Here is a 115,343-nt window from a genome sequence, read left to right on the forward strand (position 1 = left end):
TTGCGCTTGCTTCAATCAGCGTAAGTACGATGGCTGCAGATTTTTCTTTTGAACGTCCTGGTATAGGCTTTGGCACGGGTATTACCCCAGTCGGAAAATTGGCATGGGAACAAGCTTTACCTTCTGCAACGTATACTGAAACAACCATTAATGGTTCAAGGCAACGCTATGTGACTTTAAATGCTGATATGCAATTACGCACGGGCTTAGGTCAGAATACTGAATTGCAATTGGGCTGGGCTGGTCCTGCTTGGAGCAAAACTAAATACCAAGGTCATTCAGTTGAAGATGATGGCTTAGGTGATGTGACCGTCGGGATTAAGCATCATGTCGATTTGCAAGATGAAAAGCTATCTTTGGCTGTATTAGCGCAGGCTTTAATTGCCACAGGCAATAAAGGTTTTTCTCAAGAAGATGATATTTATACTTTAGCGTCAGCTGTTGACTACAAATATAACGATTTAGTTACAACCAGCTTAAGTATGTTCTACGAAGTACAAGATAGTGATTGGTCGATCACAGCAGTACCAACCGTAGGATATAAAATTGCAGGAAATCTTTCAGGATATTCAGAACTGGTTTATCGTAAAAAAGAAAGTGTCGATAACGAATATGCTTTAGGTACAGGTTTAATCTATGCTGTAAATGATCGTGCCCAATTTGATGTTGGCGTGGGTGTGGATTTAGATGGTCAAGATCGAAGCTACAATGCAGGATTTGGTGTGTCTTATCTTTTCTAAAATGTCTTATAGATTAAGTTAAGTCACTTCTGCATATAAAAGGTAGCAATCGCTACTTTTTTTTATGGGTTATTCATTTATAACGGAGATCGGTCATGGAGCTTTATATCGGTAACCGAAACTATTCGTCATGGTCGATGCGTCCGTGGTTAGTTTTGGAACATTTTCAAATTCCATTTCAGGAAGTTTTGGTTCCTTTTGATGATTTTCGTGCTGATCAAGCTTTTAAGGCAATAATATCTAAAGTGAGCCCGACGGCTAAAGTGCCCACTTTGTTAAATGACAATATGAGTATTTGGGATTCACTTGCGATTTGTGAATATTTGGCTGAACTATATCCAGATAAAGCATTATGGCCAGCCGATCTTGAGTTACGTACAAAAGCTCGTTCTATTTGCGCAGAGATGCACAGCGGATTTCCAAACCTACGAACATTGTGTGGAATGAATATCGAGGCAGATCTAGCTGAGGTTGGGGAAAGACATTGGGCAGAGCATGAAAAACTCAGATTGGAAGTCAATCGTATTGAATGCATTTGGGCAAGTCGAAGCTCGGAACATGGCTTTCTTTGTGGTGATACATTTAGTATAGCGGATGCATTTTATGCGCCAGTAGTCATGCGCTTTATCAGTTATCAACTACCTGTTTCAACACAAGCTCAATTGTATATGCAAACGATTTTAAATGTTCCCGCAGTACAGAAATGGATTGAACTTGCTAAAAAAGAGCATCTATTTGTACAAAATCAAGAACCTTATCGAACAAAAAGATGAGTTTGAGTTGTGAGATTTAGATTATTCTCTATTTTCAAATATTTTAACTTGATTACGACCTGATTGTTTTGAAATATATAGTGCATCATCTGCATTTCGAATTGTTTGCTCTAAAGTTTTATTATGGGATGAAAAGTCGACTCCAAAGCTGGCTGTAACTTTGATAGTCTGTTGATCTCGAATATTAATTTGAATATCCTCAATTGCTAAACGGCATTTTTCTGCGATCTTTAACGCATTTGATGGATTGGTATGTTGCAATGCAATAATAAACTCTTCACCGCCGTAGCGGGCAACGATATCTGACTTCGGAGTATGATCGAGCAAAGTTTGAGACACTAATTTTAAAGTATCGTCACCAATACTGTGTCCATATTGATCATTGATAGATTTAAAGTAATCCAAATCTAAAATAATAATTGCATATTGTTGCTGCTGTTTCTCAAGTTCAAATACTTTCTCACTAAACGAACGTCGATTTAAAAGGTTAGTTAATGGATCCGTTTGACTGAGTTTTTTAATGACCGTTTCACGATGTCGCCATTGAATCAGCATAATTTCGCATAAAATTAAACAGATCAATAGGAGTGGCACAATGAAATACAACATACTCATTACCCAAAACAGATTGGTAGGTGGAGTATTTTGTTTTAAAAAATCACTGAATAATGGTGCATACGTTAGTGTTCCATTGAGCGTAAGTACGCCCAAATAAACAAAAACAGCGGTTGCAATCAATACAGCGGTATAAAGAAATTGACGTTGAAACAGCAGAATTCCAACACCTGACATGCAGACATAACCACAGAGTGTCGCAGGGCTTAAAATCCCAACCAGATAGGCATCTCGAATAAAGATGAGCGAAAAACAAGTCAGAATGAAATAAGGTAAATATTGCTGAGCCCATGTATAGCGGCGAAGTAGCAAGCAAGGAATAATTAATAGAACAACAATAATCAGAGAAACAACATTGAGTAGCAGTTGCGAGTGAATCAGATCGAGCACGACCCATTTCCATACATCAGGGGTGTAAATGATGTATAGCTTCCAAATAATCCAAAGGAAATGTTCAAGTATGGTCAGTGAAAGGAGCAGAACACATTTGTTCAAATTACTCCAATTAACTAACATATTGTGCTGTATGAAATGTTGAATAAGATTTTTCATTATTTTGAATTTTCCGATTACAGCATTTTCATGTTTATCATTATTTTTCACATAATTGGAAAATGTTAACTAAGTCCATCTTCAAATTACATAAAAGTATCCTTCGCGTGTTGGATTATAGCTTTTATTGTGTGGTATTTGTACTGAATCTGTGGGTTTTAGATGAAAGTAAAAATCAAAATAGTCTCTGATAAAGATTAAGAATTATTGTAGTTAATTAAAAAAAGAAAGTCACAACACTAATTTTTAAGTTAGTGTTGTTAAGAATTTTTGTATTTGAATGATTGTTTGAAGTTACTTTAAAGCTTTAAATTACTATAGATGACGATTAGTTTATGAAAAAATTGCTCTTTCATCTCTTAATTGATTGAATCCACTGGTTTTGGCCAAGAATAAAGCACGATCAGCATATTGAAGAATTTTGTCACTCACGACATCAGCTTTAGATGCAGATACACCACAACTGGCTTGTAGTGTAATAAATAGTGCATTGAATTGAATTGGATTATTTTGAATCAATTGTAAGCAACGTTGTGCAACTTCATTGGCTTTATCCAAATCGATTTCACTTAAAATTAGAATAAATTCATGCTCACCGTAGCGTCCAATTAAATCAGTATCGCGCACATTATTGGTGAGAATGCGAGCTGTCTTGATAAGAGATCGTTCGGCTGCTTTTGTTCCAAAGTTGTGCTGAATTTTTTCAAAGTTATCAATATTTAATAAAATAATGGCATAGTTCAATCCTGCTTGCGGATGTAATTCTTTTAAAAAAGTATTAATTCCAAAAGGGTTGTATAGACCAGTTAAAGGATCGACATTGCTCGCATCTATACCATGACTTTTTTTCGACCATTGGTAAAACATGGATTTTTTATACAGATTTTTAAAAAAAGCATGAATGCGACGGCGTCTTTCTGAATATATGACTTTTCTCATAAGAACTGGCTGGCCTATTCCGCAAGTGAAATGGTTTTAGTTATCATGGAAAAAATATAACAATTAAATCAAATTTGATCAATTTTAACCCAAAGTAAAATATTGATTTAGATAGTGAAAATATTAAATAATGTGATTTGAATCACTATAATTTATTTTTATTATGCTGATAGGATAACTTATGTAAAAAACGTTTTTTAAATGAGCCCTTGAGTGTGTACTTCGGATCATTGGTTTTAAATCATTAATCTATTGGTATTAGACCCATAAACCTTAGATTTTATTTTTTTTGAGGTTAAACACTCATTAATATTAGCCTATCAGAAGATAAGCTTTAGCAATCTAAGGTCTTATTTTTCAAATTAAGTTTGATCTAATTGATGTGCGAATTCAGCAATATCAGCAAGCGCTTGTTTCGCTTCACTAAACCAAGGGCTAAACATTTGAAAGTTATGCCACATGCCTGTGTACAGTTTATAAGTCACATCTACTTTTGCTTCTTTAGCCTTAGCTTCAAAACGAGCAGCATCATCCAACAAAATTTCTTTAGAACCAATTTGTACTAAGGTTGGCGGTAAGCCTTTAAAGTCACCGAAAATAGGTGAAATTTCTGGAATTGATGCATCAAAACGTGACGGTACATAATATTTAATACCCGTTTTTAGTGCTTCAATCGACAGTAGAGCATCATGTTTTTGGTTATAACGTAAAGATTCGCTGGTGAGCGTTAAGTCTAGGAATGGCGACATCAGAATCAAGCCACTCGGAACGGTTTCAGGGTCTTCTTGTTTTAGACGAAGTACTAGAGCTAATGCTAAATTTGCACCACATGAGTCACCAGATAAGATGATGTCTTTAGGTTGAATACCTTGGTCGAGCAATATTTGATAAACATCATAAATTGCATCACCTACATCTGGATAGCGCTGTTCGGGAGAGAGAGGGTAGTCAATATGAAGGACTTGCATTTGCGTGCGAAGTGCAATTTCACTCAAGAAAGCACGATGAGTTTTAAGTGAACCCACCATAAATGCACCACCGTGAATATGAAAAATCATTTGGGTGGTTTCTGGTTTAGGTTTAATTTCTTCAGCACGAATACCTGCGATACGCAGCTGACGAAACTCAACATTTTTAGGCTGTGGAATAATACGTGTCAGTTGTTCTATGGCGATACGAAAGGCAGTTGGCGGTAGATTAAATCGACTAGGAAAACGGAAGCTTGTCTTTAAAATTGATTCTGTAACATACTGTTTCAATAGAGGATTAATCTTCATTGTTTTTCCATATTGTTTAATTATTGCTTATTTTAAATACAGGTGATATACAAGGTTACACCAAATAGTCACACTCAAAAATTGCTTATTTGTTATCAATTTTTAATAATATTTATGTCAACAAGACAAGGGAAATGAAAACAATGAAAAAAATTGCACTTGCTTTAGGATTACTTACCACTGCTGTATTTGCAAATGCTGCAGATCCACTTCATGGAACAACATGGAAGACCATTGACGATGAAACAAAACAGCCACGTGCTGTAGTTAAATTCACTCAACAGTCTGATGGTAAATTAAGCGCGAGCATCCAAAGTATATTGGCTGCCGGTGAAGAAAATGCATGTACCAAGTGTACGGGTAAATTTAAAAACAAATCGCTTAAAGGGGTAACCATCGTCCGTAACCTTAAAAATGTTGGTGGTACAAGCTACGACGGCGGTACGATTCTAGATCCAAAATCAGACAAGACTTATAAGCTGAAAGGTAAAATTGCCGATGGCGGTAAAAAGTTAGAACTTCGTGGCTTTATTGGTGTTGCTGCATTGGGTCGTAATCAGACTTGGGTACGTGTGAACTAATTTAACCTTAGCTTTAATATTCAAAATGAATGATAAAAACCGAGCCGATGCTCGGTTTTTATTTATGATTTTCAAATCATGTTCGTACTGTACGAATAGCGAATTACTTTTTCAAAGCGCGAATCGCATCTTCGTTAAACCCAACCACATAGTCTGATTCTGCTGAAATAACAGGTCGTTTGATTAAGCTATTATGTGTAGTGAGGGCTGCAATTAAACCTTCTTCACTATCTAAAGCTTTCTGTTGTTCTTCTATGCTTAGCTTACGCCAAGTTGTACCCTTTTTATTGAGTACGATGTCGGCTCCAATGTTATTAAGCCAAACCTTAACGGTGTCTGCATCAATCCCTTGTTTTTTATAATCATGAAATTCGTAAGCTAAACCTAACTCATTGAGTAGATCAAAGGCTTTTTTCATCGAACTACAGTTTTTAATGCCATAAACTTTTAACATTTTAGATCCAAATTGAAAGCTTAAAGATGGAATAAGGTTAGCAAAAAAAATGGCAGAGTGAGTAGATTTAATATTTGAGTGTCATTAAATTGAAAAGATTTAGATTTAAACTTAAAAGCAGAAGAAAGATAACTAAATAATCAAAAATAAAACTAAATTTGAGAAAATAAAAATTTGAAAACTTATAGGAAGTTGGGTGATGAATAGAGAGGCGATGGTAAAAGGATATTGATATAAACAGAGCTGTTTGAAAAAATGGTTGGCTAGATAAGAGAAAACCCGCATCGTATCATCCTGATTATGCGGGTCTCAATTCAACGTCCAATGTCGATCATCCTTGGAAAATAAATTGCTTTATTTTCTTTTCATCCTACGGCTTCCAATCCTTATTTGTCATCCTGACATGTCCCTGTGCCGTGCAACTATAATGCCCTGATGCTCATTAAATAAAAATAAGTAAATACGACAAGCAATGTGCGTTAAAAGCCTATATTGAGTGAACAATTGTTCACCCAATTAGCATAATATTTAATTAAACAATTTAAAGCTTATAATCAATAATCACAGGTGCATGGTCGCTATACCAATTGTCTTTATAGACCCAAGCATTGACTGTGCGGTCTTTCCAGTCCGGAGAGCATGCATGATAATCAATACGCCACCCGACATTCTTTGCACGTGCTTGACCTCGGTTCGACCACCAAGAATAGACTTCCGCTTCTTTGCGTACTTCACGGAAAGTATCGACATAACCGAGTTCATCATAAATGTGGTCGAGCCATGCACGTTCATGTGGTAAACAGCCTGAAGCTTTTTGATTGCCTGACCAGTTTTTAATATCGATACGTTTATGTACGATATTGTAGTCGCCACAGACGATTACGGATTTATCTTCATTACGCCATTGCTTTAAGATTTTTGAATATTCTTCGAGGAAATGGTCTTTACGTACTTGAGCTTCATCACCTGAAGAACCCGAAGGCAGGTATAGAGAACAAATATGTGCAGATTTACCTAAACCGAGATCAAACTCAGCTGAAATAAAACGACCTTGAGAATCTGCCAATTCAAAACCTAAACCATCTTTAACTGATAAGAAGGGTAGGCGACTATAGATTGCTGTCCCTGCGTAACCTGGACGTTCAGCAGGGAATAGATGCGTGTACCAACCTTCAGGACGGAATTTATCAGTCCACTGCGCATGTGTGATTCGGCTTTCTTGCATGCAAATCACGTCAGCGTCCGATTGTTCCATCCACTCTAATAAGCCTTTGGTGACAGAAGAACGTAAACCATTTACGTTAATTGAAACCACTCTTAGAATTTTTTGATCACTTGGATAGCTACTCTTTGGTATCATGCGCAGTCATAACCTCTCTTTATGAATTTTGGAGCACCTCATGACGTCGCCAGCTCAATTTAACCCTCAAGCTTTTATCGAACTTGCATTATCACGCGGTGTGCTTAAATTTGGTGAGTTTACTTTAAAATCAGGTCGTGTGAGTCCTTATTTTTTTAATGCTGGCTTACTCAATGATGGTGAAGCCTTAACACTATTGGCTTCTGGCTATGCGACAAAATTAACAGAATGTGAAAATGTCGATGTGATCTTTGGGCCTGCATACAAAGGCATCCCTTTTGTTGCAGCAACAGCTGTCGCAATGTCACAAAACCATGGTGTGAGTGTACCTTGGGGCTTTAACCGTAAAGAAGCGAAAGATCACGGTGAAGGCGGTGTACTCGTAGGTGCATCGGTTGAAGGTAAAAAAGTGTGGATCATTGATGATGTGATCACAGCCGGTACTGCCATTCGTGAAGTTGTGACAATTTTGAAAAATGCAGGTGCTCAAATTGCAGGTGTTTTAGTTGCATTAGACCGTCAAGAGAAAGGTCAGGGCACTTTATCTGCAATTCAGGAAGTTCAAAAAGAATTGGAAATCCCAGTACATGCTTTAATTACAATGAAAGACTTAATGGATTTCTTAGATGCGAAAGGTGAAAAAGAAGCTTTAGCGAAAATGGAAGCTTACCGTGTGAAGTATGGGATCTAAGACTGTTTAGAAATTAAAAAAGGAAGCTGAAGCTTCCTTTTTTGTTTTATTTAAAAAGTTAAATTGTAGTGGACTTAAATACTAATAAAAAAAAGGATATAAAAAGTGATCATTACAATTATAGAAAAAATGAGAATTTTCCCTCCATTTTTATTTGGTTCCTGATGAATTATTTTCTCAATAACCTTTGGTTTTTCAATAGTATGTAATCCAATCCAATCGTGATATTCCTGAGAGCTAGTCCACCAACTAGGAGAGCTTCTTTTCTGATAAAGAGTTTCTTCTTTTTCCATTTTATTCATCAGTTGGTAAATAAAAGGCATTCCGCTCTTTTCAAATTCATTTATTTCACCCTGATTTAGTTCTATATTTAATGGGCGTTCCCCCTTTTGTTCCGTACATTATTCTAATTTCTAGACTGTAGGAGCCATTTTTTTCACAAAATTTATAATCATCATTAGCGATCAATATTTTGGGTATTTGAGAGTTGTTAGTGGTTATAACTTGGCATAAAAATAAAAAATCTAAGCAAGCTTGGTACTCTGAATCATATTTATAAAGATTGACGAGTTTAATTTTATCAAACATTTCAATAAAAAAAATGTTAGATGCTGATGTGATACGCCATTCATTGAGATGATCTTTGTAGGACAAAGAATTATTACTTTGGCTAACTGATTTTAATTTGTGATGTGGAAATAAAGAAGAGAGAATTTGGAAGTTAAGTGACATTTATTCTTCATTTGAATATGTTTTATTATTTTTATAATCTAGCTAGACATTAGAATTTTGTAAATGAAAAATCTTCTTGTAGAGTTCAAAACTACAGACTTATTTTTTATGAGATTGAATTCTAATTTTCAACAAGCTTGATTCTTTGAATTACAACGCATCACATAACTTACACTCCAACATCATCCCTAACTTTTTATCACGCCCTTCTTTTGTCAAAACCCAAGGACGGTTTTGCCAAGGTGGTGTATGCCGAACATGCTGATTATGCCCACAAGCAAGTTGGGCAACCCAATGTTGTTCATCATCCAAATGAAAATCAATAATTGCTTGTTGCATTGCTTTAAACCAAGAAGTGAATTTTATGATATTTAACTTTAGAAAAGTTTAAGCTCAAACGAAATGATGAGCCAGTGCTTAAAGTAGAAAGATAGATTGTTCTCATTCAGTTGATTGATTAAAGGAGTCGGGTGATTTTTATTAATTAAATTAAAGGTTTTATTTAATAAATATTTAAAATTCAATAAGATAATCTGTGGTATATACATGTTTAAACTTTACGCATAATTTTAATAAATGGAATGCATGTGTAAAGGTTCAATAACAAAAACTTTTGTTGATTTGGAACAACATGCTTATATTTACCATCATGCTTGTCACAATGATTATCGGCTTTATTGTCGTTAGACATATCGACCAGCAACGTTGGGATCGGTATCAGTTTGATCGAGCTAAATTTTTCCAAACACACCCTTACGACTTTCGTTCTGATCAACAGTATCCCATTCAAATTCCGATAAGTGCATCCAATCAACTGAGGTTGATTAATACGCTGATGTTGAAATCAGTAGAGCCTATCCTCTATCGAGATGCCTTGATTCAACGTATGGAAACCCATCATAGTCTGCCTCATCAAGTTCAAGTGAGTATTGCAGATATACAGATCGGGTATCTTGAAATCAATTATGCAAGGTTATTTACCCAAGCTATAGACCATACAGATTTTTATGTCGGTAGACCGATTCGGGTGATGGCTGAAATTAAGCTCAAAGAATCAAGCAAAGGCAAAAATTGTCAGGTCAGATTGGATTTATGTCGTGACCCATCACGTACATCTGATTATATCTTTGAAAAACAAATATGAAGATGCTTGGACTAAAGCATGTTCATTAAAAAATACATTAAATCGAATACATCGATTTAGAAAAATTGAACTCCTTCCGCCAGTTCATCTTTGTAGAAAAGTCAATTTACAGAAGGAGATTTATTGCTTTAGTACACGTGGAAAATTTATTTGTACTCTGTGAAATCGATATTAAGCTTAGCCATCAATTTGTTGATCGATAAAATTAGAGAACCATTCTTTAAAGCTATTCGCTTCTTTTTCACGTTCAAAGGTTTCATGCCAAAAAGTAATGACTTGCCCTACAGTACCATCTTCCGCAGGGTCTAAATCGATGCTCCAATTGTCACCATTACCATAGCTGATAAATGGAATCCATCTAGCGCTCCACCAGATGATTTTTACTCCATCACTAGACCCAGCTTCTTCATCAGAATCGAAAAAATCTTCAGTATCTAGAATACCTTTTAAAACTGACCATTCTTGAAAAATACGTGAAGTAGATAAAAATTCTGATTCATCAAATAAGCCATCTGCACGACCAAATTGACCATTATGAATTTTTAAACATGCGACAAAATCATCAGGGAGTTTTACCCCGATTTTATTTTCTAAATCAGCTATTTCTGCATCTGTTGCAGGTGGTGCAAGGTCTTTAAATATTTCAGGATGATTTTCTTGTAAAAAGGTTTCTAAGCGATTCCAAAGTTGCTGCATTATTTCTTATCCATTTTGATTTAGTTTTCTGGCTAATAAAAATTTGAAGTTTCTCTTAATTTTTATCGCTTGGTATGTTGGTATATTTTGTGATCTCTGTCTATATTTTATCTAGAGAAGCATTACCAAAATTAAGAAAAAGAAAAGTTTAAACTCGGCTATACTTTTCGGCATTGAAATTCAAAGAGCACAGACACATGCGCGTACTTGTTGTGATGGATCCCATCGAAAATGTAAACCTTAAAAAAGACTCAACTATGGCAATGCTTTGGGCAGCGTCACGTCGTGGGCATCAACTCGGTTATGCATTACAGCAAGATTTATATATTGATCAAGGCAAAGCCTTTGGTTTGATTGCACCGCTTCAAGTGTTTGAAGACTACGATCACTATTATGAATTGGGCGAAAAACAAAAAGAATCGATTGCGGATTATGACGTTGTACTCATGCGTAAAGATCCACCTTTCGATATGAACTTTGTCTATACGACGTATATTTTAGAACAAGCTGAACGTGAAGGTGCTTGGATTATTAACAAGCCACAAAGCCTACGTGATTGTAATGAAAAACTATTTGCAACACAGTTCCCTGATCTTCAAGTACCCACTTTGGTGACTTCACAACAAAGTCTGATTCGTGAATTCCTTAAACAACATGGTGATGTCATTGTAAAACCACTTGATGGCATGGGTGGAACAGGAATTTTCCGTCTGACAGCAGATGGCGCAAATATTGGTTCAACGTTGGAAATGTTAACCGAATTGGGTCAACAGCCGATTATGGCACAGCGTTATATTCCTGAAATTGTGGATGGTGATAAACGTATTTTGATGGTGAATGGTGAGCCAGTACCTTACTGCCTTGCACGTATTCCTCAAAATGGTGAAGTCCGTGGTAACTTGGCGGCGGGTGGTTTAGGCGAAGCTCGTCCTTTAACTGAAAATGATAAAGCCATTGCCGCAAAAGTTGGTCCATTCCTAAAAGAAAAAGGTTTGGTATTTGTTGGCTTAGATGTGATTGGTGATTATGTCACTGAAATCAATGTGACCAGCCCAACCTGTATCCGTGAAATTGATGACCAATTTGGAACTTCAATTGCCGATGATTTATTTGATGTTTTAGAGTCAGGCTTAAGCCGATAAGTTGGATTATGATTAAAAAGGGCCTCCAATGAGGCTCTTTTTATTTCGCATAACGTTTAAAAAATATAAACAGGATGGAGAGTGCGATAAAGCACAAAATTGAAGTCACGATACTCATACTTGCCCATGTGTGGGTTGCTGAGACAAAAGCAGCACTTAAAGGCGGGACAAAGAATTGTACGAGAGCTGAACATTGAATGACTAAGCCCATACTGGCTGCGGCAGCACTGGCAAAAGGTGCATAATGCAGCGTCATAGAAAAGATGGTGGTTGGAATGACGCCACCAATCATTGAAAATAATACAGCGTTTAAAAATTGGATTTCGAAAGGTAACCAGCTATTGGTTGTAAAAGTCAAAATACTGGTGACAAACATACCCACAAATCCAATCGTCAGTAACATTTGTGTTGTCCAACCTTTTTGCAACAACATGCCAGCACCAAATGTTCCGCCTAAATTGGCAACCACCACGAGCGATACCAATAAGCCTGTCATTTTTAAGCTCAGACCATTTTCAACATAAAGGCTGGGTAAAAAACTGGTAACAGATGTCCATTGGCTGGCATAGCATGCAAAGACCAAAGCTAAACAAATAATAGGTGGATGTGTTAGCGTTGCACCAATAATTTGACTCAGACTGGATTGGGTGGAAGATATACTCATTGGTGCTGTTGAAGAGGTGGTATCGAGATTTAAAAAGAGTTGAATCAACAGCGCACTAACAAAACATACTAATCCTAAAATGACCCAGATCTGTTGCCAATGGAGAAACTCTAAAATAAATGGGATGGTAAACACAGCGATACTGACACCGAGTCCCATATATGAACTCCATAAACCCATTTTAAAACTGATGGTTTCAGGTTGGCTTATACGTTTTAAAATTGCAGGTGCACAAAGCGAAATGGTTAAAAAACCAATGCCCTCAGTAAATCGAAAGAAATAAAGCATTGCGATATTATCGATCCAAAATCCAGCAATACTACTTGTACCCAAAATGGTTAAGCCACCAATCAAGCAGCGTTTTAAACCTAATTTTTCAGAAAAAGCACCAATAGCAAGAGCAAACAACATGCCTGCACCTTGCACGATAGATATAGAAAGTCCTGCTTGTGTCAGTGTTAATTGAAGTTCTTTTTGTAGGGTGGGAAGAACAACAGAAAGTTTTCCAATGTGGATAGCTGCTAAATAGCCGGCTAAAATAATCCATAAATCCCGTAATGATAATTTTGGCATGAGATTCCGTTTCATGATCCTAATCTAAATTAATTTATTGAAATTTAATAAATTAAAGATAAAAAAATTACCATATGCTGAAAGATCAATATATAGTCTTTAAGCCTGAGCTGATTTAAAAAATATATGAATATTTATGTCATTTAAATCTGTTAAGCCCCTAACAAAATATGATTTTTAATCAACTTGAGTTATAGGTTTAGAGTGATGGTTGAGATTTTAAATAGGCTTAATATTTCACTTAAGTCTAAGAAAAATAACAACCTTAATAATAAATCTAGTTTAAACTTTAAAAATAGTAGAAAAAACCAATCGAATGCCTGTTGAAAAAAAGTAAATAATCTTTCATGGCTATGCAATTGTGATTACAATCGATTGTAGAAAATCGAATTTTATTATCCATATTTAAGAATTGAAGAAAGAACTGTGACCGAACCTCAACGAAGCGCACCAAAGCATGTCATGATGATGGCTGCAGGTACTGGTGGACATGTATTTCCAGCCCTTGCTGTTGCAAAAAAATTACAACAAGAAGGCTGTCAGGTGTCTTGGCTTGCAACGCCAACAGGTATGGAAAACCGTTTATTAAAACAACATGATATTCCAATTTACCAAATCGATATTCAAGGTGTACGCGGTAACGGCTTAGTTCGTAAATTAGCAGCGCCATTTAAAATTATGAAAGCGACATTGAGCGCTATGCTATATATGAAACAGCTGAAAGTTGATGCTGTAGTAGGATTTGGTGGTTATGTAGCAGGTCCTGGTGGGTTGGCAGCTAAAATTTTGGGTATTCCTGTGATTATCCATGAGCAAAATGCGGTTGCAGGATTTACCAATACTCAACTGGCTCGTGTCTCTACGATTGTCTGTCAGGCATTTCCAGATACATTTCCTGCCAATGATAAGATTGTTACGACGGGTAACCCTGTTCGAAAAGAAATTGCTGAAATATTAAATCCTTCTTGGCGTTATCAAGAGCGAGAAAAGGCGGGTGAGCCAATTCGTGTCTTGATCGTTGGGGGATCATTAGGTGCGCAAGCGCTCAATGAACGTATTCCGGAAGCTTTAAAGCAACTGAACATTCCGATGCAAGTGTTTCATCAAAGTGGTCAAAACCATGCTGAAACGACACGTGCTCGTTATGAGAATGCGCTAACTTCTTTAACTGTTGAAGTTCAGCCTTTCATTGAAGATATGGCAAAAGCGTATAGCGATGCCGATTTGATTATCTGTAGAGCTGGGGCTCTAACGGTGACTGAAGTTGCAACAGCCGGTGTTGCTGCAGTATTTGTGCCTTTACCTAGCGCTGTAGATGATCATCAAACTGCAAATGCAAAGTTTTTAGAAAAAATTGGGGCTGCAAAAATTTGTCCGCAGTCCACCATGACGCTCGATACATTGAAAGACGTTTTGACGCCATTAATGAACCGTCAATTACTCATGGAAATGGCAGTAAAAGCACGTCAACATGCCCAGCCTGACGCAACACAGCGTGTGGTTGGTTTAATTCAAGATTTGTAAGTTTTAGAGTAAATTATGTCTCCATCAACACCTGCTGATAAAGCAAAAAACTTGATTAAAATTCCAGAAATGCGCCGTATTAAACATATCCACTTTGTGGGTATCGGTGGTGCGGGAATGTGTGGTATTGCTGAAGTTTTGAAAAACCAAGGCTACAAAGTTTCAGGTTCTGACATCAAGGCTTCTAAAACGACTGCTCAGCTTGAAGAAAACGGTATTAAAGTTTATATCGGTCATGCTGCTGAAAATATTAAAAATGCCAATGTTTTGGTGGTATCAACAGCAATCGATACTGAAAATTTAGAAATTAAAGCAGCCTTTGAAAACCGTATTCCTGTGGTTCGCCGTGCAGAAATGCTGGGTGAATTGATGCGTTATCGTCATGGTATTGCGGTTGCAGGCACACATGGTAAAACCACGACAACAAGTTTAGTGACGTGTATGTTGGCTGAAGAAAACATGGATCCGACTTATGTGATTGGTGGTCTATTGAATCGTTCAGGTGTGAATGCTGCGTTAGGTGCGAGTCGTTATATCGTTGCCGAAGCAGATGAGTCTGATGCATCGTTCTTATATTTAGAGCCGATGGCTGCGATTGTGACCAATATCGATGCAGATCATATGGATACTTATGGCGGTAGCTTCGATACATTGAAAGATACGTTTATCCAATTCTTGCAAAAGCTTCCATTTTATGGCTTGGCAGTGGTGTGTGGTGATGACGCGAACATTCGTGAAATCATGCCGCGTATTGGCCGTCCAGTTTTAACTTATGGTTTTGAAGAAGATAACGATATTCGTGCGATTGATGTGGCTCAAGAAGGTATGCAATCTCACTTTACTGTATTGCGTAAAAACAAAGAGCCTCTGCGTTTAACGATCAATATGCCTGGGTTGCATAATATCTTGAATGCTTTGGCTGCGATTGGCATTGCAACAGATGAAGGTGTATCTGATGCTGCGATTGCGCGTGCTTTAGAAAGCTTTAGCGGTGTCGGTCGTCGTTTCCAAGTCCAAGGTGAATTTGAACTAGGTGAAGGCACAGTTAAATTGGTTGATGATTATGGTCATCACCCTAAAGAAGTTGAGGCAACGATTAAGGCCGCACGTGCGAGTCATCCTGATCGTCGTTTAGTAATGTTGTTCCAACCGCATCGTTATAGTCGTACGCGTGACTGTTTCGATGATTTTGTTGATGTATTGTCGCAGGTAGATCAATTACTTTTACTTGAAGTTTACTCTGCGGGTGAAAAGCCAATCGTGGGCGCAGATAGTCGTGCACTTGCTCGTAGTATCCGCTTACGTGGTGAGGTCGAGCCGATCTTAATTGATCCTGTAGAAGGAAACCTCGAACCTGTGATACAAAAAGTGTTACAAGCGAATGACTTGTTATTAACACAAGGTGCGGGTAACGTGGGAGCAATTTCAATTGAATTGGCTCAAAACCAGCTCTATTTAAAGTAATCTATATTTGAAAAATCACGGTGTGTGATGATCTTGATAGATCAAATTTAATTGACCAATGTTATAAAGTTTAAGGATATAAACGTGTCAAATGCTTCTAAATTCGGCAAAGTTGCTGTGTTGCTCGGTGGTAAATCTGCAGAGCGTGAGGTTTCATTAGATAGTGGTAAAGCTGTACTAGAAGCATTAGTCCGTAGTGGCGTGAACGCTGAAGGGTTTGATCCTAAAGAACGTAGTGTGACTGAACTGGTAAACTATGATCGCGCATTTATTGTATTGCATGGTCGTGGTGGTGAGGACGGTCAGATTCAAGGTGTATTGGAGTGGCTAAATATTCCGTATACAGGCACTGGCGTTCAAGGTTCTGCGATTGGCATGGATAAAGTTAAAACCAAGCAAATTTGGCAGGGTTCTGAGCTTCCAACTGCACCTTATCGTATTGTCAGTCAAGAAACTGATTTGGCTGAAGTGGTTGCAACTTTGGGTCTACCTTTAATCATCAAGCCTGTTCATGAAGGCTCAAGTGTTGGTATGAGCAAGGTTGAAAAAGCTGAAGATTTGGCAAATGCCATTGAAAAAGCAACTCAACATGATGCTGTTGTGATGGCTGAGAAATGGATTACAGGTCGTGAATACACGATTTCATTCTTAAATGGTCAACCTTTGCCTGTGATTCGTCTTCAACCCCCTGCAGATGTAGCATTTTACGATTATGACGCGAAATATATGCGTAATGATGTTGAATATGGCATTCCATGTGGCTTATCTGCTGAGGATGAAAAACAACTCCAAGAGCTTTGCTTACGTGCTTTCCAAGCGGTTGGTGCAAGTGGTTGGGGGCGTATTGATGCGATGCAGGATGAGCAAGGTCAGTTCTGGCTATTAGAGGTGAACACTGTTCCAGGTATGACCAGTCATTCATTGGTGCCAAAAGCTGCGAATGCTGTGGGTTATGATTTCGAGGCGCTTTGCGTAGCGATTTTAGAGCAAACTTTAGCGAAAGAAACACACTAAGATATGGCTCAACTTCCAGCGTCAATGCGCCGTAAACGTGCTGCAATTACATCGATCCATGAGAAACCACCGACTCGCAAAGAAAAGTTAATTCATGCAGGCGGTTGGCTACTTTTGGTTGTGGCATTTTGTGCGCTTTTCGCTGGAATATATGCAGCCTACAAAGTGATTACTGATGCAAAAGTTGCAACTTTAGAAGTGGTTGGTGCAACGTCTGATGTTGAAAAACAGCAAATGACTCAGCATTTAGCACCCGTAATTAAAGATAATTATTTTACATCTGATTTAGAACAGATTCGTGATCGTAGTCTGGATATTTCATGGGTTGATCGCGTGGTGGTTTCACGGGCATGGCCCAATGGGATTCGCGTCCGTGTGATGCCTAGACATCCTATTGCTCGATGGGGAACAGGACGATTATTGAGTGATGAAGGCGAAGTGTTTACGGAAGCTTTCGCAAGAAATCATTCGAGTTTGCCATTGTTACATGGACCTTTGGATCAGTCTAAAGTGATGATGCGTCGTTACAACGAGATTAATCAGTTGTTTCACCCCGCAAATTTAAGATTAAAAGAATTGTATTTAACAGATCGTAGAACGTGGTTTATGCAGTTTGATTCAGGTCTACGTATTATTGTGGATCAAGATCAGACAATGAGTAAGCTACAGCGTCTGAGCCAACTGGTACAAACAGATTTAAAGCCTGTTTGGTCACGTGTTTCAGCGATTGATTTACGATATAGAAATGGTCTGGCTATCCAATGGAAAAATGCAACACCACCGAAAATACTAAATGGTCAGTTTGTTGTAACCATTAATGACATAAACATTGCGGATACAAGTGTTGGACAGCCATAATACGTGGCTTTATAAAGTGGCAATTTAGCCGTACCTAAACAATGAAGAAGATGGTAGTGAATGATGAGTGAAGCTGTTCCCTCAGTTGTTGCGATAGACATTGGGACACATAAAGTTTCAGTTCTTATAGGCAAAGTACATGCCCCTGATAATATTCAGGTCATTGGTATGGCTAGCGCACGCAACAAAGGCATGAATAAAGGCAAAATCGTCAGCCTAGAAAAAGTCATCACTGCAATTAAAAATGCCGTACAAGAAGCAGAAGATATGGCGGAATGCCGTGTGCATTCAGCGTGGGTGTCAATTCCAAGTACAGAATTACAAAGTTTTTATGCATCAGGTCGTACGCCGATTGCAAATCCAGAACGAACTATTACCACTACTGAAGTTGTACGTGCACTAGAGTTAGCAAAAGCAAGTCATATGACTTCAGATCATTATTTGGCAAGTGCTGTACCACTGGGTTTTGAATTGGATGATGCGACTGAATGGGTACACAATCCGATTAATTTGTCTGCCAATAGTATGACGGCGCATTATCAGTTAATGATGTTGCCGATTAGCACCATGCAGAACCTTGATCGTGCAATGAAAGGGGCGAATATTTTTGTTGAAAAAATGGTGGTCTCTTGTCTTGCAACCGCTGAAGGTTCATTATTAAAAGATGAAAAAGAGTATGGCGTATGCTTGCTCGATATTGGTGCGGGAACGACCAATATTGCCGTGTATATCGAAGGACATTTGGTTCTTGCACATACGATTCAGCGTGGCGGTGAAAATGTCACTCGTGATATTGCATCCGTATTGCAAACGACGACAGAAGAAGCTGAACGTTTAAAACTTCTTTATGGTTGTGTGGATATTCATCAAGTTAAACCTGATCATATGATTGAGTTTGAAGCAATTGATGGTCCACAATCCATTAGCCGAATTGAGTTGTCAGAAATCATCATTGCGCGCTATGAAGAAATCTTAGGGATGGTGCGTACTGAGCTTGAAAGTCGTGGTGCATTACAAAGTTTGTATCATGGTGTGGTATTAAGTGGTGATGTCTGTCAAATTGAAGGTATGGTGACTTTATCTAGACGTATACTCGGTGTCTCGGCACATCTAGGTAATCCGCCTTTGCAAGTCTATGCTGAAGATCAGCATTTACCAGCATTACGTAGATCGATGTATGCAACAGCGACTGGCTTATTATTATTTAGTCAAAGCGAATTGCAAGAATCGGTTGAAGAGCCTGAAGAAGTGGGCACACGTCCTTTTTTAGATCGAGTCATGAATGGTTGGAATGCTCTCAATAACAAATTAAAAGGCATTTTTTAAGTTTATTTTTTTAGGGTGTCTTGTTCGCAAGTTGTAAGTGTTGCGTCATCTGCTTGACAATACGTGCGATGCAAAGCATCCTAAAAACAATTTTTATTATTGAAGATCAAGGCAGTATACGGGCTTAAGTGACTGCCATATTAATTTAGGAATATTTAAGGTCATGGCTTCATTTGAATTTTTAGAAGATGAACAAACCGATAACAACGGTCAAGCCCGTTTTACTGTGTTTGGTGTTGGTGGTGGCGGTGGTAATGCTGTACAACACATGGTGCAATCAGACATCCAAGGTGTGAAATTTGTATGTGCAAATACGGACAAGCAAGCGCTAGACCGTATGAATGCACCATTTAAAATTCAATTGGGTCAACAAAGCACACGTGGATTAGGTGCAGGTGCTAATCCAGATGTAGGTCAAATTGCTGCTGAAGAAAGCCGTGAGTTGATTCGTCAACACCTTGAAGGTGCGGATATGGTATTCGTCACCGCAGGTATGGGTGGCGGTACAGGTACGGGTGCAGCACCTGTTGTGGCTGAAATTGCTCAAGAAATGGGTATTTTGACTGTTGGTGTTGTAACAACACCATTTAACTTTGAAGGTCGCCGTCGTCAACGCTCAGCTGAAAAAGGTATTGAGGCGCTTGAAGCACATGTAGATTCTTTGATTATCATTCCAAACCAGCGTCTTTTAAGCGTTTATGGTGATATTTCAATGCAAGATGCGTATCGCAAAGCGGATGATGTATTACTAAGCGCTGTGCGTAGTATTTTTGATTTGGTTGTTCGTCCTGGTCATATTAACCTTGACTTCGCCGATTTGAAAACTGCGATGAGCACACGTGGCTATGCCATGATGGGTGAAGGCAAGAGTAGCGGTACAGACCGTGCTGAAGAAGCTGCTCGTCTTGCGATTCGTAGTCCATTATTGGATAACGTGAATATCATGAATGCTAAAGGTGTGTTGATTAATATCACGGGTGGCGCTGATATTACCCTTCGTGAAACTGAAATCATTACTGATGTCGTGAACCAAATCGTCGATTTAGATGAGGGTGAAGTATTCTTCGGTACAGTATTTGATCAAGACGCGCGTGATGAAATTCGTGTGACTGTGATCGCGACAGGTTTAACGCGAAATGCAAATGAAGCTGAACCAAAACGTCGTCCAAGCGTGAGTTCTAGTTCAAACCATTTTCAACAACAAGCTACTCAAAATGCAGTCGTTGAAGAGGATGATGTTCCTGCAATCAGCAAGCGTCAACACGCTGAAGAGCCAGTTGCTGCACCAACAGCTGCACCACGCTCTGCACCAATGAGCATCCAAGATTATTTGAAAAATCAACAACGTAAATAGTTTATTCTTAAAACGAATCAACTGTATCGAAAAAAGGTAGTGCAAAAGCGCTACCTTTTTGTTTTTTATCAATGGCTAAATGTGCTAACGTATAGCGGAAATTTGGATGAAGATCGAAGCTCTATGTTGAAACAGCGTACCCTGAAGCGAGTCGTGAAAGCGAGTGGTATCGGATTGCATAGTGGTCAAAAAGTTTTAATAAACTTTGTTCCACATGTCGCTGATGGGGGAATTGTTTTTCGTCGTATCGATTTAAATCCGCCTATAGATATTCCTGCCGATGCAATGCTGATTCAAGAAGCATTCATGTGTTCAAATCTTGTGCAGGAAAATGCTAAAGTAGGCACGATTGAGCATGTGATGAGTGCAATAGCGGGTCTAGGAATTGATAACCTGATCATTGAGGTTTCAGCTTCTGAAGTACCGATTATGGATGGCAGCGCGGGGCCATTTATCTACCTTCTCATGCAAGGTGAACTGGTCGAACAAGATTCACCAAAGAAATTTGTAAGAATTATTAAGCCTATTGAGTCATTGATCGATGATAAACGTGCAATATTTCATCCCCATGAAGGCTTCCAGTTAAACTTCACCATTGATTTCGATCATCCTGCATTTGCCAAAGAATACCAGTCAGCGACCATTGATTTTTCGACCGAAACTTTTGTTTATGAAGTGAGTGGTGCGAGAACATTTGGTTTTATGAAAGATCTAGACTATTTGAAATCCAACAACTTAGCTTTAGGTGCAAGTTTGGATAATGCCATTGGTGTAGATGAGACAGGTGTGGTAAATGAAGAGGGTTTGCGTTTCGCGGATGAATTTGTGCGCCATAAAATTTTAGATGCGGTAGGGGATTTATATCTTCTTGGACATCAAATTATTGCTAAATTCGATGGCTATAAGTCTGGACATGCACTCAACAATCAATTGTTACGCAATGTTAAAAGTGATCCAAGCAGCTATGAAATTGTAACATTTGATGACGCAAAATCTTGTCCGATCCAATATGTGAATGTGACATAAGTCGTTGTCTTAGTGGGTCAATGTTATATTGTAACTATAAAAAGTGTTATTGCTGTCACATTAAATATTGAAGTTAATCCTTGGTTTGTCGCGTTGGTTACTTTTTATTGCTTGCCAAACGTACCAAAGCTTGGCTAAGCTTAGGGTCGCTCACAAAGCTAGCAGCGTGATGTAACATTTCTAAAGTTGCTGGTGGAATTTGTTTGGGGATTTTAGTATTTTTAGGTTCTTCTTGAGTTTTTGCTCTTAAACGAACTTGGATTTTCTGTAGATCTTTCAATTCATGAATTTGTGATAATTGAGAAATATACTGTTTTTGAAGATAACCGACTTGACTAATCAGGGCTTGATTTTCACCGGTAATCGTTAGAATGCCGTATTGATAACATACAACCTGCCATGCTTCATTGGGTGGCAACAAAGGTTGAATTAATTTAGTAAGTTTTTGAAATTCAAAAACCTGCTTTGTAAGAAACGACAAGTTTCCTGTTTTTATGTGTTGTCTTGTTTGTTGAAAGACGTTTTTAGGTTCTGACATACATTGTTCCTACATTGTTTTGTTCTAATCTTAGGCGCTCTTCTCAGTGAATATCAAGGACGAGATCACGTAAGAGACTTAAGTAAGAACAGTTTAATGAGGTTTTTATGCATACGCGACGTATTTTATTGGCATTTTCTTTAGCCGCTTCGGCAGCTTCAGTAGCTTTCGCAGATTTGGTTCAATTAGATGTAAATAATGCTTCATCTCCAGATCGTTTAGGAGAGTTAACAAAAACCTTATCTCAAGGTTCTTATAGTCATCCTGATGATCTCGATATTCCAGCAAATACTTCTTTAGAAGTTGAAATCCGCAAGCAAAAGCCAATTGAATTGAATAACGCATCTCTTGCTGGCAAATATGCATCGAATAATTCTAAAAGCTATTCTTCAAGTTCTCCATACTCTTGGTTAGTTACGCATCCTCTACCAGATTTGAAACGTGTAAGCTCTAACTACGGTAATCGTACTATGGGTGGACGCGCTGAACGTCATTCTGGCTTAGATATGTCAGCACCAAGCGGTACACCAATTTATGCGACAGGTCCTGGTATTGTGACTAAGTCGGGTTGGGGTACAGGTTATGGTCAATACGTTGAAATTAACCATGGTAATGGCTATTTAACACGTTATGCACATGCATCACGTTTGGTTGCTCGTGTTGGTGACCGTGTGACAGCAGGTGAGCATATTGCCAATGTAGGTTGTACTGGTCGTTGTACTGGTCCACATTTGCATTATGAAGTTGTAAAAGATGGTCAACGTAAAAATCCATCAACTTATTTAGCAATGTTGCCTTAATGTTTTAATCTAGATTGAGACGGTCACCGTCTTAATCGTAAAATGATTTTATTGAGCATCTAAGAACAAGCTAACATCATTTTAAAATTGATTTTGTATAAAAACCGCCATAATTGGCGGTTTTTTTGTTATCTGTGTAAATTTAGGTCAATGACTATTTCGAAACTAAATAGTAGCCAAATCCGTATTCAGTTGTAACCATAACTGAATACCACTAAAACATGATACATATAAGATCTAAAAGTTAGCAGATTGGAAAGGACGAGACATGGCGTATTATGGCGATACAGATGCACAGGAAACGCAAGAATGGCAGGAAGCGTTTGATTCTGTTTTAAAGCATATGGGAACGGATCGCGCAGCATTTTTGTTGGAAAAATTGTATCAACAAGCGATTGCCAAGCATGTTCCTCTTCAGCGTTTAAACACTCCTTATATCAATACAATTTCAGTTGCCGAACAACCTGCAATGCCAGGCGATGCGGATATGGAACGTCGTATACGTGCATTGATCCGTTGGAATGCACTCGCAATGGTTCTTCGTGCAAACAAAACAGGTGATGATTTAGGTGGTCACTTAGCAAGTTTTGCATCATCAGCAACTTTATATGATGTAGGTTTTAACCATTTCTTCCGCGCAAATAATGATAATTTTGGCGGCGATATGATTTATTACCAAGGTCACTGTGCCCCTGGTATTTATGCACGTTCTTTCCTTGAAGGTCGTTTGACTGAAGAACATTTAAATAACTTCCGTCGTGAAGTAGACGGTGTTGGTTTACCATCTTACCCACATCCATACTTAATGCCTGATTATTGGCAGTTCCCTACAGTATCGATGGGTCTTGGTCCAATCATGTCGATTTACCAAGCACATATCCAAAAATACTTAATGAACCGTGGTTTGATTAAAGAAGAAAACCGTAAGGTATGGGCTTACCTCGGTGATGGTGAAATGGATGAGCCAGAAAGCACAGGTGCAATTTCACTTGCTGGTCGTGAAAAGTTAGACAACCTCATTTGGGTTGTAAACTGTAACTTACAGCGTCTAGATGGCCCTGTACGTGGTAACGGTAAAATCATCCAAGAGCTTGAGTCATTATTCCGTGGTGCAGGCTGGCGTGTGATTAAAGTGGTTTGGGGTCGTCACTGGGATCCACTACTTGCAAAAGATGAATCTGGTGCACTTAAAGCGGTGATGGAAGAAACACTTGATGGCGAATATCAACGTCTACAAGTGAAAGGCGGAGCTTATGCACGTGAAAAATTCTTCGGTAAATACCCGGAAGCGGCTGAGCTGATTAAAGACTTAAGCGATGAAGATATTGATAATCTCAATCGTGGTGGTCATGACCCGTACAAGGTATTTGCAGCATATGCAGAAGCATGTACGGCAAAAGGTCAACCAACTGTAATTCTTGCGAAAACTGTAAAAGGTTATGGCTTATCTGATGAAATTGAAGCGGTAAACAAAACGCATCAAATCAAAAAGATGCAAATCGAATCTTTAAAATATGTACGTGATCGCTTCAACTTGCCATTTAACGATGAACAATTGGAAGAAGTACCTTTCTATCGTCCAAGCGAAAACTCGCCTGAATTGAAATATATGAAAGCACGTCGTGAAGCTTTAGGTGGTTATTTACCTGCACGTCGTAAAGAAAGTGAACAGCTTGCGATTCCTGAGCTTTCTGTATTTGATGCGGTGTTAAAAGGTTCGCAGGGTAAAGAACAATCTACTACGATGGTGATGGTACGTTTAATTGCTGCCTTGTTAAAAGAAAAAGCAATTAAAGACCGTGTTGTGCCAATCGTACCTGATGAAGCCCGTACTTTCGGTTTAGAAGGTATGTTCCGTCAATTGGGTATTTATGCGGCCAATGGTCAGCATTACACACCTGAAGACCAAGAACAATTGATGCATTACCGTGAAGCGAAAGACGGTCATATGCTTCAAGAAGGGATTAATGAAGCAGGTGCGATGAGTGCTTGGGCAGCATTGGCAACAAGTTATTCAACCAATAACTTACCCATGATTCCAATGTACATGTACTACTCTATGTTTGGTTTCCAACGTATTGGTGACATTGCATGGGCTGCAGGCGATGCTCAAGCACAAGGTTTCTTGTTAGGTGCGACTGCAGGTCGCACCACGCTCAATGGTGAAGGTTTACAACACCAAGATGGTCATTCACACATTCTTGCAAACACGATTCCAAACTGTGTGTCTTATGATCCATGTTTTGGTTATGAACTTGCTGTAATTGTGCATGATGGCTTACAACGCATGTACGTGAACCAAGAGCGTATTTTCTATTACTTAACCGTAATGAACGAAAACTACGAGCATCCTGAAATGCCTGAAGGTGTTGAAGAAGGCATTAAACGTGGGATGTACTTACTACAAGAAGATGAGAAAGCAACTGTTCAACTAATGGGTTCAGGTGTGATTCTTCGCGAAGTGATTAAAGCGGCGCAAATTTTACGTGATGAATATCAAATTCATTCAAATGTATACAGTGTGACAAGTTTCAACGAACTGGCACGTGATGGTATGGCATGTGAAGAATATAACCGCTTACATCCATTGGCTGAAGAGACTAAAGAGTCTTGGGTGTCTAAACAGTTGCGTAGTACCAATGGTATTGTGGTTTCTGCAACAGATCATATGCGTGCGTACAGTGAACAAATTCGTGCGTATCTTCCAGACAGCCGTCCATTTGTAGCATTGGGTACAGATGGTTATGGACGCTCAGATTCACGTGCTAAATTACGTAGCTACTTTGGTGTAGATGCAGCGCACATTGTGGTTGCGACATTGAAGAAATTAGCGGATGAAGGCGAAGTAGATGCACGCTTAGTGAAAGATGCGATCTCTACCTTTGAATTAGATACCGATCGTCCGGTCGCTTGGGCTCCTCAAGCAACACCATCTGTACAAGCTGTAGCTGACTACAAAGAGGAGAAATAAGCATGCAAATTACGACTCCTGATATTGGTGTAGATCAAGCCACTGTTGCTGAAATTTTAGTAAAAGTGGGTGATACCATCGCTGTAGATGAAAGTATTGTTCTGCTTGAATCTGACAAAGCATCTGTGGAAGTGCCTAGCACTTCTGCGGGTGTGGTTAAAAGTATTTTAGTGAGCTTAGGCGATAGCGTTGCGGAAGGCGCAGTACTGATTGAACTCGAAGCTGAAGGTCAAGTGACGACCCCTGTTGAAGAAGCGCCAAAAGCTGAAGAAAAGGCAGCGCCTGTTGCTGAAACTAAAGTTGATGTTGCTCCCAAATCTGTTACATCTACATCACAAGTGATTAATGTTCAGGTACCTGATATTGGTGTAGAAAAAGCATTAGTCGGTGAAGTCCTCGTTAAGGCTGGCGATGAAATCGAAGTTGACCAAAGCATAGTGGTGGTTGAGTCAGATAAAGCGACTGTAGAAGTTCCAAGTCCTGTTGCTGGTATTGTTGAAAGTGTTGAGATCAAAGAAGGCGATAGCGTTAAAGAAGGCGTTGTCATTCTAAAAGTAAAAGTTGCAGGTGCAGCTGAAACTCAACCAGCTCAACAAGCTACTCAAGTTGAAGAAGCACCTGCTGTTTCAACCCAAAAACCATCTTCGGAAAAAACGACTGCTCCAGCACCAACAGGTGCAGTAGAAGTGACCGTTCCTGATTTAGGTGTAGATAAAGCAACTGTATCTGAAATTTTGGTGAAAGTTGGCGATACCGTTGAAGCTCAACAAAGTCTATGTGTGGTTGAATCTGATAAAGCCTCAGTTGAAGTACCAAGTTCAACTGCGGGTGTTATTAAAGCAATCCATGTTGAGCTCGGTCAAAGTGTGTCTCAAGGCGTTGCTTTAGTGACCATTGAGGCTGAAGGTCAAGCTGCTCCCGTTGCATCAAAAGAGTCTGCTCAAGCTGAAACTAAGACAGCAGTAGCTCCTAAAGTAGATTCAACTCCAGCAAATACTGTAGTTGTCGCAACGACTCAGACAAATTCTGCTTCAGATAAACTGACGAAAGAGCAAAATGCTGCCAATGCTAATGTATATGCAGGCCCTGCGGTACGTAAGCTTGCACGTGAGTTAGGTGTTGTATTGGCGGAGGTGAAAGCATCAGGCCCTCATCAACGTCTAATGAAAGAAGACTTGGTTGCTTATGTGAAGATGCGTTTAACCGCACCACAAACAGCGCCAGTTGTCGCATCAGCTACAGCGGTTGCTGCGGGTTTACCAAAACTTCCAAGTTTTGATGCATTTGGTGATGTTGAAGAAAAAGCATTAACACGCTTACAGCAAGTTTCAATTCCGCAGTTGTCTTTAAACAACTATATTCCTCAAGTAACTCAGTTTGATTTGGCGGATATTACAGAGCTTGAAGCATGGCGCAATGATCTTAAAGGGAACTTTAAGAAAGATGGTATTAGCCTGACGATTATGGCTTTCATTATTAAAGCTGTTGCGCATTTGTTGAAAGAAGAGCGTGAGTTTGCAAGTCATTTAGCTGATGATGGTAAATCTGTATTGCTTCGCAATGAAATCCATATGGGTATTGCGGTTGCAACGCCAGATGGCTTAACAGTTCCTGTACTACGTCATCCTGATCAAAAATCAATTAAAGAAATTGCAATTGAATTGGGTGTTTTGGGTCAAAAAGCGCGTGATAAAAAACTTTCTCCGAAAGATCTTCAAGGGGCAAACTTTACAATTTCAAGCTTAGGTGCAATTGGCGGTACAGCGTTTACGCCATTGGTGAACTGGCCTCAAGTTGCGATCTTAGGTATTTCACCTGCGACGATGCAACCGGTTTGGAATGGTCAAGGTTTTGATCCGAAGTTAATGCTTCCATTATCATTGTCATATGATCATCGTGTGATTAATGGTGCTGATGCGGCGCGCTTCACCAATAAACTGACGAAGTTGCTGAAAGATATTCGTACTTTATTAATCTAGTGAGATTAATTTAGACTCAACAAAACCTCGTTCAGGCGGGGTTTTTTATTGGGTTTGAAAAATGCTAAAAAGAGATTTATACTTGCTTTACTTCATTGGGGAGTAGCCGCCTTTTACGCAAGTTAAAAGGGTGATGGTCAACATATTTGCTCTAAACCGAGCATGGTCATCATAGCAAAGAACCAAATGAGCTTGTAAAAGCTTACTTTTGTTGGCAAGACCTTTGATTTACCACTCTGCACATTTGGCTAGCAGGAGAGGTAGATCATTGGTATTTAAAAATGCTAGCCAGAGAAAGTCACCATGTACGAGTTCTTAATCTCTACGGCTATTGTTGCTCTCGCTGAAATGGGCGACAAGACCCAACTTCTAGCTCTTCTTCTTGCAGCGCGCTTTCGAAAACCAGTTCCTATTCTGATTGCTATTCTGTTAGCAACTATCATCAACCATGGTATATCTGCCGTCGTTGGTCAATGGATTACTACAGTTCTTAGCCCTGAAATATTGTTGTGGATTGTATCGATTGGCTTTATTGCCATGGCGGCTTGGATGCTCGTGCCTGATCAACTCGATGACGAAAGTGAAAATATCAATAAATGGCAAAAGTATGGTGTTTTCGGAGCGACTTTTGTTTTGTTCTTTTTGGCTGAAATTGGCGACAAAACCCAGATTGCAACCGTGGCTTTGGCAGCACGTTTTGATAGCATCTTTTGGGTCACAGCGGGTACAACTCTCGGTATGATGTTGGCAAATGCACCTGCCGTATTTATCGGTAATAAATTAGCAGATAAACTTCCAATTCCTTTGATCCATAAAATTGGCGCGGCAATTTTCTTTTTATTGGGTGTTGGTGCACTGGTTCAACATTATTTATTCTAATTTGAACACAATAAAGCCGAGCAAAACGTTCGGTTTTATTTGCAAAATACGTCACAATATATTGAAAAATATAAGTTAATTTGAATTTCTATTTATTGTAAGTTCACATAAATCCCTATATGTTATCAGCTATTAATAAAATCAATTTTAAGCAAGATTTTTGGGGATTAACATGGCTCTTGACCGCACAACATCACAGGTACTCTATGATGATGGCATACATAAATGCATCAGCTTTACCAGTTTAGTGAAAGGTGAGGGTGTTCAAGCCAATCAGTTCCTGATTATCAATAATGGTCGTGCTGCAGTGTTGGATCCAGGTGGTGATTTAACTTATGTACCACTGACAATGGAGCTGAATAAATACACACGTTTGACCAATTTGGATTATGTGATGGCTTCTCATCAAGATCCTGACATCATCACGTCTATGCCACGTTGGTTGGTCTATACTGATGCGAAAGTAGTCGCATCAAAGCTTTGGGCACGTTTCTTGCCACATTTGAACTCAGCATTCATGAGTGATCGCATGAAAGGAAATTGGCTTGACCGTTTGATCGAACTACCAGATCAGGGTGCTGCTATTTCTTTGGGTCAAACAAAGATTATTGCTGTGCCAGCACATTTTCTGCATTCAGTTGGTAATTTCCAATTTTATGATCCGATTTCTAAGATTTTATTTTCTGGAGATATGGGTGCATCTATGGTTGAGGATGCAGCAGATCAGTTGGTTGATTTTAATAGCCATATTCCTAAAATGAAGGGCTTCCATCAGCGCTATATGTGTTCGAATCGAGTGATTCGCTTATGGGTGAAAATGGTTCGTGAAATGGACGTGGAAATGATCGTTCCTCAGCATGGTTCACCTTTTATTGGTAAAGAAATGATTAACCAATTTTTAGATTGGATTGAAAATCTACAATGCGGTATCGATTTGATGGATGAAACAGTCTTTTCTTGCCCACAGTAGTCTAAAAAATTGAAAAAAATATTGAGTTAAATAAAAAAAATTTTTAAGATTTGCCAAGTAAAAATCTATTTTCAACCTCTTTCATTGCATCAAAATGGAAGAGGTTTTTTTGACTACGAGAATTTTAAAAATATGTTGTCTCAAATACCTGCACAGGATGCGTGCTTAAGTTGTGGGGCGTGTTGCGCCTTTTTTAGAGTGTCATTTTATTGGGCAGAAGGAGAAACCATGCCTAGTGATGTGATAGAACAATTATCACCTGTATATTCATGCATGAAAGGCACAAACCAAAAAAATCCACGCTGCGTGATGTTGTTAGGGGAAATTGGACAGCAGGTCAGTTGTACGATGTACGAGCACCGTAGTTCTTCCTGTAAAGAAGTGCAAGCAGGCGATGAACAATGTAATAAGGCACGTCATGCACATGGTTTGATCCCATTGGTCGATGTGGAACAACCTATGCCAAATAATGATGATGACTATGATCAGGTATGTTAAATACACGATTGATCCATAATTGATATGGTTTAGCGATTCAGTATCAAAAATGGTTACAAGCGACTGCTATGACCATGAATAACTGAGAATGTTATGCCTTTTTGAATTCAGCAATGGACTGTGTGATATTGGCTGATACTATTGAACATTAAATTGTGAAAATACGAGAGGGGGTTGTTGTTATTCATCAAATGCTTATTATTTTGATATTAAAGAATAAATTGAATTTTCTAAATGAGATCATAATTGTGCACAATAAAAAATGAAATTTAAGCTAAAATTTGTATATAATAGCTCACGGAAATTACCAGCGAGACTGTTATGTTGACCATCGTTCAAGACGCGTTAACCTTCGATGATGTTCTATTACTCCCTGCCTACTCTACTGTCCTCCCAAAAGATGTCTCTCTAAAGACACGCCTGACACGTGGCATTCAACTTAATATCCCCCTAGTATCAGCAGCAATGGATACCGTGACTGAATCACGTATGGCGATTGCTATGGCACAAAATGGTGGTATTGGTATTTTGCATAAAAACATGGATATTGCTGCTCAAGCTGCAGAAGTACGTCGTGTGAAAAAATTCGAAGCAGGTATGGTGAAAGATCCTATCACTGTGACACCAGAAACAACTGTTCGTGAATTGATTGCGATTACGCAAGCCAATAATATCAGTGGTGTACCTGTAGTGAAGGATGGAAAAGTTGTTGGTATCGTGACAGGTCGTGATACACGCTTTGAAACCAATCTTGAACAACCTGTAAGTAATATTATGACAGGTCAAGATCGCCTCGTAACAGTTCGTGAAAACGAATCAAAAGAAAATATCCAAGCACTTCTTCAAAAAAATCGTATTGAAAAAGTGATTGTTGTTGGTGAGCATAACGAACTGAAAGGTTTGATCACCGTTACAGATTTCAATAAAGCTGAGCTTTATCCAAACAGCTGTAAAGATGACTTGGGTCGTTTACGTGTTGGTGCAGCTGTAGGTACGGGTTTAGAAACACCAAGCCGTGTTGAAGCATTGGTAGAAGCTGGTGTCGATGCCATTGTTGTAGATACAGCGCATGGTCACTCTGCTGGTGTTATTGAGCGTGTTCGTTGGGTAAAGGCAAACTATCCACAAGTTCAAGTGATTGGCGGTAATATCGCAACTGGTGATGCTGCTCTTGCATTGTTAGATGCAGGTGCTGATGCCGTTAAAGTGGGTATTGGTCCTGGTTCGATCTGTACGACACGTATTGTTGCTGGTATTGGTATGCCACAAATGTCTGCAATTGATTCTGTTGCAAATGCATTAAAAGAGCAAATTCCATTGATCGCAGATGGCGGTATTCGCTTCTCTGGTGATATGGCGAAAGCGATTGGTGCAGGTGCGAGTACAATCATGGTTGGTTCATTGATGGCTGGTACAGAAGAAGCACCAGGCGAAGTTGAATTCTTCCAAGGTCGTTACTACAAAGCTTACCGTGGCATGGGCTCATTGGGTGCAATGGCGGGTTCTACAGGTTCTGCTGACCGTTACTTCCAAGACTCTAAAGCGGGTGCTGAAAAGCTTGTACCAGAAGGTATTGAAGGTCGTGTGCCTTATAAAGGTCCAATGGGGAATATCGTTCATCAAATGATGGGTGGTTTACGTTCTTCAATGGGTTATACCGGTTCAGCTACAATTAATGACCTTCGTGAAAATGCGAAATTCGTTAAAATTACTGCTGCAGGTATGTCTGAATCACACGTTCATGATGTGACGATTACTAAAGAAGCACCGAACTATCGCGTAGGTTAATACCGATAGCTACGTGAGTGAATTTTACTCACGTATTGGTCACAATTTAGCAGTCTTTATGATTTAAAAAGCCGTCAGTTTATGACGGCTTTTTTTATTTAGTGTAAAGTAGGGATATGAAAGCGAAGTGCGAAAAAGCACAGATAATAAGCGGGTAAAAAATGAGTTATTTTGGTACAGATGGTATTCGCGGTAAATTTGGTGAACTTCCAATTACACCTGAGTTTGCATTAAAACTAGGATTTGCGGCAGGAAAAGTATTAAAACGAAGAACAAAAAAAGCCAAACCAATTGTGGTTTTAGGTAAAGATACACGTTTATCTGGCTATATTTTAGAAGCAGCATTACAAGCAGGTTTGAATGCAGCAGGTGTCTATGTTCATTTACTTGGACCATTGCCTACACCGGCTATTGCGCATTTGACTCGTGCTTTGCATGCTAGTTTAGGTATTGTCATTTCAGCATCGCATAATCCTTATTTTGATAATGGAATTAAATTTTTCTCAGCTGAAGGGAAAAAATTACCTGAAGAACTTCAAAATGAAATAAATACTGAACTTGAAAAAGACATGGTCATTGAAGACACGGCAAACTTAGGTAAAAGTGTACGTGTTAAAGATGCCAATGGACGCTATATCGAATTTTGTAAATCAACATTCCCATATCATCTCGATTTGAATGATTTAACCATTGTTGTCGATTGTGCCAACGGTGCTGCTTACAATGTCGGTCCTGCAGTTTTCCGTGAACTAGGTGCAAAAGTATTTGCGATTCACAATGACCCTACAGGTATGAACATCAATGAAAATTGTGGTTCAACCCATCCTGAAGCCCTGCAGAAAGCAGTGATTGAACACAAAGCAGATTTAGGGATTGCTTTTGATGGTGATGCTGATCGTGTCATATTGGTCGATAAAGATGGAAACCTGATAGATGGTGACCATATTCTTTATATTCTTGCGACTCAAAGTGCTAAAAAACCTGCAGGTATTGTGGGTACGCTCATGAGTAATATGGCGCTTGAACTTGCACTTGAAAAAGCTGAAGTCCCATTGCTTCGTGCAAAAGTAGGTGATCGCTACGTATTGCAAGGTTTAGAGGAAAAGGGGTGGGTGACAGGTGGTGAGCCATCAGGACATATTCTCACTTTAGATAAGAGCACCACGGGTGATGCGATCATTGCAGCATTACAGGTATTGACTGTGATGGTTGAACAACAGAAAGCGCTACATGAATTGGTTGATGGATTTAAGCTACTTCCGAATGTATTGGTGAATGTTCGTTTAGAGGCGATGTTCGATCCCTATGCTGTCCCTGCATTGGTCACTGAATTTGATAAAGCAGAAGCTCAACTTAAGGGGCGTGGACGTTTACTGATTCGTAAATCAGGCACTGAACCTGTGATTCGTGTGATGGTTGAAGGTGATGATCTTGAAGAAGTAAAGGCACTTGCACATTCACTTGCAGATGCTGTACGACTTAATGCGGTTTGAAAGGTATAAAAGATGAGTGACTTGATTAAAGATTTAAGTGAGCTTCGTTTAAGTTATCAAAAAGATGAATTACACGAAACTCAGGTTGCTTTAAACCCTCATGAACAATTTTTAAGCTGGTTTAATCACTCTCTTGAAATCAGGTTACATGAACCCTATGCAATGTCATTGGCGACAGCCAATGCGCAAGGTCGTCCACATGTGAGAACGGTTCTACTGCGTGGTGCGACTGAAGCTGGTTATGATTTTTATACCAACTACGACAGTCAAAAAGGTTTAGATTTAGCTGCAAATCCTTATGCTGAGCTTTTGTTTTACTGGCCTGAGCTTGAACGCCAAATTCGGGTCAGTGGTCGAGTGGGCAAGATCTCTTTAGATGAGTCGACCGACTATTATCATAAACGTCCTCGAGACAGCCAAATTGCAGCGCATATTAGTACGCCGCAAAGTGGTGTGATTGAAAGTCGTGAAGAACTACAGTCAAGGTTTCAAACTTTATATGATAATGTCGCGACAAAAGCTGAACTTGCTAAACCTGAGTTCTGGGGTGGCTATCGTTTGATACCAGATTATTATGAGTTTTGGCAGGGACGCCCAAATCGTTTACATGACCGCTTGAGTTATGAAAGAATCGAAGGTCAATGGACATTACAACGATTGATGCCTTAAATGCCTAAAATTCGAATTCAACAACGACCATTTTTAACGAGCCCTGAATTATTTCAGGGTTTGTCGCCTTTGTTTGCTCAAATTTTAGCGCGACGTGGAGTGCAATCCGAGTTAGAGCTAGAACTTAAATTGAAGCATTTACTTGTACCTCAAATGAAAGGGCTAGAACAAGCAATTCAGATCGTTGATGAGGCGATTGATACCCATCAAAAAATTGTCATTGTTGGTGATTACGATGCTGATGGTGCAACCAGTACTGCACTGATGGTGTTGGCACTGCGTGAAATGGGTGCTGATGTTGAATACTTAGTGCCTGATCGTTTTAAATATGGTTATGGGTTGACGCCTGCAATTGCAGACTTGGCATTTGTGACTTTTACGCCTGATTTATTAATCACAGTGGATAATGGTATTTCAAGTCATGAGGGTGTAGATCAAGCTCAAGCACATGGAATGAAGGTGATTATTACGGATCATCATTTAACCACCAAAGAAACGCCTAAAGCTGAAGCAGTGGTCAATCCGAACCAGTTAGGCTGTGAATTTCCAAGTAAGGCTTTGGCTGGAGTCGGTGTTGCATTTTATCTATTGGCAAATTTGAGTAGTCATCGGTCAAAGTTAAATAAATCTGTCGCTAAAATGACGCAATATTTGGATTTAGTTGCACTCGGTACCTATGCGGATGTTGCTAGCTTAGATTTTAATAACCGTATATTGGTGGATGCAGGTGTTAAACGCATTCAATCTAGCCAATGTCGTTCGGGTATTTTAGCCTTATTAGACATCGCAGGTCGTGATCCTAAGGATCTAAAAGCACAGGATCTAGGTTTTGTGATCGGACCGCGTGTGAATGCGGCAGGGCGTATGGATACCATGAATATTGGTATCGAATGCTTGCTTGCAGAGGATATGCAAACGGCATATGCGTTTGCACGACAATTGAATGAGTTGAATTTAGAGCGCAGATTTGTTGAAACAGAGATGAAGCAAGAAGCACTCTCTGTGATTGATCAATTGGAGTTTAATCAAGATCAATTGCCTTCAGCATTGATCATGTTTGAAGAACATTGGCATCAAGGCGTGATTGGAATTGTCGCGGGACGATTAAAAGAACAGTTCCACCGCCCAAGTATCGTATTTGCGCCAGACAAAGATGGAATTCACATCAAAGGATCCGCTCGATCTATTGAAGGGATTCATATTCGTGACAGTATTGAAAAAGTGGCTGAGCGATATCCACATTTAGTTAGTTTTTTTGGTGGACATGCAGCAGCAGCTGGGCTGACCATTAAACGTGAACATTTTATAGAGTTCAAACATGTTTTTGAACAATTGATTGCTGAAGCTGATGATGAAATTTTTCAAGCATTGCTTTGGACAGATGGAGAGCTTAAAAATGAAGATTTTGTTGTTGATACAGTAGATCAAATTGAGCAACTAGGACCTTGGGGGCAAAAATTTCCCCATCCTGTTTTTGAAGGTGAGTTTAAAGTTTTGGAGCATCGCTGGCTTAAAGAAGTGCATCTTAAATTAAAATTAGTCCTAGACAATGGTCAGTGGATTGAAGCAATTGTCTTTAATGCACTTGAGAAGTATGACTTTAAGGCTGATCAAGAAAAAGTCAAACTCGTTTATGAGTTGGATAAAAATGAATACAAAGGTAGTGTCAGTTTACAACTCAAGGTTTTACATTTAGAGCATTAAGTTTAGATAATGATCTAAAACAAACATAAAAAAAATCCCATCCTAGGATGGGATTTTTTTATGTAATATTTCTAATCTTTAAAGCTTAGAAACGGTATTTCGCAGCTAAGCCAAATTTGTTGTAGTCATTATTTCCGTGCTCTCCAAATCCAACACGTCCTTCAAGACTTACTTGTTGGTTAAAGAATTTACGAGCAGAGATACCAAATTCGCTGTCGTCATAAATACCCTTATCTGCACTTGAGTAATCCACACCTACACTTAGTGTTTTATCGATGAAATAATCAGCAGCTAAGTTATACTCATCTAAATCACCAAATGCAGCACCCGCTTCAAGGTTAATGTCTTTACCATTACTTAAAGTTGTTACGTATTTTGCACGTAAAGTAGGATCTACGCCGTCATCATAATCATTATCATAACCTTTAAGACCGGCAGCAATTAATAAGCCTGGAGCTGGTAGGTAACCAACTTCTGCACCGTAAATTGTAGTATCGAAGTCTTCAATGTTGTCATATTTATCTTTGTCTTGACCGACTGATGCGCCTACATAGAAGTCAGAATTTGGTACGAAATATTCAACGCCCACGCCATAATTGTGATTTTCAGCTGTATCACTCAATTCTTTATAGTCGTAGTGAGCGTTCACATTACTTGCACGATCTAAGAAAGCTGCTTCAGCTAAAGGAGCATTACGGGTTTGAACTGGGTTGAAGTAATAAGTACCATCAACACCAAATGAACCACTTGTACTGCCATTATCTGGATCGATTAATCCAGCAGAAGCACCAACTTCAGCTTGATATGCATTTGCAATGCCTGTTACAGCCAAAGCTGAAAGTAATGCAGAAGCGATTGCTAATTTTTTCATGATACTTCCCCTCAAGGATTTAAATTTAGAATACATTTTTTGTTACAAGTTCAGTGTAGGGGAAAAGTATGAAGGATCAATCAACTAAAAGTAACAGTAATGTATTTTATGTAATTTTGTGTAAAAATAAATATTTAAATTATTGATTTATAATATTTATTTTTAATGTGAAATCATGTGATTATTGAATGATTTTAGTCAGAAAGTGTATTTTTTTATTAAAATTTAGTGGTTTATTATAAAAAATAGAACTGAATCGAAAAATGATCACTAATTTTGAGATCTATTTTTAGAATAAAACTTTTTCAATGATTTCTCATTGCAGTACTCCATATTCAAATTAGTCAGGTGAGCTAAAGTAAATTTTCAATGCTAAAAAGCCATCTCTCATGTTTTTAGTGACTGTGTTAGAATATTGCGGAATTTAAAAGCAGCATATTTAGGATCAACGCACGTGGAAATTAATCCGTACCTTATTCAGATAAAAGACTTAAACGACCGTGGTCAAACATTACGGGGGTATCTTTGACTACGATCTAAAGAAAGAACGTCTAGAAGAAGTCCTACGTGAATTAGAAGATCCAGCGATTTGGAATGATCAAAGTCGTGCACAAGCGATGGCCAAAGAAAAAGGCGAACTTGAAAATGTACTGAACGTACTCGAAGGTTTGGCAACTCAAGTTGAAGATGCTCAAGCGATGCTTGATTTGGCAGTTGAGGCTGATGATGAAAGCTTACTTGAAGATGTTCAGGCTGAATTAAGTTCTGCTGAAGAAGAGCTTGCGAAGCTCGAATTCCGTCGTATGTTCAGTAATCCAATGGATCCGAACCCATGTTATGTGGAAATTCAAGCGGGTTCAGGTGGTACAGAAGCTCAAGATTGGGCATCAATGCTTTTGCGTATGTACCTACGTTGGATTGAGCGTCATGGCTTCAAAGCCGAAGTGATGGAAGAATCTGACGGTGATGTAGCAGGGATTAAATCTGCAACGATTCGTGTAGATGGTGAGTATGCATATGGCTGGTTGCGTACCGAATCGGGTGTGCATCGTTTAGTTCGTAAATCGCCATTTGACTCAGGTAACCGTCGTCATACTTCATTCTCAGCAGTTTTTGTTTCGCCTGAAATTGATGACAATATTGAAATTGATATCAATCCATCGGATGTTCGTACGGATACTTACCGTGCATCAGGTGCTGGTGGTCAGCACATTAACAAAACTGACTCTGCAGTACGTTTAACGCATGCGCCAACAGGTATTGTGGTGGCTTGTCAGAACCAACGTTCACAACATGCCAACCGTGATCATGCATGGAAACAGTTACGTGCAAAATTGTACGAACTTGAAATGCAAAAGCGTAATGATGCAGCAAAAGCACTCGAAGACAGTAAATCAGATATCGGTTGGGGTAGTCAGATTCGTTCATACGTACTTGACGACTCACGTATTAAAGATTTACGTACCAGTGTAGAAAGTTCGAATACAGGTGCGGTGCTTGATGGTGACTTAGATAAGTTCATCGAAGCGAGCTTGAAACAAGGTCTTTAATTTAAGATTGTATTGAACATTTAGCATAAAAAAGCAGAGATGAGTCTCTGCTTTTTTTGTCTGTATATTCATGTTCAATATAATTGAAGATCAAATAATACATTTTTAAAAATGTTAGAATATCTAAACTTACTGAATGAGCATCACATTTTGTTATAGAAAACCAATAAATCGTATTTTTTCGATATTAATATTTAAAAAAAACGATATAATAGTTTTAGCACAGTGTAGATCATGAATTTGAGAAATGAAGATGGACACGGAAGCGATTTATAAAGCCTTATCAAATCCCCTTAGACGAGAAATTTTACAGTGTCTCAAAGATCCTGAGCACAGTATTCCTCAGACTGGTGATGAACTGCATGACTACAGTCGTGGTGTGTGTGCAGGACAAATAGAGCGTATCGCAGATGTCTCTCAATCGACTATGTCTAATCATCTTTCTGTCTTGCAACAAGCAGGTTTGGTTCAGGTGACGAAACATGGACAGTGGTGTTATTTCTCAAGAAATGAAGCATTGATACAAGATTTTCTACACCATATTCAGCATTCACTTTGAATGTTGTCTGAAGTAAGAAGGAAAAGTGATGACTGATTTCGTAAGTCCTATTCAATTTGGTGAATTAAAGCTTAAAAACCGAGTGGTGATGGCGCCATTAACTCGTTCTCGCGCGACTGCTGATCGTGTTCCTACGGAGTTGATGGCTGAATACTATGCACAACGTGCTAGTGCTGGTTTGATTATTGCTGAAGCAACAGTTATATCTGAAGAAGCAAATGGGTATGAAAACACACCAGGTCTATTTAACGATGCTCAAGTAGAAGGCTGGAAAAAGGTGACCGATGCGGTACATGCAAAAGATGGTTTGATCGTTTCTCAACTTTGGCATGTCGGACGTGTTTCACATCCTGATTTATTAAATGGTGAAACACCTGTATCGGCAAGTACTGTTCAACAAGCAGGGCATGTTAGTTTATTACGTCCAAAGCGTCCTTACGTATTGCCACGTGCTTTAGAAATTTTTGAAATTCATGCAATTACCGACCAATTTAAACAAGCTGCGATTCGCGCTAAAGAAGCCGGTTTTGATGGTGTAGAACTGCATGCCGCAAATGGTTATTTGATCGATCAGTTCTTACAAACTAAAACCAATTTACGTGAAGATGAATACGGCGGATCAGTTGAAAATCGCGCACGTTTTTTATTGGAAGTGGTCGATGCCTTGATTGAAGTATGGGGGGCGGGGCGTGTAGGTGTACATTTGGCACCACGCGGTGATGAGCATGACATGGGTGATCATGATCCACGTGAAACTTTTGGTTATGCCATGGAACAATTGGGTCAGCGCCAAATCGCATTCTTCTTTACGCGTGAATATTTGGCTGAAGACAGCATGAGTGAATATTTAAAAGAGCGTTCAAATGGCGTAGCTTATATTGCCAATATGAAGCTCGATCGCTCTTCAGCGCTTGATTTACTCTCTTCAGAAAAGGCAGATGCAGTTTCATTTGGAAAAGCATATATTGCCAATCCAGATTTATTCGAGCGTTTGGTTATAGATGCAGAGATGAATGAATTAAAGCTTGAAAATATGCTGGGTACTGATGTGGCTGAAGGCTACATAGATTATCCTTTTTTAGCGAAGTAATTATAGAATCAATAATTAGAAGAAGGGTCAAAATCCTTCTTCTAATCTTTTTAAATATTAAAACTCATCGTTTATCATCATTGTTTGTGGTCATTAAATAAGCATGAAGATGTAGATAAAAAAGTTGATCGGTTAACCTTTAGTCTTTATAAAAAGATTACAAACTTACTTTAAAATATGCCGAAATTAAAAAAATGAATCGCTTAATATAATGGCAGTTCATTGCGAATTTTATTGTTCTAAAAGTATTTATTATCCATTGTTAAATATAAGTTTTTATAAAAATTGAGAAAATTATGTCTGAATTAAATAGCCCAGTTAAATTAGGTGATTTACATCTTAAAAATAGTGTCGTCATGTCACCTTTAACGAGAAGTCGTGCAACAGACGAACGTGTTCCAACAGACATGATGGTTGAATATTATGCGCAACGTGCGAGTTCAGGCCTAATCATCACAGAAGCAACGGTAATTTCAGAAGAAGCCAATGGATATCTGAATACGCCAGGGCTTTATACCGCAGAACAGGTCAAGGGTTGGAAAAAGATCACAGATGCCGTGCATGCGAAAGGAGGCTTAATTGTCGCTCAACTCTGGCATGTCGGAAGGATTTCTCATCCTGATCTTTTGAATGGTGAAACACCTGTAGCACCTAGTGCAGTAAAACCTGCAGGTCATGTCAGCCTATTACGTCCGAAGCGTGATTATGTAACGCCTAGAGCTTTAGATGTGGCTGAAATAAAAGCATTGGTAGAGCAGTTTAAACATTCTGCTGTATTAGCCAAAGAAGCAGGCTTCGATGGGGTGATGTTACATGCTGGAAATGGTTATTTGATCGATCAATTCTTGCAAACCAAAACCAATATTCGTGTAGATGAATATGGTGGCAGCGTTGAAAATCGTGCGCGTTTTGCTATCGAAATTATGGATGCATTGATTGATGTTTGGGGTGCTGGTCGAGTTTCTATACATTTTGCACCTTTAGGTGACGATTATGATATGGGCGATGATCACCCTAAAGAAACCTTTGGCTATTTGATGAAAGAATTAGCAAAACGAAATATCGGTTTCTTCTTTACACGTGAATTTATCTCAGAAGACAGTATTAGTCAGAGCATGCGTGTAAGTAGTGACTTTAAAGTTCCTTATATTGCAAATATGAGTTTGACGCGTGATACAGCAATTGAATTATTAAAGACAGGTCAGGCGGATGCTGTGGCATTTGGTAAGGCTTATATTGCCAATCCAGATTTGTATGAACGACTGATCCAAAATGCACCATTGAATGAACCCAAATTTGAAACCATGCTTGGAACATCTGTACCAGAGGGATATATCGATTATCCAACTTTGGCAGAAATGAATACAGCAAAATAAAATACTTCAAAAAGCCTCGTCGGTTAACAAGCTGATGAGGCTCTGTTATATTCTAGCCACTAATGCTTTTAGAGATGTGATGTTTGGCTACTCCTTTTTGGTATAACGCTGCCTTAGCGATCGTAAAACCACTTTATCGTTGGAAAATAAAAAAACGTGCGCAAAGTGCTGAGGCGTATCAACAGGAATGCTTAGAGCGGTTTGGACCTTTTCAGACGGTTAAAAACACACAGACAATTTGGTTTCATGTGGTGTCCGTGGGTGAGACCAATGCAGCACAACCATTAATTGAACATTATTTAAAATCAGGTCATCCAGTTTTGGTCACCAATACCACCAAAACTGGTCAAGCGCGTGCAAAATCATTATTTCTCAAAGCGCCTTATGAGGATTTGTTTCAGGCTGTCTATTTGCCAGCAGATCAAAAATCATTAGTTGCGCAGTTTTTTCAAAAATATCAACCGAAAATGTTGGTTCTCGTTGAAACGGAACTTTGGCCGAATCTGATCGCACAAGCTAAAAAATTAAATATTCCTACAATATTAGTCAATGCACGCCTTTCTGAAAAATCTGAAAATGGCTACGCCAAGGTGAAGTCTTTAACTCAACCGATGCTGCATGGTTTAACGCAACTATTAGTGCAAGATCAAGCGTCATTGCAACGCTTTCAGGCACTTGGTATGCCTACTGAGTTGAGTCAGGTGGTTGGAAGTATCAAGTTTGATATTCATGCACCTCAGAGTTTTGTAGATCAAGCTGAACAGCTTAAAGATGAGTGGTCGCTTCATCATCGAAAAATTATTACTTTAGCCAGTACCCATGCCCCTGAAGAACAAAAATTAATTGAGGCTTTCTGTGCCCGTTTAATTGAAGATCCTGAACTTCTCATCATTGTGGTTCCCCGTCATCCTGAACGTTTTGATGAAGTCTATCAAGTGACACAGGATTTGAGTCTAAATACACAGCGCCGTAGTTTAGGACAGTCGGTTGACATGGATACTCAAGTTTATCTCGCAGATAGTATGGGTGAAATGTGGTTGTGGTATGCCTTGAGTCAAGCCTGCTTTGTGGGTGGATCATTGAATGAACCAGGGGGTGGACATAATATCTTAGAGCCGATTAGCTTAAATGTGCCGACAGTGATTGGTCCAAATTATTTCAATTTTCAGACCATTGTCGATGAGTTTGTCGAAGCCTATGCCGTTGCAGTTGGGGACGATGCAGAACAGGTTGCAAGCATGTTATTGGACTTTGCTGAAAATGAATCTTTGGCTCAGCAAATGGCGACGAATGCTCATGTCATCATGCAAAAAAATGCAGGATCATTAGCAAAGCACATTCAAGTTTTAGATCAGTATTTGTAAGACAGACCTATGAATATTGTTTTAATTGACTCGCGTCAAACGACGACGGATGTCTGGAGAATCAGTGCCTCTCGTCAAGTAGAGCATTTGAAAACACATGTGAATGTCCAAGTAGGAGACACCCTGAGAGTTGGGGTGAAAGCAGGTAAGCGTTATTTAACCGAAGTCGTTGCAGTGGAAGAACAGCTAGTTATTGTTCGGCCATTACAGGAAGAAGTTCTACCTGCAAAGCTTCCTGTGACATTGATTGTTGCGATGCCTCGACCTAAAGTTCTACGCCGTTTAATTATGGACAGTGTGACGCTCGGTGTTGAAAAAATCATTTTATTACACAGTTATCGTGTCGATAAAAGTTATTGGCAATCACCATTTTTACAACAACTTGATCAATACGTGAATTTGGGGTTGGAGCAAGCAGGGGATACGATTGCGCCCCAAATTGAAATTTATAAGCGATTCAAACCTTTTGTTGAAGATGTATTACCGAATATGATTTCTGCGGATTGCCCAGCTTATGTGGCACATCCTTATACCCAGAACAAAATGCCCTTTGCCATTGATCATCCATGCACGATTTTGATTGGACCTGAAGGTGGTTTTATTCCTTATGAGATTGATCTACTCGAAAAAAACGGCTGCCTCGCATTCAGCTTAGGCAACCGGATTATTCGCACTGAAACCGTGATTTCTTATGTGTTAGGACGACTGTTTATCTAGTCTTCATTTCATTTACATCAGCAATTAAGAAGATGATTTTGCACGTGCAGACTCATCTTCTTGAGATGCATCACCACGATAAACTTTCACTTCTTGAACAGGGTAAGGAATTGAAATTTCATGCTCAGCAAAGGCTTGAATGACACTTTCTTGAACTAAACTGATTGAAGTTGAGGTGAGGGTTTCAGTTGTATTGACCCACCATTGTACTTTCAAATTCACTGAGAAATCAGCCAAAGCCGTTACATTCACACTAAAGCCAGGTTGACTTAAAATCGTTGGATTTTTATCTAGGATTTGCAAAATAATGTCTTTGGCTTTTTGAACATCATCTTCATAGCCAATGCCGACAATGAATTCACAACGACGACGTTGATATGCGGTATTCACTGTAATTGGGCTGGTATAAACGGTCGCATTTGGAATCACAAGACGACGACCATCAGGTGAACGTAAGTAGGTTGCGCGAATTTGAATATCTTCAACCGTACCTTCCATACCACTCACAATAATGTCATCACCAATTTTAAAGGGTTCGCCCAATAAAATCAGAATACCTGAAAGTAAATTTTGGAAAATATCTTTAAATGCGAAACCAATCGCAACAGAACCAATCCCCAAAGCACTCATGAGTTGTCCAGGGGTAAAGCCTGGAATAGCGATGACCATTGCGATTAAGAAACCAAAAAATATAATCGCTGTTGTACCGACACGGTTGAGTACCAGAACTAAGTTTTGCTTGGTATAAGAACGGTCTGATAAGGCCTTACGAACAAAGAACTTAAATACTTTAGAAAGTAACCAAAAGATAGTAAAAACGATAATCGCAATGCAAATATAAGGGAGACGATCCCAAAAACCATCCATAATTTTATCGATGGTTGAATATGCATCATTGTATTTGGAGGTATGTGCAATCACGGTTTGAGCGGTTTTTTCACCAGCTTCCTGAATGAGATTGGTTGTACCTTCAGTGACTGCGCTCAGGGTTGATTGTTCTTCTGCCACGTGTGTTCCGAAATATGAGGGATTTTGGCTATATTTTGCCTGAAAAATCTTAAAAATTAAAAGCTTTAACGTATTAACTGTGCAGATTGTACGTAAATGAATGAGTCTGACCGATGCGGTTCAGTATAAATTCGTTGCAGAAGCGCTAAATAAATTGAATTTGATTTGTAGGGAATGGAAATACAGACCTATTTAAATGAAGCTTTAGAGGGAGAGTATCTAATCACATGATTAAGCATTAGATATTTAAAATTCGTAGAGAAAAAATTATTAAAAATATTCGACTGGATCGAGCTCTTAATATTTTACAAAAATGAATGGATAGTCTACGACCAAAGCATGATTGTTTGATTTTTTAAAGTATAGTCATACTGAGGATATAACACAAAAAATGATCAATTAAGGTCAATAACTCTCGTGATGAGATGCATAATCAAGGATGAATAATATGAATGAAATCTATCCAGTACCAGAGCTATTTAAAAAAACTGCACGCACCACTGAAGAGCAGTATTTTGAACGTTATCAACAGTCAATTGAGAATCCTAATGAGTTTTGGGCTGAGGCTGCACGTAAACTCGACTGGATCAAACCTTTTACTAAGGTCAAAAATACCAATTTTGATAAAGACCATTATAAAGTCGAATGGTTTGCCGACGGTCAGTTAAATGTCAGTGCAAATTGCCTTGATCGGCATTTAAAAGAGCACCCACATAAACCTGCCATTATTTGGGAAGGTGACCATCCATCGCGTCATAAAGTCATTTCATTTGAATCTTTACATGATGAAGTGTGCCGATTTGCCAATGTGTTGAAAAAGCGCGGCATCGTCAAAGGGGATCGTGTGGTTTTATACATGCCGATGGTGCCTGAAGCAGCAATTGCAATGTTAGCGTGTACCCGTATCGGTGCGGTGCATTGCGTCGTATTTGGTGGTTTTTCACCAGATTCCTTGGCAAGTCGAATTGATGACAGCCAAGCAAAACTGGTCATCACAGCAGACAGTGGTATGCGCGGTGGCAAACCGATTCCATTGAAAGAGAATGTTGATGCAGCATTAGATTTGGATGGTACAAGTTCAGTTCAAAATGTAGTCGTAGTACATCGCACGGGTAATCCAATCACGATGAAGGAAAACCGTGATTTGTGGTATCACATGGAAATTATGACCGTCACTGATATTTGCCCGCCTGAACCCATGAATGCGGAAGATCCGCTCTTCATCCTCTATACATCTGGTTCGACAGGGAAACCCAAAGGTGTCTTGCATACGACAGGGGGGTATTTAACCTATGTAAATACCACATTCAGAGAAGTATTCGACTTAAAACAAGATGATGTATTTTGGTGTACTGCGGATGTGGGTTGGGTGACAGGGCATTCTTATGTGCTCTATGGACCTTTATCCAATGGTACAACAAGTTTAATGTTTGAAGGTATTCCACAATATCCAACGTGGGCACGGACAGGGCATATTGTCGATAAGCACAATGTCACCATTCTCTATACCGCACCAACTGCGATCCGCGCGATGATGCGTGAAGGCGATGCTTTTATTCGAGAGAGTGATCGCAGTAGTTTGCGTTTACTCGGATCTGTGGGTGAGCCGATTAACCCTGAAGCATGGAATTGGTATTACACCGTTGTGGGAGAGAGTCGTTGCCCAATCGTGGATACATGGTGGCAGACGGAAACAGGCGGTTTTATGATTACGCCGCTACCTGGTGCTACAGCACTTAAACCGGGTTCAGCGACTCGCCCATTCTATGGGGTAAAACCTGCATTGGTTGATGCTGATGGTCAAGAGATTGAAGGTGAAGCGGAAGGTAATTTGGTGATTAAGGATTCATGGCCAGGGCAAATGCGCACCATTTGGGGTGATCCTGAACGCTTTATTGAAGCGTATTTCTCCACTTATCCGGGCACGTATTTCACGGGTGATGGTGCAAGACGAGATAAGGATGGTTATTACTGGATTACAGGGCGTGTAGATGATGTTCTGAATGTCTCAGGGCATCGCTTAGGAACGGCTGAGATCGAAAGTGCTTTGGTGGCGCATGAGCATGTAGCAGAAGCAGCAGTTGTGGGCATGCCCCATGAGATTAAAGGTCAGGGCGTTGCAGCTTATGTCACCTTACAGGCGGATACACCTGAGTCAGAAGAACTTCGGACAGAGTTAGTACAATGGGTGCGTAAAGTTCTGGGTCCTGTGGCAACACCAGATGCGATCTATTGGGCACCAGCATTACCGAAGACACGTTCTGGCAAGATCATGCGCCGTATTCTAAGAAAGATTGCAGCAGATGAGTTGGATAGCTTAGGTGATACATCAACATTGGCAGATCCACAAGTGGTTGATCAGCTGATTACTGAGGTTAAATCACAGCATTAATTGATTTCAAATATCCTTTATTTCAATACCGTTAGGTAGACTAGCGGTATTTGTATTTTTTGGAATATACACAGCAAGCATTGTGATAAGTCATTATGACTTGATCTGCTAAGCTATTCACCACTGCACACTGGATAACAACAATGAATGCGCCACAACACCACTTTTCGCAATCAGCCATTGAAATCGCTCAACAATTAGCAAAAACCTTTGCCGAAACAGCTGCTGAGCGTGATAAACAAGGCGGTAATCCAAAAGCTGAACGTGATTTGATTCGTCAAAGCGGTTTGTTGGGTCTATCTATTCCTCAAGCATTTGGTGGACAAGGCGCGGATTGGAAAACTATTTTTAAGACCATTCAAACGATTGCCCAAGTGGATAGTTCGCTGGCGCATGTCTATGGTTTTCATCATTTATTGATTGCCACCGTTCAGCTTTTTGCTCAAAAAGAGCAATATTCCACATGGTTCGAGCAGACTACCGAGCAGAATTTATTTTGGGGAAACACTTTAAATCCATTGGATAAACGGACGACGGTTCAGCAGATTTCTGCCGATGAATACATTTTTCACGGTGATAAAAGCTTTTGTTCAGGCTCAATCGACTCAGATATTTTGTTATGTTCAGGTTTTAATGCGCAAAATAAATTATTGATTGGCGTGATTCCGACCGAGCGTGATGGCGTCAGTTTCTTAGGTGATTGGAACAATATGGGGCAACGCCAAACGGACAGTGGCACCAGTCATTTTGAACAGGTTAAAATTCATGAAAATGAATTACTTTTAAACCCAGGTCCTTTAAGCACGCCGTATTCGAGTCTAAGACCTTTGATTGCTCAATTGATCTTTGTACATTTATTTCTAGGCATTGCAGAAGGCGCATTTGAAGTTGCACGTGAAACGGTACAACAACAAAAAGCATGGTCAAAATCACTCGTTGAAAATGCGGTGAATGATCCTTTTACTCAAAAGCATTTTGCTGAGTTTTATGTGCAATTAGAAGGTGTTCGTTTACTGGCAAATAAAGCAGTTGAAACACTTCAAAAGGCTTGGGATATTGGCGAAAGTTTAGATGCAGAACAGCGTGGTGAAGTTTCTATTGCTATCGCAACAGCAAAAATTGCCGCAACAAACACATCGCTTTATATCACTCAAAACATTTTCCAAGTGATGGGAGCGCGTGCAACGACTGCGAAACTGAATTTAGATCGCTTTTGGCGTAATGTCAGAACGCAAACTTTGCATGATCCTATTGATTATAAATATCAGGAAGTGGGTGAATGGGTGCTGACAGGGAAAGTACCTGATCCGAGTTTTTATTCTTAATTCAGCGTAATTAGTAAGGGATGAAGGAAGAGGAAAGATGTAGTGCACATTAATCCGGATCACTATTTGGAGACGATAAACGGTCGAGTTTGGACGAAAAAGCGTAATCAGCAAGCTTGGCAACAATGTATAAAAGACTATTGTATTGAATTACTGCAAAATGCAGATGTTCAAATAGTTTATGTATTGATTGGATGTCAAGGTGCAGGAAAGAGTACTTGGGCTAAAATGAAGCACGAGGAAGAACCTCAAAATATTATTTTCGATGCGATTTTAGTTCAAAAAAGTGAAAGGGAATATTTAATCAAACTTGCTCGAATCTACAAAAAGTCATGCATTGCCGTCTATTTTACAACAACACTTAAAGAATGCTTATTTAGAAATCAACTTCGTGATGTAGATAAAAGAGCTGATGAACATGCGCTAACAAATGTATTTTTGCATGTGGAAAAACCTTCACTTAATGAAGGTTTTTCTTCTATAGTCCAAATTTAATTTTTTAAATTAAATATTATTCAAACTAGACTTTTAGAGTGGTTTATTTTCTATGAATATTTTCCAACGTGTCGACCATCGTCCGAGTCATCTGATCAATTTCATAATTTACTTCATCTCCGACTTGCACATCTTTCCACGTGGTTAAACGCAATGTTTCAGGAATGAGATCGATTGAAATTTGCTGTGTAGCACGATCAACACGATTGACAGTCAAACTACAACCATTTAAACCTATAAAACCTTTAAGAAAAAAGTATTTGATATTGCCATCAGGTATTTCAAGATCAATATGCATGGTTTCACCATTTCGTGTCATGGCTTTAATTTTGGCAGTTCCCTCGATATGCCCATAGAGATTATGTCCGCCATTTTCCATACCGACTTTGGCAGAACGCTCAATATTAACGTCATCACCTGCTTTTAAACTTTTCAGTGTGGTCAATTTTAAGGTCAGATCTGAAACATCAAAATGGACTTGGTTGGCATCTAGATCAATCTGCGTTGCGGTTAAACAGGTACCATTGATTGCAACACTTGCACCGATAAACACATCATGGAAAAAATTATGCTGATTGGAAATTACCAAAGTGCGGTAACCTTCTGCTTCACGAACTTCGATGATTTTTTCTAAACCTTGAACAATACCTGTATACATATTTTTAAGTCTTCTTAGATCCTTAAAAGGATGGATTAAAAGCTAAGTACTTTATGGATAACGTTGAGTATATGCCACCATCCATGTTGCTTTCTAGTCATTCATCGACACGGAAAAGGGTATAACTTTAGACAAATTGATTTCACATGATCAGGCCTTTGATGAGCCATGCAAGTTCGGTAAAAAGAAGGTGAGTAGACCCAACAGTGGTAAATAAGAGGTAAATGAAAATACCCACGCAATACCTTGATGATCCGCGACATAACCTAAGACGGCAGCAGCTATGCCACTAATGCCGAACATCAGACCAAACATCATGCCCGATACCATGCCAACCCGACCGGGCATCGCTTCTTGTGCATATACGACCATGGCTGAAAATGCAGATGACATGATTAAGCCTGCAAGCATGGCAAAGATACAGGTCCATAAAAGATTTGCATAAGGCATCATCAATGCAAAAGGCGCCATACCCATGAATGACACCCAAATCACCGCCTTACGACCAATACGATCCCCAATTGGACCACCAACAAAGGTGCCTAAAGCCACAGCACCTAAAAATGCAAAGAGATACAATTGGGACTGTTGTAAAGACAGTTGAAATTTGTCCATCAGATAGAAAGTATAATAATTACTAATACTGGAAATATAAGTAAATTTGGCAAACATCAAAAAGCAAATCACGGCCAATGCTCTAATTAGGGTAGTTCGAGGCAGTTGAATCTGAGTTGAACTTACAGGTTTTTTTTGTTGATGGGCAATGGTTGTTTTCACTGTCCATTGACTAATTCTAAATAAAACCACAATGGCAAATAGCGCGATCAGAATTAACCATGCCGCCGAAGCTTGTCCGCTCGGAACAATAATGGTAGCAGCCAATAAAGGACCAATGGCAGAACCACTATTTCCACCGACTTGAAAAGCAGATTGCGCCGTACCGAGTTTACCACCTGAAGCTAAACGAGCAACTCGGGACGCTTCTGGATGAAAAGTTGAAGAACCGACGCCAATCAGTGCAGCAGCTAAAAGAAGTACAGCAAAGCTGGGTGCAAAGGCCAGTAAGACAATGCCACATAGCGTGACACTCATTCCGATTGGAAGCAGATAAGGTTTTGGATACTTATCTGTGTAGAATCCAACCCAAGGTTGTAATAGTGATGCTGTGATTTGAAAAACCAGTGAAATGAGTCCGACTTGTGCAAAGCTCAAGGCAAAATTTTCTTTCAATAAAGGATAGATTGCGGGCAATGAGGCTTGGATTAAGTCATTCAGACAATGTGCTAAGGCAATAGCGAAAACGATATGCACTGTCATTTTTGGGGGAGTGTTTGGAATTTGATTGAAAGGCGTAGTCTCAATATTTACAGAAGAGCTCATACTCTGTCATTTTTATGGTTAATTGCAGTGATTATAAAGTGTTCTAGGTAGTGAAATGTAGAACATTGTTTGGATATAGATTTAAATCGGGCTTAAAAAATCCCTCAAGCCGAGCCTCGAGGGAAATTTGCTACTGCTTCAGGACTTTCTTATTTTTATCTCAAAGAGGTTAAGCAGACTTTGCTGTGATTGGATTTGACTGAGCTTGTTCAAGTTCACGAACCAAAGGGAGTACCTTTTCGCCGAAATATTCAACTTCTTCAATGAAGTGTAAAAAGCCACTCAAGATTAAATCGACCCCAACTGATTTCAATTCAACGATACGCTCAGCGATTTGTTGTGGCGTACCAATCAAATTGGTTTTAAAGCCATCATTGTATTGAACTAAGTCTTCAAAAGTTGATTTTGCCCAGTTACCTTCGCCTTCTTTCGTTGATGCACCTGCTTCTTTGGTTGCATCACCAAAGGCTTTGACCGCTTCTACATTGGCACCATCGATGATGTCGTGAAGCACCTGTTTTGCTTCTTCTTCTGTATCACGTGCAATGATGAAGGCATTTACACCAATTTTGACTTTATGATTATTGGCTTTGGCTTTTTCACGAATATCATCAATTTGCTTTTTTAACTCTTCAGGGGTGTTACCATTGGTGAAGTACCAATCTGAAACGCGTGAAGCCATATCACGAGCTGCGCGAGAGCTACCCCCTTGGAAAATTTCAATATGTGGTTTCTGAACGGGTTTAGGAGAGAGGGTGTAATCTTTAAATTGGTAAAACTTACCGTCAAAACTAAAATTGTCCTGAGTCCATACACCTTTCAATGAACGAATAAATTCTTCTGAGCGGGCATAGCGCTGATCATGTTCAGGCCATTCTTCACCAATCGCATCAAATTCACCACGGAACCAACCACTCACGACATTGATGGCAATACGCCCATTGGTTAAATGATCAATGGTTGCCAATTGTTTCGCTGCTAAAGCAGGTTTCCATGGACCAGGCAAAATAGCAGCGATTACTTTCAATGTATCAGTTTTTGCCAAGATGCCATGACTGAAGCTGACCGACTCATGTTGATTTTCAGCGTTATAACCAGCAGTAAATCGGATTTGCGTGAGAGCATATTCAAAACCACTTTTTTCAGCCGCTTGTGCAAGTCGCACATTGTAGTCGTAGCTCCAGTCTGTACGTTGCTCAATATTGCTGACGACGAGCCCGCCACTGACGTTTGGTACCCAGTAGGCAAATTTGACCGCTTCTTGTTTTAATTGTGGCATGACGAGTCTCCAGAAATATTGATCTAAGAATTTATAATTTATGCAACTTGCGATTTAGGCGATTTCGCGTGTATACGAGATTCTGCTGCATCCAAACTTGGTACTGCCGCAGATGGAAGCACTTCTTCTTGTTCGATTTGTTTGTTAATCCCTAGATTTTGATTGGCTTGCTGAGTTTTCGCTTTCACGACTTCTGCGCGTTGTCCTTTCGCAGGTGCCCACTCTAAAATGGGTAATGCACGTGCTACTGCAAGCGTGATACGGTCGTGCAGGAATTCACTGTGAATGGTGTATTCAGGAGTGAAGTCACGATCTGTGGCATAAACACCAATCGGTAATGTTTGTGCTTGGAAGAAGCTAAACAATGGACGAAGTTGATGTTCAAGTACCAATGCGTGACGATCACTACCGCCTGATGCAGCCAGTAAAACGGGTACGTCTACAAGCGCAGTTTGTTCAACAAAGTCAAAGAAGTGTTTAAATAAGCCTGTAAAAGAAGCGCGATATACAGGTGTACCGACAATGAGGGCATCTGCTGCTTCTACCGCAGCTAAATCATCCTGCACACGTTGAGGCAATTGATTACGATAAATTGCACCACCGAGTAAATTCCCAATCTCACTAAATTTAATAAAATGCACATTGATTGGCGTTGCTTCACCAAGTTCGTCAAGAATGGCTTGAACTAACGCTTCAGTTTTTGATGGATTGTTTAAACCGCCAGATACTGCAACGATATTTAATGGTTTTTGTTGTAAAATAGACATAATGGCAAACCTAAATAGGGTGTTAAACTGTATTGCCATCCATTAATCAATATTTAGTTTATCGTGTAAAATAAGCAAAATAAGATTAATTATCTGATTTTTAGATATGCCTAATAAGGTTGATTTAATTGCTGTTTTTTTAACTTAAATAATTGATAATTATTGTTATATTTAAAATTTATAAATAAATATTTTTTCAGAATATATTTTATATCTAAAACAGATGTAGTTATCTGATAATCGTTTATTTATATTTAAATATGGTGTTTGAAAATATTAACCTACAATTTTTCCAAAAATTCGTTAATATTTATATATCCTTAACAGCAATAGCACAGTTAGAATAAAGATTGTGTTAGAGATCTCTCGCGTCGCTTATGAATATTTTAATCGTTGATGATCATCCCCTGTTTCGTCATGCTTTAATTCAAGCAGTTCGTTACAGTTTACCGCAAGCCCAAATCCATGAAACAGCTGCTGTTAATGAGTTCTATGAACGACTAGAAAAAGGGCCTGAGCCTGATTTAGTTCTTTTGGATCTAAATTTACCCGGCGCATCTGGATTCTCTGCGTTGGTGCATGTACGTGCACAATATCCTTCGCTACCGATTATCGTTGTTTCTGCACATGAAGAAGTGTCGATTATTCAGCGTTCAATTGCACATGGTGCAATGGGTTATATTCCTAAGTCTGCGCATCCAAGTCATATTGGTGAAGCAATTCGTCAAGTACTTGAAGGCGATATTTGGTTACCACCAAACTTGCCAGCGAACTTAAACTTCGATCCGCGTGCTGCAGATGAAACAGCTTTGGCTGAACGTATTCAATCTCTCACACCGCAACAATTCCGTGTCTTAATGATGGTTGCAGAAGGGTTGTTAAATAAGCAAATCGCTTATGAGTTAGATGTATCTGAAGCAACGATTAAAGCGCATGTGACTGCGATCTTCCGTAAACTGGGTGTACAAAATCGTACTCAAGCTGTTTTGGCGATCAACGCTTTAAATATTGAAGAAAAACGCGTTTAATTTGAATTATATAATCAATAACGCATACAGCCAGAAATAAGAAAAAGACCTCAAAAGAGGTCTTTTTTGCTTTGCGAGCAAGCGGTTTTAGCGCGTGCTAGCTCATCCTATTGAGGATTAAGCCAAGCAATCCTGTTTGCCCATCAAGTCAGGACAACCTAGAGGATTAAGCGCACATCGTAAATCATCAATTTGGTCTTGAGAGACATAACCTTTGGCTTTGAGATAATCTGCGACACGCTCGTCTCTTAGGCTCAGGAATGCAGCATCATAAACAGATAAATCTACAAATAGGGCAGCCGTTTCTAAGCTATTGAAACGATCCAAAAAGACTTCATTCCCATACATGAGGAAAATATGGTCATAATCTGCTTGAGGATTCACATTCAAGATTTTTGCTAATGATTCAGGCGGTGTTTTGATAAAGAGTAAATCTGAAATTTCATCAAACTGCGTCATATCTAGACTATTTTCACCTGTTTTGATTTTGCCTAGCCAGGCTTTAAAGACCAAGACAGCACCACCACGAAGCAACATACTCCATATTTGATGACGGGTTTCATCATTTAGAGCTTGGCTATCATTTGCCAAGATTTGAATCAATTGAGATTCCTTCTGTGCAAGCTTATCAAATAAGCCTAAACCTTGTGGATGGAAGGCAGCAGGGCTAAAAATATCAAATTTAAGTTCTTCAAAAACTTGGAGTGCCAAAGGTACCGCACTTTGATAGATATGCTCTAAAGCCTGCAAATGTACAGGATTTAAAGCGGAATGTGGGAAAAGGTCTTGCCAATTAATTTCAGGTAAAATTGAGTTTGCACCGTATTGACGATGTAGTTCTTGAGCTCGATTGATTCCGTGAGGTACAGCAGCTGAAATATTCATAGCAATTCCTTATTCAGTTGAATCTGAGCCCAGATTTCAATTCAGCACGTTTATCCATAAACAATGTTTTTATAAAAAGCACAGAAGATAAAAACAATACAGAATATAAATAGCTGAAGGATTGAATGGCTCAGTGATTTAAAACGGTTATGATTTATCCACTCCGCAATAGGAATAAGACTAAAGTCGTATATTGGATTTTCTCTATGATTAAATCTTTTAAAAATAAATAGTTATTAAAATTGTAAAAAAATATATAAGTGTCGAGTTTGTTTTTTGAACTAAATTGCCATAGAAACTGATCTAAAGTCACTTTTAGCAAACTTGCAAAGCTCAGAATTTAGCTAAATTGATGGTTTCTGCCACAGCATCAAAATATGCGGTCAATGCTTGTGTAGAAATGTCACATTTTGTATAAAAAACCCCTATTTTTCATGATGAAAAATAGGGGTTAAATGTATCAAAATATATTTAAAGAAAATCTATTTTGATGGCATTTTCTGATGCCATTGTGATCATTATTCAAAAGCCTAAGTTCATAATCATTATCATTTTGAGATTTTTAAACCAGATAACCATGATCTTAAAGATGCAGGTTTAAGTGGTTTCCTCAACATCACAATATTTAGATCTTTTAAGCGTTGTGGTAGGTCAGGATCGGAATCTGCGGTGATTAATGCCACAGGGACATTGTCTTGGCGATGCTCGGTAATGAAATCTAAACCAATTTTTTCATTGTTGAGATGCTGATCAACCAACCAAACTTGAATATTTTCCTGTTCAATTAAAGCTAAAGCCTGTTCAGGTTCTGTTGCTTTAAAGACCTGATAACCCCATTTTGTGAGTAAGGTACTCATCCCTTCAAGAATGGTTTCATCATTGTCTAAACATAAAATCTTATAAGCTTTGGTTTTAAGCGGTACAGCTTGAACAGGTGAGGCAACCACTTTAGGTGCTTCGACCACAGGAACTTCAATCATGAAACATGAACCTTGTCCAAGCTCAGAATACACATAGACAGGGTAGTCTAATAGACCTGTCATCCGTTGTACGATGGCTAAACCAAGACCTAAACCTTGTTCACCCCAAGGTGAGGTATGACCACAACGTTCAAACTCTTGGAACAGCTTAATACGCTGTTGCTCGGCAATACCTGGTCCTGTATCCCATACCCCAATGCGAATATGGTTTGGACGTTCAGCTGAACGGAGTACACCCACGACCACACGACCTTTTGCGGTATAGCGTAAAGCATTGCTAACAAAGTTTTGAATAATACGACGGATCCATTGGGGATCGGTATCAATCCAAAACTTCACATCATGAACTTTAAATTGAATACCACGTTGAGCTGCGATGGATTTAAACTGCAACTCTAAATCACTGAGTAAATCATGTAGTGGATAGGATTGGCGCTTCGGTTGAATAGAACCGCCTTCAAGTCGAGCGATATCGAGCAGGGCAGAGAGCATACTTTCTGCACCATGTAAGGCACGATCTAACTGTTGTAATGTTTTACGGTCTTCTTCAGTTTGTACGCTTTGTTCTAATGCTGTACTAAATAGTCGTGCAGCATGCATGGGTTGAAGTAAGTCATGGCTGGCAGCCGCAATAAAGCGACTTTTCGACATGTTGGCTTTATCTGCTTGCTCACGGGCTAACTGTTGTTCTGTGAGCGCATTCGCTAACTGCTGTGTACGATCTTGAACACGACCTTCAAGTACAGCCTCATTTTCACGGAATGCGGTAATATCAGCAAAAGTCGTTACAAATCCACCGCCTTCAATCGGGTTGCCGCGCATTTGAATTACACGACCATCTTTACGAATCCGTTCAAATTCATGTGCGCTGCCGACTTTCATCCAACGAATACGCTTACGTACGTGCTCTTCAATCGAACCCGGGCCGCATTCACCACGTTCAGCGTTATAACGAATCAAATCTGCAATAGGACAACCGACATAGACCAAATCTTTTGGATAATCGAACAAAATTAAATATTGATTATTCCATGCCACCAAACACATATTTTCATCGACGACGCTGACCCCTTGGGTCATGTGATCGATCATGGTCATAATCAAATTTTGGTTAAAGCGTTGCCATTGTGAAGCTTGGTCAAGAATATTGGCAACCTGACCGAGTGCTAAACCATTATTAACCATGGCTGTTGTGAGTAGGGTACGTGCTGATGCAGCACCAATCGTTCCTGCTAAGTATTGTTCAGTGAAACGCCACCACATGCCATTGGCAGAGCTATTTTCATTTAAAATCACATTATTGGATAAGCAGAATTGATTAAATGCATGGGTGGTTGGACCTTCACCTGTAATACGCTTTGCAAGTGCGATCAAATCACCTACTTTTAAACGTGCGACATCATGATGTAAGTAGCTAATCTCATTAGATGTACTTTGAGTCAGTAAAGGCTTGGTTTCATAATAGAAGAAACTCTCAGCCTGAATTTGCTCTGCAATACTTGGGCGATAGATACGTGAAATCCAAATATACAAAATAATATTCAGACCCAATGACCAAATCACCCCATGCGTGAGTGGTGCAAAGGATTCAAAACCAAGCAATGCTTCAGGCTTGAGCCAGTCGATACCCAATGGACCAAACATCAAGAATGAATAGGTAAATTGATAGTATTCGTCAGGTAAGCTACGCAACACGGTTGGAAACAGGAGGGTATAGGTCCACATTGCAAAACCTGCAATCAAACCTGCATAAACGCCTTGTTTACTTCCTCCACGCCAATATAGACCACCAATCAGCGCTGGTGCAAACTGAGCCACAGCACTGAATGCCAACAATCCAAAAACAGATAATTGGTCAATATCATTAAAGAAATGGAAGAATAAGAAGCCCAACAACATAACCGCTAAAATGCAGATACGGCGGACAAATTTAAGGACTTGAGGCAGGCGTTTATCGTGTCTCGATAATAAATTCAAACGCCAAAGAGCCGGCATAATTAAGTCATTACTGAGCATGATTGACAGTGCAACCGAGGATACCAGTAACATACCTGTAGATGCTGAAAAACCACCTAAGAATGCTAACAGTGTGAGCCAATCTTGGTTATAACTTAAGGGTAAAGACAGTACAGCAACATCAGGAATTGCGAGATACTCTGGAGCAGCATGTAAAGCCCAACTTGCAATCGGAATAATCGCAAAAACAGTCAAAATTAAATAGGCTGCAAACCAGCGACGTGCACCACGAATATGTTTTTCATCACGGAGTTCAACAACTGCAACGTGGAACTGACGTGGTAAACAAATAATCGCTAAACCTGCAAGTAGAGTTTGAACCCAGAACGTATCAGGTACACCGAACAGTTGAACTTCATGAAAAGTTTTGGTGACATCTTTAGAAACTTGAACAATATTTTCAGGAGAATCAAAAAGGAAAAATAGGGCAACGCAAATCAGTGCAAACAATTTGACAAAGGATTCAAATGCCACAGCCAGCATCAGACCACCATGCTGTTCAGTATTGGCAATCTGACGTGTACCAAACATCATGGCTAAAATTGCAAGCACACCTGTTAAAGCCAAAACACCATTGGTTGTGGTGCTCATGACGCCTGCATTTTGCTCCAACATTACCGAGGCACTTAAAGCAATTGCACGGAGTTGTAATGCCAAATAAGGAATAATCGCAATGACGGCAAGGATCGTGACCAGTGAGGCTAGAGGACCACTTTTACCATAACGGGCAGCGACAAAGTCGGCAATCGATGAGATGGCATGATGCTGACGAACACGCCCAAGACGACGCCAGATGTCATAACCCAAGCCGACAAAGAGCAAAGGTCCAAGATAAATAGGGAGGAAAATAATGCCTTCGCGAACAGCAGCGCCGGTCGCACCATAGAACGTCCATGAGGAGCAATACACCCCTAATGTCAGGCTGAACAACAGCATACGACCGCGTGGACTGAGTCGACTAGCATGTTTTTCACCAAAAAAGGCGCAAACAAAGAGTATTAGGATATAGAGGGCGAGTACCCCAATGATCAACCAACTGTTCATATGACACACACATTAAATTCTAAGCACATAATAACGCATTGCTGAACTGGTGCGTTCAAATTGATCGAATTTTAAAGACCAAAGTCTAAGTTACGAATTGTATGAAAAATTGCTAACTTGCATCGTGGAATAAAAAGATTAAAAAACAGCCATTGGATGATGGTAAAGGAGAAATATTATGGATGAGAGACAGGTAGAACAGATTCTACAAAATCCTAAATTCAAAGAAATGGTTGCTAAAAAACGTACCCTGAGTTGGACGCTTACTGCAATCATGTTGTTTGTCTATGTCGGCTTTATGTTACTTGTTGGATACAACAAAGAGTTTCTATTAAGTTCAGTGAGTGGTGGTGTAACGACTTGGGGGATTCCTCTAGGTCTTGGCATTATCGTGTTGTCATTTATTTTGTGTGGTGTGTATTCATATATTGCGAATAACACGCTGGATCAACTCAATGAAGATGCAATGCGTGAAGTTGAAGCGATCGCACATGAAAAAGGACTACACTGATGATGAAATGGAATTCATTCAAATCACAAGCTGTTGCAGCAACTGCATTATTCAGCTCTAGTATTGCAATGGCAGGCCCTGATTTAGGTGCTGCTGAACAACAAGCAACAAACTGGCCTGCGATTATCATGTTCATGATTTTCGTTGGTGCAACACTATTTATTACCAAATGGGCTGCGAAACAAACCACCAATACCAATGATTTCTATACAGCGGGTGGTGGTATTTCAGGTTTCCAAAATGGTCTAGCGATTGCAGGTGACTATATGTCAGCGGCATCGTTCCTTGGTATTTCCGCAATGGTGTTTATGTCAGGCTTTGATGGCTTGCTGTATTCACTTGGATTTATGGTGGGTTGGCCAATCGTATTGTTCTTGATTGCTGAACGTCTTCGTAACTTGGGTAAGTTTAACTTATCTGATGTTGTATCTTTCCGTTTAGCTGAAAAGCCTGTACGTACTTTAGCTGCTGTTAGTTCATTGGTTGTGGTTGCATTCTATTTGATCGCTCAAATGGTTGGTGCAGGTCAGTTGATCAAGCTTCTCTTTGGTCTGAACTATAACATTGCAGTAGTAATCGTCGGTTTATTGATGATGGCTTATGTAATGTTCGGTGGTATGTTGGCGACAACATGGGTACAGATCATTAAAGCAGTCATGTTGTTGTCTGGTGCAACGTTCATGGCATTTATGGTGATGAAAGGTGTTGGTTTCAGTTTCTCTGAAATGTTTAACCAATCGATCCAAATGTTCTCTAAAGTACATGATGTGACACTGGATCAAGCGGGTGCAATCATGGGCCCAGGTAAACTTGCAGCAAACCCAATTGATGCAATTTCACTAGGTTTAGCATTGATGTTTGGTACAGCAGGTCTTCCACATATCTTAATGCGTTTCTTCACCGTAAAAGATGCGAAAGAAGCGCGTAAATCTGTAGTTGTTGCAACAGGCTTTATTGGTTACTTCTACTTATTAACATTCATTATTGGTTTTGGTGCGATTCTATATGTATCGAACAACCCACAGTTCCTTGATATTGCGAAAATGGCTGTGACTGGCAAGTTAGAACTTGTTGGTGGTAACAACATGGCAGCGGTTCACTTGTCTGATGCATTAGGCGGTGACTTGTTCATGGGCTTCATTTCTGCTGTAGCATTCGCAACGATTCTTGCAGTTGTGGCTGGTTTGACATTGTCAGGTGCTTCAGCAATTTCTCATGACTTATATGCGAACGTATTTAAGAAAGGTCAAACAACGCCTGAATCTGAACTTCGTATGTCTAAAATTGCGACTTTAGGTCTAGCTATTTTTGCGATGATTTTGGGTATCGTTTTTGAAAAACAAAACGTTGCATTCATGGTTGGTCTAGCATTCTCTGTAGCAGCATGTGCAAACTTCCCAGTACTTGTACTTTCAATGTTCTGGAAAGGTTTGACAACTCGTGGTGCGGTTGCTGGTGGTGTGGTTGGTCTGGTATTGGCTGTGACTTTGATTATTCTATCTAAAGCTGTATGGGTAGATACATTGGGTATTTCTGAGACTGCTGTGAACCCATTTAATGGTCCTGCAATCTTTGCAATGCCACTAGCATTCTTCTGCTGCTGGTTGTTCTCTGTGACTGATAATTCAGCACAGGCTCAAGCTGAGCGTAAAGCATTTGATGCACAGTTTGTTCGTTCACAAACAGGTATTGGTATCTCAGGTGCATCAGATCACTAATCAGATGTGATGATCTATCCTAATCAAAAAACCTCCTTCGGGAGGTTTTTTGATATTGAGTGGTTTTAGAGAAATTTCTGATTCAGATGAATACAAATGTGGGTCATAATTTAGTTTACTGAAAGATTAAAAAAGAGGATATGCTGATTTCTGATGTGATCAATCATCTTCAAATAGTGTTCACGACCCTCTTAAAATAAAAATATTCTGGATATGATCTATGCAAGCATTCGTTGAGTTTTGGAAAGGATTTCGCTTACTTCCGTCAGCTTGGCTCCTCCTCCTGCAATTTGTAATTTTACTCCTATCTTTACTAACCAATGAAAGTATGACTTATCGTGCGATCACTTGGGCACTCGGCGTATTGGTATTATTGGTGATTGCTAAAGTGATTAGACAGACTCCTGTATTTACGATACTCGGACTTACTTTCGTGGGTGGAGCACTGATTTTTTCTCTATTTATTCTGATCGGAGCTCATGATCCTTATATTCTTGTGATTGGACATGCCTGTGAGGCGATTGCTTATTTTATTGCTGCATTTGGCTTGTTACGTTATATGTTTGAAGACCGCTATTTGACAAAGGATGAGCTTTTTGCAGCAGGAGCAGTATTTACGCTAATCGCATGGGGCTTCGCATTTTTATACAATATTTGCCAAATTTTAATTCCGAATAGTTTCCTGAACCCCAATGTGAATGGGTTGCAATCATGGTTAGATTTATTGTTTCTGAGTTTTAGTTTGCAATCTGCAACAGGTTTATCTGATTTGATTCCATTGAGCCCAGCAGCACGTGTTTTGGCAATGTTACAAATGTTCTGTGGGGTGATGTATTTGGCTTTGATTGTTTCTAGGTTGATTGCTTTGCAATATATTGCACATCTACCGAAAAATAAAAATGATGAATGATTTTTATCTCGGAATTTTAGCCATAAAAAAGGACGCACATAGCGTCCTTTTTTTGATTCAATTTCTAAATGATCTTAGAAACGGAATTTAGCGTTTAAACTGCCAAGCTGAGCATCTTTAGCACCATATTCACCATTTGCGTAAACGTAATTTGCACCTAGTGAAATAGCAGGAGTTACAAAATAACTTGTGTTTAGGCCAAGAGCAGATGTCGGAACAGAAGCACTTTCATAACTACCTTCTGTATATGAAACACCAAAACCTAATTTAGGCGTTACATATAGATCTGTTTTAAATTGATAAAGAGATTCTTCACCGTAAGTGATTCCTGCTTCAAAACCGACAGACATATCAGTACCATCAATCGCACCTACATATTTTGTGCGTGCTGTAATAGCATCTTGGTCTTCTGAAATAGTACGTGCTTCCATCGCTGAAAGCATTAAACCGTTGTTAAGTAGATTGAACGTATCTAGTGATTGAGTTGCTGCAACGCTTGTATAACCTACAGCCACTAAAAAGTTTGGCGCAACAACAGCACCAAGTTCTAGAGCAAAACGGTCACCTGAATCATCACCTAAACCAGATTTAGCCGAGAAGTCATTTTTAGCATCAGTAAATGAGTGGCTGTAAGATGCGCTTGCATATACAGGAACAATATTAGTTGGAATATAAGTTTCACCCTTGATACCAAAAGTATGCTGTTGAGTGTCTGCTTCAGCTTGCAGGTTTAAATCTGTACCCAATGTTTCTGCAATAGTTGTACGTTCTGCCGAAGTCAATGAATTTAAATCTGCTTGAGAAAGTCCTAACTGTTGTGCGACATCGATATCACCAGTAAGTTGACCAAAGCTGTAGCCTACAGAAATGTTTGAAGCTTGATTAAGGAAAGCAGCTTCAGCTAAAGGGCCTTTAGAAGTATCAAGTTGCTTGAAATAGTGAGTACCTTGTACACCTGCATTGTAGTTACCATCATTCAACTCGGCATCGTAATAACCGACAACACCTTGAATTTCATTTTGGTAAGCTTGAGCTCCAGTCATTGCTGATAATAATGCAATAGATAATGTGATTTTTTTCATGATTTCCCCGGCTATTAAATTTTAAAAATAAGGTCTATATTTTAGGTTAAAAAATAACTAAGTCAATGAATTTAAAATAAAATTATTTTTTTAGATAGTCTAACAATTGTTTTTATTTCTTAGATAAAACTGAAAAAGGACGCTATATGCGTCCTTTTTTGATTCAATTTCTAAATGATCTTAGAAACGGAATTTAGCATTAACACCAACAGTTTGAGTGTCTAGTACAACTGAATCAGCTTCAGCAGCAAGATTAGACTCAAAGTTAGCGTTTACATAGCTAGCGCCTACAGAAACAACAGGAGTAACGAAGTAGTTTACATTTACACCCCAGGCTTTGTCTGGAGAGTTGTTATAGCTTGATTCTGCATAAGAAACACCCATGCTTAAAGTAGGTGTTACGAAAAGATCAGTTTTAAGGTTGTAAGCAGTGTCACGACCATAAACTAAACCAGTTTCGAAGCTGATAGACATGTTAGTGTCATCAATTGCACCTACGTATTTAGTACGTGCAGTAATCGCATCTTTTTTATCAGCAATTGTTAAAGTCTCGATTGCTGCTTTAGCAACACCGTTAGATACCATGTTGAAAGCATCGAAAGAGGTTTGGTCAGCAACGCTTGTGTAACCAACTGCAACCAAAAAGTTAGGTACAACTACAGCACCCAATTCTAATGCATAACGATCGCCTTGATCATCTGCTAAACCAGTTTTGTTATCTTGGATTGTGTGGCTATAAGCAGCGCTTACATAAGCAGGAACGATTGAAGTTGGAATGTAAGCTTCAGCTTTTGCGCCGTATACGTGGTTTACAGTACGCTCACCAGCAAATTTGTGTTCACCATAGTTGTAAGCCAAAGCAATATTTGATGCTTGGTTTACGAATGCAGCTTCAGCTAAAGGACCTTTAGTTGCATCAACATTTTTGAAGTAGTAAGTACCTTGTACAGCACCTGAGAAATCTTGAGCATCAGCAGTATTGTCGATGAACTCAGACTGACCTTGTACTTCAAATTGATAAGCTTGAGCACCAGTCATGGCTAATAATAAAGCAGTCGCTAAACTGAGTTTTTTCATAATGATTACCAATAGTCTTGATATAAGATGTGCAAAATGCATGCTATTGTAACAATTTATATTTAAAATAAATCTATTCTAAAAAGAGTTTGTTTGTTTAATAAACAGTATTAATTTTATTTAAAATTGGCAGTAAGTTTTGTTGATTAATCTAAAATTAAATATATTTTATATAACAATATCTTATTAGGTTTATTTTTATTTTTTTATAAATTCTAGTAATTAATTAGAATAATAATGAAATTATTTTTTTATTATAAAATCAATCTGTGGTTAATATCTATACAATTTTATTCAAGATTCTGTTGTTTTTAATAAAAGTCAAAAATATTTGTGGTTAAAATAAGATCATTTAAATTTTATAATGCATATAAATTATCCTAATTCAAAATAAATGAGAATCTGTTCAAATCAGAGTAAATTAATCGGCTTTACAAACAAAAGTATTTTTCACATAATAATTTCATTCACAAAGCAGTAATGAAATTTGATGTTTCATTTTTGTTTTGGACAAAATTCAAAAGTTTTATATGCCCAACTTTCCCCAAGGTTGGGTTTTTTTTACTTTAAATTTTTATTTGATACCTATTGATTTGCAGATGTTAAAAGCTAACGAATGACTCCACTCATCTTTTTGCTTTGTATTGGTGCGTTTTTGAATTTCTTCTAAAATTTTAGACCAAAAAAAAACCTAATCTTTATTCAAAATTAGGTTTTTTCGCCAAAACTCGAGGGAAATTCAATCAATCTGCTGAGGAATATAATTAAACTCGCCCTAATGGGGTGCATTATGCACTAATATATTGCAGTGGTAAATATTATTTTTCTAACATTTGTACTAAATATAATCAAAATAAAGCTGTGGCATACTTCATATCAATTCGCTCATTAAAGTGACAATAACGCCATGAAATCAACTGTGATCTTACTATGTTTTGGCATGGCATTGTCTGCTTGCACTTCTCATTTACAGCTTTACCCTCATATACACTCCAATGACCCAAACACATCATTTAAAAGTGACCAAATCATTAAAAGTAGTATTGAAGAACTTTTTAATGAAGCACAGGTTCAAGCGACTTTTGTTACTTTTGATGGTCGGCACTTAAAGCAATATGGAAATGCAGTAGACCGTAGTCAAACTGAGTATATACCTGCATCTACCTTTAAAATTTTAAATGCCTTGATTGCATTAGAACATGACAAATCTTCGACAGCAGAGGTATTTCAGTGGGATGGAAAACCAAGAACTTTTAAAGTGTGGGAAAAGGACTTAACTTTAGCGAGTGCAATGCAAGCTTCAGCAGTGCCTGTATATCAAACTGTGGCAAAACGGATCGGATTAAGTCTAATGCAACAGGAAATAACAAGAATAGAGTTTGTAAATCAGAATATTGGTCAGCAAGTCGATAATTTTTGGTTAGTTGGTCCTTTGAAAATTACGCCTGAGCAAGAAGCAAAATTTATTTATAATTTAGCCACTGAAAAATTGGCATTTAAAGCCCAAGTTCAAAAAGATGTAAAAGCCATGTTGTTGATGGAAAACAGAGGTCAAAACAAACTTTATGCAAAAAGTGGCTGGGGCATGGATGTTGAACCACAAGTCGGTTGGTTCACAGGATGGGTTGAGCAGGCCAATGGTAAAGTGACAGCATTCTCACTGAATTTGGAAATGCAATCCAATGCGGATATTGGGCAACGTAAAGCATTGACTTTAGATGTGCTGGATAAATTGGGCTTATTTCATTATTTAAGATAGAGAATCTTTTACCAAGCTATATAAATTATTGATTAATTTGAATTATTCAAAAAATTAAAAATGTAGATAAAAAAAAGCCCAACCGATTGGGGTATGGTTGGGCTAGAAAGGATGTTTGCAAATGTGGGAGAAACATCCGAGGAATAAACTGTGAGCTTAAACAAAAATGCATTTTTGTTCTCGCTATGTGGATATTATGAGAAAAATCATGCGAAAAAGGAAATGGTTAAAAGGGATGTAAACAATCTAAATTTTCGATTGTTATGCTTAATTTAATTTAAATCATTGATTGTTATCGTAAGCTTTGAGAAAATTAATGATGTAAAAATAGTTTAAAAGCATTGTTAGATTGAAATAATAATATCGAGCAATTAATATAGTGTGATATTCATCACATTATATTGAAATTCCTTTATTGTTTAAAATTTCCACATCATTTAATTATTTTAAACACGTAGATTTCATATTTTATTTGGCTTAAAGTGAAAGAAATGCATAATAAATATGCAAATTACATGATGACTTAAGACTTTAACATTATTTTATGGGGCGAGAATGAGTGTGAAACTACATTCTGAACAGATCAGTAAACGCCTGTTTATATCCGTTCTAATTATTGTCATGTCTTTATTGTGTATTTCTATTCCATTAATCGTTAGCCAATACCAACATTATAGTAAAGCCCGACAAGCGCTGATTGAGATTGAAAGCTTAAAAGCCGTTGCAGATCTAGCGAATCGAATTTCACGTGAGCGTGGTCCAGCAAATATGGCGATGTCGAGCACGCCTGAACAACTTAAAAAGAATTTAGCAGACTTACAAACTTACCGTGATGGTGTAGATCAACAAATCACAGATACCTTTGAAATTTTAAAACAGTCAGGCTTTGATTCATTGACTGGAAAAATGCAAAGTGATTTAAAAAATCATTTATCCATAGGGCGTCAGTATGTCGATGCTTATATTGATACGCCAATAGAGCAACGTTCTGCGCAAAAGCTTGATGATGCCATTTTATATATGTTTAAAGCTTGGGACAGCAGTTACGTGGTTTTAAAAAGTATGGTCAAGCAAGCTGCGAGTAAGGATACAGGCGTTGCTGATTATTACACTTTGATCCTTATTTTGGCTGATCTGCGTGATCAGGCTGGGCGTCTTGCTTCCAATGTCATGGCGCATGTCACCTTTAAACAGCCGATTCCAAGTGAAAATATTGCTCGGGCACTTCAGACTGAAAAGCAGGTCAAATATCTTTGGGATTTGGTTCAAACCATTCAACCTGAAAAACATGAAACTGACGAATTCACCCAACTACATCAAAATGTGAAATCTCAATTTATTGATTTGGGTATTCCAATTGTCTTGAGACTGATTCAAGAAAGTGAATATGGTCGCCCTTATTACTTAGAGGGAACTGAGCTGACCACGGCAATCTCAGGTAAATTTTTGACAGTGATCGACTTTCAGAAATATTTACTCGATCATAGTGTTGAGGTAGCTCAAGCTGAACTAAATTCTGCAAAGAATCTATTTTTGATTACCACGAGCGTTTCACTGATTTCGTTATTCTTTGCCATATTTACGATGATTTATGCGCAGCGTAAAGTGTTTGCACCGTTGATTGAAGCACGTGACATGATTGTAGAACTTTCTTTTTCGCATACTCGTGAGGGTGGAAATAAAGTCGAGCATGAGCATCACCAAGCGTATTCTTTATATGATGCCTTGCATAAGTTGCAGTATATGTTGAAACAGCGAGATGCCTTTGAATTTGAACTGAAAAGTATCGCCAATACAGATAATTTAACAGGTGTGTTGAATCGTTTGGCTTTGGATGATTATTTAAAAATCGCGGATCAACAACCGCAACATTTTCAGCAGTTGTGTTTAATCATTGTTGATATTGATAATTTCAAGCAAGTGAATGATCGGCATGGGCATATTTTTGGGGATCAAGTGATTGTTTCTGTTGCGCAGTGTTTAAAGAACAATGTGCGTGGATCTGATTTGATTATTCGTTTTGGTGGTGATGAGTTCTTAATCGTTCTGCATGAAATGAATATGGAACAAACCTTAATAAGTGCTGAAAAGATTCGTGATGCTGTTTCGCAGTTGGATTTGTCTGTACCTGATTCAGATTTGAAAATTTCAGTTTCTGTGAGTATTGGTGTTGCAGTTGGTGCAGAAAATTGGCTTGAGTTGTTGGCTCAAGCGGATCGTTCTTTGTTTAAGGCGAAGGCGAGAGGGAAGAATGTTGTTGAAGGTTAGTTTTTACTCAAATAAAAAGCACTTTATTATGTGATGCATGCATTAGATGTAATTCTATAGAAGTTCGTAAAGAATAAAAATTTAGTTTTTGAAAAGTCACTATACAAGTGAATATTGAATTGATTATTTAATAAAAATAAAATTTAACAGGATATTGGTTATTAAATTTAAAAAATTAATATTCTGTTCCCGCAAAATAAAACTATTCTTTAAGTGGAGAGAAATAATGCAAGTATTATCAGAACAAGAATTATTGACAGTCAGTGGTGGCGCAGCAGGGCAATCATTTAGCAGTAATGGTTTTGCAAATGTTGTTTTTGGGCGTCCAGGTCAAGGGATTGCTGGCAAGCCAGGTGGTGTAGCCATTCAAGGAAAACCAGGGACTATTGGTACGATTAGCAATGTGACGATTAACGGTACTCTAAATGGTGTTCCAGTAAATGGTGTAATCAATAAAAATGCGAATGAACCATTATTTGGTTAATTGATTATTTAGTATGCCTTGGCGACATAATATATGTCGCCAATTGGTTGTGCTTAGTTTTAATCTTTTGTTTTATCAATTAAATAATTAATAAAGTTGGTGCATGCTACGAGCATAAATTTTGCATCGATATAAGTGATATTAGATTCTTCTAGCATTGCATGGCGGATGCCATCACCATCTGAAGTGTAGCCATACAAAGATTTAATGCTAGCTTTTAATGCAGGATGTATTGGATGTTGTTTTTCAATTTGACCAATTGCATCTCCTAAAGTTACCTTTTCCTTATTTAATATTTTTTGACACATACCTTCTAATGCTGAAACAGATTCTTTAATTGAGTTTCTATAGTCAGGATTTTGCCGATCTGACATATGTTGCAAGGCTTGATTTAAATGTTGTTGGACACCTGAATACGGATTTGTATTTTGTAGAGCTTCTTCAATAGATTGGATTTCTTTTTCAGAAGTAATTTCTGTAATTTGATTATTAACTATTCTATAAGCGGAGTTTTCAACTTCTAAGCAATCATTTAATAAAAGAATAAAATTTTCTTTATTTTCATCAAAAGGAAAACATTCAATACAAGCTTGAAGAAAATCATAAACTTCATACCACTGAAATTTCTCAAAAAATAATATTTCTATTTCTTGGATTGTTTCCTCAAGGGAATAGGGGATTTGATCAATTCTTTTTTTTAAGCTATGAAAAAGTAATGAGAAGAATGTATTTAAATTACTCTCTTTAATTGGATTATTGCATAATATTGGGGAATTTTTTTTATATTTTCCAAAAATATATAGATTAATAATATTCCAGAGCTGATTTTTTAAAGGCAAATCTAGACTTTCTTTTTGAAGAATATCACGTATAGGTTGATAGCCATATCTTTCTGAAAATCGCATTATTTCCCCAAATAATAAAACGGTGAATGAATCACCGTTTTATCATGCACTAGTTTAAAAGTGAATCTTATTTCAACATCGGCTTTAAGAACTTACCTGTATGTGAAGCTTTCACTTTCACCACTTCTTCAGGTGTCCCTTCAGCAATAATCATCCCACCACCTGAACCACCTTCAGGACCTAGATCAATCACCCAATCGGCAGTTTTGATCACATCCAAATTATGCTCAATCACCACGATGGTATTACCCTTGTTACGAAGTTCATGCAAGATATCTAAAAGTTTCGCAATGTCATGGAAGTGTAGACCTGTCGTCGGTTCATCAAGCACATATAAAGTCTTGCCTGTATCACGCTTCGCAAGTTCACGTGCCAATTTCACACGTTGTGCTTCACCCCCTGATAGTGTGGTCGCAGATTGACCTAAACGGATATAGCCCAGACCCACCTGCGTTAGAGTCTCTAAACGACGGTGAATCACAGGAATCGCATCAAAGAAATGCATTGCATCTTCAACCGTCATTTCCAAGACATCAGAAATGTTTTTACCCTTAAAGCCAACTTCTAAAGTCTCACGGTTATAACGCTTACCATGACACGAATCACAAGGCACATACATATCTGGTAAGAAATGCATCGCAACCTTGATCATGCCGTCACCTTCACAGGCTTCACAGCGACCACCTTTCACGTTAAAAGAGAAACGACCTGCGGCATAACCACGCGCTTTCGCTTCAGGCGTTTGAGCAAATAATTCACGAATCGGGGTGAATAAACCTGTATAGGTTGCAGGGTTTGAGCGAGGTGTACGACCAATTGGACTTTGATCAATATCGACGACTTTATCAAGGAACTGTAAGCCATCAATCGAATCAAATTTTTCAGCGGTTAAAGTCGTTGCACCATTCAACTGAGTTGCAGCTAAAGGCAATAAAGTACGGTTAATCAAGGTTGATTTACCCGAACCCGATACACCTGTTACACAAGTCATTACACCTAAAGGAATGGTCAAATCAACATTCTTTAAGTTATGACCCGCAGCCCCCATGAGCTTGATTTTTTCATCAGGTTTAGGTGATGGCGTACGGACTTTAGGCACTTCGATTTTGAGTTTGCCTGATAAATACTGTCCTGTGAGGGATTCTTTATTAGCCAAAATTTCTTCATAAGTACCTTCCGCGATGACATGACCACCATGTATACCTGCACCAGGGCCAATATCAATAATATGATCTGCCGCACGAATCGCATCTTCATCATGCTCAACCACAAGGACAGTATTACCTAGGTCACGTAAACGAACCAAAGTTTCAAGCAGGCGGTCATTATCACGTTGATGCAAACCAATCGATGGTTCATCGAGCACGTACATCACGCCCATGAGACCTGCACCAATTTGCGAAGCCAAACGAATACGCTGAGCTTCACCACCAGACAAGGTTTCTGCCGAACGAGACAGACTTAAATAATTCAAACCCACAGAAACCAAAAAATGTAGACGCTCACGAATTTCTTTAAAAATCTTATCGCCAATTTCGCCTTTGGCACCTTCAAGTTGAAGATCTTGATAATAAGCTTCAGCATCCCCAATCGACATCTTGGTGATTTGAGCGATGGTTTTATCTAAGATTTTGACATTACGTGAGATTTCATTCAGACGTGAACCATCACAGGCATCACAAGCAGCATTCGATAAATACTGTGCTAGGTCTTCACGAACATAGTTCGATTCAGTCTCACGGTAACGACGCTCAAGGTGAGGCAAGACACCCTCAAAAGCTTGAACTCGTGAATGCTTACGACCACGTTCATCGATATAACTTAAATCAATTTTTTCTTTGCCTGTACCGTAAAGGAATTTCTTTTTGGTATCTGTATCTAACTCATTCCAAGGGGTATCGAGTGAAAAACCATAATGATCAGCGACTTTTTGAATCATGGTGTAGTAGTAAGGACGCTGGCGATCCCAACCACGAATGGCTCCTTGGCTTAAAGATACATCTTGAGCAGGAATCAATTTATCTGCACTAAAATGACTGCGTGTTCCCAAACCATCACAAACAGGGCAGGCACCGAATGGATTGTTAAATGAGAATAAGCGAGGTTCAAGTTCAGCCACAGCACGGTCACATTGAGGACAAGAATGCTTTGCTGAGAATGTACGTTCAGGCTGTTCGTCATTCATCCATGCCAAAATTGCGATGTCACCACCTAAACGGAGTGCTGTCTCAAATGATTCTGCAATACGATTACCCAAGTCATCACGGACTTTAAAACGATCCACCACCACTTCAATTGTATGCTTTTTCTTTTTATCCAACTCAGGTGGCGTATCAATTTCAATGATTTCACCATCGACACGTGCACGGACAAAACCTTGACCTTGGAGCTGTTCAAATAAATTGGTGTATTCACCTTTACGATCACGTACCACTGGTGCAAGAAGCATTAATGCTGTGCCTTCATCGAGGGATTTAACAGCATCCACCATTTCCGAAACAGTTTGTGCCACCATCGGCAGGTCATGTTCAGGACAGTAAGGTGTGCCGACACGTGCATACAGCAGACGGAGGTAATCGTAAATTTCAGTAATCGTACCCACAGTTGAACGTGGGTTATGACTTGTCGATTTTTGTTCAATGGCAATTGCAGGGCTTAAACCTTCAATCGAGTCGACTTCAGGTTTTTCCATTTGCGATAAAAACTGGCGTGCATAAGCCGATAAAGACTCAACATAGCGACGTTGACCTTCGGCATATAATGTATCAAAAGCGAGAGATGATTTACCTGAACCTGAAAGTCCCGTAATCACCACGAACTTATCGCGTGGAATATCGAGTGACACATTTTTTAAGTTATGGGTACGTGCGCCTCGAATACGGATATGACTTTGACTCATAAAAACATCTCGATGTTATGCAAATTGAAGGTTATATATGATAACGATTTAATTTTGTTCAAGTGGGTTTTTAATAAAATAAAACGACAAATGATGTCGGTGTATTTAAAAAATCATCTTTAAGATGCTCAAATGCACAGAGCAGAATAAGATTATCATTCTGCTCAGAGTGGATGATGAAGAGATTTATTAGAAAGTATAAAAAGGAAAGGGCAAAAATATCGAAATGTAATATTGGAATGAGTTGATCAATGCTTCTATTCAGTCATCTGATTAGCAAGCATTTAAATAGCTACGTTCAAAAATAGAATCAATTTGTTCAAATGCATAATGCCGTGGAATGTCATGATGTTTACGGGCATAGAAATTCACTTCTTTTTCTAAAATCTGCAAGAAGTCGTTATATTCTTTTTCAAAATTGGGAATGGTATAAAACTCAACCTTAGGCGAGGTTAAACATGGAAATTTGGCAATGAAATCCAACATCAATTTTTGGATATGCCCATGGGTAAAATAAAGCAAATACGTGGCAGCTGATCCACAATGTGAACATCCTTTCTCTAAATAAACCTCTTCGTTATTCAACCAACAGCATTGCAAAGTAAAATAAGCACGAATCGCTTCTGTTCCTAAAGTATGTTGTTGCATGAGAAGTCCTCACAAATTATAAAAAATCCAATTATTCGATAATGATAATCGTTATCATTAATTGTGTTGGATTTTTCTGTGACTGTCCAGCCTTATTTAATCAAGGACTGAAAATGAATGGGAACGTAGAGAAATAAGAAAAAGTATTAAGGATTCGTCGAGTTTTAATTGGGTAAAGATAATTTTTGTTTATGAATGGCTAAGCAGGGAAGTACTTAGCCATATAAATGCTTCAAAAATGTCAGGTTGAAGCTCGATCAATAATCTTATTTTGATTCATCTCATTATTTTATGGATCTAAGTTTATTCATCCAAGCTGAGCCATTGTCGTTGGCGGTAAGCGCTATCCCAAAATAGATATTCTAACTCAGCACCTTTGGTATAAGCCTGATGCATTTTTTCAATCGTCTCAGCATCGGCATTTTCAGCAACAGCGTCGATGATCGCTAAAACTTTACGCACTTCTTCATTAAAATGCTCACCTGAATAGGTGTCAATCCAAGCTTGGAATGGATTATTGGTAACAGATTTTGACACGATATCTTTACCGACTTCAGCATAAATCCAATAGCAAGGCAGGAGCGAAGCCAAAACCACAGGATAACTTTCTGACCAAGCTGTAGCAGTCAAAAAGGAAGTGTAATGATGACAAGCCGCAGTTAAAGGCGTATTTTCAAAATCTGCTTTGGTAATACCAAATTCATGCATAAAGCCATTGTGCAGTTCACGTTCCACAATAATCGCTTCTTTTGCTCCTTGGCTAAATTGAATCACAGCATCGGCATCAAAGGCTTTTGCAGCGCAGACGGAAAGGGCACGCCCATACGCTAAAAGATAATGTGCATCTTGAATCACATAATGACAAAAAGTTTCTTTGCTTAAAGAACCTTGGGAAAGCTCTTGGTTAAAAGGCAACGCTAAAGTTTTTTTATAGAGAGCATGATTACGTTGCCAAACGTCTTGGGTGAAACTCATGATTGAGCCTTTTGAAACATGAGAAAGAGACTTGGAACTATATCAACTGTCAATGAGGAAAAGAATCAGAGGAATGAAATCAAATTAGCTTGAAATGGATATTCTTCAAAAACAATACGAAGAATTTTTGGTTTTGATTTAAAAAAAGGGTCATAATTGCGCCATAAAACAATACATAGATTTATTGAGTTTTAACTTTATTCATTTTCAATTCTTAAAGGTCAAATTCTCATGTGGAAACATTTTGGTTTCTCCATCGTCTTTACAATTGTCTGTCTGGCGATTTCGGCATATTGGGGCTATACCCATGGGCCAGAAGCAGGCTTAAAGACCATGTTTACGGTATTAACGATTACCGCCATTCTTGCTGTAATGGAAATTTCGTTATCATTTGATAATGCTGTAGTAAATGCTTCAGTTTTACGCCATTGGGATCATTTCTGGAAAATGCTCTTCTTAACGGTGGGTATCTTGATCGCAGTATTTGGTATGCGTTTGATTTTCCCAATCGTGATCGTGGCTGTCACTGCGGATATGGGCTTTGTTGAAGTGATCCAATTGGCATTGAATGATCCAAAAGAATATTCACAACGTTTAATGAATCATCATCCTGAAATTGCTGCTTTTGGTGGTGCTTTCTTATTGATGGTGTTCTTAAACTTCTTCCTGGATGATGGTAAAGACACGCATTGGTTCAAATTCATTGAGCGTCGTTTAGCAAATCTTGCGAGTGTGCCTGCACTTTCAGTGTTTATCGCATTGGTTGCGCTGTTGATCATGGCTGCCAACGTTGATGAAACCAAACGCCTTGTGGTAACGATGGCGGGTATTTGGGGTATCGTGATTTATATCGGTGTTCAAGTACTAAGTCATTTACTCGGTGGCGAGCCTGAAATTGATGAAAATGGTGATGCGATTTCACATGACAGCAATGGCGTACCAACAGGTGTAGTAAAAGCAGGTATCGGTGGTTTCTTATACCTTGAAGTGCTTGATGCGTCATTCAGTTTTGACGGCGTGATCGGTGCATTTGCGATTACTTCAGATGTGGTTGTGATCATGTTAGGTCTTGCGATTGGTGCGATCTTCGTACGTTCAATCACGATCTACTTGGTAGAAAAAGGCACACTGGATGCATATATCTACCTTGAACATGGTGCTCACTATGCAATTGGTGCGCTTGCATTCATCATGATTGCAAGTGGTACAGGTCTGCATGTGCCAGAAGTAGTGACAGGTTTGATCGGTGTTGCTTTCATTGTTTGGGCGATCATTGCTTCGATCCAATACAAGAAAAGACAAGCCAAGTTGGGCTAAGCTTCGCTAGACAAAGCTAAGTTAGGTTAAATATTAAATTTGTATGGAGTTAATAATTCCATCAGATTTAGATTAAAATAAGGGTGCAAGCAATTGCACCCTTATTTATTTTCAGATGTGCTCTTTAGGTCATGACTTTATATAGTAACTTTATGCCATGATGAGCCCATCAAACTTTGCCCTTGTTTAGAAAGCTATAGATATGATGAATGCCTTAGAACGCCGTTCCACTTTTGCATTGAGCAGTATATTTGCACTGCGAATGTTGGGCTTGTTCATGATCGTGCCTGTATTTTCAGTTGCAGGGCAGTCATATCAGTATGCAACGCCCGCTTTAATTGGTTTAGCTGTTGGTGTATACGGTTTGACCCAAGCGCTTTTACAGATTCCATTTAGCCTCATTGCAGACCGTTTCAGTCGAAAGCCTTTGATCATTATTGGTTTATTGCTATTCGCTTTAGGTGGTGCAATTGCCGCGATGTCTGAAACCATTTATGGCGTGATTATTGGACGTGCGATTGCAGGTGGTGGTGCAGTTTCTGCGGTGGTAATGGCGCTTCTCGCAGATGTCACTCGTGAAGAAAATCGTATGAAAGCCATGGCAACCATGGGCATGAGTATCGGTGTTTCTTTTGTGATTGCCTTTAGCCTAGGACCTTGGTTAACGGGCGTGATGGGCATTTCAGGTTTGTTCTGGGTGACCACACTAATGGGTTTATTGGCGATTGGTATGGTGTTTATGGTGCCGAAAACCACACGACATCATAAAAATTTCCAACAGGGTTATCTGACACAGCTCAAACAAGTTTTGAAAATGAAGGATTTGAACCGACTTCATGTTTCGGTATTTACCTTGCATTTACTGCTGACAGCCATGTTTATTTACGTGCCTTCACAGCTGATTAACTTTGCGGATATTCCATTATCCAGTCATGGTTTGGTGTATTTACCATTGTTGGTGATCAGTTTATTCTTTGCTTTTCCAAGCATTATTTTGGCTGAAAAATATCGCAAAATGCGAGGCATATTCTTGACCGCGATCGCAGGGATTATCGCTGGCCTGTTGGTGATGATTTTCGGCTTTGAATCAAAATATGTGTTGCTATTGGGCTTAGGATTATTTTTTATTGCCTTTAACGTTATGGAAGCCTTATTGCCTTCATGGTTGTCTAAAGCAGCACCGATTCAATCCAAAGCGACAGCAATGGGTGTCAACGCCAGTGGACAATTTTTAGGGGCGTTTTGTGGTGGTATTTTGGGTGGTCAACTGTTGGTATTAAACAATACTTCGCTCGGTTGGAGCATTCTCACCGTAATTGCTATTGTATGGTTATTGATTAGTTTTGGACTGTCTCAACCACGCTATTTATCTTCAGTGATTTTTAGCCTGCCAGAGAATAAACAAACAGATGAATGGACTTCTCAGTTATTAGCAATTCGTGGTATTGAAGAGGTCGTGGTGATGCCCGAGCAACAAGTGGCGTATATTAAAGTGGATAAACTGCTTATAGATGATGCAGCGCGACACGATTTAACGCGCTTGTTGGGTAAAGAGGTAGCCATTTAATCATAACTCTTATAAAGTAAAACATAGAATCGACATAGGAAGATAACAGCAAATGCGCGGCGTAAACAAAGTAATCTTAGTTGGTACATTAGGTAAAGATCCAGAAACTAAAACGTTTCAAAATGGCGGATCATTGACTCAGTTTTCAATCGCGACAAGTGAGTCTTGGACTGACAAAACCAGCGGTGAACGTAAAGAACAAACGGAATGGCACCGTATTGTGTTGCATAATCGTTTAGGTGAAATTGCTCAGCAATATTTACGTAAAGGTTCAAAAGTTTATATCGAAGGTTCATTACGTACACGTCAATGGACAGATCAAAGCGGTCAAGAGCGTTACACTACAGAAATTCGTGGTGAGCAAATGCAGATGCTTGATTCGAATAATCGTCAACAAAGTGACAATCAAGGCGAAGGCGGTTATCAGCAACCACGCTTCAACAATAATGCCGGCAACAATAACCAATCGAATCAAGGTGGTTATGGTGGTCAACAGGGCGGTGGTTATAACAACAACTCAGCACCTCAAGGCAACTATGGCAACAATGTAAATCAAGGTTTCCAATCACCGAAACCTCAGCAACAACCTGCGAAGCCAATGGCGACTGCACCTGCTGATTTAGATGATGACTTACCATTTTGAGACACACCTGAGAATAGATTTCACAAGGTCTAAATAATCTAAAAACCCTTTGTTATACAAAGGGTTTTTGTTTTTATAGGGATATGTTAAAACATGAGTTGATAATTAAATAAGGGAAAATTTAATGAGACATCTTCTGTTATTAGCTTTAGTGCTGTGTAGTAGCATTACCTCAGCAAAATCTCATCAATGGACTCTGTTTGATCAGGATGATGCTGGTTGGTCTTATATTGATAAAGCAACGATCAAACCAGTGGATACAACACCACATATTTTTGAAATTGATTATAAATATGTTTACCGCCATGGCGTGCCATCAATAAATATTAAACCGAAAGGGTACATACAAGCTGTTCATCAAATTGATTGTCAAAATAAAGCCCGAGCGTATGTCAAAAGTCAGCGCTTTACACCTCAAGGGAAAGTCTTAGATAAAGACGATTTATTTAGTGGTTTGTACTTTGAACCGATGTCGATGCAATTACCAAGTAATATCAAATTGATTAAAATGTTATGTAATGAATAAGTTTTAATTTAAAAAAACGATTATTTTTATAAAAAACTTCTGTTTTACCGATGTTATTTATTTTCGTATTCTAGCTTCACAGATAAGCACTCCCTAGAACGAAACAGAGGAATAGCACATGAGTTTAATTAATACAGAAATCAAACCTTTCAACGCAACTGCTTACCACAATGGTGATTTCATTGAAGTTTCTGAGCAAAAATTTAAAGGCAAATGGTCAGTTGTATTCTTCTATCCAGCAGACTTTACTTTTGTATGCCCAACAGAACTCGGTGATTTAGCTGATAACTATGCTGAATTCCAAAAGCTAGGTGTAGAGATTTATGGTGTATCTACAGATACTCACTTCACGCACAAAGCTTGGCACGATACTTCTGATGTGATTGGTAAAATCCAATACCCAATGATCGGCGATCCAACTTGGGCTTTGTCTAAAAACTTTGAAGTTTTAATCGAAGCTGACGGTATGGCAGATCGTGGTACATTCGTGATCGATCCAGAAGGTAAAATCCAAATCGTTGAAATTAACGCAGGCGGTATTGGTCGTGATGCATCTGAGTTACTTCGTAAAGTGAAAGCTGCTCAATATGTACATGCACACCCAGGTGAAGTATGTCCTGCAAAATGGAAAGAAGGCGAAGCAACTTTAGCTCCTTCAATTGACTTGGTTGGTAAAATCTAAGCGATTAACCTTTAAGTCGAATAATTTCTTTCGCTAGCATCACTCTCGAATGAAATAAAAACCCAGAACAATGTTCTGGGTTTTTTTATATCTATCATTAAAATTTTAAAAATCAGGCATTTTAGATTAAATAGCCTTCTTGCGTTGGAGCATAATTGCGTACGCCTTCGATTAAATGTTCAATTAATTTTTCCATCACTAAACGTTGCCCTTTACGTGATGCATAAACCAATTGAACCGTGCCTAAGTTAGAACACCAATCTGGAAGTAAATGAATGAGTCGACCCGCTTCAATATCTTCTTTCACGGTTAAATAGGGTAGGTCTGCAATGCCTAATCCATCCAGTACTGCATAATACACACCGGCCAAATCATTACTTTTGATTCGTGGTTCAAGCAAAATTTTGATTTCGTCTTGATATTTCAAATTATGCAAATGCCAATGGTAATGTGCTTTCTGTGTACCTAAAACAATGGTTGGATAATCATTGATTTGAGTCACATGTTCGATGGTACGCCCTTCCAGTAATTCAGGACTAATCACTAAACAGTGTGTGGTTTTAACCACATCTCGAACAATAATACTAGAATCTTCATTGACCCCAAAATTGGTGCGAATCGCCAAGTCGATATCATCATGTAAAACGTCAACACGGCGACTAGTCAATTCCATTTCAACATCAACATGTGGATGATCTTTGAGGAATTGATTGAGTAGGGGGCGGATTTGATGCTCCATCATCACTGGTGGACAACTCAGTTTAATCAGACCTTTAGGCTCATTTTTCTGTTTGAGTAGCACATTTTGAGCTTGATCCGCTTGTTCTATGATTTTGCTACACTCTGCATAGAACTCTTGCCCTAATGGCGTGACTTTAAAATGACGTGTAGAGCGTTGAATCAGTGTGACATTGAATTTTGCTTCAAGATCGAGAATACGACGGCTTAGTTTAGATTTGGTGATGTTGCTAATATCACTGGCAGCACTGAAACCACCATATTTAACGACTAAATAGAAATAGTAATAATCATCAAATGAATGCATGTATGACCTCTAATGGGCTTTATTTGTAGATGATCATACCATTTATAGGAAAATAAAAAAGCGACCCAGAAGGTCGCTTTTCAAAACTAGAGAGATTATTTCTTCTCAGTGTTTTTCACGTAGCTTTGGATCAGGTTGCTATAGTCAGGAATATGCTGACCAAATAAAGCACCTAGACCTTCGATATCATTACGCCAATCGCGGTGTAATTCACAAGAAGCGCCGAACCAAGTCATCAACTGAGCGCCAGCTTGTGACATACGATCCCAAGCTGAATCACGTGTGAATGCATTGAATGTACCAGAAGCATCAGTGATCACGAATACATCGAAGTCTTCTGCAAGTGCAGACAGTGTAGGGAATGCAACACAAACTTCAGTCACAACACCTGCAATGATTAATTGTTTTTTACCCGTTGCTTTTACAGCTTTGACGAAGTCTTCGTTATCCCAAGCATTGATTTGACCTGGGCGAGCAATGTACGGTGCATCTGGGAAAATTTCTTTAAGTTCTGGAACTAATGGACCATTTGGACCATCTTCAAAACTCGTTGTAAGAATTGTTGGTAAGTTAAAATATTTAGCTGCATTTGCAAGTGCTAAAACATTATTTTTAAATTTATCTGGATCAATATCGCGAACCAAAGAAAGTAGACCTGTTTGGTGATCTACAAGAAGGACAGCAGCGTTGTCTTTATCTAAACGTACGTAAGGTTTACCCATTGTTATATTCCTTAATCTGGAGAGGACTATTCGAATTTCAGCATTGAAAAATAGGGATTATTTTCAATGTTAAGGATCATCATAGTAGCAGTTAGTTTATTACAATACCCTTAAAGTTGAGAAGAATAATCATATAAATAAGACAATCTGCATAAGTTTATGATTTAAATTATTTTATGTGGGAATAGTGGTGTCTAATTTAAATATTGTCCTACCATTGAGATGCAGTTTGCTGGAGAGATACTGTTACTGCGTGAACAAAAAAACTAAGATCATTTCATGTTAATTCCTAGCGATCTAGTGATAGGGGGATAAAGTGAAAAGAATTATTGGTGTTTACCGCAATCAACAAATGCATTGGGTCGGCGATGGCTTTCCAGTGAAAAATCTATTTTCTTATGACCGTTTAGGTCAGGCAATTAGTCCATTTTTATTGTTGGATTATGCTGCACCATATCATTTTAATCCAACCACTGCTCAGCATGGCGTAGGTTCACATCCACACCGTGGTTTTGAAACTGTAACCATTGCTTATAAAGGTGAAGTAACTCATAAAGACTCATCGGGTGGTGGTGGAACGATTAAAACTGGTGATGTGCAATGGATGACTGCGGCATCAGGCGTGGTGCATGAAGAATTTCATTCACCTGAGTTTGCTCAAAGTGGCGGTCTATTTGAAATGGTACAACTTTGGGTGAATTTGCCAGCCAAAGATAAAATGTCTGCACCTCGCTATCAGGGTATTGAATCGAAAGATATTCCTGTCGTGAATTTTGATGACGATGCAGGTCATATTCGTGTCATCGCAGGTAGTCATGCAGACCATACAGGTCCAGCAAGTACTTATAGCCCAGTTAACGTATGGGATGGTGCACTGAAAACTGGTTTTGTTGAGCATATTCATGTACCTGTAGATCACAATACATTGGTGGTGGTACTTGAAGGTGAAATGCTACTTAATGGTACGCAGAAAGTGATGGATAGCTCTATTGTCATGTTTGCAAGAGACAATGAGCCGACTATTCAGCTGGAAGCAACTCAAGATGCTAAATTCTTAGTATTAACAGGTCTGCCATTGAATGAGCCAATCCAAGGGCATGGTCCATTTGTGATGAATACGAAAGATGAAATTGTGCAAGCTTTCCATGATTTCAATGCTGGGAAATTTGGTCAAATTTCTGCATAAAGTAGGATTGCCGAATTAGATTTGGATAGTGCTATAACGCAGATGTTAAAAAGGTGGATTTCGATCCGCCTTTTTTATTGGCCAAAATAAGATGAACTGAAAGGATATTGAAATATTCATCTTCAGTTAATGTCACTTTATCTTTGAATAAAAATTGACTCTAGAGCGAGCTTAAACCAAATCAAATACTCAATAGTGATGATTAAGTCGCTTGCAGTTTGTAGAGAGAAAAAAATTGATAAAAAGATATATGAAATGCAAATCAAAATGAGAATTGGCGATGATTTAACAGAGAGTAAATATTTTGCTAAAAAAACATAAAATTTGGAAAAAAATAAAGGACCTCCATCCCACATAACGGAGGTCCTTACGCTGTAATTTCTATTTATTTTTTCCTCTATCACGCTGTTATTATTGTAATAATGTGACATGGTTCACATTTTATGTGCTTATGATAATGGATTAGATTCAGCTTGTAAACTGCATTTTTTAATTTTTGGTGAAAATATCTAGCTTGTTTTTAAAGGTTTTTTATTAGAAATAAAAAGTTTATATATTTTATATAGTTAGTTTTGTTTAAAAAAAGCACAAAAATTTCAAATCATGCGTAGTTGTTCGTTTTTCGATCTATTAAAAATGAAAAATCTGGAAGTTTTTAATACCGTATTTTGAAGTGGCTTCCCGCATAATATTTAAAATTTCAACTCTCGGATAATCATTTTGAAGATCGCAGTGATCGGAAGTGGCATGGCGGGACTCGCTACTGCAAGAATTCTAAAAGATGCAGGACATCAAATTACTATTTTCGAAGCGCTTCCAGGCCGTGGAATGGATAGCTATAGCTTAAATTATGAAGGTGGAAATATTGATTCACCACTTCGCGTAATGAATCCAAAGCTTTGGGAAAATACCTTAAGCTTGGCAACGCATTTAGGGATCAAAACTTTCCCTGTTCGTACTTATATGTCATGTAGTTGGTTGTTTGAAGACAAAATTGAAACGTGGCTGACGACGTCAAGAACACGTATTGGTAACTTTCCGATCATTAACAACCAAAAAGGCTTAAAGCAATACGGTTGGCGTTTAGTGAAGGGCATGTTGCAATTAAAAACTGCAATTAAGCAATTCTTCAAATCAGACAATCAAAATATCACGCTTGCTGAATTTGTTGCGCAGAACCAAATTGAAGAAGTGTTTTGGAATGGTGCTGTAATGCCAGTGCTCTATACCATTTGTACTTGTGATGCTAAAACGATAGGTGAATGGCCTGCAAAACCGCTTTTGGTTTTCTTGGGTCAATTGACTGATGGTGATGCTTTATTACGTATTCAAGGTGGCACACCTGCTTTGGTTGAAAAGTTGATTGAAGGCATAGAGTTACGTTGTGATACCCCAATCACACTGGTTGAAGAGCGTGGTGAAGAGGTTTATGTAGAAACTGCGCATGGTGATTCGGCAAGCTTTGATCGAGTTGTTGTAGCGACACCGACTACCAAAATTGAAGAGTTTTTAAATAAAGAACAGTTTGCAGATGATATTGAGTTACTTAAACAGTTTAAGTTTGTTCAAGGTGAATTGGTAATTCACACTGATCCAATCGTGATGCCTGTACGCCGTAAAGATTGGTCAGTACTCAGTTATATGATGGATCGTAAATTTACCAAACAACATTTCTCTGTGTGGTTAAATTCGATTGAACCAAGCTTGGTCGGTAAATCTCCTGTCTTCCAAACGTGGAATCCTGTGGTGGATATTGATCCAAAGAAAGTAATTTCTAAAGTGACTTTGACTCGTGCAGTGGTAGATACCAATACTTTAAATCTCAACCGTGAATTGCAACAACGTCATAAAGATAAAAACCGTAAAGTATTTTACTGTGGTTCTTGGTCATGTGATGGCTTGCCTATTCTAGAATCTGCCGTGACTTCAGCAATGCATATCGGTGAAATTTTCAATGCACCATTGCCGTTTGTTGGATTAAAACCTAAAGTTGAGGTTGCACCAGAGCTGGGTTACTAAACAATTCATTTTAGCGACTCAATGGTTAATTCACTGAGTAATGCAAATGAAATGGCTTCAAGCGATTCAAACTAAACAACCTCAACATAAGTATGCAATTAATGCTGCGATGTTGGGTGATCATAATGAACTTGCTTGGAGCAATTTAGGTTATTGGAATCATACTCATGATTCTTATCCACAAGCCTGTCGCCAATTGGCAATACATTTGGCGACAGCTATTAATTTAAATTCAAAAGATAAATTGCTAGATTTGGGCTGTGGAAAAGGTGCAAGCCTTGTACTTTGGCATGAGCACTTTAAGGTACAACACATTGAAGCAGTTGAGTTACAAGCTGCTTGTGTGGATAACATTCAAAATAAATTAAAACAAATTCATAGTATTCAACTTCAAAATATCCAACAGGGTTCTTTTTTAAATTTAAAACAATGTCATTTTGAATTTAAATTCGATGTGGTTTTATGTATTGATGCTGCATATCACTGTCATTTGAATTCATTTCTAACATCGGTGAATACTGTTTTAAATTCAAAAGCACGAATTGGATTTCATAACTTAATGCTGACTGAAAAATTTCACAGCCTTTCAACATTTCAGAAATTAAAATTAAAAACATTATTCAAATGCGCAGATGTCGAATTATCAGACTTGATGGATCATCAAGGTATTGAAAATGTACTCATCGAGAAGGGTTTTGAAAACATTCAGATTGAAAATTTAACTCAAAAAGTATTGAAGGGATTTGCTGATTACATACAGCAGCGCTCATTATCAAAATCTTTAAAAAAGGCTAGTTTTCGTTTAGATCGTTTTAAAATTGAGATGACAGCCAAACTATGTCGAAAATTGTATATAGATGGGTGTGTAGATTATGTTCAAATCAGTGCACAGAAACGAAATTAGTCATTCACTGATTCGATTGATTTATTTTTGGATGAGTTGTATTGATTTCGAATAAGTAAACATCAAAATTTAAAGATGAAGAAACAGTATTTCAGAAACAAAAAAACCTCACTAGAAAGCGAGGCTAAGTTTAAAATGGTGCCGGCACACGGATTCGAACTGTGGACCTACTGATTACAAGTCAGTTGCTCTACCAACTGAGCTATGCCGGCAACGTTGTGTGTGAATAATAGCGAATTTCTGACAAAACGCAAGCCAAAAAACGATCACTTAATTCACTTTCTTATTTATTGTTATTATTATTTCGCTAAATTTTGCTGTGTTACATATTTTTGGTCAGCGATTACTCAAAAAAAGCGTTTCTTATTCTGTTTTTTTCTTTTATATCGATACTTTTTATTGGATTGAATCATCGATATTTATTGTTATTGGCAAGAATTAAAATAAATATTGTTTGAATCGGTTAAGCATTTTCAAATTGGACACGATCCATATTGGGTTGAGAAATTTTCAAGTGTTCAACTTGTGTTGATTTCTCAATCGTATAATGCGTTTCGTATTTCACTTGAGTTCCTGCAAATGCAGTAGAGGTCAATGTCATCATCATTACAGATGCTGCTAAACGTAATTTATTCATGTTAAACACTCATAATGTGACTTGGTATGCATTATTATTGCCGAAGTTGATTTATGTTGTAAACAAAAAATAAACAAATAGAGGAATAAACTTACGATTATTTTATAAAATATTGATTTTTAATAATATTTAAATATTTTATATTCTTTATATATATTAATAAGTTAATGCTATTATCAAAAAAATCTTAATTTATTGATTATTATTTAATCTGATTGCATTGTTTTTTAAGTATAACCGCACAAAGTGTAGTTTAAATGTATCTAATGGTGCTGCTTTGAAGCTGAATTTAGCCCAATCTGGATGAGTAATGATTCTCTCGTGATTGTGTAAGTTTGGAATGACGAGCATGGAACAATAAATAAATGCGACTGGAAGAATGAATGTAAAATTATATAGAGATAAAAAAAGAGTTTGATGTAAGACATCAAACTCTTTTTCCGTTTCGATAATATCGAAAAAATTTGGCGGTGAAAGAGGGATTCGAACCCTCGAAACGCTATAAACGTTTACACACTTTCCAGGCGTGCTCCTTCAGCCACTCGGACACTTCACCAAGGCGAGGGATAATAACCAATATTTGAGGTTGTGCCAAGCTGAAACAATTGATTTGAAGAAAAAGTTTAAACGCAGTGATATGATGGCGAAAAAATCCTGTCTAAAAATTTGAAGACAACATTATGCAAAGTACTGCAAAAAAAGCGGCCTTACCTGCCATCACACTGGCAGCACTCGGGGTGGTATTTGGTGATATTGGAACCAGTCCTCTCTACGCACTCAGACAATGTTTTCTCACTGCACATATTGCGATTACTGATGCGACCGTATTGGGGATCTTATCTCTGATTTTTTGGTGCATGATGCTGACTATCAGCTTCAAGTACGTAAGTGTGATTATGCGTGCGGATAACAATGGTGAGGGTGGGATCATGTCATTATTGGCATTGAATCTGCGTTCGACCCGTATCGCAGATCAAAAGAAAATTTATCTGATTGCTTTAGGCTTTATTGGTGCATCGCTATTTTTTGGTGATGGGATTATTACACCCGCTATTTCAGTACTTTCTGCAATTGAAGGTTTAAGTATCGCTACGCCAATGTTTAATCAATGGTTAACGCCATTGGCAATTGGTATTTTAGCAGGGCTGTTTTTAGTACAGCGTCATGGTACAGGAACGATGGGTAAGCTCTTTGGTCCATTGACCTTGGCATGGTTTCTGTCGATTGGCGTATTGGGGCTTTGGAGCGTGATGCAAACGCCATTTGTATTGGCGATGGTGAGTCCTCATTGGGCGATTAACTTTGTCGTACAACAACCCTATGTTGCATTTTTAACGATGGGTGCGGTGATTCTAACCATTACCGGTGGTGAAGCCTTGTATGCCGATATGGGGCATTTTGGACGTATGCCAATCAAGTTGGCGTGGTTCTTAATCGTTCTACCTTGTTTATTGTTGAATTATGCAGGACAGGGGGCATTACTCCTGCGTGATCCAGCGGCATTGGAAAATCCATTTTATTTACTGATTCCAGATTGGGCTTTATACCCAATGATTGGTTTAGCGACTGCTGCTGCGGTGATTGCTTCTCAAGCAGTGATCACAGGCGTTTTTTCAATGGTCAATCAAGCGATTCAATTACGCTATTTACCACGGTTGACGGTTCAACATACCTCGCATGTTGAGCGTGGTCAGATTTATGTACCATTCATTAACTGGGTGCTGTTTATATCGGTTGTGATTTTGATTTTACTGTTTGAAAACAGTGCCAACTTAGCCAGTGCTTATGGTGTTGCAGTGACCATGACTATGCTGTGTGGGACAGTTTTGATCAGTATCTTGGCTTATGGTGTTTGGCGTTGGCCGATGTGGAAAGTAGCATTATTTGCGATTCCACTGTTATTGGTCGATTTAGTCTTTGTCGGTTCAACTTCTTTAAAAATCATTGGGGGTGGATGGGTACCAATCCTCATTGGTGCAGTGGTGTATACCATTTTGATGACATGGAAAGATGGCCGTCAGATTGTCTTAAATCGCCTTGAATCCGATGCTTTACCAATGGATTTATTCATTAAAAGTGTGAGTATGGGCAATGAAACGCCAATTGTTCCGGGAGATGCAATTTTCTTAACTGGAACGCCGAATATTGTACCGCACGCGATGTTGCACAATATTAAGCACAATAAGGTGTTGCATGAACGTAATATTATGGTCACGGTGGTAACACGCGATGTTCCGTTTGTGTCAGATCAAGAGCGGATTAATGTGGAAAAAATGGATGATCGATTCTTTCGAATCTTTGTCTATTACGGTTTTAAAGATCAACCGAATATTCCTAAAGCACTCCAACAGGCTTATGAGGATGCAGGCGTAGAATTTGACATGATGCGGATTAGTTTCTTTATTTCGCGTGATCGACTGATTCACACTGTCGGAGATGGGATGGCGCCGTGGCGTGAAAAATTATTTATCTCTATGCAGCGCAATACCAGTCCAGTGAGTGATTTTTATCAGATTCCACCAAACCGTGTGGTTGAGATGGGTAGTCAAATTGAAATTTAATTGAGTAGTGAGATTTTTTAAATCATGCTCAATTTTCAGTATTCGTAAAAAAGCCAAGGGATGAACCCTTGGCTTTTTGCTTATGAATTTCTAAACAGTTTTAAAAAATCATGGCATCGACTTAAAAGTATAACGGTAGATTAGTTGGCTGGTTCAGCAGGTTGAGGTGCTTCAGCATTTGCATCTGCTTCAATGGCAGCAGGCTCTACAGACTGAGCTTCAGCTACACCTGATGGATTAGGTACTTGATTTTGTGTTGCTTGGGTCGCTGCTGGTTGTGCTACATCGGTAGTTTGACCTTCTACAAGCTTAATTTGGCCGCTCGACAAAAGCTCATTTAGAGAGCCCGGCTGACCATTTACAGTCGTGGTCACTTTAGCTTTTGATAAGCTTTCAAGTGTTTCACCTGCTTGTACGGCTGGTTCAGCAAAAGCTGAGAAACTTGCAACAGATAAACCGGCTAAAAGGCTAAAAGATAAAATTTGAGTACGCATACTAAAAGACTCCTAAGATGAAAATCCAGATGTTGAAATTACCCATTTGATTTTTTAAATAATAAGTAATTTATTAAGTTAAAATTCTGAATATAAATATAGATGTAAAAATCACCACTTACCTTGTCATAGTGGTTTGTATCTAATCAATAAAAAATACTGAAACTCATCCATTTAACTTAAGAACTGCATTAGAAATACAACAATTGGTTACGTGTAGTGCTGTAAATTCATACACAAATTGTAGAAGCTTTATTCACTTGAAAATTCACTTGATATACTTGCGATTGATTGCTTGTTAAGCTGTTTAAAATTGATGAATGATCAAGTTACAGCGTATGTATGACTTGTTGATGAGTCGAATAAACGTGTTTCTATTGGATATAAGTTGATTGAGTAATTTCGTTGTAAAAGCTGTGCTAGGACTGGTTGCCGCAAGTAGTTTTGCGATTGCATTTGGTCAAGAAAAAATTTCGCAATATATTCCGTTTAATGGCAGTGCCGATAATGCGGCTTGTTTAGATCAGTTCTATCGTGAAATACCACCCTATTTAGTCAAAGAAAGCCTGACCAAACATAGCTATCCGCTGTGTTATAACGGCTTCAACATTATGTATTCGGGTGTATCAAAAACACCTTTATGGGTGGCGGAAAGCCTTAGCGTTCAACGATTAAGTACCAAGATTAAACGTGAAGATAACTTTCACGAAGAAAGCCGTGTCAGTGCGAAACATCGTGCGGTGTTGTCTGACTACCGTGGTTCAGGCTATGACCGTGGTCATATGGCACCAAATGCGGACATGTCCAATAAAGAAGCGCAGTTCCATAGTTTCTCATTGGCAAACATGGTGCCACAGTCACCTAAAAACAATCAGCAAGTTTGGCGTGAACTTGAGGAAGCAACACGGGCGATTGTCACCAAACAGAAAAATGACATGTACGTGGTTACAGGTCCTGTGTTTAGCGGTAAAAAGCTCAAAACAATTGGTAAAGGCGTGATTGTTCCAACTGCGGTGTATAAAGCGATTTATATTCCAAAAACGGATGTGATTGGTGTTTACTATGCACCAAATGACAACTCTCTGAAGGTGAAAATCATCAGTGTTTGTCAGCTAGAAGAAGAGACAGGGATGAATCTTTTTCCACAGTTAACCGCAGAGCAGAAGCGCAATACTTACCAGTTGCCTTTAAAAGCAACGCAAGTGAAAGCCAATAAGAAAATTGAATATTTACAGTGGGATGCTGAAAGTCAGTGTGCTGAAGATGTATCGCATGACAACTTAAAGGCATTGCAAAAGCAATTTGAGCCACCGAAGTCGACCGGCTTAAATGATTCGAATACTGCTGCAAACAATTCAAATACTTCCAATCAAAATGAAGCACCAAAAATTGATGAAGAAACGCAAGATGCGATTGTGAAGCGATTGATTGAAATCGTGTTGCAATTTCTTTTACAATTTTTTAAATAAAACATGCCATGTTCTGTCTGAATCAATTATATTTTTAGGCAGAACATTTATAAACAATGAGAACAATTGCGTATGTTTAAGCCTTTTGAAAATGGTACAGAATCACATTCCATTCATGACTTAACTTTAGAAAATGATTTAGATCGTGTCAGTGTGTATGGTAATTTGCAGATTGGTAAAGACCAAGCGGGTCTAGAGGCTGCCAAAGCATTACAACATTATTTAAATGAAATTGTGACATATTTGGAAAAGCAGACTGATTTGCCTGCACAAATAGAAAATCAAGATGAGAACGAAATTGAGAATCCATTTCTGTAATTGATACCAAATTCAATCCATAAAAAAGCCTGCATTGCAGGCTTTTTTATTTCTAGAGTTTTTATAATGCTTTAATGTTTAGAGCATAAATAGGGCTCGTTTTAAGTCTTATTTTGACTCTAGCTGTGTAAACCTAAGCTTACTTGTCTTGAGGACCTGCAAAGCCCTTATAGATCAGCGCACCGATAACAGCACCAATAATAGGCGCAACCCAGAATACCCATAATTGGCTTAATGCAGCAGTTTCAGCGAAGAACGCTACGCCTGTACTACGTGCAGGGTTTACTGAAGTATTGGTCACTGGAATACTGATTAAGTGAATCAAGGTTAATGCAAGACCAATTGCGATTGGCGCGAAACCTGCGGGTGCACGTTTGTCTGTTGAACCCATAATGATGATTAAGAAGAAAGCAGTCAGTACAATCTCAATTAAAATCACTGAAGTCAGTGCGTATTTACCTGGAGAAAGCTCACCAAAGCCATTGGTTGCGAAACCACCTGTACCCACGAAGCCTGCTTGACCCTGAACGATAAGATAAAGAACGAATGCTGCTGCTGTTGCACCAACAACTTGTGACACGATATACGGAATTAAATCTTTAGCATCAAAACGACCACCAACCCATAAACCAACACTGACCGCTGGGTTAAAGTGACCACCTGAAATATGACCGAGCGCATAGGCTGCTGTGAGTACTGTTAAACCGAATGCGAGAGATACGCCAGCAAATCCGATACCGAGCTCTGGAAACGCTGCTGCAAGCACCGCACTACCACAACCACCGAAGACCAACCAGAACGTACCCAAAAATTCTGCAAAATATTTATTCATGGTGTATTACCTATAATCGTTGTTAATTTTAAAAATGATGTTTTTTATTCATTTTATTGTGTTGAATTTTAATCTACTTTTAACCAAAAAGAAAAAAATAGGATAAATAGCATTAATTCTTACGTAAACGGTTCATTCGCCATTGTTGTGGCGTCAATCCCATCCATTGTTTAAAGGCACGTTGAAATGCACTTTGTTCAGAATAGCTGAGTAATAAAGCAATTTCTTGCAAACTCAAATATGGATCTTGTAAATATTGTGTTGCTAGCAATTGCCGAACTTGTTGTACACGTTGTTGAAATGTGGTTTGTTGTTGATGTAAGTGCCGTTGTAGTTGTCTGACAGACATTGATAATTGGTTTGCAACTGTTTCAATTTGATAATTATTTTTTTGTAGACCCAATAAAATTGCTTGCTGTAAACGCTCATCCAATTGGGTGTTGTTCGGTAGTTTATTGAGTAAATCTTTGGCTTGTTGTGTTAATAGTTTTTGTAAGGTCTGATCAGGTTGCTTGAGTGGCGTTCCTAAAAAGCGTAGCGGTAATATAATTTGGACTCTAGGCTGAGAAAACTTCACCTTGCAATTAAAAAATCGTTCATATTGCACGATAGATTTGGGCATAGGATGCCTAAAGTGCACTTCAAATATTTCTAGATTCTCTAAAGCTAGATAAATTTTTAAGAATTTAACGGCTAAAGCAATGGCAATCTCATCCGTGACTTGTGTGGTGAGATCTGTCGGCAACTCTTCCCAACGGATAGATAAATTTTGGTCAATCACTTCAATCTTAAGTGGTGAACCATCATAGATGAGTCGATGGAAATCATGATAACGACTCAATGCTTCGGACAACGTGTCACAAGACAAAACGATATATGCAATGACGCCTAAATGCTGTGGTTTAACGTATTCTGCGATATCGAGCCCAAGCGCGGGTTTATGTGCCAATTGCTCTATTTCACAGAGTAAATCCCGCCAGATATGAAAATCAAAACGTTCAGCATTTTGGATATTTTGAAGTGTAGGTGATACCGCCAAATGATTGCTTTGACAGTAGTTATAGAGCAGATGCCCCAGTCCGCCATAGACCGAGCCTGTGTAATCCTTTATTTGTAGCATTATCAGTGTCTTGTTATTGTTTTGATGGATTCAATCCTTTAAGCATTTTTAACATGATTCATTAGTTTGAATCAAGAATAATATGCTTTTTGAAGTATTCATGGGTTGGAATTTTAATGAACGCCAATCACGATCAAAGAAAATGATTCTGCATTTATATAATTGACTGATGAGGTATTTAAAACCCCATGAATTTTGAAGCTTTGATGCTATTTTTATGGGAAATGAAAAGAATGAATTGACTTTTAAGAATCAGAAATAACTCAAAAAACTGTCGTGATTTGTCAATGAAATGGATTTTTGAGGTCAATCATTCTGAATAAGCTCGAGATATATTAAAACAAAAATGAAGGGTGGGAGTGAGACATGGTTAAGGGATTCATAGCAGGTTTAATCATTGCCAATGGTTTTGAGTGGATTGCACATAAATATGTTTTACACGGGACACATCGCGTCGGTCAGCCACGATTTAGTCCTGTACCTGACAGTATGAAGTCACATTGGGAACACCATCGAGAAGTAAGAAAGACAGATTTTAGTGACTATGGTTATGTTGAAGGAATCCGTAACTGGCGTACCCGAAATGAGATTATGTCTCTTGCAGTGACTGTCGGAGTCTTTGCGCCTTTATTTTATCCTGTTTCAAAAGGGATGAGCTTGGCGGTATTTTACAGTGCTGCCAATTATTATTATGTGCATCGCCGTGCGCACTTGGAACCTGAGTGGGCAAAGAAAACCATTCCTTGGCACTATGATCATCATATGAATTCGAATCAAGATGCCAACTGGTGTGTGACCAAACCTTGGTTTGACTACATATTGGGGACACGTGTAATTTCATCTCTAGATTTGCAAGAGCAAAATCCAATTGGCATTCGACTCCCGAAAATGCTGTCCACATGGTTGAATCGTTCAATCCATCAAATTTTTCCTGCTCAATGGGTGAATTAAACAACCAAAATTGCTGAATAGGCAGTGGTTTAAAATCATGAATATCTTTGATTTAATAGACAGTTAAACAATATTGTGGCGTGAATAGTCAATAAATCATGTAGGAATTGTCAATATTTTTGAAATCTTCGGCGCTATAGTCAATTGGCAGTTTAGTTATATAGGATGAAAGGCGTAAGTTTTAACTTTAAATCGCTGAATCGTCTTGGTTTTTGGAGCTCTCGGGCTCCTTTTTTTTGCCTTCAAATCGTCCAGTATTTGCTTAAATCATTTATTTATAGAGCTTACTATCTGGACTATGGGTGTTTTATGGGTTTGCTCAGTTGGGTAAGGTAGTAGCGGTCATGCCAGTCCGTAATATCTTTGGCATAAGTAAAACAGATTTGATCGCCTTTTTTGACTTGTGCCAATAGCGGATAATAGTGCTGAGTCAAAGCATCACCATTGAATTCGATGATTTGATTTTGTTCGGCTTTAAATTGGTAGATCACCTCATTGGTTTGGATGATTTGATTTGAGGGTGTCCGTTGTTGATAAGTACCACATTGCCTCACTTGTTGAATTGATTCAAAGGCTTTTAAATTATTTTTAAGTTTGTATTGATCGATCCCATAGTGATAAATCATCACAAATAAAATCATCGACAAGAAGACCAAGGCGATAGAAAACTTCAGATCAAATTTGCAATATCGACAAATGATGACCATGGTGCTGAGGATTAACACAGCAATGATGATGAAGCTAGTTTCTAAAGTCATTATGATTAAAAATCTTATAAAAATTTAAGTTAAATAGGCAAAAAAAAGAGTGTGGGATCACACTCTTTTAATCATTCAAATTCGAACTGTCAATCATGCCATTCCATATTCAAGCTTCAGCTTGAATAAAATGCAAAGCTCTAGACTTAAAGACGCATCTCGATGCCTTGATTGGCAAGATAGGCTTTTGCTTCAGGAATCGTGTGCTGACCAAAGTGGAAAATCGAAGCCGCTAATACCGCATCTGCACCACCTTGGATAATACCGTCAGCTAAATGCTGTAAATTACCTACACCACCAGAAGCAATCGTTGGAATCGTGACACGGTCATTAATTTGACGCATCAGGGCTAAGTCATAACCTGCTTTGGTACCATCAGCATCCATAGAGGTAATCAATAACTCACCTGCGCCAAAGTCAGCCATTTTTACAGCCCACTCAATCGCATCAATTCCTGTTTCTTTACGACCGCCATGGGTAAAGATTTCCCATTTATTGTCGCCTGTTTTTTTCGCATCAATGGCAACCACGATACATTGCGCACCAAAGCGTTGAGATGCTTCTTGCACGAACTCAGGGTTATAAATAGCAGCCGAGTTGATGCTGACTTTATCTGCGCCTGCGTTGAGCAATAAGCGGATATCTTCAACCTTACGGACACCACCACCCACAGTCAGAGGAACGAAGACACTTTCTGCCATACGTTCAACAGTACGGTAAGTGGTATCACGACCATTTGAGGTTGCAGTGATGTCTAGAAAAGTAATTTCATCGGCACCTTGTTCATTATAGCGACGCGCAACTTCAACTGGATCACCAGCATCGCGGATATCTAAAAACTGAACACCTTTCACTACTCGACCATTATCTACGTCAAGACAAGGAATAATTCGTTTAGCAAGCATAATTTTTTCCAAAAATAACAGCCGATTATGAAACTTCCCGCTTGAGGTGCTACACCTTCTAAGTAGGAGCGGTTATTCTATCAAAATTATGTAAGTTTTTTTGCAGGTTTTGTATGTCGGTCTATACCACTTTGACTTTAAAGGAAGTTCAGGATTTTTCATCACCTTATGGATTAGAGGTGATTGACCTGATTCCCATTCAAGGAGGTATTCAAAATACAAACTATTTTTTAGCCTGCAAAAATGGTCAGCAATACGTTTTAACGATTTTTGAAGAAATGGATGAGCAGGGGGCAGGCGAATTAGTACCTGTACTCGAACATTTAGGTAAAGCGGGTTTAACTGTACCTGTGCCACTTAGTCATAGCGGTCGCTCGATTCAAACCTTAAAAGATAAACCTGCACAGATTGCGCCACGTATGTTGGGTCATCACCCAATGCCATCGACCATTGGACAAGTTGCGGAAATTGGTCGTGCTCAGGCACAGATGCATGTCGCTTTAAAAGATTTCCCTTTAGAACGTGCTGAATATCGTAATCATGCATATTGGCGTGGTGTGGCTCGACAGATCAAACCTACTTTGAGTCCAGCAGACACTGTCATTTTAAATAATTTATTGGGTCTTTATGATGCATTAACGGCAATGTATCCCAACCGTCCAACAGGTTTTATTCACTCTGATTTGTTCCGTGATAATACTCTTTTTGATGCTGATCAATTGACTGGAATTTTAGACTTTTACGAATTAAATAAAGATGAGTGGTTATTTGATATCGCGATTACGATCAATGATTTCTGTACCAATTACCCAGATGTGGATTTAAATGAAGCCAAAGCTCAAGCATTCCTTGAAGCTTATGAAACAGTTCGTCCGCTCACTTCAGATGAGAAGTCTTGTTTGGAACTTTATTTGGCGATGGCAGCAGGGCGTTTTTGGATGATGCGTTTACAAGTTGCGCAAAAAAATGCAGAACTTGGGCGTACTGGTGAGGATATCTTGCAGAAAAATCCTTTGGAAATGCGTAATATGCTGGTTGAACGCTTGAAATTTGTGACGGCTTAATTGCTCAACTGCTTTAAAAGATAGGAATAGGAAACTCAATGCGCGATCAAGGTCGATTAGTAGAATGGTTTGATGATAAAGGCTATGGCTTCATTCAACCCAATGATTCATCCAAAGATCGCGTGTTTTTGCATATCAAAGATTTTGCACGCCAAGGTCCACGTCCTATTACAGGATGTGCCTTGGAGTATGTGGTGCAACTGGATGGTCAAGGGCGTTATAAAGCCAAACAAGTGACTTATTTGAAAGCATCGCAAACCCAAAAGAAAAGTCATCAACAACCAAAGCCTCAAAAAAACAAATCAGCAAATAACCTACAACCGATGCAAATTGCATGTGTCATTTACATCGTAATCATTGCCTTAATGACGATATCAGGTGTGCTAAACAGTATGGTATTGCTGTTTATTAGTATCATCAATGCATTAACCTATTGGATGTATGCGCAAGATAAAGAAGCAGCGCAGTCTGGAAATCGTCGTGTTCCTGAAAATACATTACATACTTTGGCATTTTTAGGTGGTTGGCCAGCAGCATGGTTAGCACAGCAGCGGTTACGCCACAAAACACAAAAACAACCGTTTCGTAAAATCTATTTCTGTACCATAGCCTTTAATATACTGTTGATTGGATGGTTGATTTCACCGTTCAATACTTTGAATTTTTAATAAATGATCTCTTGGATACAGTGTTTGTAACGCTGAATTTATGAGATCACCATTCTTTTGCATACGTTAAAATTTGTGTTTTGAATAAGTTGAAATTTTAAAATAGCTTCTTTAATGAAGCATATAAAATAATCAGGATAAATGATGAGTTATTCAGTTGATAAAGATTCAAATCGAACGCTGACCATTGCTTTGTATATTCTTTATATCGTTGCGATTTTCTCAGCCGGTATTCTCGCGATTGTGGCTTTGGTGATTAATTATATTAAAAGAGGTTCAGTTCAGGGCTCGATTTTTGAAAGTCATTTTACGTGGCAGATTCGAACGTTTTGGTGGTATCTGATTTGGAATATGATTGCTTTTTTACCGTTTATTTTCCTGTTTTTTACCAGTGATAATCCAAACGCATTTGCAGGCGTAGCTTTAGGGGCAACGACTTTTTGTATTGCTGTGATTGGCCTGTCTTGGATTTGGATTGTATATCGTGCGATTCGTGGGCTAATTAAAGTCAATGATAATGAGCCGATGTATGGTTAAAGTGGATTTATAAAATAAAACTGTGTTTATAAAAATTGTGTTTATAGAATAATTAAGATCAGGACATAAAAATGATTATTGAGCATGTGCATTTACAGATCAAAGCTGATCAAAGTACGGGATTTGAACAAGCCTTTCAACAGGCCAAAGAAATTATTTATCCGATGTCGGGATTAAATGCAGTTCAATTGATTAAGAATACGAACGATGAACATCGCTATATTTTGATGATCTTTTGGGATCGGCTGGAAGACCATACTGAAGGCTTTAGACAGTCTGAAGCCTATCAGCAGTGGAAGACATTATTGCATCCTTTTTATGATCCGCATCCTGAAGTTGAATACTATCAACCCTGTATGATGTTGAAGAAGAAACCAGCTCCGAATTGAGCTATTTCTTCTTCGTCAATTTGGGTCGCCACTCACTCAGGATCACACTGAATACGACCAAAACTCCGCCAACTAGGGCTAAAGCAGGTAATCGCTCACCTGCAAGACGTCCGAATAGTGCAGCCCAAATCGGTTCACCTGCATAAATGATCGCTGCTTGTGAAGGATCAACAACACGTTGAGCCCAATTCATTGCCAATTGAATACAGGCACTGGCGATGCCTAAGGCGCATAAAATCCCAATCAATTGTCCATTAAAATTAGGCATGGTGGTTTCGCCAAGTAGAGGAGCCATGATAAAGCAAATGAGAGAAGCGAAGATCAGCTGAAGCACCGTGACTCGGCGGATATTGACACGTTCTGCAAAATGACTAATTAAGATAATTTCAAAGGCAATCGCGATAGAACCCAAAATCGTTAAAATCTGCCCATAGTTAAGTTGAATTGCTCCAAAGCCATTGCCTGTAAGAAAGACTAATCCAATGAAAGCCAATCCAGCACCTAAGCACGTCATGATATGTGGTTTATTTTTAAAAATAAGCCATAAGATGATTGGAACCAGTGGAACATAAAGCGCTGTTAAAAAAGCAGACTCACTGCTGGTAATAGTTTGTAAACCAATGGTTTGAGTTCCATAACCAATCGCGATAGATAGCCCGATTAGAAAACCTGCAATCCAGTCTAAACGTGTGAAATGATGGAGAGAGCGATAAGAAATCAGACTCACAGCAATTGCTGCTGCGGCAAAACGTAAAGCAACAAATAAAATAGGGCTACTAAAATTCAATCCATATTGAACTGTGATAAATGATCCACCCCAAATAATTGTGATGAGAATTAAGACCAGTTGAGGGGCTTTGGATTGAATCCAAGAAGAAGCAGAAGGGCGCATGAATATTGATGTACAAAATTAAAGTGAGTTTTAAAGAGGAAATATAAGCAATATAAAATAATGGAAATAAAAAAGAGGTCTAAAGACCTCTCTTTAATTCTTTCTAGAGACTAGAAAGAAGAATCATTAGAAAGAACGGTCATCCCATAAAGCCTGAGCTTCACGTAAATTCAAAGTGCCTTCATAAATCGCACGACCTGTAATTGCACCTAAAATACCAGGTTGACCTTTTAGATTGCGTACGTCATCGAGGTTAGTCACACCACCAGAAGCAATCACAGGTAAGCCTGAATAAGTTGCCAAGTTAACAGTTTGCTCGATGTTTACACCTTGCATCATGCCATCACGGGCAATGTCGGTATAAACGATGCTAGAAACGCCTGCATCAGCAAAACGCTTCGCAAGATCAGTTGCTTTAACATCAGTAACGTTCGCCCAGCCGTCAGTCGCAACCATGCCATTCATGGCATCAATACCCACAATGATATGACCCGCGAATTTTTTACATGCTTCTTCAACAAAAGCAGGGTCTTGAACAGCTTTAGTCCCAATGATGACAAAAGTCACGCCAGCTTCTAAGTAGTGTTCAATCGTTTCTAAAGAACGAATACCACCACCGATTTGAATCGGTAAGTCAGGTTGAGCCTTAGCAATCGCTTCTACGACAGGTTTATGAATTGGCGTACCTGCGAAAGCACCATTTAAATCAACTAAATGTAAGCGACGAGCGCCTTCATTTACCCAGTGTTGAGCTGTTGCTACTGGATTGTCAGAAAATACGGTATCGTCTTCCATGCGACCTTGTTTGAGACGGACACATTTGCCATCTTTCAGGTCAATTGCAGGGATAATCAGCATGCTTTCGCTCCTAGCCTAATCTTTTGGAGTTGAATCTGCACAATCTTAGCAAATAAAGCGCACTGTGCTAAAGGCAAATCTGAAAATAGATAAAAAATTAACCGCTTGGCATGACTCAAACGGTTAAATGGAAGTAACTTATATTTGTTATTTTTATTCGAAAGCGTTTTAGAATTAAATCAATGAGCCATTTGATTGAAATGGGTCGAGTAAATCGACTTGTCCAAGCAGTGAACCAACATCGTATAGACCATCGGTAATTGATCCTGCCAACTGACCTGCGACAGTAACTGCATCGCCAACAACAGGTAGTGTTGAAACAGCATTTGTGAGCGGGACAAGATCATTCAGCAGATTTTCTAAACTTCCTGAAGCATCTTGTATTACACCGCCTACACTGCCAATTGGGTCTGAAAGCAATCCGTTGACTAAATCTGTAGGATGAATACTTGCAATATAATCCCCAGTTTCTTCTACGAAACTAATTAAATTTGAAGTGGTTTCACCCGCTGCATTTAAGATATCGCCTAGACCTGGAAGTTCAGCAAGTAGTCCCGTGACAGGGGCAGTTACATCAACAACATTGCTGAGAATATTTGCTCCATCTGCAATCGTTTGCCCAAGTGTTGCTGTCGCACCGTTTAATGCGGTGTTTACGCCGCCAAGTAAATTACCCTCAGATAATTCAGAAGCAACACTATGTAAACCTTCACTTAAGTTACCAACTAAGTTTGATTTTAAGTCAAGTACAGACTCGACTGTACCTCCAACGAGTGGAAGTGAGGTCAAGGTGTCAGTCAATGGGCTGGTTAATGTACCTACTGTTTCAACCACCGTGTCCACAACACTGGTTACAGTCTCAATAACAAAGCCGAGTGCTTTTGAAATACCTTGTAAAGTAAGGCTAAATACACCACTAATTTTTCCAGTAAATAAACTAAACATTTCCCATTTCTCCAAGTAAGGGTAGTGCTAAAGCATGTTTTTTATTCGAACGGAAAGATAATTAACAAAAAAAATCGGGTGCGACAAACCACTAAATACGTGAAAAAGGATGAAGTTTAATATCTGGTTTAGATTATTTTTTATAAATACAAAGTTTTAGCTTTGGTTTGGGTATATTGTTTATTTGTGTAATAAAATCAATATTTTATTTTGACTGTTAATGGTGCGATTTGCTTTTTTTGACACATTAGAATGCAATATAAAAACCTTAATAAATCAATGGATTTTTATATTGTGCAATTTTATTCGGCTATTTTAAATAAAGTGTGATTCATATTGCTTTTTTAAGTGAAAGAATGTGGTGCTTAATTGAATTACATAACATTACATTAGCAATGGTGTGTGATTGCAGAAGAGTGCTAAATATCAATTTTTTCTAACAATGTTTTTTGAAGTTCAGGTTGATGTTTCAGTTGATTGATCACATGTGGTGAAAGTAATTTTTGTTGATAAAGTGAGACAAAAACGAGAAGTGCTGCATAAGCATCGGCTGCAGCGTAGTTCATTTGTTCAGGTGTGAGTATTTTTTTAGACCAGTTCGAGGTACTGATTTTCTTATTTTTAATAAAATTGACTTGATAAAGAAGAGCCATGGCATGTTTGATACCAACGGTATTATTGAATCCAAAATGAGAAAAGCTTTTAGACAGTTCAATATTTCCCTGTATTTCAATGCCTTTTTTCTAAATAAATGAAGATCGTTTTTAAGCCCAAAACCCACTTTGATTTGTTTTGGATTATTTAAAATAGGCGCAAGAAATGCCATAGTTTCTGAATTGACCTGAAATAAGTATGCTTTGTCTAAGGTCGCTAATTGTATAAGGTGAGGCCCCGTAGATACTTCACCTTTTGTGAATGTTGGCTTAGATTCGGTATCAAATCCAAAGATTATTACATTGTTCAGCGCTAAAGCGACATTTTGACATTGCGCTTTATTTTCAATCAGGATGATTTGATCTGTTGAAAGATTTCTAAAGGGAGCTAAAAATTTAAACTCATCAGAATGAGGTTGTTGGGTAGAAGGGGTTTGCACGAGATACACAAAATTAAATTGAGATCATATTTATATCAATATTTAACGTTACAATGTTAGTAAGAACCAAGAAGATATCATCGCTATGGAGAAGAATATGAGTAATCAGGATGATGATTTATTTAGTGAAGGTGCGAAGCGCATTAAGCAACTGATTAAAGATAAAAATATTAAACCCACAGATATTGTAAATGCACTAGGTGTATCTAAAGAAACTGTTTCAAAATGGGTGCAAGACTCAGCAACTCCGAATGCTCAAAATTTAATTGAATTGGCAAAATTATTAGGTGTAACAGAGCGATGGATTGCAGAAACAAAAAAAACGGAAGCTGTTGAAATCAAGACAGGTGTTGCATTAAAAGAAGCATCAGCAGATCAACTGATTCGTGAGCTTAAATCTCGTTATGCAGAATTGAATCTAAAAGCTGAAATTAAGATCAGTGTTGAGCCGATTGAAGGTGGTTTTGTTTCAAAAGATGGTTTTGAAGATTAAAACAGCCCAAGGAAATGGGCTGTTGATTTGTTATTATTTTTGAGTGTTAGGATCACTATATTGACTGTAATTTTGCTGATGTAACTGTTGATATTGAGCTTGCTTTGCTTGCATCACGTAGTCTTGGTAAGCAGGAAGAATCACTGCAGCAGCAATAGCGATCATAAAAGGGAAAAGTATAATATTGATCCAACCAAGGATTTTCTCCCAATTTTGAGTCTTTCTTATAGGACCAAATGAATTCGAATTTGAATTACCCTTTGCTAATAAAATATATAGACCAAAGAAAAAATTGACCCCTGGAACAAACATCAATAAACATAACCATCCAGAATGATTACGATCATGTAGGCGACGTATAGTAAAGACAATATAGAAGTAAATAAAAACAACATAGACAATCGCCAATAGAATGATTGCAATGAACGTTAGGCTTTGTGATTGCTGTTGATTAAACAATCTAAAGAAGATGGCTGATCCAATGCTAGAGATCAAGATGAACAATAAAGCGCTGAGAAATACCCAAGCTAAATAAGATAAACGCCCAAAACGTCCTGAGCTACTCAAGGGCTTATCGTCTAAATATTGTTGAGGCATTTTTAATTATCCAGTTTTAAAAATTGAGTGAAGTGAGTTAATTTTTAATTATTAAGTGAATATTATTATATCAATCAAATTGTTTAATAAAAATACATAAAGTTGATTTTTCAGTGTGAAAAACCCCAAAAATGGAATTGATTAATAGAATGAAGTGAATGAGTGAGAACTATCTTGAATGATTTAAGTGGTATCAACGTTTAAATGATTTTTTATTTTTGAAATGACAGAGATGATTCTTTTTAAGTTAATGGATTAAATTTTGCAGACCGCTATTCATAAGAACAATGGTCTGCAAGCTAAATCAGATTTTCCATTCCACAAAGTTTTTCAACAGTTGTAAGCCCGCAGTATGACTTTTTTCAGGGTGGAATTGAGTTGCGAACAAGTTCTCTTTATGAATCGCCGTACAGAAATCGATCCCATAGTTACATGTTGCAGCAACAAGATCAGATTGTTGTGGCGCAACATAAAAACTATGAACGAAATAGAAGCGTGCATCTTGCTCAATGTTATTCCACATCGGATGACTTGGATCAGCTTGATGAACCTGATTCCAACCCATATGTGGCACTTTTAATCCATCTAAATCTGGGAAGCGCTTTACAGCACCGTCAAAAATACCGAGTGCGTCTACACCGCCATTTTCTTCAGAGTGTTGCATCAGTGCTTGCATACCAACACAGATTGCAAGGACAGGCTTATTGAAAGCAGCATGACGTACCACTTCATCAATGCCTGCTTCATGCATGCCTTGCATACAGTCACGCATTGCACCAACACCTGGGAATACAATTTTATCTGCTTGAGCGATTAACTTTGGATCATTGGTCACATCAACAGTTGCACCGACGTGCTCTAATGCTTTAGCTGCTGAGTGAAGATTTCCCATGCCATAGTCAAGAAGGGCAATACGGGTCATTACAATGTACCTTTAGTCGATGCAACAGTATTTTCAGCACGTGGATCAACTTCACATGCCATACGTAGTGCGCGTGCAAACGCTTTAAATACGCTTTCAATTTGGTGATGGCTGTTTTTGCCTTTTAGGTTGTCAATGTGAACTGTCATCAATGAGTGGTTCACGAAACCTTGGAAAAATTCAGAAAATAAATCCACATCAAAACGACCGATCATCGCACGTGTAAATGGAATATCCATAAACAAGCCTGGGCGACCAGATAAATCAACGACAACACGGCTTAGAGACTCATCCAATGGCGCATAAAAGTGCCCATAACGACGTAAACCTTTTTTATCACCCAATGCTTTTGCAAAAGCTTGACCAAGCGTAATACCGCAGTCTTCTACAGTATGATGGTCGTCAATTTCTAAGTCGCCATCACAATGGATATCAATATCAAAAAGACCATGGCGCTTGATTTGATCGATCATATGGTCTAAAAAAGGAATACCTGTATTGAGGGTGCCTTGACCCGTACCATCAAGATTCACTCGAACACTAATTTTGGTTTCGTTTGTGTTTCTTACCACTTCACTGATACGTTGCGTCATAGACACGTTCCTCAAAAACGTTAAAAATGATGAATGTAGATACTTCGCTGGAACGAAAGTCCCAGCATATTAGATTGCTCAGGAGGGTTAATCAATGCCTATAACAGTACATGCAAAAACTTCACTGGATAATCATGAAGTTCGTGAACAGCTTGAGCGCTTATATGACACCAGTCCAGAATTTAGTGATGGTCAGGATGCCGTTGAACAACTTGAGCAAAACCTCACACAGTATACAATACTTTACACCGCAGAATTTAATACAAAAATAATAGGTGCCGTATGGGCCACGGGACAAGGTGAAAGCCGAACCATTGAAAACATCGTGGTACACCCAGCAAACCGTGGTCGTGGGGTCGCTGAACGTCTGATTAGTGAACTTTGCCGAATTGAGGAAGAGAAGGGTGTTCAAAAATTTGAGCCAGGCTGTGGGGCAATTCATCGTTGTCTAATGAGCTTAGAAAAAATTTAAGTCATATCGAGGTTTTACTGACGATTTAAGATTTGATTCAATTGAGTGGACAAGCCAGAGACTTAAAATCTGGCTTTTTTATTTCAAAAATACTTTTCAGATTTGAGTATGTGGAATATTTACTCGTTTTGAGTGGTAAATCTTAATATTTGTTTTAAAAGTAGCCATTTAAACGTTTTTTTATAAATCAGACTTGACGCTAACTCGCTGAAACTGTTTAATACGCGTCATCGGCGTGATAGCTCAGTAGGTAGAGCAACGGATTGAAAATCCGTGTGTCCCCAGTTCGATCCTGGGTCTCGCCACCATATTTAGAAAATCTCTGACAAGTTCGGAGATTTTTTTTGCCTATCATTTGTGTATTGTTTGTCTAAATAGTATTCGAACGAATAAAATAACGCTGAATTATATTGACTAATGTGCTGAGTTACGGCTTAATACACGGCATCGGCGTGATAGCTCAGTAGGTAGAGCAACGGATTGAAAATCCGTGTGTCCCCAGTTCGATCCTGGGTCTCGCCACCATATTTAAAAAATCTCTGACATGTTCAGGGATTTTTTTTGCCTAAAATAATTGGATAAAAATAAAGTGATCTACTGTATTTGAAGGTGATTCTATTGTTAGGTATTAGATTTTCTTGAACTAAATTTTAAAGTTGTTAGACACTTTTATATCGCAGTGAATTTAACAAGTGTAAAGTAAGTTAAAACAACAACAAATATTAAAAATGAAAGATCTATTTTCCAGTGATAGTGCACTATACCGTAAAGCAAGACCTAGCTATCCCGATGAAGTGATGGTAGAAATACTAAAATATGTTCCAAATACTCAATTTGCTTGGGATTGTGGAGCTGGTTCAGGTCAGTTTACGCAATTAATCGCACCTTATTTTGAGCAAGTGGTTGCAACCGATCTGAGCGCACAGCAATTACAACAAGCGCCTTATTTTGACAATGTTAGTTACCAAGTCCAATCTGCTGAAAAAACTACTTTAGCAGATCAAAGTTTTGATTTGATTACCGTTGCGCAAGCTATTCATTGGTTTGATTTTGATGAATTTTATAAAGAAGTGAAGCGTACCCTCAAAAAAGATGGGGTATTTGCTGTCATTGGCTATGGGACACCGCACTTAAAGCAAACTGAGCTACAGGCCGAGCTGAGTACGTTGTACTGCCATACTTTAAAGGGGTACTGGGATGCTGAGCGTCGTTATATTGATGAAGACTACAAAACGATTCCTTTTCCATTTGAAGTTCTGACTGATCAGCGGTTTACGATGCAATTTAACTGGACTAAATCGCAATTTATGGGCTATTTAAATACATGGTCTGCAATTAAACATTATAGAGCGCAAAACCAAGCAGAAGACCAATCCGACCTTCTTAGTTCATTCATGTATGGTATTGATGAGGATGAGCCAATGATTGTAGAGTTTCCTATCTTTTTGAAAGTTGGCAAAATTAATAAGGTTTTAAAAGATAAGAAATCGGGTTTAACTCAAGCTCATCTTCAGAAAATATTTCATCGTCAAATGCTTAAATTCTGTTGATTTGAGTGATATGAATGAAAATATTAAAAAGTAACTCCAAATGTGCTTAGTCGCGGATAAGTTGTTTTGCTAAGCAAATAAAATCTTTTTCGTCATAGCCTAATTGCTCATAGAAGTTACTGACATCAATGTCTTCTTTATGGATTAGTAACTGTATTTGTGGGCATCCCAGTGCTGTAAGGCGTTTTTCTAGTTGTTGGATGAGTGCTGTAGCGACACCATTACGTTGATAGTGAGGGTGGACGGCAAGATAATTGATTGCACCTCGATGTCCGTCGTATCCACCCATGATGGTTGCAATCGGCTGTTCATCCTTCACAGCGACCAAAAAGAGATCATCCTTCTGTGCTGTTTTTCGGAAAATATCAATTTCAGGGTTGTTAAAAGGGTGGGTTAAGCCACTTAATTCCCAAAGAGAAATGATTTCTTCAATATCTGAATCTAAAAATGTACGAATGATAAACATAGTTTAAATCGTATGAATTGGATTCATTTTACCTTAAATTAAAATTGCCGAAAAAGTAAGCGGATTTATTGTGATTTGAATATCTGAATAGTCTGAAAATTACGATTTCGACTACATCATAGCTCGATAGTGAGATTATTTTCATTGATTTTAAGTTGATTGATAATTGATCGAATTAAATATTAAATATATGATATTGTTAAATTTGATATCCTGATCTAAGCTTTAGAAGTTGTTGTGTTATGGGCTGTTAAAATGAAAATATTTAAAGGCATAACCACTGCTTTAATACTTGTAGGTTTTGGGTATTCATCAAGTGTTTATGCAAATTATGATCAGTCTAAAACTATGCGTTTAATTTCAGATGATCAGTTGCGTGATGTAGATGCACAAGGAGATGGTGGGGGAATACAAAACATTGAGCAAATTCATCAATTGATTTTAAATTCAGGGCTAAAAATTTCACATTTGAGTCATCGTGATGCGGAATTGAATACATTGAGTCTGGTTTCTCAGCAAAATAAAGAATCCCCAACTCAACAGACAGATGTGAAGGAGCATTCTAATCTTTGGATGCAGCAAGTGTTTAACAACCTATTTGCAAATCTTCAAACATTAAATCCTAAGATCACGATACACGATACTCAGATGCTGATTCAGCTTAAATCGATTCATATTGAGCAAATAGAAGTCGATATGAACGTTTCTGGGTTAATGAGCTTAATTGATCCGATAGGCATTACTAAGACATTTGTGACGTCGAATATTATTCGTTAAATATTGAAGTGAACATGTTCAATTGAAATCTGAATCTAAGCCAAATAAAAAACGCCCAATTGGGCGTTTTTTATTGAGTCTTAAATCTGAGATTAAGCAGATTTAGCTTCAGCAGCAGCTACAAGCATTTGACCTTTTTCTTCGAAGTTTGAGTGCCAAGAAAGCGCTTCACGAAGAATATGAGGTGTTTGACCACCACGCTCACACGCACGATTGAAGTAATCATTCAAAGCATCTTTGTACATTGGGTGTACACAGTTGTCGATGATTGCGCGAGCACGTTCACGAGGTGCTAAACCACGTAAATCTGCTAAACCTTGTTCTGTTACCAATACGTCTACGTCATGACCTGTATGGTCAATATGAGAAGCGAATGGAACTACAGAAGAGATGTCGCCACCTTTTGCAATTGATTTAGTCACGAAGATTGCAATGTGCGCATTACGTGCGAAGTCACCTGAACCACCGATACCGTTCATCATTTTAGTACCACATACGTGAGTTGAGTTTACGTTCCCGTAAATATCAAACTCTAATGCAGTGTTGATGCCGATAATCCCTAAACGACGAACCAATTCAGGATGGTTTGAGATTTCTTGTGGACGCAATACAAGTTTGTCTTTGTACGCTTCAAGGTTGTTAAATACTTTTTCGCCATATTTAGCAGAAAGCGTAATTGAGCTTCCTGAAGCAAATTTCATTTTACCAGCGTCAATCAATTCAAACGTGCAGTCTTGAAGTACTTCAGAGTACATAATCAAGTCTTCGAAGTTTGAATCTTTAAGACCCGTCAATACAGCATTGGCAATTGAACCAATACCTGCTTGTAAAGGACCTAAGTTCTTAGGAAGGCGATCTTCAGCCACTTCTTTTTCAAAGAATGCGATCAAGTGGTTCGCAATACCTTGAGTCTCATCATCTGGTTCAGTCACAGTTGATGGAGAGTCATGGAATTCGCTGTTGATCACGATACCCACGATTTTAGATGGATCGATATTGATTGCTTGTGTACCAATACGCTCATCTACTTCAGTCAAAGGAATTGGCTGACGAGTTGGACGGTACGATGGAATATAAATATCGTGTAAGCCTTCGAACGCAGGGCTTAAGTTAGTGTTGATTTCAACAATCACTTTTTCAGCAAAAATTGCAAAGCTTGCAGAGTTACCTACTGAAGTTGTTGGAATGATGCCACCATCTTCAGTGATCGCAACTGCTTCAATCACCGCAATATCAGGCTTTTTAAGTTGCTTATTACGCATTTGTTCAACAGTTTCAGACAAATGCTGATCGATGAACATCACTTCGCCTTTGTTGATGGCTTTACGTAATGTGTTATCCACTTGGAATGGAAGACGACGAGCAAGAACACCTGCTTCAGTCAATTGTTTGTCTAGATCGTTACCTAAAGATGCACCTGTGATTAAAGTGATTTTAAGTGGATCAGCTTTAGCACGTTTTACCAATGCCAAAGGAACAGCTTTAGCTTCACCTGCGCGTGTGAAACCACTCATACCTACAGTCATACCATCTTGGATAAATGCAGCAGCTTGTTCAGCATTCATGACCTTGTCATGAAGGGAAGCTAATCGAATACGATCTAAAGACATAGTTTAAGCTCAATTCTTGTTCAAAACTAGACGGATTGTACCGCCCCAAAACAAGATTGTGCATGCCTGTTAGGCTAAGGTCTAATTTTTTCAAAAAATGTAGGTATAAATTTTGGTAATGGTTTTTAAGTAGTTGAAATTCATGTTATTTATATATTAAAAACATAAATGTATAAATATCAACCGTTTAAAAATTAATCATTCTATAAAATGTTGACCTAAACTTTGTCTTATTTTTTGTAACGGAGTGATTTGTTCGATTTCATCTTCATTTACGCTTTTCAATGGTAAAGAAATAATCGTCTCCAAACCACCTTCAGCACAGTTACGAATAATCAGCTCGCCTTGATGAATATCGACAATTCTTTTGACGATCGCTAGACCCAATCCACTCCCTTGGATGGTACGCGCAGCTTCACCTCGCACAAAGGGTTGCATCAGTTCTTCGATCTGATCTTCAGGAATACCTTCACCATGATCAGCCACACGAATATGCACTTTTTCATCTTCAAAATGGGCTGAAATTTCAATTGGTTCAGAGCCATAGCGTTTGGAGTTGTTGATGATATTACCAATCAGTCTTTTTAAAGACATGCTTCGAGCTTCGATAGACGGTAGCTCTTGGGGAGTGAACTCAATTTGTAATGGTTTGAATTGTTTAACTAATTCTTTAAGTAATGAATTCACATCTGTTTGTTGAAGTTCTTCATCTGAGCCATCCCGCATATAGGAAATGAACTGATTTAAAATCGCATCCATATCTTCCACATCATAAATTAAACCTTCTTTGAGGAAATCTTCATCAGGCATCATTTCTGCGCTTAAACGAATACGTGTCAGTGGAGTGCGTAAGTCATGTGAAATCCCTGCCAACATGATTTGACGATCACGCTCTGTTTGCTCAAGCGTGTAGATCATGTGATTGAATGCTTGGTTCACTTGACGGATTTCTAAAGGCCCATGATTGGTTTCTAAGTAGGGTGCTTTACCTGTTTTACTATAATTATTGGCTGCGTTCTGTAAGCGACGTAGCGGACGATTCAGCTGACGAACCAGTGTTAAAATAATAATGGCTGAAATAAATGGAACACCCAATAGCCAAGCTAAAATCAGCTCAGGGCTGTAGTTGGCATAAGTTTTAAGAGGTTCTTGCACCCAGTTGCCATTCATTTCAGGCGTTTGAATCCAAATGCGTGGACTCGGCTTAAACTGGAAATAGACAGTGACATTGGGTACATCCAGTTCTTTTGCGAGCTTTTCTTCAATTTGATTGGTGAAAAACTCTGCAATAAGTTTCTCTCTCAAATTTGGATACTTTGCTGGATCAGTAACGTACTCAATCCCCACACGTTTTTTTAGCCATTCATCAGTATCAAGCTCTTGATTACCGTGGAATATTTTAAGTTCAGGATTATTGATGATCTCAATTTCAACTGCTAAATAGCGAGCATGTTGTTGAATTTCAGGTAAATAAAGTGTTTTCCAAAAAAACCACAATGACATGAAAAGGCTGAAAAAAACCACAAAAACCACAAGTACAGTAGTACGCATCGCAGCAGAGCGAGGCTTAATCTTATCGAGAAAGCGTTCCCAAGGCGTGCGTTTACGCTCTGAATAGGCAACGAATTCGTTAAATTTTTGTGGGTCTATAGGATCAAGCTTCACGATTTCGCCTTAAGCATCATTAGGTTGTTGATGGGTGATGATGAGTGATTGAATATTTATTGTTATACATTAAGTTATGCAGAATGAAATTTTCTCTCATCCAATAAAAAATAAGACTCCAACATGATTAAATGAGGGAGTCTTAAGTTAGAACTTATTCAGCGCCATCTGGAACAAAGACATAGCCCACGCCCCAAACGGTTTGAATATAGCGCGCACGAGCAGGGTTTTCTTCGATCAGGCGACGTAGGCGAGACACTTGAACGTCAATTGAACGCTCCATCGCACCCCATTCACGACCACGTGCTAAATTCATCAATTTATCGCGAGTGAGTGGTTCACGTGGATGTTGAACCAGTGCTTTAAGTACTGCGAATTCACCAGTGGTTAACGTCACGACTTGACCTTCGCGTGTCAATGTACGAGTCGATAAATCTAGTGACCATGGACCAAAGCTGACCACTTCCATATGCTGACTTGGTGCACCCGGTACTTCACGTACTTGGCGACGCAAAACTGCACGGATACGCGCAAGTAACTCATTTGGATTAAATGGTTTTGGCAGATAGTCATCCGCACCAGCTTCTAAACCTGCGATACGATCAGAATCGCTACCACGTGCCGTCAACATGATGATCGGCGTATCGATATTTGATTGACGTAAACGACGACAAATGCTTAAACCATCTTCAACTGGAAGCATGAAATCAAGAACGATTAAAGAAAATAATTCACGTTGCAACAAACGATCCATTTGTGTTGCGTCATGTGCCGTTTTTACAACAAAGCCTTTATCTTCTAAAAAACGCTGTAAAAGGGTACGTAAACGCACATCATCATCGACAACTAAAATGCGTTCGACGCGGTCGGTTTCATTATGTACAACATCTGTGTTTTCAGCAGGTACAACCAAACTCATGATGCACTCCCTTAAAGTTGTATTTATAAATATTTGTTAATCTCAGTATACTGCTTAAGTTCTTGTTAAGACTATGTATCAAATTGCTCAAAATTACAATTTTAAGCCGTTTTTGAAACCAAATAACAACATCAAAAAAACTGAGAAATCATATTTAAAGTTATAGACAACAACATAGCATGTAGCAATGTAAAAATGATGAAAATATTGAATAAGCGATTGTTTATGCGTCATTATTAAAATTTTGAAACATTCGTTGTGAGTTTGCTGACCAAATCAGAAATTTCATGGTTCGGAAGGCGTGATTTGGATGCAAAATGAAGCATAGCGAAATGCTAGATTCTTGTAATTTTCATTCAATTGATCGTATATTTTGTGCTGTTATTTATTGTTAATCGTTAAAAAAAACCTGAAATTTAAAGTTTAATTAAAATTTCCATTGTAAATATTCAAAACAATTGTGGATTTTATAGTCTTGGTCTTTATAATCACTAACTTTTAGTCCTTATCCTTGTGGAATTTAACACGATGACTGACTTAGTTCAGCAGTTGGCAAAAGAAATTGCCGTACGTCCAAACCAAGTAGAAGCTGCCATTAAGCTGATAGATGAAGGTTCTAGTGTTCCATTTATCGCACGTTACCGTAAAGAAGTAACCCAAGGCTTAGACGATACGCAATTACGTCAACTTGATACGCGCTTAACGTATTTACGTGATTTATTTGAACGCCGTGAAAAAGTCATTGAATCACTGACAGAACAAAATAAATTGACTGACGATTTACTTGCTCGCGTAAACGCAGTTGAAACTAAAAATGCATTAGAAGAAATTTACGCGCCGTACCGTCCAAAACGTACCAGTAAATCATTTAAAGCTAAAGAAGCTGGCTTAGGTCCAATTGCGGAAAAAATTCTTTCTGAAAATGTTGAGCCTTCAGATGCTTTGGCAGGGTTCAGCCACGAAGACTATGCTGACCTTGAAAGCCAATTGGATGCGATTCAACACATCATTATTGATGAATGGGCGCAAAACATTGGATTAACCACAGAATTAAAATCAACATTTGCTAAAACTGCCGTGCTTAAAAGCCTTGTAGCAAGTGATGAGAAAAAAGAAGTCGGTAAGAAATTCCGTGATTACTTTGATTTCTCTGAAAATTTAAACAAAGTCCCTTCACATCGTTTATTGGCGATGTTACGTGGTCGTCAAGAAAACGTATTGGGCTTAAAAGTGGATGGTCAAGATGATCTTCCATTGACACGTATTGAAACTGAATATGATCTTGAGTCTGTTCAACCACAATCACGTCAAGATTTCTTAAAGCAAACAGCGAAATTGTTCTGGTTGGGCAAAACACGTCCTGCGATTGAACATTCTCTATTAACAGAAAAACGTCTTGCTGCTGAAACTGAAGCAATGGATGTATTTGCTGAAAACTTACGTCATTTGTTGTTGTCTGCACCAGCAGGCGCGCGTACTACACTCGGTGTAGATCCTGGTATTCGTACAGGTGTTAAACTGGCTGTAGTCAATGCATCAGGTGATGTTCTTGCACATAGCACGATTTATCCATTTGCACCGAAAGAAGACAAAGCAGGTTCATTGGCTGAACTTGAACGTCTGTGCCGTGAATTCAATGTTGATTTGATCGCAATTGGTAATGGTACTGCGAGTCGTGAAACTGAAGCTGTTGTGGCTGAAATGATGGCGGCAAATGCTGATCTTAAATTAACACGTGTTTCTGTTTCAGAAGCAGGCGCATCGGTTTACTCTGCATCTGAATTGGCTGCGGCTGAACTTCCTGAACTAGATGTAACGATTCGTGGTGCAGTTTCAATTGCACGTCGTCTACAAGACCCATTGGCGGAACTTGTGAAGATTGATCCTAAATCGATTGGTGTAGGTCAGTATCAACATGATGTAAACCAAACTGGTTTAGCGAAAACACTTGAAGCTGTGGTTGAAGACTGTGTGAACTCTGTGGGTGTTGATGTAAATACTGCATCATCTGCAATCTTGGGTTATATCGCAGGTTTGAATAAATCAATCGCACAACAAATTGTAGACTTCCGTAAAGAAAATGGTCGTTTTGACAACCGTCAAGCATTGAAAAATGTACCACGTTTAGGCGAGCGTACTTTTGAACAAGCGGCTGGTTTCTTACGTATTCAAGATGGTTCAGAGCCACTAGATGCATCTGCCGTTCACCCTGAATCATATGCTTTAGTCAGTAAAATTGTTGAAGCAAAAGCAACGACTGTAAAAGACATCATTGGTAATACTGAAATCATTCGTCAAGTGGATGCTGAAGCATTGGTTGATGAAACATTTGGTTTACCAACAATTAAAGATGTACTTTCAGAGCTTGAAAAACCAGGTCGTGATCCACGTCCAGAATTCCGTACTGCGAAATTCCGTGAAGACATTACCGATGTTAAGCAACTGACTGAAGGTTTACAGCTTGAAGGTGTTGTTACCAATGTAACGAATTTTGGTGCATTTGTTGATGTGGGTGTTCATCAAGACGGTTTGGTGCATATTTCTGAACTTGCGAATGAATTTGTTGCTGATCCACATAAAATCGTGAAGCCGGGTCAAATTGTTCAAGTTCGTGTATTACAAGTGGATGCTGAGCGTAATCGTGTGAACTTGTCTATGCGTCCTGAAGGTTCTGAAGCACCTGCAAAAGCACCACGTCAGCCACGTCGTGAAACACCTGCAGGTGAACAACGTACAGAGCGTAAGCCTCAAGCGAAACGTCCTCAACAAGCACGTCCACAAGGTGATCGTCCGCAACAGAACAAGAAGCCTCAATCGGCTAAACCTCAAGAAGCAAAAATTGGTGGTTTAGGTGCATTGTTACTTCAAGCAGGGATTAAAGGTTCGAAGTAATCTTTAACTGCTCAATAAAAAAACCTCCCAATTGGGAGGTTTTTTTACACTTGGAATTGATAGCCAAAATTAATTCATCATGGGAACAATCCAACTGGTAATAATCAGCAAAATACCAAAGTGACCAAGCTTACGAGAAACTTTGACAAAAGTCGGTACAGGTTGTTCAAGCTTGTGGGCATAATCTTGCAAATTTTGAGCATTGGTACTACGGCTATGCCATAAGAAGATCGCTAAATCGATACAGATCAAAAGCGTACCAACGTCGGCAACCAAATCCATAACGACAAAATCTTGCGTATACAGCGCCATACCAATTTGATAACAAATAAAAACCGCAAAGGCGATCGCTGCATACTGTAGAAATAAAGTGAGAGTGCGCATAGCAATTTAAAGATGAAAAGTTTGTAGTTTTATAACACAAAAGTAATTTTTTATATAAATTCATGTGAATGTTCTATTAGTGTGCTTACATGAAAAAACCATTTAATTTTAAAAGGTTTTTTTCAACGATGATTTATTTCAAAAAAATATCTTCTTCATTTGTCGAACAATTTATTAAAAAAATAGAAATAATTCCGACAATAATATTGCCAAAAAAGAGGCTTTAAAATAAAGTAACCACTCTAAAAATGTGAATTTCGTCACATAATTTTATTTTCATATTTTTAGAATAATTATAAGCAAAATCAACTATATATACTTTGAGAAGAACAATAATGTCCCAGTCAATCCCCAAAAGAGGGTTCCATTCTAATGATCTGCTCTCAGGTCTAGTCGTATTCCTTGTTGCTTTACCGCTATGTCTAGGTATTGCAAGTGCCTCCGGAGCACCTTTGATTTCAGGTGTTATCGCAGGTGTGATCGGTGGAATCGTGGTTGGATTTTTAAGTGGATCTCATATCAGTGTATCAGGGCCAGCAGCAGGCTTAGCGGCAATTGTATTGTCGCTACTCAGTCAACTTGGTGGAAACTATCAAGCTTTCTTGTTGTGCTTGGTCTTAGCCGGCGTCATTCAGGTGGCGTTTGGTATTTTTAAACTCGGTTCATTTTCAAACTTTATTCCGACGAATGTGATTTTAGGTCTGTTGGCTGCGATTGGTATTATTTTGATTTTGAATCAAATTCCTTACCTAATGGGCATTAAAATAGATCTATTCAAAATGCACTGGCAAAGTGGCTGGACTGCTTTGATGCCACATTTTGATTATGGTGCGGCGCTTATCGGTATATTGAGCGTGATCATTATTTTAGCTTGGGATAAAACACCACTAAAGAAAACGCCTTTACCTTCCGCACTCGTGGCTGTAGTTTTTGCAGGGGTTTTAAACTATATCTTTATACAGACCAACTCTAGTTTGGCTGTTCGTGAAGAACATTTAATTCGTCTACCGAATGTCTTTTCAGCCAATGAAACGATTTTTAGTTTTCCAGATTTTAGCTTTTGGAATAACGCGATCATTTACACAGGTGCGAT

The 115,343-nt window shown here is 38.6% G+C and carries 105 protein-coding genes, 4 tRNA genes, 1 pseudogene and 1 riboswitch (2 of these 111 cut by a window edge); of the genes and pseudogenes, 63 read left to right on the forward strand and 47 right to left on the reverse strand.

The window, feature by feature from the left end; translation table 11 throughout:
* Together AC5YDM_RS06755 and AC5YDM_RS06760 are read left to right on the forward strand one after the other, a co-directional pair.
* On the forward strand, positions 1–740 hold the 3' portion of the coding sequence (locus AC5YDM_RS06755) for a transporter (protein ID WP_496151351.1). Its footprint begins 28 nt before the window's first position; 740 of the gene's 768 nt are visible here — the last part of the coding sequence; its start codon lies beyond the left edge, outside the window; its stop codon occupies positions 738–740.
* 95 nt (positions 741–835) lie between these two features.
* Entirely contained in the window at positions 836–1,513 is a 678-nt protein-coding gene (locus AC5YDM_RS06760; RefSeq protein WP_496151352.1) for a glutathione S-transferase family protein, read from the forward strand.
* Positions 1,514–1,534: 21 nt separating this feature from the next.
* Here AC5YDM_RS06760 and AC5YDM_RS06765 read toward each other — a convergent pair whose 3' ends face one another.
* The 3 genes from AC5YDM_RS06765 to AC5YDM_RS06775 all read right to left on the reverse strand — a co-directional run bounded on the left by AC5YDM_RS06765 (position 1,535) and on the right by AC5YDM_RS06775 (position 4,896).
* Positions 1,535–2,680, reverse strand: coding sequence for a GGDEF domain-containing protein (locus tag AC5YDM_RS06765; protein WP_496151353.1), 1,146 nt, complete (start codon positions 2,678–2,680; stop codon positions 1,535–1,537).
* 333 nt (positions 2,681–3,013) lie between these two features.
* The gene (locus AC5YDM_RS06770; protein WP_496151354.1) at positions 3,014–3,619 is read right to left on the reverse strand and encodes a GGDEF domain-containing protein; all 606 of its coding nucleotides are present in this window, start codon (positions 3,617–3,619) and stop codon (positions 3,014–3,016) included.
* 362 nt (positions 3,620–3,981) lie between these two features.
* Positions 3,982–4,896, reverse strand: coding sequence for an alpha/beta hydrolase (locus AC5YDM_RS06775; RefSeq protein WP_496151355.1), 915 nt, complete (start codon positions 4,894–4,896; stop codon positions 3,982–3,984).
* Positions 4,897–5,039: 143 nt separating this feature from the next.
* On the opposite strand from AC5YDM_RS06775, the gene AC5YDM_RS06780 reads away from it, so the two are divergent.
* Positions 5,040–5,477, forward strand: coding sequence for a DUF2147 domain-containing protein (locus tag AC5YDM_RS06780; protein ID WP_496151356.1), 438 nt, complete (start codon positions 5,040–5,042; stop codon positions 5,475–5,477).
* A gap of 103 nt (positions 5,478–5,580) precedes the next feature.
* Here AC5YDM_RS06780 and AC5YDM_RS06785 read toward each other — a convergent pair whose 3' ends face one another.
* The gene (locus tag AC5YDM_RS06785) at positions 5,581–5,931 is read right to left on the reverse strand and encodes a Spx/MgsR family RNA polymerase-binding regulatory protein (RefSeq protein ID WP_496151357.1); all 351 of its coding nucleotides are present in this window, start codon (positions 5,929–5,931) and stop codon (positions 5,581–5,583) included.
* A gap of 541 nt (positions 5,932–6,472) precedes the next feature.
* Positions 6,473–7,291 carry an exodeoxyribonuclease III gene (locus AC5YDM_RS06790; RefSeq protein ID WP_496151358.1) on the reverse strand — a complete coding sequence of 273 codons (819 nt, stop codon included), beginning with the start codon at positions 7,289–7,291 and terminating at the stop codon, positions 6,473–6,475.
* A 40-nt stretch (positions 7,292–7,331) separates the two neighbouring features.
* Here AC5YDM_RS06790 and pyrE point away from each other — a divergent pair, with 40 nt between their 5' ends.
* Positions 7,332–7,982 carry an orotate phosphoribosyltransferase gene (pyrE, locus tag AC5YDM_RS06795; RefSeq protein ID WP_496151359.1) on the forward strand — a complete coding sequence of 217 codons (651 nt, stop codon included), beginning with the start codon at positions 7,332–7,334 and terminating at the stop codon, positions 7,980–7,982.
* Between the two features lie 74 nt (positions 7,983–8,056).
* On the opposite strand, the gene AC5YDM_RS06800 is transcribed toward pyrE, so the two are convergent.
* Positions 8,057–8,275, reverse strand: coding sequence for a hypothetical protein (locus AC5YDM_RS06800; RefSeq protein ID WP_496151360.1), 219 nt, complete (start codon positions 8,273–8,275; stop codon positions 8,057–8,059).
* 589 nt (positions 8,276–8,864) lie between these two features.
* Positions 8,865–9,053 carry a DUF3565 domain-containing protein gene (locus AC5YDM_RS06805; protein WP_496151361.1) on the reverse strand — a complete coding sequence of 63 codons (189 nt, stop codon included), beginning with the start codon at positions 9,051–9,053 and terminating at the stop codon, positions 8,865–8,867.
* 292 nt (positions 9,054–9,345) lie between these two features.
* On the opposite strand from AC5YDM_RS06805, the gene AC5YDM_RS06810 reads away from it, so the two are divergent.
* A complete protein-coding gene (locus AC5YDM_RS06810) occupies positions 9,346–9,858 on the forward strand; it encodes a hypothetical protein (protein WP_496151362.1) in 513 nt (170 codons plus the stop codon).
* A 177-nt stretch (positions 9,859–10,035) separates the two neighbouring features.
* On the opposite strand, the gene AC5YDM_RS06815 is transcribed toward AC5YDM_RS06810, so the two are convergent.
* On the reverse strand, positions 10,036–10,554 hold the full coding sequence (locus AC5YDM_RS06815) for an SMI1/KNR4 family protein (RefSeq protein WP_496151363.1): 519 nt from the start codon (positions 10,552–10,554) through the stop codon (positions 10,036–10,038).
* Positions 10,555–10,751: 197 nt separating this feature from the next.
* Between AC5YDM_RS06815 and gshB the strand changes: the two genes are divergently transcribed.
* Positions 10,752–11,696: a glutathione synthase gene (gene gshB / locus AC5YDM_RS06820; RefSeq protein WP_496151364.1), complete on the forward strand. Its 945-nt coding sequence runs from the start codon at positions 10,752–10,754 to the stop codon at positions 11,694–11,696.
* A gap of 40 nt (positions 11,697–11,736) precedes the next feature.
* Here the strand turns inward: gshB and AC5YDM_RS06825 are convergent, their stop codons facing one another.
* Positions 11,737–12,933, reverse strand: a complete 1,197-nt coding sequence (locus AC5YDM_RS06825) for an MFS transporter (RefSeq protein WP_496151365.1) — start codon at positions 12,931–12,933, stop codon at positions 11,737–11,739.
* Between the two features lie 426 nt (positions 12,934–13,359).
* Here AC5YDM_RS06825 and murG point away from each other — a divergent pair, with 426 nt between their 5' ends.
* The 7 genes from murG to lpxC all read left to right on the forward strand — a co-directional run bounded on the left by murG (position 13,360) and on the right by lpxC (position 21,499).
* Positions 13,360–14,457 (forward strand): undecaprenyldiphospho-muramoylpentapeptide beta-N-acetylglucosaminyltransferase, encoded by a 1,098-nt coding sequence (gene murG, locus AC5YDM_RS06830; RefSeq protein WP_496151366.1) that lies wholly within the window; start codon positions 13,360–13,362, stop codon positions 14,455–14,457.
* A 15-nt stretch (positions 14,458–14,472) separates the two neighbouring features.
* On the forward strand, positions 14,473–15,921 hold the full coding sequence (murC, locus tag AC5YDM_RS06835; RefSeq protein ID WP_496151367.1) for a UDP-N-acetylmuramate--L-alanine ligase: 1,449 nt from the start codon (positions 14,473–14,475) through the stop codon (positions 15,919–15,921).
* An 84-nt stretch (positions 15,922–16,005) separates the two neighbouring features.
* Positions 16,006–16,935: a D-alanine--D-alanine ligase gene (locus AC5YDM_RS06840; protein WP_496151368.1), complete on the forward strand. Its 930-nt coding sequence runs from the start codon at positions 16,006–16,008 to the stop codon at positions 16,933–16,935.
* 3 nt (positions 16,936–16,938) lie between these two features.
* Positions 16,939–17,793 carry a cell division protein FtsQ/DivIB gene (locus AC5YDM_RS06845; protein ID WP_496151369.1) on the forward strand — a complete coding sequence of 285 codons (855 nt, stop codon included), beginning with the start codon at positions 16,939–16,941 and terminating at the stop codon, positions 17,791–17,793.
* A 60-nt stretch (positions 17,794–17,853) separates the two neighbouring features.
* Entirely contained in the window at positions 17,854–19,119 is a 1,266-nt protein-coding gene (gene ftsA / locus AC5YDM_RS06850) for a cell division protein FtsA (RefSeq protein WP_496151370.1), read from the forward strand.
* A 163-nt stretch (positions 19,120–19,282) separates the two neighbouring features.
* Positions 19,283–20,473 carry a cell division protein FtsZ gene (gene ftsZ / locus AC5YDM_RS06855; RefSeq protein ID WP_496151371.1) on the forward strand — a complete coding sequence of 397 codons (1,191 nt, stop codon included), beginning with the start codon at positions 19,283–19,285 and terminating at the stop codon, positions 20,471–20,473.
* A 123-nt stretch (positions 20,474–20,596) separates the two neighbouring features.
* On the forward strand, positions 20,597–21,499 hold the full coding sequence (gene lpxC / locus AC5YDM_RS06860; protein WP_496151372.1) for a UDP-3-O-acyl-N-acetylglucosamine deacetylase: 903 nt from the start codon (positions 20,597–20,599) through the stop codon (positions 21,497–21,499).
* A gap of 97 nt (positions 21,500–21,596) precedes the next feature.
* On the opposite strand, the gene AC5YDM_RS06865 is transcribed toward lpxC, so the two are convergent.
* Positions 21,597–22,037, reverse strand: a complete 441-nt coding sequence (locus tag AC5YDM_RS06865) for a DUF721 domain-containing protein (protein WP_496151373.1) — start codon at positions 22,035–22,037, stop codon at positions 21,597–21,599.
* 107 nt (positions 22,038–22,144) lie between these two features.
* Here AC5YDM_RS06865 and AC5YDM_RS06870 point away from each other — a divergent pair, with 107 nt between their 5' ends.
* The 10 genes from AC5YDM_RS06870 (at position 22,145) to recJ (ending at position 35,788) form a co-directional block, all read left to right on the forward strand.
* On the forward strand, positions 22,145–22,837 hold the full coding sequence (locus AC5YDM_RS06870) for a M23 family metallopeptidase (protein WP_496151374.1): 693 nt from the start codon (positions 22,145–22,147) through the stop codon (positions 22,835–22,837).
* Positions 22,838–23,105: 268 nt separating this feature from the next.
* On the forward strand, positions 23,106–25,808 hold the full coding sequence (aceE, locus tag AC5YDM_RS06875; protein WP_496151375.1) for a pyruvate dehydrogenase (acetyl-transferring), homodimeric type: 2,703 nt from the start codon (positions 23,106–23,108) through the stop codon (positions 25,806–25,808).
* Between the two features lie 2 nt (positions 25,809–25,810).
* Positions 25,811–27,787, forward strand: coding sequence for a 2-oxo acid dehydrogenase subunit E2 (locus AC5YDM_RS06880; RefSeq protein WP_496151376.1), 1,977 nt, complete (start codon positions 25,811–25,813; stop codon positions 27,785–27,787).
* Between the two features lie 85 nt (positions 27,788–27,872).
* Positions 27,873–28,016, forward strand: a riboswitch (yybP-ykoY riboswitch).
* A gap of 74 nt (positions 28,017–28,090) precedes the next feature.
* Positions 28,091–28,666: a TMEM165/GDT1 family protein gene (locus AC5YDM_RS06885; protein WP_496151377.1), complete on the forward strand. Its 576-nt coding sequence runs from the start codon at positions 28,091–28,093 to the stop codon at positions 28,664–28,666.
* 172 nt (positions 28,667–28,838) lie between these two features.
* Complete coding sequence (locus AC5YDM_RS06890; protein WP_496151378.1) at positions 28,839–29,636, forward strand: oxygen-binding di-iron domain-containing protein; 798 nt, start codon at positions 28,839–28,841, stop codon at positions 29,634–29,636.
* 132 nt (positions 29,637–29,768) lie between these two features.
* Positions 29,769–30,134, forward strand: coding sequence for a YkgJ family cysteine cluster protein (locus tag AC5YDM_RS06895; protein WP_496151379.1), 366 nt, complete (start codon positions 29,769–29,771; stop codon positions 30,132–30,134).
* 321 nt (positions 30,135–30,455) lie between these two features.
* Positions 30,456–31,922 (forward strand): IMP dehydrogenase, encoded by a 1,467-nt coding sequence (gene guaB / locus AC5YDM_RS06900; RefSeq protein WP_496151380.1) that lies wholly within the window; start codon positions 30,456–30,458, stop codon positions 31,920–31,922.
* Between the two features lie 161 nt (positions 31,923–32,083).
* Complete coding sequence (gene glmM, locus AC5YDM_RS06905) at positions 32,084–33,415, forward strand: phosphoglucosamine mutase (RefSeq protein WP_496151381.1); 1,332 nt, start codon at positions 32,084–32,086, stop codon at positions 33,413–33,415.
* Between the two features lie 12 nt (positions 33,416–33,427).
* Complete coding sequence (gene pdxH / locus AC5YDM_RS06910) at positions 33,428–34,084, forward strand: pyridoxamine 5'-phosphate oxidase (protein WP_496151382.1); 657 nt, start codon at positions 33,428–33,430, stop codon at positions 34,082–34,084.
* Positions 34,085–35,788, forward strand: a complete 1,704-nt coding sequence (gene recJ, locus AC5YDM_RS06915) for a single-stranded-DNA-specific exonuclease RecJ (protein WP_496151383.1) — start codon at positions 34,085–34,087, stop codon at positions 35,786–35,788.
* 85 nt (positions 35,789–35,873) lie between these two features.
* Here recJ and AC5YDM_RS06920 read toward each other — a convergent pair whose 3' ends face one another.
* Complete coding sequence (locus AC5YDM_RS06920) at positions 35,874–36,659, reverse strand: putative porin (RefSeq protein ID WP_496151384.1); 786 nt, start codon at positions 36,657–36,659, stop codon at positions 35,874–35,876.
* A gap of 454 nt (positions 36,660–37,113) precedes the next feature.
* Between AC5YDM_RS06920 and prfB the strand changes: the two genes are divergently transcribed.
* The 6 genes from prfB (at position 37,114) to AC5YDM_RS06950 (ending at position 43,315) form a co-directional block, all read left to right on the forward strand.
* Positions 37,114–38,209, forward strand: a protein-coding gene (prfB, locus tag AC5YDM_RS06925; protein WP_496151385.1) for a peptide chain release factor 2 whose coding sequence is annotated in 2 segments (ribosomal slippage) — positions 37,114–37,185 and positions 37,187–38,209 — 1,095 coding nt in all. Because the reading frame shifts where the segments join, the coding sequence is not laid out codon by codon here.
* 253 nt (positions 38,210–38,462) lie between these two features.
* A complete protein-coding gene (locus AC5YDM_RS06930; protein WP_496151520.1) occupies positions 38,463–38,768 on the forward strand; it encodes an ArsR/SmtB family transcription factor in 306 nt (101 codons plus the stop codon).
* 28 nt (positions 38,769–38,796) lie between these two features.
* The gene (locus tag AC5YDM_RS06935) at positions 38,797–39,858 is read left to right on the forward strand and encodes an alkene reductase (RefSeq protein WP_496151386.1); all 1,062 of its coding nucleotides are present in this window, start codon (positions 38,797–38,799) and stop codon (positions 39,856–39,858) included.
* 296 nt (positions 39,859–40,154) lie between these two features.
* Positions 40,155–41,234: an alkene reductase gene (locus tag AC5YDM_RS06940; RefSeq protein ID WP_496151387.1), complete on the forward strand. Its 1,080-nt coding sequence runs from the start codon at positions 40,155–40,157 to the stop codon at positions 41,232–41,234.
* An 83-nt stretch (positions 41,235–41,317) separates the two neighbouring features.
* Positions 41,318–42,598, forward strand: a complete 1,281-nt coding sequence (locus tag AC5YDM_RS06945) for a 3-deoxy-D-manno-octulosonic acid transferase (protein ID WP_496151388.1) — start codon at positions 41,318–41,320, stop codon at positions 42,596–42,598.
* Positions 42,599–42,607: 9 nt separating this feature from the next.
* Complete coding sequence (locus AC5YDM_RS06950) at positions 42,608–43,315, forward strand: 16S rRNA (uracil(1498)-N(3))-methyltransferase (RefSeq protein ID WP_496151389.1); 708 nt, start codon at positions 42,608–42,610, stop codon at positions 43,313–43,315.
* 24 nt (positions 43,316–43,339) lie between these two features.
* On the opposite strand, the gene AC5YDM_RS06955 is transcribed toward AC5YDM_RS06950, so the two are convergent.
* Positions 43,340–44,323, reverse strand: coding sequence for a mechanosensitive ion channel family protein (locus AC5YDM_RS06955; protein ID WP_496151390.1), 984 nt, complete (start codon positions 44,321–44,323; stop codon positions 43,340–43,342).
* Between the two features lie 448 nt (positions 44,324–44,771).
* On the opposite strand from AC5YDM_RS06955, the gene acs reads away from it, so the two are divergent.
* The 3 genes from acs (at position 44,772) to AC5YDM_RS06970 (ending at position 48,535) form a co-directional block, all read left to right on the forward strand.
* Complete coding sequence (gene acs, locus AC5YDM_RS06960) at positions 44,772–46,715, forward strand: acetate--CoA ligase (protein WP_496151391.1); 1,944 nt, start codon at positions 44,772–44,774, stop codon at positions 46,713–46,715.
* Positions 46,716–46,858: 143 nt separating this feature from the next.
* The gene (locus AC5YDM_RS06965) at positions 46,859–48,040 is read left to right on the forward strand and encodes an acyl-CoA dehydrogenase family protein (RefSeq protein ID WP_496151392.1); all 1,182 of its coding nucleotides are present in this window, start codon (positions 46,859–46,861) and stop codon (positions 48,038–48,040) included.
* A gap of 42 nt (positions 48,041–48,082) precedes the next feature.
* A complete protein-coding gene (locus tag AC5YDM_RS06970; RefSeq protein WP_496151393.1) occupies positions 48,083–48,535 on the forward strand; it encodes an AAA family ATPase in 453 nt (150 codons plus the stop codon).
* A 43-nt stretch (positions 48,536–48,578) separates the two neighbouring features.
* Here AC5YDM_RS06970 and AC5YDM_RS06975 read toward each other — a convergent pair whose 3' ends face one another.
* The 4 genes from AC5YDM_RS06975 to msuE form a co-directional block, all read right to left on the reverse strand.
* On the reverse strand, positions 48,579–49,193 hold the full coding sequence (locus AC5YDM_RS06975) for a riboflavin synthase subunit alpha (RefSeq protein WP_496151394.1): 615 nt from the start codon (positions 49,191–49,193) through the stop codon (positions 48,579–48,581).
* Between the two features lie 150 nt (positions 49,194–49,343).
* On the reverse strand, positions 49,344–50,510 hold the full coding sequence (locus AC5YDM_RS06980; RefSeq protein WP_496151521.1) for an MFS transporter: 1,167 nt from the start codon (positions 50,508–50,510) through the stop codon (positions 49,344–49,346).
* A gap of 232 nt (positions 50,511–50,742) precedes the next feature.
* The gene (gene sfnG / locus AC5YDM_RS06985) at positions 50,743–51,852 is read right to left on the reverse strand and encodes a dimethylsulfone monooxygenase SfnG (protein ID WP_496151395.1); all 1,110 of its coding nucleotides are present in this window, start codon (positions 51,850–51,852) and stop codon (positions 50,743–50,745) included.
* A 38-nt stretch (positions 51,853–51,890) separates the two neighbouring features.
* Positions 51,891–52,619: an FMN reductase gene (msuE, locus tag AC5YDM_RS06990; protein WP_496151396.1), complete on the reverse strand. Its 729-nt coding sequence runs from the start codon at positions 52,617–52,619 to the stop codon at positions 51,891–51,893.
* A gap of 377 nt (positions 52,620–52,996) precedes the next feature.
* Here msuE and AC5YDM_RS06995 point away from each other — a divergent pair, with 377 nt between their 5' ends.
* The gene (locus AC5YDM_RS06995; RefSeq protein WP_496151397.1) at positions 52,997–53,647 is read left to right on the forward strand and encodes a response regulator; all 651 of its coding nucleotides are present in this window, start codon (positions 52,997–52,999) and stop codon (positions 53,645–53,647) included.
* Positions 53,648–53,764: 117 nt separating this feature from the next.
* Here AC5YDM_RS06995 and AC5YDM_RS07000 read toward each other — a convergent pair whose 3' ends face one another.
* A complete protein-coding gene (locus AC5YDM_RS07000; protein WP_496151398.1) occupies positions 53,765–54,532 on the reverse strand; it encodes a hypothetical protein in 768 nt (255 codons plus the stop codon).
* A gap of 548 nt (positions 54,533–55,080) precedes the next feature.
* Complete coding sequence (locus AC5YDM_RS07005; RefSeq protein WP_496151399.1) at positions 55,081–58,572, reverse strand: hybrid sensor histidine kinase/response regulator; 3,492 nt, start codon at positions 58,570–58,572, stop codon at positions 55,081–55,083.
* A 178-nt stretch (positions 58,573–58,750) separates the two neighbouring features.
* Here AC5YDM_RS07005 and AC5YDM_RS07010 point away from each other — a divergent pair, with 178 nt between their 5' ends.
* The 3 genes from AC5YDM_RS07010 (at position 58,751) to AC5YDM_RS07020 (ending at position 61,711) form a co-directional block, all read left to right on the forward strand.
* Positions 58,751–59,083: a DUF485 domain-containing protein gene (locus AC5YDM_RS07010; protein ID WP_496151400.1), complete on the forward strand. Its 333-nt coding sequence runs from the start codon at positions 58,751–58,753 to the stop codon at positions 59,081–59,083.
* Positions 59,084–59,085: 2 nt separating this feature from the next.
* Positions 59,086–60,801, forward strand: a complete 1,716-nt coding sequence (locus AC5YDM_RS07015; RefSeq protein ID WP_496151522.1) for a cation acetate symporter — start codon at positions 59,086–59,088, stop codon at positions 60,799–60,801.
* Positions 60,802–61,021: 220 nt separating this feature from the next.
* Entirely contained in the window at positions 61,022–61,711 is a 690-nt protein-coding gene (locus tag AC5YDM_RS07020; protein ID WP_496151401.1) for an ion channel, read from the forward strand.
* Between the two features lie 74 nt (positions 61,712–61,785).
* On the opposite strand, the gene AC5YDM_RS07025 is transcribed toward AC5YDM_RS07020, so the two are convergent.
* Both AC5YDM_RS07025 and omp33-36 read right to left on the reverse strand, forming a co-directional pair.
* Entirely contained in the window at positions 61,786–62,793 is a 1,008-nt protein-coding gene (locus AC5YDM_RS07025; RefSeq protein ID WP_496151402.1) for a putative porin, read from the reverse strand.
* A 180-nt stretch (positions 62,794–62,973) separates the two neighbouring features.
* Entirely contained in the window at positions 62,974–63,870 is an 897-nt protein-coding gene (gene omp33-36, locus AC5YDM_RS07030) for a porin Omp33-36 (RefSeq protein ID WP_496151403.1), read from the reverse strand.
* Positions 63,871–64,777: 907 nt separating this feature from the next.
* On the opposite strand from omp33-36, the gene blaOXA reads away from it, so the two are divergent.
* The 3 genes from blaOXA to AC5YDM_RS07045 all read left to right on the forward strand — a co-directional run bounded on the left by blaOXA (position 64,778) and on the right by AC5YDM_RS07045 (position 68,381).
* The gene (gene blaOXA, locus AC5YDM_RS07035; RefSeq protein WP_496151404.1) at positions 64,778–65,629 is read left to right on the forward strand and encodes a class D beta-lactamase; all 852 of its coding nucleotides are present in this window, start codon (positions 64,778–64,780) and stop codon (positions 65,627–65,629) included.
* Positions 65,630–66,184: 555 nt separating this feature from the next.
* The gene (locus tag AC5YDM_RS07040; protein ID WP_496151405.1) at positions 66,185–67,897 is read left to right on the forward strand and encodes a GGDEF domain-containing protein; all 1,713 of its coding nucleotides are present in this window, start codon (positions 66,185–66,187) and stop codon (positions 67,895–67,897) included.
* Between the two features lie 226 nt (positions 67,898–68,123).
* The gene (locus AC5YDM_RS07045; RefSeq protein ID WP_496151406.1) at positions 68,124–68,381 is read left to right on the forward strand and encodes a hypothetical protein; all 258 of its coding nucleotides are present in this window, start codon (positions 68,124–68,126) and stop codon (positions 68,379–68,381) included.
* A gap of 59 nt (positions 68,382–68,440) precedes the next feature.
* Here AC5YDM_RS07045 and AC5YDM_RS07050 read toward each other — a convergent pair whose 3' ends face one another.
* From AC5YDM_RS07050 to tenA, 4 genes are all read right to left on the reverse strand, one after another.
* Positions 68,441–69,286, reverse strand: a complete 846-nt coding sequence (locus AC5YDM_RS07050) for an AbiJ-NTD4 domain-containing protein (RefSeq protein WP_496151407.1) — start codon at positions 69,284–69,286, stop codon at positions 68,441–68,443.
* Positions 69,287–69,353: 67 nt separating this feature from the next.
* Positions 69,354–72,185, reverse strand: a complete 2,832-nt coding sequence (gene uvrA / locus AC5YDM_RS07055) for an excinuclease ABC subunit UvrA (RefSeq protein WP_496151408.1) — start codon at positions 72,183–72,185, stop codon at positions 69,354–69,356.
* Positions 72,186–72,458: 273 nt separating this feature from the next.
* Positions 72,459–72,833: a hypothetical protein gene (locus tag AC5YDM_RS07060; RefSeq protein ID WP_496151409.1), complete on the reverse strand. Its 375-nt coding sequence runs from the start codon at positions 72,831–72,833 to the stop codon at positions 72,459–72,461.
* Between the two features lie 303 nt (positions 72,834–73,136).
* Positions 73,137–73,808, reverse strand: coding sequence for a thiaminase II (gene tenA, locus AC5YDM_RS07065; RefSeq protein ID WP_496151410.1), 672 nt, complete (start codon positions 73,806–73,808; stop codon positions 73,137–73,139).
* A 231-nt stretch (positions 73,809–74,039) separates the two neighbouring features.
* Here tenA and AC5YDM_RS07070 point away from each other — a divergent pair, with 231 nt between their 5' ends.
* The 5 genes from AC5YDM_RS07070 (at position 74,040) to ahpC (ending at position 78,543) form a co-directional block, all read left to right on the forward strand.
* On the forward strand, positions 74,040–75,125 hold the full coding sequence (locus AC5YDM_RS07070) for a DUF475 domain-containing protein (protein ID WP_496151411.1): 1,086 nt from the start codon (positions 74,040–74,042) through the stop codon (positions 75,123–75,125).
* 202 nt (positions 75,126–75,327) lie between these two features.
* The gene (locus AC5YDM_RS07075) at positions 75,328–76,692 is read left to right on the forward strand and encodes an MFS transporter (RefSeq protein WP_496151412.1); all 1,365 of its coding nucleotides are present in this window, start codon (positions 75,328–75,330) and stop codon (positions 76,690–76,692) included.
* A gap of 52 nt (positions 76,693–76,744) precedes the next feature.
* Positions 76,745–77,335 (forward strand): single-stranded DNA-binding protein, encoded by a 591-nt coding sequence (ssb, locus tag AC5YDM_RS07080; protein WP_496151413.1) that lies wholly within the window; start codon positions 76,745–76,747, stop codon positions 77,333–77,335.
* A 124-nt stretch (positions 77,336–77,459) separates the two neighbouring features.
* The gene (locus AC5YDM_RS07085) at positions 77,460–77,861 is read left to right on the forward strand and encodes a hypothetical protein (protein ID WP_496151414.1); all 402 of its coding nucleotides are present in this window, start codon (positions 77,460–77,462) and stop codon (positions 77,859–77,861) included.
* A 118-nt stretch (positions 77,862–77,979) separates the two neighbouring features.
* Positions 77,980–78,543 (forward strand): alkyl hydroperoxide reductase subunit C, encoded by a 564-nt coding sequence (gene ahpC / locus AC5YDM_RS07090; protein WP_496151415.1) that lies wholly within the window; start codon positions 77,980–77,982, stop codon positions 78,541–78,543.
* Between the two features lie 121 nt (positions 78,544–78,664).
* Here the strand turns inward: ahpC and AC5YDM_RS07095 are convergent, their stop codons facing one another.
* Both AC5YDM_RS07095 and ycaC read right to left on the reverse strand, forming a co-directional pair.
* Positions 78,665–79,588 carry a LysR substrate-binding domain-containing protein gene (locus tag AC5YDM_RS07095; RefSeq protein ID WP_496151416.1) on the reverse strand — a complete coding sequence of 308 codons (924 nt, stop codon included), beginning with the start codon at positions 79,586–79,588 and terminating at the stop codon, positions 78,665–78,667.
* Between the two features lie 95 nt (positions 79,589–79,683).
* Positions 79,684–80,310, reverse strand: a complete 627-nt coding sequence (gene ycaC, locus AC5YDM_RS07100; RefSeq protein ID WP_496151417.1) for an isochorismate family cysteine hydrolase YcaC — start codon at positions 80,308–80,310, stop codon at positions 79,684–79,686.
* A 316-nt stretch (positions 80,311–80,626) separates the two neighbouring features.
* Here ycaC and AC5YDM_RS07105 point away from each other — a divergent pair, with 316 nt between their 5' ends.
* From AC5YDM_RS07105 to AC5YDM_RS07115, 3 genes are all read left to right on the forward strand, one after another.
* Positions 80,627–81,496 (forward strand): pirin family protein, encoded by an 870-nt coding sequence (locus tag AC5YDM_RS07105; RefSeq protein ID WP_496151418.1) that lies wholly within the window; start codon positions 80,627–80,629, stop codon positions 81,494–81,496.
* 720 nt (positions 81,497–82,216) lie between these two features.
* Positions 82,217–83,515 (forward strand): FAD-dependent oxidoreductase, encoded by a 1,299-nt coding sequence (locus AC5YDM_RS07110; protein ID WP_496151419.1) that lies wholly within the window; start codon positions 82,217–82,219, stop codon positions 83,513–83,515.
* Between the two features lie 46 nt (positions 83,516–83,561).
* A complete protein-coding gene (locus tag AC5YDM_RS07115; protein ID WP_496151420.1) occupies positions 83,562–84,419 on the forward strand; it encodes an SAM-dependent methyltransferase in 858 nt (285 codons plus the stop codon).
* A 136-nt stretch (positions 84,420–84,555) separates the two neighbouring features.
* On the opposite strand, the gene AC5YDM_RS07120 is transcribed toward AC5YDM_RS07115, so the two are convergent.
* The 3 genes from AC5YDM_RS07120 to AC5YDM_RS07130 all read right to left on the reverse strand — a co-directional run bounded on the left by AC5YDM_RS07120 (position 84,556) and on the right by AC5YDM_RS07130 (position 85,612).
* Positions 84,556–84,631, reverse strand: a tRNA-Thr gene (locus tag AC5YDM_RS07120).
* A gap of 251 nt (positions 84,632–84,882) precedes the next feature.
* A complete protein-coding gene (locus AC5YDM_RS07125; RefSeq protein WP_496151421.1) occupies positions 84,883–85,056 on the reverse strand; it encodes a hypothetical protein in 174 nt (57 codons plus the stop codon).
* 465 nt (positions 85,057–85,521) lie between these two features.
* Positions 85,522–85,612 (reverse strand) — tRNA-Ser (locus AC5YDM_RS07130).
* 124 nt (positions 85,613–85,736) lie between these two features.
* Here AC5YDM_RS07130 and AC5YDM_RS07135 point away from each other — a divergent pair.
* Positions 85,737–87,617, forward strand: coding sequence for a potassium transporter Kup (locus tag AC5YDM_RS07135; RefSeq protein ID WP_496151422.1), 1,881 nt, complete (start codon positions 85,737–85,739; stop codon positions 87,615–87,617).
* A gap of 140 nt (positions 87,618–87,757) precedes the next feature.
* Here the strand turns inward: AC5YDM_RS07135 and AC5YDM_RS07140 are convergent, their stop codons facing one another.
* Entirely contained in the window at positions 87,758–88,111 is a 354-nt protein-coding gene (locus tag AC5YDM_RS07140; protein WP_496151423.1) for a hypothetical protein, read from the reverse strand.
* Between the two features lie 392 nt (positions 88,112–88,503).
* On the opposite strand from AC5YDM_RS07140, the gene AC5YDM_RS07145 reads away from it, so the two are divergent.
* Together AC5YDM_RS07145 and AC5YDM_RS07150 are read left to right on the forward strand one after the other, a co-directional pair.
* The gene (locus tag AC5YDM_RS07145) at positions 88,504–89,580 is read left to right on the forward strand and encodes a DNA/RNA non-specific endonuclease (protein ID WP_496151424.1); all 1,077 of its coding nucleotides are present in this window, start codon (positions 88,504–88,506) and stop codon (positions 89,578–89,580) included.
* 72 nt (positions 89,581–89,652) lie between these two features.
* Positions 89,653–89,898 carry a hypothetical protein gene (locus AC5YDM_RS07150; RefSeq protein ID WP_496151425.1) on the forward strand — a complete coding sequence of 82 codons (246 nt, stop codon included), beginning with the start codon at positions 89,653–89,655 and terminating at the stop codon, positions 89,896–89,898.
* 139 nt (positions 89,899–90,037) lie between these two features.
* Here the strand turns inward: AC5YDM_RS07150 and aqpZ are convergent, their stop codons facing one another.
* Both aqpZ and AC5YDM_RS07160 read right to left on the reverse strand, forming a co-directional pair.
* Positions 90,038–90,730 carry an aquaporin Z gene (gene aqpZ / locus AC5YDM_RS07155; protein WP_496151426.1) on the reverse strand — a complete coding sequence of 231 codons (693 nt, stop codon included), beginning with the start codon at positions 90,728–90,730 and terminating at the stop codon, positions 90,038–90,040.
* Positions 90,731–90,842: 112 nt separating this feature from the next.
* Entirely contained in the window at positions 90,843–91,850 is a 1,008-nt protein-coding gene (locus AC5YDM_RS07160) for an AraC family transcriptional regulator (RefSeq protein ID WP_496151427.1), read from the reverse strand.
* Between the two features lie 366 nt (positions 91,851–92,216).
* Here AC5YDM_RS07160 and AC5YDM_RS07165 point away from each other — a divergent pair, with 366 nt between their 5' ends.
* A complete protein-coding gene (locus tag AC5YDM_RS07165; protein ID WP_496151428.1) occupies positions 92,217–92,801 on the forward strand; it encodes a hypothetical protein in 585 nt (194 codons plus the stop codon).
* Positions 92,802–93,097: 296 nt separating this feature from the next.
* Here AC5YDM_RS07165 and AC5YDM_RS07170 read toward each other — a convergent pair whose 3' ends face one another.
* Together AC5YDM_RS07170 and hisF are read right to left on the reverse strand one after the other, a co-directional pair.
* A complete protein-coding gene (locus tag AC5YDM_RS07170; RefSeq protein WP_496151429.1) occupies positions 93,098–93,559 on the reverse strand; it encodes a hypothetical protein in 462 nt (153 codons plus the stop codon).
* 146 nt (positions 93,560–93,705) lie between these two features.
* Positions 93,706–94,464: an imidazole glycerol phosphate synthase subunit HisF gene (gene hisF, locus AC5YDM_RS07175; RefSeq protein WP_496151430.1), complete on the reverse strand. Its 759-nt coding sequence runs from the start codon at positions 94,462–94,464 to the stop codon at positions 93,706–93,708.
* Positions 94,465–94,577: 113 nt separating this feature from the next.
* Here hisF and AC5YDM_RS07180 point away from each other — a divergent pair, with 113 nt between their 5' ends.
* The 4 genes from AC5YDM_RS07180 (at position 94,578) to AC5YDM_RS07195 (ending at position 97,122) form a co-directional block, all read left to right on the forward strand.
* Positions 94,578–95,528 (forward strand): homoserine kinase, encoded by a 951-nt coding sequence (locus AC5YDM_RS07180; RefSeq protein ID WP_496151431.1) that lies wholly within the window; start codon positions 94,578–94,580, stop codon positions 95,526–95,528.
* Positions 95,529–95,566: 38 nt separating this feature from the next.
* The gene (locus AC5YDM_RS07185) at positions 95,567–96,196 is read left to right on the forward strand and encodes a DUF1294 domain-containing protein (RefSeq protein ID WP_496151432.1); all 630 of its coding nucleotides are present in this window, start codon (positions 95,567–95,569) and stop codon (positions 96,194–96,196) included.
* A 144-nt stretch (positions 96,197–96,340) separates the two neighbouring features.
* Positions 96,341–96,733 (forward strand): DUF4870 family protein, encoded by a 393-nt coding sequence (locus AC5YDM_RS07190; RefSeq protein WP_496151433.1) that lies wholly within the window; start codon positions 96,341–96,343, stop codon positions 96,731–96,733.
* 71 nt (positions 96,734–96,804) lie between these two features.
* Entirely contained in the window at positions 96,805–97,122 is a 318-nt protein-coding gene (locus AC5YDM_RS07195) for an antibiotic biosynthesis monooxygenase family protein (protein WP_496151434.1), read from the forward strand.
* A gap of 1 nt (position 97,123) precedes the next feature.
* Here AC5YDM_RS07195 and AC5YDM_RS07200 read toward each other — a convergent pair whose 3' ends face one another.
* From AC5YDM_RS07200 to AC5YDM_RS07220, 5 genes and pseudogenes are all read right to left on the reverse strand, one after another.
* A complete protein-coding gene (locus AC5YDM_RS07200) occupies positions 97,124–98,014 on the reverse strand; it encodes a DMT family transporter (protein ID WP_496151435.1) in 891 nt (296 codons plus the stop codon).
* Between the two features lie 126 nt (positions 98,015–98,140).
* Positions 98,141–98,872 (reverse strand): 1-(5-phosphoribosyl)-5-[(5-phosphoribosylamino)methylideneamino]imidazole-4-carboxamide isomerase, encoded by a 732-nt coding sequence (gene hisA / locus AC5YDM_RS07205; RefSeq protein WP_496124619.1) that lies wholly within the window; start codon positions 98,870–98,872, stop codon positions 98,141–98,143.
* A gap of 174 nt (positions 98,873–99,046) precedes the next feature.
* The gene (locus AC5YDM_RS07210; RefSeq protein WP_496151436.1) at positions 99,047–99,817 is read right to left on the reverse strand and encodes a hypothetical protein; all 771 of its coding nucleotides are present in this window, start codon (positions 99,815–99,817) and stop codon (positions 99,047–99,049) included.
* A 419-nt stretch (positions 99,818–100,236) separates the two neighbouring features.
* Complete coding sequence (locus tag AC5YDM_RS07215; protein WP_496151527.1) at positions 100,237–100,383, reverse strand: hypothetical protein; 147 nt, start codon at positions 100,381–100,383, stop codon at positions 100,237–100,239.
* Between the two features lie 6 nt (positions 100,384–100,389).
* Positions 100,390–100,919: pseudogene (locus tag AC5YDM_RS07220) on the reverse strand (3'-5' exonuclease family protein); the annotation flags it as partial.
* A gap of 88 nt (positions 100,920–101,007) precedes the next feature.
* On the opposite strand from AC5YDM_RS07220, the gene AC5YDM_RS07225 reads away from it, so the two are divergent.
* Positions 101,008–101,403 carry a helix-turn-helix domain-containing protein gene (locus tag AC5YDM_RS07225; RefSeq protein WP_496151437.1) on the forward strand — a complete coding sequence of 132 codons (396 nt, stop codon included), beginning with the start codon at positions 101,008–101,010 and terminating at the stop codon, positions 101,401–101,403.
* Positions 101,404–101,436: 33 nt separating this feature from the next.
* On the opposite strand, the gene AC5YDM_RS07230 is transcribed toward AC5YDM_RS07225, so the two are convergent.
* The 3 genes from AC5YDM_RS07230 to hisB form a co-directional block, all read right to left on the reverse strand.
* Complete coding sequence (locus AC5YDM_RS07230) at positions 101,437–102,000, reverse strand: DUF805 domain-containing protein (protein ID WP_496151438.1); 564 nt, start codon at positions 101,998–102,000, stop codon at positions 101,437–101,439.
* Between the two features lie 304 nt (positions 102,001–102,304).
* Positions 102,305–102,922 (reverse strand): imidazole glycerol phosphate synthase subunit HisH, encoded by a 618-nt coding sequence (hisH, locus tag AC5YDM_RS07235; RefSeq protein WP_496151439.1) that lies wholly within the window; start codon positions 102,920–102,922, stop codon positions 102,305–102,307.
* Positions 102,922–103,515, reverse strand: coding sequence for an imidazoleglycerol-phosphate dehydratase HisB (gene hisB / locus AC5YDM_RS07240; RefSeq protein ID WP_496124625.1), 594 nt, complete (start codon positions 103,513–103,515; stop codon positions 102,922–102,924). Before hisB ends, hisH begins: the two co-directional genes overlap by 1 nt.
* 94 nt (positions 103,516–103,609) lie before the next feature.
* On the opposite strand from hisB, the gene AC5YDM_RS07245 reads away from it, so the two are divergent.
* From AC5YDM_RS07245 to AC5YDM_RS07260, 4 genes are all read left to right on the forward strand, one after another.
* Positions 103,610–103,987 (forward strand): GNAT family N-acetyltransferase, encoded by a 378-nt coding sequence (locus tag AC5YDM_RS07245; RefSeq protein ID WP_496151440.1) that lies wholly within the window; start codon positions 103,610–103,612, stop codon positions 103,985–103,987.
* Between the two features lie 232 nt (positions 103,988–104,219).
* Positions 104,220–104,295 (forward strand) — tRNA-Phe (locus AC5YDM_RS07250).
* Between the two features lie 141 nt (positions 104,296–104,436).
* A tRNA-Phe gene (locus AC5YDM_RS07255) sits at positions 104,437–104,512 on the forward strand.
* Between the two features lie 203 nt (positions 104,513–104,715).
* Positions 104,716–105,537, forward strand: a complete 822-nt coding sequence (locus AC5YDM_RS07260) for a class I SAM-dependent methyltransferase (RefSeq protein ID WP_496151441.1) — start codon at positions 104,716–104,718, stop codon at positions 105,535–105,537.
* Positions 105,538–105,583: 46 nt separating this feature from the next.
* On the opposite strand, the gene AC5YDM_RS07265 is transcribed toward AC5YDM_RS07260, so the two are convergent.
* Positions 105,584–106,003 (reverse strand): GNAT family acetyltransferase, encoded by a 420-nt coding sequence (locus tag AC5YDM_RS07265; protein WP_496151442.1) that lies wholly within the window; start codon positions 106,001–106,003, stop codon positions 105,584–105,586.
* Between the two features lie 255 nt (positions 106,004–106,258).
* Here AC5YDM_RS07265 and AC5YDM_RS07270 point away from each other — a divergent pair, with 255 nt between their 5' ends.
* Positions 106,259–106,780 carry a hypothetical protein gene (locus AC5YDM_RS07270; RefSeq protein WP_496151443.1) on the forward strand — a complete coding sequence of 174 codons (522 nt, stop codon included), beginning with the start codon at positions 106,259–106,261 and terminating at the stop codon, positions 106,778–106,780.
* Positions 106,781–106,872: 92 nt separating this feature from the next.
* Here the strand turns inward: AC5YDM_RS07270 and scpC are convergent, their stop codons facing one another.
* From scpC to ompR, 3 genes are all read right to left on the reverse strand, one after another.
* Positions 106,873–108,390: a succinyl-CoA:acetate CoA-transferase ScpC gene (gene scpC, locus AC5YDM_RS07275; RefSeq protein WP_496151444.1), complete on the reverse strand. Its 1,518-nt coding sequence runs from the start codon at positions 108,388–108,390 to the stop codon at positions 106,873–106,875.
* 198 nt (positions 108,391–108,588) lie between these two features.
* On the reverse strand, positions 108,589–110,055 hold the full coding sequence (locus tag AC5YDM_RS07280; protein ID WP_496151445.1) for an ATP-binding protein: 1,467 nt from the start codon (positions 110,053–110,055) through the stop codon (positions 108,589–108,591).
* 154 nt (positions 110,056–110,209) lie between these two features.
* Positions 110,210–110,974: an osmolarity response regulator transcription factor OmpR gene (gene ompR / locus AC5YDM_RS07285; protein ID WP_496124630.1), complete on the reverse strand. Its 765-nt coding sequence runs from the start codon at positions 110,972–110,974 to the stop codon at positions 110,210–110,212.
* Between the two features lie 528 nt (positions 110,975–111,502).
* On the opposite strand from ompR, the gene AC5YDM_RS07290 reads away from it, so the two are divergent.
* Complete coding sequence (locus AC5YDM_RS07290) at positions 111,503–113,866, forward strand: Tex family protein (protein WP_496151446.1); 2,364 nt, start codon at positions 111,503–111,505, stop codon at positions 113,864–113,866.
* Between the two features lie 69 nt (positions 113,867–113,935).
* On the opposite strand, the gene AC5YDM_RS07295 is transcribed toward AC5YDM_RS07290, so the two are convergent.
* A complete protein-coding gene (locus AC5YDM_RS07295; protein ID WP_496151447.1) occupies positions 113,936–114,250 on the reverse strand; it encodes a hypothetical protein in 315 nt (104 codons plus the stop codon).
* A 335-nt stretch (positions 114,251–114,585) separates the two neighbouring features.
* Between AC5YDM_RS07295 and AC5YDM_RS07300 the strand changes: the two genes are divergently transcribed.
* A protein-coding gene (locus AC5YDM_RS07300; protein ID WP_496151448.1) for a SulP family inorganic anion transporter crosses the window boundary here: on the forward strand, positions 114,586–115,343 show its 5' end (the start). 1,426 nt of this gene lie beyond the right edge of the window; 758 of the gene's 2,184 nt are visible here — the first part of the coding sequence; the start codon lies at positions 114,586–114,588; its stop codon lies off the right edge, out of view.

Source organism: Acinetobacter sp. CY81 (genome assembly GCF_059515925.1).

What these genes read in the sequence shown, in the direction of transcription:
- AC5YDM_RS07295 (WP_496151447.1), bottom strand. Translation starts at nt 114,250, where the DNA reads ATGCGCACTCTCACTTTATTTCTACAGTATGCAGCGATCGCCTTTGCG.
- ftsA (WP_496151370.1), top strand. Translation starts at nt 17,854, where the DNA reads ATGATGAGTGAAGCTGTTCCCTCAGTTGTTGCGATAGACATTGGGACA.
- blaOXA (WP_496151404.1), top strand. Translation starts at nt 64,778, where the DNA reads ATGAAATCAACTGTGATCTTACTATGTTTTGGCATGGCATTGTCTGCT.
- guaB (WP_496151380.1), top strand. Translation starts at nt 30,456, where the DNA reads ATGTTGACCATCGTTCAAGACGCGTTAACCTTCGATGATGTTCTATTA.
- AC5YDM_RS06760 (WP_496151352.1), top strand. Translation starts at nt 836, where the DNA reads ATGGAGCTTTATATCGGTAACCGAAACTATTCGTCATGGTCGATGCGT.
- hisH (WP_496151439.1), bottom strand. Translation starts at nt 102,922, where the DNA reads ATGACCCGTATTGCCCTTCTTGACTATGGCATGGGAAATCTTCACTCA.
- AC5YDM_RS06940 (WP_496151387.1), top strand. Translation starts at nt 40,155, where the DNA reads ATGTCTGAATTAAATAGCCCAGTTAAATTAGGTGATTTACATCTTAAA.
- AC5YDM_RS07135 (WP_496151422.1), top strand. Translation starts at nt 85,737, where the DNA reads ATGCAAAGTACTGCAAAAAAAGCGGCCTTACCTGCCATCACACTGGCA.
- AC5YDM_RS06995 (WP_496151397.1), top strand. Translation starts at nt 52,997, where the DNA reads ATGAATATTTTAATCGTTGATGATCATCCCCTGTTTCGTCATGCTTTA.
- AC5YDM_RS07075 (WP_496151412.1), top strand. Translation starts at nt 75,328, where the DNA reads ATGATGAATGCCTTAGAACGCCGTTCCACTTTTGCATTGAGCAGTATA.
- AC5YDM_RS07115 (WP_496151420.1), top strand. Translation starts at nt 83,562, where the DNA reads ATGAAATGGCTTCAAGCGATTCAAACTAAACAACCTCAACATAAGTAT.
- AC5YDM_RS07290 (WP_496151446.1), top strand. Translation starts at nt 111,503, where the DNA reads ATGACTGACTTAGTTCAGCAGTTGGCAAAAGAAATTGCCGTACGTCCA.
- AC5YDM_RS07245 (WP_496151440.1), top strand. Translation starts at nt 103,610, where the DNA reads ATGCCTATAACAGTACATGCAAAAACTTCACTGGATAATCATGAAGTT.
- AC5YDM_RS06790 (WP_496151358.1), bottom strand. Translation starts at nt 7,291, where the DNA reads ATGATACCAAAGAGTAGCTATCCAAGTGATCAAAAAATTCTAAGAGTG.
- AC5YDM_RS07085 (WP_496151414.1), top strand. Translation starts at nt 77,460, where the DNA reads ATGAGACATCTTCTGTTATTAGCTTTAGTGCTGTGTAGTAGCATTACC.
- gshB (WP_496151364.1), top strand. Translation starts at nt 10,752, where the DNA reads ATGCGCGTACTTGTTGTGATGGATCCCATCGAAAATGTAAACCTTAAA.
- AC5YDM_RS07045 (WP_496151406.1), top strand. Translation starts at nt 68,124, where the DNA reads ATGCAAGTATTATCAGAACAAGAATTATTGACAGTCAGTGGTGGCGCA.
- AC5YDM_RS06935 (WP_496151386.1), top strand. Translation starts at nt 38,797, where the DNA reads ATGACTGATTTCGTAAGTCCTATTCAATTTGGTGAATTAAAGCTTAAA.
- ompR (WP_496124630.1), bottom strand. Translation starts at nt 110,974, where the DNA reads ATGAGTTTGGTTGTACCTGCTGAAAACACAGATGTTGTACATAATGAA.
- hisA (WP_496124619.1), bottom strand. Translation starts at nt 98,872, where the DNA reads ATGCTGATTATCCCTGCAATTGACCTGAAAGATGGCAAATGTGTCCGT.
- AC5YDM_RS07160 (WP_496151427.1), bottom strand. Translation starts at nt 91,850, where the DNA reads ATGCTACAAATAAAGGATTACACAGGCTCGGTCTATGGCGGACTGGGG.
- ahpC (WP_496151415.1), top strand. Translation starts at nt 77,980, where the DNA reads ATGAGTTTAATTAATACAGAAATCAAACCTTTCAACGCAACTGCTTAC.
- AC5YDM_RS07270 (WP_496151443.1), top strand. Translation starts at nt 106,259, where the DNA reads ATGAAAATATTTAAAGGCATAACCACTGCTTTAATACTTGTAGGTTTT.
- ssb (WP_496151413.1), top strand. Translation starts at nt 76,745, where the DNA reads ATGCGCGGCGTAAACAAAGTAATCTTAGTTGGTACATTAGGTAAAGAT.
- AC5YDM_RS07040 (WP_496151405.1), top strand. Translation starts at nt 66,185, where the DNA reads ATGAGTGTGAAACTACATTCTGAACAGATCAGTAAACGCCTGTTTATA.
- msuE (WP_496151396.1), bottom strand. Translation starts at nt 52,619, where the DNA reads ATGTCTATTTTACAACAAAAACCATTAAATATCGTTGCAGTATCTGGC.
- pdxH (WP_496151382.1), top strand. Translation starts at nt 33,428, where the DNA reads ATGAGTGACTTGATTAAAGATTTAAGTGAGCTTCGTTTAAGTTATCAA.
- AC5YDM_RS06870 (WP_496151374.1), top strand. Translation starts at nt 22,145, where the DNA reads ATGCATACGCGACGTATTTTATTGGCATTTTCTTTAGCCGCTTCGGCA.
- AC5YDM_RS06930 (WP_496151520.1), top strand. Translation starts at nt 38,463, where the DNA reads ATGGACACGGAAGCGATTTATAAAGCCTTATCAAATCCCCTTAGACGA.
- uvrA (WP_496151408.1), bottom strand. Translation starts at nt 72,185, where the DNA reads ATGAGTCAAAGTCATATCCGTATTCGAGGCGCACGTACCCATAACTTA.
- AC5YDM_RS07210 (WP_496151436.1), bottom strand. Translation starts at nt 99,817, where the DNA reads ATGTTTAGTTTATTTACTGGAAAAATTAGTGGTGTATTTAGCCTTACT.
- AC5YDM_RS06920 (WP_496151384.1), bottom strand. Translation starts at nt 36,659, where the DNA reads ATGAAAAAATTAGCAATCGCTTCTGCATTACTTTCAGCTTTGGCTGTA.
- AC5YDM_RS07095 (WP_496151416.1), bottom strand. Translation starts at nt 79,588, where the DNA reads ATGCATTCATTTGATGATTATTACTATTTCTATTTAGTCGTTAAATAT.
- lpxC (WP_496151372.1), top strand. Translation starts at nt 20,597, where the DNA reads ATGTTGAAACAGCGTACCCTGAAGCGAGTCGTGAAAGCGAGTGGTATC.
- ftsZ (WP_496151371.1), top strand. Translation starts at nt 19,283, where the DNA reads ATGGCTTCATTTGAATTTTTAGAAGATGAACAAACCGATAACAACGGT.
- AC5YDM_RS06965 (WP_496151392.1), top strand. Translation starts at nt 46,859, where the DNA reads ATGAATGCGCCACAACACCACTTTTCGCAATCAGCCATTGAAATCGCT.
- sfnG (WP_496151395.1), bottom strand. Translation starts at nt 51,852, where the DNA reads ATGCCACAATTAAAACAAGAAGCGGTCAAATTTGCCTACTGGGTACCA.
- AC5YDM_RS06825 (WP_496151365.1), bottom strand. Translation starts at nt 12,933, where the DNA reads ATGCCAAAATTATCATTACGGGATTTATGGATTATTTTAGCCGGCTAT.
- AC5YDM_RS06815 (WP_496151363.1), bottom strand. Translation starts at nt 10,554, where the DNA reads ATGCAGCAACTTTGGAATCGCTTAGAAACCTTTTTACAAGAAAATCAT.
- AC5YDM_RS07190 (WP_496151433.1), top strand. Translation starts at nt 96,341, where the DNA reads ATGAGTTATTCAGTTGATAAAGATTCAAATCGAACGCTGACCATTGCT.
- AC5YDM_RS07020 (WP_496151401.1), top strand. Translation starts at nt 61,022, where the DNA reads ATGCAAGCATTCGTTGAGTTTTGGAAAGGATTTCGCTTACTTCCGTCA.
- hisF (WP_496151430.1), bottom strand. Translation starts at nt 94,464, where the DNA reads ATGCTTGCTAAACGAATTATTCCTTGTCTTGACGTAGATAATGGTCGA.
- acs (WP_496151391.1), top strand. Translation starts at nt 44,772, where the DNA reads ATGAATGAAATCTATCCAGTACCAGAGCTATTTAAAAAAACTGCACGC.
- AC5YDM_RS07200 (WP_496151435.1), bottom strand. Translation starts at nt 98,014, where the DNA reads ATGCGCCCTTCTGCTTCTTCTTGGATTCAATCCAAAGCCCCTCAACTG.
- AC5YDM_RS06895 (WP_496151379.1), top strand. Translation starts at nt 29,769, where the DNA reads ATGTTGTCTCAAATACCTGCACAGGATGCGTGCTTAAGTTGTGGGGCG.
- AC5YDM_RS06765 (WP_496151353.1), bottom strand. Translation starts at nt 2,680, where the DNA reads ATGAAAAATCTTATTCAACATTTCATACAGCACAATATGTTAGTTAAT.
- AC5YDM_RS07230 (WP_496151438.1), bottom strand. Translation starts at nt 102,000, where the DNA reads ATGCCTCAACAATATTTAGACGATAAGCCCTTGAGTAGCTCAGGACGT.
- AC5YDM_RS06865 (WP_496151373.1), bottom strand. Translation starts at nt 22,037, where the DNA reads ATGTCAGAACCTAAAAACGTCTTTCAACAAACAAGACAACACATAAAA.
- ycaC (WP_496151417.1), bottom strand. Translation starts at nt 80,310, where the DNA reads ATGGGTAAACCTTACGTACGTTTAGATAAAGACAACGCTGCTGTCCTT.
- AC5YDM_RS06800 (WP_496151360.1), bottom strand. Translation starts at nt 8,275, where the DNA reads ATGGAAAAAGAAGAAACTCTTTATCAGAAAAGAAGCTCTCCTAGTTGG.
- AC5YDM_RS07150 (WP_496151425.1), top strand. Translation starts at nt 89,653, where the DNA reads ATGTTTAAGCCTTTTGAAAATGGTACAGAATCACATTCCATTCATGAC.
- AC5YDM_RS07005 (WP_496151399.1), bottom strand. Translation starts at nt 58,572, where the DNA reads ATGAACAGTTGGTTGATCATTGGGGTACTCGCCCTCTATATCCTAATA.
- murC (WP_496151367.1), top strand. Translation starts at nt 14,473, where the DNA reads ATGTCTCCATCAACACCTGCTGATAAAGCAAAAAACTTGATTAAAATT.
- AC5YDM_RS06785 (WP_496151357.1), bottom strand. Translation starts at nt 5,931, where the DNA reads ATGTTAAAAGTTTATGGCATTAAAAACTGTAGTTCGATGAAAAAAGCC.
- AC5YDM_RS07025 (WP_496151402.1), bottom strand. Translation starts at nt 62,793, where the DNA reads ATGAAAAAAATCACATTATCTATTGCATTATTATCAGCAATGACTGGA.
- AC5YDM_RS07265 (WP_496151442.1), bottom strand. Translation starts at nt 106,003, where the DNA reads ATGTTTATCATTCGTACATTTTTAGATTCAGATATTGAAGAAATCATT.
- AC5YDM_RS07125 (WP_496151421.1), bottom strand. Translation starts at nt 85,056, where the DNA reads ATGAATAAATTACGTTTAGCAGCATCTGTAATGATGATGACATTGACC.
- aceE (WP_496151375.1), top strand. Translation starts at nt 23,106, where the DNA reads ATGGCGTATTATGGCGATACAGATGCACAGGAAACGCAAGAATGGCAG.
- AC5YDM_RS07195 (WP_496151434.1), top strand. Translation starts at nt 96,805, where the DNA reads ATGATTATTGAGCATGTGCATTTACAGATCAAAGCTGATCAAAGTACG.
- AC5YDM_RS07215 (WP_496151527.1), bottom strand. Translation starts at nt 100,383, where the DNA reads ATGAACTACGCTGCAGCCGATGCTTATGCAGCACTTCTCGTTTTTGTC.
- AC5YDM_RS07170 (WP_496151429.1), bottom strand. Translation starts at nt 93,559, where the DNA reads ATGACTTTAGAAACTAGCTTCATCATCATTGCTGTGTTAATCCTCAGC.
- AC5YDM_RS07180 (WP_496151431.1), top strand. Translation starts at nt 94,578, where the DNA reads ATGTCGGTCTATACCACTTTGACTTTAAAGGAAGTTCAGGATTTTTCA.
- AC5YDM_RS07050 (WP_496151407.1), bottom strand. Translation starts at nt 69,286, where the DNA reads ATGCGATTTTCAGAAAGATATGGCTATCAACCTATACGTGATATTCTT.
- AC5YDM_RS07010 (WP_496151400.1), top strand. Translation starts at nt 58,751, where the DNA reads ATGGATGAGAGACAGGTAGAACAGATTCTACAAAATCCTAAATTCAAA.
- AC5YDM_RS06980 (WP_496151521.1), bottom strand. Translation starts at nt 50,510, where the DNA reads ATGACAGTGCATATCGTTTTCGCTATTGCCTTAGCACATTGTCTGAAT.
- omp33-36 (WP_496151403.1), bottom strand. Translation starts at nt 63,870, where the DNA reads ATGAAAAAACTCAGTTTAGCGACTGCTTTATTATTAGCCATGACTGGT.
- scpC (WP_496151444.1), bottom strand. Translation starts at nt 108,390, where the DNA reads ATGTCTTTAGATCGTATTCGATTAGCTTCCCTTCATGACAAGGTCATG.
- AC5YDM_RS06775 (WP_496151355.1), bottom strand. Translation starts at nt 4,896, where the DNA reads ATGAAGATTAATCCTCTATTGAAACAGTATGTTACAGAATCAATTTTA.
- pyrE (WP_496151359.1), top strand. Translation starts at nt 7,332, where the DNA reads ATGACGTCGCCAGCTCAATTTAACCCTCAAGCTTTTATCGAACTTGCA.
- AC5YDM_RS06845 (WP_496151369.1), top strand. Translation starts at nt 16,939, where the DNA reads ATGGCTCAACTTCCAGCGTCAATGCGCCGTAAACGTGCTGCAATTACA.
- AC5YDM_RS07000 (WP_496151398.1), bottom strand. Translation starts at nt 54,532, where the DNA reads ATGAATATTTCAGCTGCTGTACCTCACGGAATCAATCGAGCTCAAGAA.
- AC5YDM_RS07015 (WP_496151522.1), top strand. Translation starts at nt 59,086, where the DNA reads ATGAAATGGAATTCATTCAAATCACAAGCTGTTGCAGCAACTGCATTA.
- tenA (WP_496151410.1), bottom strand. Translation starts at nt 73,808, where the DNA reads ATGAGTTTCACCCAAGACGTTTGGCAACGTAATCATGCTCTCTATAAA.
- AC5YDM_RS07060 (WP_496151409.1), bottom strand. Translation starts at nt 72,833, where the DNA reads ATGCAACAACATACTTTAGGAACAGAAGCGATTCGTGCTTATTTTACT.
- AC5YDM_RS07260 (WP_496151441.1), top strand. Translation starts at nt 104,716, where the DNA reads ATGAAAGATCTATTTTCCAGTGATAGTGCACTATACCGTAAAGCAAGA.
- AC5YDM_RS06810 (WP_496151362.1), top strand. Translation starts at nt 9,346, where the DNA reads ATGCTTATATTTACCATCATGCTTGTCACAATGATTATCGGCTTTATT.
- AC5YDM_RS07165 (WP_496151428.1), top strand. Translation starts at nt 92,217, where the DNA reads ATGGTTAAGGGATTCATAGCAGGTTTAATCATTGCCAATGGTTTTGAG.
- AC5YDM_RS07185 (WP_496151432.1), top strand. Translation starts at nt 95,567, where the DNA reads ATGCGCGATCAAGGTCGATTAGTAGAATGGTTTGATGATAAAGGCTAT.
- AC5YDM_RS06975 (WP_496151394.1), bottom strand. Translation starts at nt 49,193, where the DNA reads ATGTATACAGGTATTGTTCAAGGTTTAGAAAAAATCATCGAAGTTCGT.
- aqpZ (WP_496151426.1), bottom strand. Translation starts at nt 90,730, where the DNA reads ATGAATAAATATTTTGCAGAATTTTTGGGTACGTTCTGGTTGGTCTTC.
- AC5YDM_RS06890 (WP_496151378.1), top strand. Translation starts at nt 28,839, where the DNA reads ATGGCTCTTGACCGCACAACATCACAGGTACTCTATGATGATGGCATA.
- AC5YDM_RS06805 (WP_496151361.1), bottom strand. Translation starts at nt 9,053, where the DNA reads ATGCAACAAGCAATTATTGATTTTCATTTGGATGATGAACAACATTGG.
- AC5YDM_RS06880 (WP_496151376.1), top strand. Translation starts at nt 25,811, where the DNA reads ATGCAAATTACGACTCCTGATATTGGTGTAGATCAAGCCACTGTTGCT.
- glmM (WP_496151381.1), top strand. Translation starts at nt 32,084, where the DNA reads ATGAGTTATTTTGGTACAGATGGTATTCGCGGTAAATTTGGTGAACTT.
- AC5YDM_RS06950 (WP_496151389.1), top strand. Translation starts at nt 42,608, where the DNA reads ATGAATATTGTTTTAATTGACTCGCGTCAAACGACGACGGATGTCTGG.
- AC5YDM_RS06885 (WP_496151377.1), top strand. Translation starts at nt 28,091, where the DNA reads ATGTACGAGTTCTTAATCTCTACGGCTATTGTTGCTCTCGCTGAAATG.
- AC5YDM_RS07140 (WP_496151423.1), bottom strand. Translation starts at nt 88,111, where the DNA reads ATGCGTACTCAAATTTTATCTTTTAGCCTTTTAGCCGGTTTATCTGTT.
- AC5YDM_RS07225 (WP_496151437.1), top strand. Translation starts at nt 101,008, where the DNA reads ATGAGTAATCAGGATGATGATTTATTTAGTGAAGGTGCGAAGCGCATT.
- recJ (WP_496151383.1), top strand. Translation starts at nt 34,085, where the DNA reads ATGCCTAAAATTCGAATTCAACAACGACCATTTTTAACGAGCCCTGAA.
- AC5YDM_RS06770 (WP_496151354.1), bottom strand. Translation starts at nt 3,619, where the DNA reads ATGAGAAAAGTCATATATTCAGAAAGACGCCGTCGCATTCATGCTTTT.
- AC5YDM_RS07070 (WP_496151411.1), top strand. Translation starts at nt 74,040, where the DNA reads ATGTGGAAACATTTTGGTTTCTCCATCGTCTTTACAATTGTCTGTCTG.
- AC5YDM_RS06780 (WP_496151356.1), top strand. Translation starts at nt 5,040, where the DNA reads ATGAAAAAAATTGCACTTGCTTTAGGATTACTTACCACTGCTGTATTT.
- hisB (WP_496124625.1), bottom strand. Translation starts at nt 103,515, where the DNA reads ATGACGCAACGTATCAGTGAAGTGGTAAGAAACACAAACGAAACCAAA.